This window comes from Gammaproteobacteria bacterium, from assembly GCA_016195665.1.
Classification (GTDB): domain Bacteria; phylum Pseudomonadota; class Gammaproteobacteria; order SURF-13; family SURF-13; genus JACPZD01.
Window position 1 is genome coordinate 1 of record JACPZD010000036.1, and the last position, 111,829, is coordinate 111,829.

The following is a 111,829-nucleotide window of genomic DNA, read 5'->3' on the forward strand; positions in this document are numbered from 1 at the left end:
ACGCCGTGCCGGGTGCCTCCTATTTTGTCTCCACCCGCGCTACCGCGCGGACTCCGACAAAACATCCGGCCCTACGGCTACGCGGGGGGCGTCGCACACCGCTCGTCCGCTATCGCTCCCTCGCTTCCATGTGCTCCTTCCTGGTTTTGATAAAATTGTTACTCATAATCTTGTTTATCCGCTACCTAGGGGCCTGCGTAAGCAGGCCCCCTAAACGTCAAAACATGAAATTAGCCAGCAGGTACAGTGTGTTGTTATCGGATGCGTTTCTGCCAAACCCGTCGTAATCCCTGCGTGCGCCGTTGAATTTGCCATAGGCGGTATATTGCAGGGCGAGCTTGGTGTGCATCTGCGGCAGGTAATTCAACTCCATGACTACGCCATCGCTGTCGGTGCTGCCCGTGGCGCTGCCGGTCACTTCCCCCATCGGATACAACGCAGGGTCCTCATCGCCGCGCAGCGTGAAGTAGCCCAAGGTAAAGCCGTAGCGGCGTTGGTAGAAATAACTGCCATTCACCCTGAAGATGTTCAATTTATCCGTCACGGGCATAGCGGGCTCGCCCATCATCGCCGCCGGCATATCGTATTTCTGCCTGCGATTGATGAGGGTGCCGTACAGGGTGAAGATATGTGGCTCTGTGATGTATTGATACTGCGCGTCCAACGCGACGTCGCGGTAACGCGTGGTGTCACCCATCATCATCGCCATGTCATCTTTTAAGCGCACCTTGCCACTCATCCCGTAAGTGCCCACCGAGAAACTTTTGTTGTCCCATTGCTTCTCGTAGGCCAAGCGCCAATACGGCGCGACCCCCTGAATGGGGCCCATCTCACCACCGTCACGGGAACGATAGCCGCTCAACTCCACATAAATGGAGTTATTCCAGAAGGTGTATGCACCCAATCCGACCGCCTTCATGGACAGCGCCATATCCAAGCCGAGCCCTGCAGCGGGCATCGGCGTAATCGCCACCGGCTCGTAGGGGAACATATAGGCCGGCGTGCTGTTCCAAGCATCCTGCAGGGTAGGCATGTTGTTTAAGGTAAGGCCATAAGTGAGTTGCTTATCACCGATAGTGGCCTGATTGGCGTAACGGATATCGGCCATGGTCAAGGTCGTCTGCTGCCTCTCTTTTTCATAGGCCAACTGCGCGAAGGCGCCGAGGTTTGAGAAGATTTTACCGGCGTAGTAGAGACTGGCCATCTGCGGAATGCGAAGCTTATTCGCCTCAACGTCCGCTCCGGATTTGTTGATGGAGGTGTAACTAAGCTGCACACCGGCGGAAATAGGAAGGGGCTTCTTTTCACCCTCCTCCGCATCGCTTAAGGTATAACCGCCCAGTTTGAACTGCCTGCCGAATGGCGTTAATTGCGGGAATACCGTATGGCAAGACGAACACTCGAGACCCGTCTGCCGGGCGAAGCTCGGTACGGCGTGGGCATTGCTCGACAATAGTAACAACAGGGCCCAAAGACTAATGGCCTTGGCATGGTGATGTGACATGTTTTATTCTCCTTAGCGAAATGGGTGCAGTTGGTCTTGCTGTATGCAAGAACGAAAAGAGAGCGGCGCAAGCCACCCTTACAGATCAACTAAGGAAAAGCGCGGCGGTTCGCCGGGAGGGGGTGGGGAGAGGATGTCCGCCAATAACGGCTGTGTGATGGTAATGGTTGAGTGGACAATTACTGGTGAAAATTCATAATTCATGAGAGATGCCGAGCAATGCGCACCGCACAAAGCGCACGCCAAACATGGCCCCTTATGCTGACCGCATGGCTGACCCGCCTGCTGGTGCTGCATAGGAGTGATCGCTGAATGCTCATGCTCTGTGTGATTCGCTGCATGTGCAGCGCCATCAGCATGCGCCATCGCCGGATGGCTCGGCCCGACTTGGGCAAACGCCATCTGCAGCGGGGCCACCACCAGCAGGCTTGCAAGCACCAAGTTGAGCCATTTCATACGCAACATTGATAATTAGTCTACTCCCGCCATACGGCATGTCAAGCACGCGAGCGGCGCCCATTAACGCATTAACCCTGAAATTTGACACATAGATCAAAATCATGAATAATAACGATTCGCATTTACAATCTAACGGAGAATCGTCTTGCAAAACTACCAGAACCCTCGTTGCCTGAAAAAATCTGCTCTGCCGGCTTTCCTCGGTCCCCTCGTCTTTTCCAGTACTGTCTGGGCTGGCAACGGTGCGAATTTCGTCCTGTATAACCATCACACCGAGAAGGCGGGCGCTACGGCAGTCATGCTGATGAACGACTTCGCCCGCGACGAGAACAGCCAACCGTACAGCGCGCAAATGCTTATGGTTGAACGTGGCGTTACCGACAATATGGACCAGTGAGTTCATGGTTGAAGGCCAGAAGACGCCCGGTGAACCCTATCGCGCTACTGGTTGGCGCTGGGAGAATCGGTATCGGTTCTTCGACTACGGAACATTTCTTAACCCTGTGCTGTATGTCGAATGGGAGAACCTGAAGACCACGACGAAGTACATGATGGAAGTCAGCGGCAGGACCGATTCGGAAAGCGGCAAACCTGGCGCAACTTCCGAGGGAATTCTTGAAACCCGTCTCATTCTCGGACACGACTTCAGCGACCGCTTCAACGCCGCGTTCAACTGGATCAACGAGACCAATGCCAGCACAAAGGCCACCGACTACGGGTACGCGCTTGGGTTGAACTATGGATTGCTTGGCGCGGGGCATGACACGGAGAGTCACGCCCCTCACGCTCCGGGCAGTTCGGGAAGTCTCGCGGTGCGGGAGTTGACCTTGGGCGTGGAACTGTACGGCGGGCTCGGCAACAGCAGAAAAGGCATTACGGCGAGTAGCAATGTGACGGAGCAATACTTGGGCGTCAATCTGGTATCGCATCTATCGAATGGTCTGATGTTGCAGGCTGGCCTGGCTTCCGGATTGACGTCTCCCAGTCAGCGCGGGTTGCTCCGATTCATGGTTGGGTACGACTTCTAATATAGATAAAGCGAGCAGTCGTGAGCACACCAGCCGGCATCCGAGTTAGTCGCCGTCGAGGCTGGCGTAGGACAGGCTCTCCGGATAGAGCGCTATCAACTGCGATAGTGTTTCCTGTACCTGCTCCAGTGCGGTCATCATGCCGAGCACTTGGTCTTCCAGATCGACGGCGAACTCGAATAGATCGGCGACTTGGCTGCGCGATCCTTCGTTGAACACGGCCATCGCCAGTTGATGCAACTTCAACAGATCAGTGCGTAGTTGCGGCGGCCCGCCGTCCTCGCCGTCGTTCAAATCACCGCGCAGCTCGTCAACGGCATCGACCGCGCGCAGCAAAGCGGCGGTCTCAAAATTCTCGGGAACCAGTTCGTCCCATTCGTCGTCAGTGATACTGATCGCCATACCCGTCCTTTCCTCTTGTTGTCGTGAGTTCGGCCGCCTACAGGCCAAGCTCGCTGTGTGAGCCGAGACGCACGAGCTGCAACACAGCGTCATCCGTAATCGCGCCGAACGCTGCAGACATACTTTGACTGGCATGTCGCAAAACAGATGTTTTACGACTCGTTGGCAACAACCAGCAAAATCGCCGTCGCAACGCCCTCAAAAATGTGCGGAAAACATTGTCGCAATGCGCCACTATACGGAAACTCATTTTTCATGGTTATCCACTTATGTTGGTTGGCTACATGCGCGTTTCGTCGGACTCGGATCGGCAGAACACCGACTTGCAGCGCGATGCGCTGCTGGCTGTGGGCGTCGATGCCCGCCATCTGTACGAGGATCGCGCCTCCGGGGCCAAGGACGATCGCTCCGGCTTGGCTCGGGCGCTCGAATTCGTGCGCCCCGGCGACGTGTTGGTCGTCTGGAAGCTGGATCGGCTCGGCGGCTCGCTATCGCACCTGCTTTCCATCGTGAACACGCTCAAGGATAAGCAGGTGGCGTTTCGCTCGCTGACTGAGGGCATGGACACCACCACGGCATCGGGCGAGCTGCTGTTCCATGTATTCGGTGCGCTTGCACAGTACGAGCGGGCCTTGATCCAGGAGCGCGTCGTCGCCGGACTGGCCGCCGCCAAGCGGCGCGGTCGAATCGGCGGCAGGCCGCCCGCCATCGTCGGTGAGAAGCTAGACACCATCATCGCCGCGCTGAACGGCGGCATGTCCAAGGCGGCCGTGTGTCGCAACTTTGGCGTGAAGCGTACCACCTTGATCGAAACTCTCGCGCGGGTGGGCTGGCCCGCCTCGACGCGCACAGAAAGGTAACGGCATGGCAGACAGTGGCAGCACGGAAGATCAATGGGCATTGGCACCAGTCGAGCGCGAGCTGGTGATGACGAAAAGCCGTGCCAACCGCCTGGGCTTCGCTATTCTGCTGACGTTCTTTCGTGAGAGCGGTCGGTTTCCGCGTGACGAGGCCGAAGTCGAAACGCCAGGCATCGCCGCGCTGAGCAAGCAACTCGATGTGCCCACGCCGATAGACGGAGAAGCCTTTCTCTCCGGGCGCACGGCGGAACGCTTGCGCGCTGAAATTCGCGTTCGTTTCGGCTTCCGCGAGGCCACGGTCGCCGATGCCGACATGCTGACTACCTGGCTGCGCGATCACGTTGCCGGGGAGGCTGGCGGCGAAATCGAGCCCATGATCGAACGGCTGGAAGCGCGCTGCTGCGAATTGGCGATTGAACCGCCAAGCCCTGACCGGGTAGAGCGCATTGTTCGCACCGCGCTGCGCGCCCATGAAGACCGTTTCCACGCCGATGTTTATGAGCGGCTGTCGCCGGCCACGCGCGACCGGCTGGATGCCTTGCTGCGCCCGGAAAAAGCAGGCAGCGACGACGCCACCCAGGACGATGCGGCAGGCAGTGCACCTGCGGTATTGCTGACGTTACGCGGCAGTCCAGGTCGCCCCAGCCTCGCCAGCATGCAAGATGAGTTGGCCAAACTGAACCTCATCAGGGGGATTGACCTTCCCGGCAACTTGTTTGACCGCGTTTCGCCGCGCGACCTGGAACGCTGTCGGCGGCGGGTGTCGGTCGAAGCGCCGCATGAGCTGCGTCGGCATCCCGATGCCGCGCGTATGACCTGGCTGGCCGCCTTCATCTATTTGCGCGCCCGCACCCTGACCGACGACCTGGTAGACCTGCTGATCGAAACCATCCACCAGATTGGCGCGCGTGCCGAGCGCAAGGTCGAACGGGAATTGCTGGATGACCTCAAGCGCGTCACTGGCAAGCAGAACCTGTTATTCGAGCTGGCCGACGCCACGCTGGCGAAACCTGACGGCGTGGTGCGCGAGGTGGTGTTTCCGGTGGTGGGCGAACAGACGTTGCACGATCTGGTCAAGGAGTGGAAGGCCACTGGCCCGACCTACCGCGTCACGCTGCGCACCGTCATCCGCAATTCGTACCAGGGTCATTACCGCCGCATGGTGCCCACGCTGCTGGCCGCGCTGGAGTTCCGCTCCAACAACGACCGCCGCCGCCCCGTAATGCAAGCGCTCGACCTAGTGAAGCGCTTTGCCGACACCAAGGTGCATACCTTTCCTCCAGACGAAGACGTGCCGCTCGATGGCGTGGTACGCGGACTGTGGCGCGATGCGGTGATGGAGAAGGATGCTGCTGGCCGGGATCGGGTCAACCGCGTGACCTACGAAATCGCGGCGTGGAGGCGCTGCGCGAGCGGCTGCGCTGCAAGGAAATCTGGGTGGTCGGCGCGAACCGCTATCGCAAGCCCGACGATGACCTGCCTGCCGACTTTGACGAGAACCGCGACGACTACTACCAGGCGCTGAATCTCCCGCTTGACGCGGATCGCTTTATCGCCGACTTGCAGGCCGAGATGCGCGAAGCGCTGAGCACCTTCGCCGGGCTGAAAAAGAACCCGTATGTTCGTATCGGTCCCAAGGGCGGCGGCTGGATCACGTTGACGCCACTCGATGCGCAGCCCGCGCCGCCCAACCTGACCGCGCTCAAAGCCGAACTCAATGCCATTTGGCCGATGACCAGCCTGCTCGATATGGTCAAGGAAGCCGACCTGCGGTTGAACTTCACTGACGCCTTGAAGAGTCCGACTGCGTATGAAGCCTTGGGGCGCGACGTGTTGCAGCCGCGCTTGCTGTTGTGCCTGCATGGCCTGGGCACCAATGCCGGGTTGCAGCGCATGGCGGGCTTGGAGTCCGGCACAACAGCCAAGGATTTGGCCTACGTGCGTCGGCGTTACATCAGTGTGGATGCGATGCGCCGGGCGATTGCCATGTTGCCGATGGCACACTGCATGCCCGTAACCCGGCCATTTGGGGCAGCGGCACGACCGCCTGCGCTTCCGACTCGAAACACTTCGGTGCATGGGATCAGAACCTCACCACGCAATGGCATGTCCGCTATGGAGGGCGCGGCGTCATGATCTATTGGCACGTCGAGCGTAGCTCGCTGTGCATCCACTCCCAACTCAAATCGCCGTCATCGTCCGAAGTAGCGTCGATGGTCGAGGGCGTGATCCATCACTGTACCGAGATGGAGGTGGATCGCCAGTACGTGGATTCGCACGGGCAGAGCACGCCTGCAACAGATTCTGACCAAGCCCATCGACTGGGAGTCGGTGCGGCAGCAGTACGACCAGATGGTTAAGTACACGACCGCATTGCGCCTGGGTACGGCGGAAACCGAAGCCATCTTGCGGCGTTTCACCAAGAAAAACGTGCAGCACCCGACCTACAAGGCGTTCGCCGAGCTGGGCAAGGCGATCAAGACCATCTTCCTGTGCCGCTACTTGCACGAGGAATCGCTGCGCCGCGAGATCAGCGAAGGGCTGAATGTGGTCGAGCAGTGGAACGGGGCGACCGACTTTGTGTTCTTCGCACGTCGCGGCGAGATGGCAAGTAACCGGCGTGAGGATCACGAAGTCAGCATGCTCGCGCTGCACCTGATCCAGAACTGCATGGTCTACGTTAACACGCTGATGATCCAGAAGGTGCTGGCGCAACCGAACTGGCAAGGGAAGCTGACGCCGCGCGATTACGCTGCCTTGACGCCGCTAATTTGGGAACACGTCAACCCGTATGGCCGGTTTGACCTCGACATGAACTCCCGACTGGCGTTGCTGTAATTGAAATGGCGGCTGGTGACACGACTGTTGGGTCTTTCCCCAACCAGATGGACGGGACAACCGCCGGTCCGAATACCGATATTCCCGACAGCTTCGATCCAACGTCCCGCTACAAGATGAGCCGCGTCGAATCGGTGTCGTGGGAAAACATCTACCAGGTCTCCAACCCGCTCGTGGATCCGATCGGCTTGGCGCTCTACGTCGAGCCTGTCTTGGGACCGCGTAATAAGGAGCTGGAGTTCAAACTCATCCTGCAAAAGAACTTTTTGGATGACCGGCTGATCTGGGCCACGAACTTCATCACGGCGCTTGAGAACAATAAGCGTGGCAGTTCGGTCGAGAAAGCCACTGAGGTGGACGTTCTGACGGGGTTCTCCTATCGTTTCATGAATAATTGGTCAGCCGGGCTGGAGACCCGCAACCACCATGAATTCACCGGCTATGGCTACGGCGTAGCGAATCACTCCGCATGGTTCCTCGGGCCGAACATCCATTACGCAACCAAGAGCTGGTGGCTGACTGCCGCGTGGCGCACCCAGATGCCTTGGGCCAGCGGATTCCAAGATGACCAAAAAGAGGTTATCAGCGACGGGCGTATTTATGGCGATGAGCACGTACGCGATCAGTTCATGCTCAAAGTCGGGGTACCGTTCTGATGCGATGGGAACCGTTCATTGCGGCCCCCCTGGTCGTCATCTCAACGGCCAGTTGGGGCGATGTCTACTTTTCGACCGAGCAGGCGCAGCAGGCCATGTTCCCAGGCGGCAAGTTCACCCAGGTTGCGCTGAGCTTGACGCAGGAGCAGCGCGATGCGCTACGCGCCCGCTCTGGGGTGTATGAGCCATTTCAAGAGAATCGTGTGTGGTCGGTGGAGGGCCAAGGCTTCTTCGTCATCGACCAGGTGGTGGGCAGGCACGAGTTGATCACGTACGCCGTCGGGCTTAATCCCGATGGCAGCGTCAAGCAGATCGAAATTCTGGAATACCGCGAGACCTACGGCTCCGAGGTGCGCGGGGCATGGCGACAGCAGTTCGTCGGCAAGACGGCCTCGTCGCCGGTCAAGCTGAACCAGGACATCACTAACATCACTGGCGCCACGCTGTCGTCCAAGCACATCACTGATGGGGTGCGGCGGGTGCTGGCTGTTTATGATTTGGCGCTGAAGGGGCTGCCAGGTGCCAAGCGTTGAGCGCATGCGCCCTTTGCTGGGGACATTCGTGACGATTCGCGCCCAAGGCGCTGTCGATGCCTCGGAGGCCGCCGTAGCAGCAGCCGTCGAGTCGGCGTTTGTCGCCATCTCGCGGGTGGATCGGCTGATGAGTTTTCATCGGCGCGGCAGCGACATTGGTCGCTTGAATCGGGCGCGGCCAGGGACTCGCTTGCGTGTACATCGTTGGACCTACCAAGTCCTCCGCGAGGCACAGCGCTTGCGGTTGGAGAGCGGTGGTGCATTCAACTGCAATGTTGGTACGCCTCTCATGCGCGCAGGTCTTCTACCCAAGCTGGTTCGCGGTCAGCCCGTCCGTCGACGCCACGCTCTGCCTGACATTCATCTGGATCAGTACAGATGGATTCGACTGTCGGCAAGGGTGGTGTTCGATCTTGGCGGCATTGCCAAAGGCTTCGCGGTGGACAAAGCCGTAGAGACGTTGCAGCGGGGTGGTATTGCAAGTGGCTTGGTGAATGCGGGTGGGGACATGCGGGTCTTTGGCGTCGAGCCGCAGCCGGTTTGGGCGCGTTGCCCCAGCGATCCGGCGAACGTACGGATGATCGGCATGCTGACCAATGGGGCTATTGCCACGTCTGCGGCCTACTTCGTTGATCGCAACCCGTCAGGTGGCGCGGCGGCAAGCGCTATTGTTAAAGCGACAACCGGGCGCAGGGTGAGGATGGCCAGTAGCGTTTCGGTCGTTGCCCGCAGCGGCATGCTGGCCGATGCATTGACCAAAGTGGCCGTCATCAAGCAGCGGCTTCCCAGTCGCCTTGCCAGATATGCGCGAGCCAGGATGGTAACGATATGACTACCCATCACATGTTCAGCATCCGGCTGCCGAAAGCGCAACGCTGGATGACCTACTTGGCGTTGGTCGCGGTGGCCATCAGCGGCATCGTTTGGTGGTTGTTGCACGACGTACTGCAATGGGGATGGATGCTCGCCGAGCGTCGCTTGCTGATTTCGCACGGGATCGCCGCTGCCGCCACGCTCGTCATCGTCGGTGGACTGTTGCCGCTGCACATCCGCTTGGCCTGGCGCATTCGACGCAATCTGTCTTCAGGGGTTGCCGCACTGGTAGTTATGACGCTGCTGGCTGCGACCGGATTGCTGCTGTATTACGGCGGTGAGGATTGGCGCGACTGGGTACGATGGGCGCACATCGGTGCAGATCTCATCGCCGCACTTGCCATCCCGGTTCATGTCTGGTTGGGACGCAGGAAGCTCTCTCGCTCGGCTGCTCCCGTCGCGTCGGCAACGCGCAGCCAACGCTCCGAACGTGCGACATCATGAGGTTGAAGCCTCATGCCCCGCCGTTCGATCCTGTCCGCCGCCGAGCGAGCAAGCCTGCTGGCGTTACCCGATACCGAAGACGAACTCATCCGGCACTACACTTTCAGCGAGCCTGACCTATCTGTACTCAACCCCGAAAATTATGCTCTAATTCGTCCAACACTTTCAAATGCACCCAGCGGCGCCTTTGGCGTTATCGGCATTAGTGAGCGCAAACTTGAGGCTCGCCTTCCATATGGTCAGAATGCGCATCCTCACCGTGCTGATGACCCGACTCCGCCTGCTCCACTTTGGGCAAGGATTTCACACCGATACCATAAGCGGTACACCACCTCGGCCCAACCCGCCACCGCGAGCGTGGCCCAGGCCAGCAGCAACAGCGTCAGAAATGCACGACGCGGCGCCGTGTCTGTCGTCGAGCGTTCCCGCCAAAACGACCAGGCCGCCAGCGGCAAAGGTCTCAAAGTCAAGGGTCTTGCATTGCAATATCAAAGATGATGGTGGCGTTGATGTAGTCGCGTAGCAGGAATTTGCCCGCTTCGACATCGCCGCTCAGCAATTCGTTGATCGCTTCGGTCAGCATGGCTTGGCGGAAGCGGCGGTCGCGTTCGGCGCGCGCCACTACGGTTTCGCGAAATGCTCGTGTCAGTGCCATCTGCTTATCCTCTCTTCGATGCTATATCGTAACTGCGGATGCGTCGGAAAGACAGGGCTGTAAAAGACGCCATCATCCGAGTCGCCCTGCTCAAAATGTTTCTCGATAGCGCGGACTTGGATGACAAGCCCAGCTCCCCGCAGGTACAATTGGACGATTCTCGCTTTCAATTTGAATCCTTAGGGAGTTCCGGCATGTCCAAGAAGCACCCCGTGATTGCGGTGACGGGTTCGTCCGGGGCCGGCACCACGACCGTCAAGCGCGCGTTTGAGCACATCTTCCTGCGCGAAAAGATCAACGCCGCCGTGGTCGAAGGCGACAGCTTTCACAGCCTGTCACGCGTCGACTTCAAGGAAGCCGTCAAAAAGGCCGAGGCCGAAGGCAATCGTCACTTCAGCCATTTCGGCCCGCAAGCCAACCATTTCGACAAGCTGGCCGAACTGTTCAAGACCTATGGCGAAACCGGTAGCGGCAAGAAGCGCTATTACATCCACAGCGATGAAGAGGCGGCACAACACAACAAGCGCCTCAACACCCGCCTGAATGTGGGCGAATTCACCCCGTGGGAAGACGTGCCGGCGGGTTCCGACGTGCTGTTCTACGAAGGCCTGCACGGCCTGGTCAAGACCGGCGATGTCGATGTCTCGGAGCATGTCGACCTGGGCATAGGCGTGGTGCCCATTGTCAACCTGGAATGGATCCAGAAAATCCATCGCGACGGCGCCGAGCGCGGATATTCCGCCGACGTGATCGTGGACACCATCCTGCGCCGCATGCCGGATTACGTGAACTACATCACACCGCAGTTCTCGCGCACCGACATCAACTTCCAGCGCGTGTCCACGGTGGACACCTCCAACCCCTTTATCTCGCGCGACATCCCGACGCCGGATGAAAGCTTCATCGTGATCCGCTTCCGCGACCCCAAGGGCGTGGATTTCCCCTACCTGCTGAACATGATCTGCAATTCCTTCATGTCGCGCCGCAACACCATCGTCGTCCCCGGCGGCAAGATGGGATTTGCCATGGAACTGATTCTGGCGCCCATCATTCATGACATGATCGCAGGCAAGAACAAGTAACCTGCTAAGGAAACTCTGAATAATCTAACCCTGGCGTCCGCGACCCAGACGGTGGAGCCAGCGATCCACTTTTCCCCACAGGTGTTCGCGCAGGCGCAGATGCAGCGGGCGGCGCTGCCAGTCGTGATAGCGGTGTTCGATGCTTGCGTTGAAGTCGTCTTCGAACAACGCCTGCAAGGCGCGCGCAAAAGCCGCGTCCTTCACTTCCTGATTGGCCTCGAGGTTCCAGCGCAGGTTCCAGCGATCGAGATTGCTTGATCCGATCGACGCCCAGTCGTCGCACAGATTGAGCTTGGTGTGCAGCACGCGCGGCTGGTATTCGAAAATGCGCACGCCGCTGCGCAGCAGGCCCGCATAAAAGCGGCGGCCGGCGAGACGCACCGCCGGGTGGTCGGTGTGCGGCCCGGGCAGCAGCAGGCGCACGTCGACGCCACGGCGCGCGGCCAGGCGCAGGGTCCGGCGCACGCGGCGTACCGGAATGAAATAGGCGGTGGCGATCCAGACCCGCTCGCGCGCCGTGCGCACCTGCCTGATGAGCGAGCGCTGGATCTCCTGCCTGGCGGGGCCCTGACCGATGGTGACGCGGCCGGCCATGGCCTGTGTGCCGGCGGCCGGTATAACCGATGCGGCAACCGCCGGCGGCAGATCGAGTGGTTGTGCTGCATGCCGGTTCCAGACATCGCCGAACAGCGCCTCCCAGTCGGCAAGGACAGGTCCCTCGATGCGGATCATGGTTTCGCGCCAGCCCGGCGTGCCCGCATGCGGCGGATCGAATTCATCGGTGATGCCCGCGCCGCCGACAAACGCCACCGCCCCGTCCACTTGCAGAAGCTTGCGGTGATCGCGCGCGAAATTGCGGAACCACTTGCCGGGATGAAGCGGGTTGTAGAACATGGGCGCTACGCCGCCTGCCGTAAGGCGCGCACGATCGTGCCGGCTGAGGCCGAGCGCGCCAAAGTCATCCACCAGCAGTTTGACTGCCACGCCGCGCGCGGCGGCCGCAGTCAGTGCCGCAATAAAGCGATCGGCGACCATGCCGGACTCGAACAGATAAATTTCCAGCAGGATGTAACGGCGGGCGCCGGCAATGGCGGCGATCATCTGCGGATAGAACCGGCCGCCATCAACCAGCAACTCGAAGCGGTTGCCCGCACGCCAGGGGAAGCGGTAAGCGGGTAAGAGATGCTTGTTCATGCCAGGCACACCGACGGGTGGCGGGGAGGCGCAGCCGGCGCGCGCGGATATACGGGATCAGGAAGATCGGGCATAACTCCCGACCAATTCGGCCTCGGCGAGGATATGGCCGCGCATGGCCTTTTCGAGCTTGGCCTTGGCGGGCACGCCCAGATCGGGAAGTATGATATCTAAAGCGTAGAGTTTATGAACATAACGGTGTTCTCCGGAAGGCGGACAGGGGCCGCCATAACCGGTGCTGCGAAAATCGTTCAACCCTTCCTTGGTTCCAGAGGGCAGTTGCTGCGCCCTCACGCCCTCCGGCAAACCTTTACTCTCCGGCGGCAGATTGTAAAGAACCCAGTGCACCCAGGTGCGTCCCGGGGCGTCGGGATCATCCACGATCAAGGCCAGACCTTTTGCCTCCTTCGGCACACCGGACCACACGAGGGGCGGAGAGATATTTTTGCCGTCACAGGTGTAGATCGAGGGAATCCCCTCATTGTGGCTGAAGGCGGGTGAAGTCAATGTCAGCGTCATGCGTCAGCCCTCCTGAATCCTTGGCAACTGTCCAATTTCATTCTACGGACCGGCGCTTCCACAGTAAATATAACACCGGGATCAGAAACAGCGAAACCAGCGGCGCGGTAATCATGCCGCCAACCATGGGGGCGGCGATGCGTTTCATGACTTCGGAGCCGGTGCCGCTGCCGATCATGATGGGTAACAGTCCGGCGATGATGACGGCGGCGGTCATGGCGAGCGGGCGCACGCGCAGCGCGGCGCCTTCGATGACGGCGGCTTGCAGTTCGGCGAGTGTCTTGGGCTGATGCCGCGCGTAGGCCTGGTTGAGATACACCAGCATCACCACGCCGAATTCGGCGGCCACACCGGCCAGCGCAATAAAGCCTACACCCACCGCGACGGAAAAGTTATAACCCAGCAGATACAACAGCCAGAAGCCGCCCACCAGCGCCAGGGGCACGGCGCCCATCACCATCAGCGACTGCGTGAGGTTGCGAAAGCTGAGATAAAGCAGCAACAGGATAATCGCCAGCGTGAACGGGATGACGTATTGCAGCCGTTGCCTGGCGCGCTCCAAATATTCGTATTGGCCGGACCAGGCGAGCGTGTAGCCGGCGGGCAGTTTGACTTGATCCGCAACACGCTGTTTTGCCTCGCTCACATAGGAGCCCAGGTCACGCCCTTCGATTTGCACATAAATCCAGCCGCTGAGCCGGGCATTTTCGCTTTTGAGCATGTCGGGGCCGTCGGCGATTTCAATCTTTGCTACGTCGCTTAACGCGATCTGTGCGCCGCCGGCGGCCACCACGGGCAGCAGGCGCAGTTGTTCCAGCGAGTCGCGCACTTCCTGCGGGTAGCGGATGTTGATCGGATAGCGCTCACGCCCCTCGACGGTCTCCGCGATGTTCATGCCGCCCACGGCGGCGCTGATGACCTCCTGGATGTCGGCGATGTTCAGCCCATACCGCGCGGCGGCGCGGCGGTCTATATCAATCATGATATAACGCCCGCCGGTGACACGCTCCGCATACGCCGACGTGGTGCCGGGGATGTCGCGCAAGGCGTTCTCGACCTGTTTGCTGAGTGTGTCTATCACCTGTAGATCAGGCCCGGCGATCTTCACGCCCACCGGGCTTTTGATGCCGGTGGCCAGCATGTCTATGCGCGTCTTGATGGGCATGACCCAGACGTTCGCCACACCGGGGAACTGCACGATGCGATCCAGTTCCTGTTTCAGTTTTTCCAGCGTCATGCCGGGACGCCACTCGCTTTTGGGCTTGAATTGAATCAGTGTCTCCAGCATGCTGAGCGGCGCGGGATCCGTAGCCGTGTCGGCGCGTCCGGCCTTGCCGAACACGCTGCGCACTTCGGGAACGGTCTTGATGAGTTTGTCGGACTGCTGTAGAAATTCCTGCGCCTTGCCGATGGACACACCCGGCAACAGCGTGGGCATGTACATGAGGTCGCCCTCGTCCATGTCGGGCATAAACTCACTGCCCAAGCGGCTCAAGGGATACATCATGCTCACCACCAGCAAGACGGAAACCAGCACCGTCAACTTAGGGATGCGCAACACGTTTTGCAGCAGCGGCTTGTACAGGGCGATGAGTACGCGGTTGATGGGATTTTTATGCTCCGCAATGACCCGGCCGCGAATCAAATACCCCATCAGCACCGGCACCAGCGTGATGGAAAGCCCCGCCGCGGCCGCCATCGCGTAGGTCTTGGTGTAGGCAAGCGGCGCGAACAGGCGTCCCTCCTGGCCTTCCAGGGTAAACACCGGAAGAAAACTCACGGTGATGATGAGCAGCGCAAAAAATAAAGGCGGGCCGACCTCAGAGGCTGCCTTGTACATCAACTCCCAGCGGTCATGCCCACCATGGCGCTCCAAATGTTTGTGCGCGTTTTCGATCATCACGATGGCGGCGTCCACCATCGCGCCCACGGCGATGGCAATGCCGCCCAGCGACATGATGTTGGCGTTGATGCCCTGGTAATACATCACCAGGAACGCGGCGAGTATGCCCAGCGGCAGGCTGACCACCGCCACCAGGGCCGAGCGCAGATGCAGTAAAAACGCCGCGCAGACCAGCGCCACGACGATGAATTCTTCAATCAATTTTTCCTTGAGATTATCCACCGCGCGCCGGATGAGGCTGGAGCGGTCATAGGTCTCGACGATTTCCACGCCTTGCGGAAGCTGTTTCTTGATTTCGGCCAGCTTGGCCTTGACCGCAGAGAGGGTGTCCAGCGCGTTGTAGCCGCTGCGCATCACGATGATGCCGCCCACCACTTCACCCTCGCCGTTCAGTTCCGCAATGCCTTGACGCAGTTGCGGGCCCAGGCGGATCTCGGCCACGTCTTCGAGCAACAGCGGCGTGCCGTTCTTGCTGACGCCCAAGGGTATGGCGCGCAAATCTTCGATCCCCGTGAGATAACCCTTGGCGCGCACCACGTATTCCGCCTCGGCCATTTCAATTACCGATCCGCCGACTTCCTGGCTGGCCTGCTCGACGGCGGCGCGCAACGTCGCCAGGGTGAGGTTGTAAGCACGCAGGCGCGCAGGGTTCACCACGATTTGGTATTGCTTCACCATGCCGCCCAACGTGGCCGCCTCGGCCACGCCCGGCACGGCGCGCAGTTGAAACTTGAGCACCCAATCCTGCAAGCTGCGCAACTGCGCTATATCGTGCTTGCCGCTGCGATCGATGAGCGCGTATTCGTAAATCCAGCCCACGCCGGTGGCATCGGGTCCCAGCGCGGTACGCGCGCCCTTCGGCAGACGGTCGGTCACCTGGCTCAAATACTCCAGCACGCGCGAGCGCGCCCAATAAAGGTCGGTGCCGTCGGCGAATAATACATAGATATACGAATCGCCGAAGAACGAGTAACCGCGCACCGTGGTGGCGCCCGGCACCGACAGCATGGTCGTGGCGAGGGGATAGGTGATTTGATCCTCTACCACCTGCGGCGCCTGGCCCGGGTAACTGGTCTTGATGATGACTTGCACGTCGGACAGATCGGGAATGGCGTCGAGCGGCATACGCATCACGGCGTATACGCCAAAGCCGCTGAGCAACAGCGCCAGCAGCAGCACCAATGCGCGGTTTGTGAGCGACCAGCGTATGACGGATGCGATCATGGTGCACCTCCCGCGCGCCGGCCTTTGGTCACCACATTTTTCTCGGCATCCGGCGCACTCAGGCGTTGCAATCCCGCCTTGAGATTGCTTTCGGAATCGAGCAGAAATTGCCCTGACGTAACGACCTGCGTCCCTTCTTCCAGACCTGAAATAATTTCGGTGCGCTCACCGTATTCGGCGCCCGCCTCGACCGTGCGCGCCGCGAATCTGCCTTCACCCAAGGCCACAATCACCCGGCTCTCCGTGCCGGTGCGTATCAGCGCCTCGCGCGGGATACTGAGCGCCACACGCTCATCGCCTGCGTGGAGGTACGCCTCGGCAAACATATTGGGCTTCAACAACAGATCGGGATTATCGAACCGCAAGCGCATCTTGATTGTGCGCGTCACGGGGTCCGCACTGGGGTATACGTACTCCAGTTTGCCGCGCCACACCTTGCCGGGCAGTGCGGGGACACGCAGCTCTGCGTCCGTACCGGCGGCCAAACCGGCGGCCTGTTGCGGGAACACATCCATCACCACCCATACGCTAGCCGGATCAACCAGACTCGCCACCACCGTGGAGGATTCCACAAACATGCCCTGACGCACGCCCAGCGATTCCACCACGCCGTCGGCGGGCGCGTAGACCTTGATCAGCGTTTCGGCCTTGCGGGTTTTATCCAGGACGGCAATCTGCTCTTCCGCCAGGCCCAGGGAGCGTAAACGCACGCGCGCCGCACTCCGCACAAAATTATTGCCCGACGCGACGGCCTGCAAGTACTCCTCTTGGGCGCTCGCGAGTTTGGGTGAAAACACCTCGAAGAGCAGATCGCCTTTGTGCACTTCTTCACCCACAAACGTGACATGCTGGCGTTCGATCCAGCCTTCATAGCGCAGATGAATATGCCGGATACGGTCCTCATCCCAGCTCACGTAACCCACGGCGGCGATGCGCCGCTTTAACACACTGCGCTCCGCAGGCTCGGTGCGTACGCCCATATTGTTGACCATCGCAGGTGAAATGGTGACGACGGCCGCGCCTCCGGTCGCTCCCGGCATCCTGCCTCCCGCAACATTAGCAGAACCCTTCGCTATCGCTCTTCCCTGTACGTTAGATGCATCATCGTAGATCGGGATGTAATCCATACCCATTTCGTCCTTGAGGGGCTTGTCGGCGGTGATCGCCGGGTTCATGGGATGCCGGTAGAATTTTGGCTTCTTTCCCTGGACGTCAGCGGAAGTCGCCGGCGCCCTATCCATCTTTCCCCCGTTCAGCCCGTAACGTTGCACGGCCATACCCGCCAGCACGCTCAATACGACGAGCACTGCCACCCAGATCCGCGGCTTCATGATGATTCTCCTTGCAGATACAACAATCGGGCCTGGGCCTTGGCGCGATCCACCCGCAGACGCAGGCCTTGCAGCCTGGCTTCCAGCTCGGTATTGCGTGCGCGGATAATTTCGGAAAAGGCGCCAAAGTTGCTCTGATACGCCTTGATCGCGGCCTCGGTATTTTGCCGGGCCTGGGGAAGAATTTCGTTCTGATACGCCGTGTCGCGCTCCCCGAGCAGTCGCCAGGCGACGTAATCCGTCGCGAGGGCGTGCAGCAGGTCGCGCTTGCGGTCGTCGCGCGCATAACGCGCGGCATGCACCTGTTGCTGGCTCGCGGCGAGCCGCCTGTCCTGACGTTTGTCGGGGAACAGAGGCAACTCCACCGTGACCATCGCCGATACATAATCCGTGCGCCCTCCGCCGCGCAGGCCGTAATTCACCCCCACCCCCCAGCCCGGCTGGTACTGGGCGCGTGCGATCTCGACGTCACTCTGCCCGGCGTTCACCAGAGCATCCTCCACACGCATGAGCGGATGCGCATCCAGACGCGCCTCGATCTCCTCACGACGCGCCGGCTCGGCGAGCACGGGAAAATCTTGAGCGAGCGGCCGCTCCGGTTGATGCGAACCCAGCCATTTAGCGAGTTCGGCCTGGGCCACCGCGCGCTCGGTCTCGATGCCCGCCAGCCGTTCCTTCACCATCCGCTGCTCCAGTTCCACGCTCAATAGATCCTGCGGCGTGGCAAGACCCGCGCCATATTGCGACTGCGCCACTTCGGTCAATTGCTTGAGCAGCTGCTGCGACTGTTGCACCACGCTGAGGGCTTGCGTCTGGTAGTACACCTCCAGCCAACCGGCGCGCACGGCGTTGAGCACGTTGCGCCGCTGCTGCTCCGCACGCGCCCGTTCGGCGTCCGACATCGCCTCCGCCCGGCGCTGCTTGAAGTGCAGACTGTTTCCCGGCGGGAAGGCTTGCTGCGCGCCCAACGTGAGCATGGTGAAGTCATCGCCGGTGACACTAAGATTACGGGTGGGAACGTCTTGCAGGCCGAGGCTTAGCGTAGGATCGGGCAACTGGCCGTCCGCCACCGCTTGCTCCTGCTCGGCCGCGGCGAGTGCGCCGTAGCGCGGCAACAGCGGATCGGCGGCGAGCGCCAACTGTTCCGCCTCGCTCAAGGTCAGCGGGATTGTCGCTCCCGGCATCCTGCCTCCCGCGACATTACTACGTCCCTGTACGTCATCGGGATGATCGGCCGCGTTGACCGGCGCCACGGTCAGCACCAGCAGTGCGGCAATACAAAAAACCAGATAATTCTGGAAACAGTGAGACATGACGGCTCTCCTTAAAGAAAACTAAACGGACGTTTAGAAACTCAAGGACGAATCATCAGACTTGCAGGATGCAGAACCTCGTTAAGATAGGAGGATTGGCGTGCTCGGGGAGAGCCGCCGGGGTAAGAGACGCAGTTTCTAAAACAGGGCTGATGCCGATACGCGCCGAAGGCGCGGGCGGCAGAAACAGAGGCTCCGCGAAACCGGCTTGATCGGAATCCTGAACATGCCGCGAGACCGCGCAGCTCACGCCGGGCTGGCAATCGGTGTGACCGGCATCGGCCTTCTGCTGCACGCACTCCGGGCACATACCCGGCTCGACGGCCGCAGCCCCGGCCGCCATTACGCACGGCTGCAACGCCACGGATAGCCACACCATGGCGAGCAAGGCCAGCACGCTGCGGGCTAGTGTGTGGCGGCGTTGACGCAAATAATGGAGCATGGGTAACTCTCTGTCGGATCCGCTACGCTTGATCCGATCCACATAGCTTTTCCATTCTACTGCTTAAGTTACGGCCTCGCAAGAGGTGACACTCACCGGATGGGCAGACACTGGCCGATGGAGCCGGGGCCGCACAGTGTTTGATCTATCCAGATGGCGTTTTCCAGATTCGCGCCGCTGAGGTCGGCGCCGTCCGGATTCGCGCCGGTGAGGTCGGCGTAGGACAGATCCGCGCCGCTGAGATGAGTATTAGTGAGATTGGCGTTACGCAGGTTCACGCCCTTCATCTTCGCCCGGCTCAACTCGGCATCGCTGAGATCGCTGGAGTTGAGATTGCTGTAAGAGAGGTCATTGCCCGGCATTTGGGTCTGGCGCAGATCCGCGCCGCTGAGATTGGCATTTCGCAGTATGGCGCCGCGCAGATCCTGCCCGCTGAGCGCAGCCCCTTCCAGCGCACAGTTACTCCAGTTCACGCCGGGGCGCGGCGGGGCCTGGCACTCCGACGTGGGATTGATAGTGGGGTTCGGATAATAATAGGCCAGCAGGCCCACCCCTCCCAGCAGAACCAGTGCGAGGAATAGTTGCGGCAGATAACGTTCCCGCCGCGGAGCTGCAACACTGCGCAGATGAGCCTTGGTCAAGCGATGCTGGATAAGCTCGACGGGTTCGGGTTGACGGCGGTCGCTGAACCGGCGCCGCTGCCGGGCAAATTCCCCTGCGCCTTCCGCACGATCGCGCCGGTCCATACCGCTGCGCTCGTCCTCCCAGCGCCGCGCATCCTTGAGCCGCTGCAGTTGCTCGTCTTCATCGGCCTGGTCGCCCGGCCCGCGGAGGATGGACGGGTGCAATTGGGGAAATGCCGACAATGGCTGCCATTCCTCCATGTCTACACTCAACTCATCGCCTTCGTGAACCCGGCCAAGCAGGATATAACGGCTCACCAGACCCGTTGGAAAGGGGCCCCGCACCTGCCCGCCACGGCGGGTATACCATAATTGTTTTGCCTGCATCGTTGCCTACATCATTACCGGTCAAGCTGGATTAGACAACTCATGTATATTGCAAAATCAATGCCAAAAATTTGGCTCTACCCTCTCAAGAGCCGCGCTGTGCGGCCGATATTCTATTGTCAGGGGGTATAAAATGGCTTCCTTTATATAGTGAACAACTCCCAAGCGCCACAGATCACCGGCAGCGCAGCACCCTTCACCTCCAAGTTAACCCCGGGGGACACCCCTGCTATTCTGCGCTCCTGGCAGATAGGGCAAACCTTAACCGCGGAAGTGCTCGCTCCTGCGCAGGACGGCGTCACCTTGCTGCGGATCAACGGCGCGCTGATGAGCACTCAGACCACCCTGCCGCTCACCCCCGGACAAACCTTACAGGTAAAGGTCATCGCCACCGGTGCACCACCGGTGCTGCAGATCATGACGCCGGAGACAACGCTAGCCCCAACGACGACCGATACACTCAACCAGTCGCTGCGCGCCGCCCTGCCGAGGCAGGCTCCCCTGTCCCCCTTATTGGCGAATCTCGTCTGGCTGGCGCAGACGAAAAACGGCAGCGTGTCCGGCTTGCCGCCTGCCGTGGTGGAGACTGCCCGGCAAGTATTCAGCACCTTGTCCACGCCCCAGGATCTCTCGACAGGCGCCGGCCTGTCGGCTTCATTGCAGCGCTCCGGCCTGTTTCTGGAAGCTCGTCTGAGCCAGGCGGATACCACTGCACTGGAAACCGATTTCAAGGCCGGATTATTACGCCTGCGCGAGGTCCTGCTCACCACAGAGGCAACGGCATCCGCGCCGGGCAAACTGTCGCAGACGAACCCTGCTTCACCGTCCTCACCGGCACCGGCCCAAATGCCCTCTCAGACCGGAACCGCCGTTGAAACACGCGTTCATGCTCAAGCAAACATAGCACCGCTTTCAGACTCAGCAACGTCCGCCCCACCCCCCCTGCGCGGCGCGCCGGTGCATGCGCAGCCGGTAACCGGCCCAACACTCGCCGAGGCCGGGTTGCGGGCCGAAACCACTGCTGAGCTGTTAAATCAGGTCCAGGGAGGCCTTGCCCGCGTGCAACTCAGCCAATTGGCCAGCCTTCCAAACAGCGATTCCAGTCCGCCTGCGTGGGTCCTCGAATTACCCGTGCGGCACGCGGGCGAGTCTCACGTCATTCAAGTGCGCATCGAGGCCGACGACCCATCGTCTCACCCGGAGCAGGCCGGGCAGGAACGGAAGGATTGGTTGGTCACGCTGGCGTTGGATCTTAAAGGGCTGGGACCGCTACATATAAAGGTAAGTCTACGCGAAGAAAAGGTATCGGCCTCGTTCTGGGCCGACCAGGGGGAGACCGTCGAACTCCTGACCCGGCATCTCGACCAGTTACGCAATCAAATGAACAAAGCCGGTCTGAATGTTGCATCCATCAGTTGTGCCACAGGGTGCAGGCCACCGCCACGAAACAACCACGGGTCTCCTCCCCTGCTGGACATCAAGATATGAGTACCGTGTCTGACCGCCCGCCGGACAAGGTCGTGGCGCTGCGCTATGAGGGCGTGGGTGCGCCGCGGGTCACCGCCAAGGGAGAAGGCCTGGTCGCGGAAAAGATTTTGGAGCTTGCCAAGGAGCACCATATTCCACTCCACGAGAACCCGGCTCTGGTCGCCGTGCTGGCGAAACTGGAGCTAGGGGATGAAATCCCCGTGGCTTTGTACAAGGCCGTGGCGGAGGTCATCGCCTTTGCCTACATGGTGAGCGGTAAGGTACCCATTCGCGCTTCAGAAGCGTAACGTGGCATGCGTAACTCAAGAAGTGGTAAGTCCGGCCGCTAATATGTTAAGGAAGCTCTGATTTATGCATGTTGAACCGCCAAGACGCCAAGAACGCCAAGACTTTTATTTACAAATTCAAGCCTTTTTTCTTGGTGACCTTGGCGCCTTGGCGGTTGGCGATATATTTTTCAGAGTTTCCTTAAGAAATAGTTAAGATCTGTTTGCCTCTTAGAGGTCTTGAGTTGTATAAATCAGCATATTCCCCTAGTATGTCGGCATTTTGACATAGGGGTCAGAAAGGTGGGACGACATGGCTATCCAATATTCAACAACGAGATTTAACGGAGGGCCGTGTGTTGGCTAGCGAGAAGGGCCAAAAGCGTCTTACGGACGTGCTGCAGCGGCGCATTCTAATTATAGATCATGAGCCCGAGCACCGTGCGCACCTGACCCGCATGCTTGAAGACGGGGGCTTTCAAAATATTCTCACGGCTCCCAGCGGACATCAGGCGCTGTCCGTGCTGCAACTCAGCCTGCAAGAGGGACAGAGCGATATCCAAGCCATACTCTTGCACACCCGGTTGCCGGACATGGACGCCTACAGCCTAGGGCGTCGCCTGCACGAACACGTGGACTTGGGTACGATTCCTATCCTTCTGCTGAGCCCGCCGGCCGCCGATCAGGCCGAAATTATACGTTCCGGCTATACCGTCGGCGCCACCGACATCCTGTTTGACCCCATCCCGCCGACCGAACTGTTGCCGCGCCTCACCACCTCACTGTTCCTCAAGATAGAGCGCGATCTGCGCAAACACCGGGAAAGGGAACTGCAAACCGAGCTGGTCAATTACAAGGCCACCGAAGCGCGCCTGGAATATCTGGTCGCCCATGATGACCTTACCGGCCTCTACAACCGCAGACGCCTGGAACAGCTGCTGGAGCTTTCCGTCATCTCCGCGCACCACCACCAGCGCACCGGCGCCCTGTGTTATCTGGATCTCGATCAGTTCAAGGTCATCAACGACAGCGAAGGCCATAATGCCGGCGACAACCTGCTGGTGCACGTGGCGGCGATCCTAAGGGACCTGTTGGGGAATCACGCCACCATCGCACACATCAGCTCCGATGAGTTTGCCGTGCTGATAGATAACACCACCGAGCACGTCGCCATGGAAACCGCCGAGGCGATACGCCAGGCCCTGGATGAATTCAAATATCAAGCCGGCAAAAAGACTTACTACATCGGCGTCAGTATCGGCGTGGCGATGATCTACCCGCGCGACAAGGTCACCGCCAGCGAGATCCTGGCCCAGGCCGACCAAGCCTGCTACATGGCCAAGGTGAAGGGCCGCAACCGCGTGCACAAATACAACTCCGGCGACAGTGTGATGCACGCGCTGCAAAGCGATGTCTACTGGGGCCCGCAGATTCGTCACGCCCTGACCCATGACCGCTTCCGTTTAGTCTTTCAGCCCGTGTTGCAGCTCTCGGATGACAAGATCACTCACTACGAGGTGTTGATCCGCATGCTGGGCGACGAGGATCAGCTGATCGAGCCCGCCAATTTCATTCCGATCGCCGAGCGGATGGGATTGATTCAGGAAGTTGATTTCTGGGTCATCGGCGCCGCGCTGGACTGGCTGCACAACCTGCCCGCGCACCTCTCGCATCTCGCCGTCAACATCAATCTCTCCACCCAGGGCCTGGCCGACCCGGCCCTGCTCCCGCTGCTGCGCGACAAGCTGCGCGTCACCGGGGTGGACGCGCGGCGCATCACCTTTGAGATCACCGAGACCGCGGCGATCGCCAACATCGGCCAGACCCGCAAGGTGGTGGAGCAGATCCGCGCGCTGGGCTGCCAGTTCGCCCTGGATGACTTCGGCGCCGGGTTTAACTCCTACAATTACCTCAAGCACTTCCCCGTGGACTACCTCAAAATTGACGGCATCTTCATCGTCAATCTCGTGAACGACCCGGTGGATCAGGCACTGGTGAAATCCATGATCGAGATCGCCCACACCCTGGGCAAGAAGACCGTCGCAGAATTCGTAGAAACGGCCGAGGCGCTGAAGTTGCTGAAGGAATACGGCGTGGATTACGCCCAAGGACATTATCTCGGCAAACCGCAGGCGGCGTTGGTGCGGTATTAAATCGGGCTCGAATTTGTGATGTGCGACAACCTGCTGCCTTGTAGATCTACCCCTGAGTCTTGTAATAGTTAATCAAGCCATTGGTGGACGAGTCGTGTGACGTGACCTGCGCGGCATCTTTCAACTCGGGTAGAATCTTTTGCGCAAGTTGTTTGCCCAGTTCCACGCCCCATTGGTCGAAGGAGTTTATATTCCAGATCACGCCCTGCACAAAGATCTTATGCTCGTAAAGGGCGATCAGCGCGCCCAGACTCTTCGGCGTTATCTTTTTGAGCATAATAGAGTTGCTGGGCTTGTTGCCTGCGAAGACTTTATGCGGCAGCAGTTTTTCCAACGCCGCGCCGCTAACGAAGGCCTCTACCAACTCCGCGCGCGCTTCGTGTTCCGTCTTGCCTTTCATGAGCGCCTCGGGCTGAGCGAAAAAGTTTGATAGCAGGATTCTGTGATGATCGCCGATGGGATTATGTGTTTCTATCGGCGCGATAAAGTCGGCGGGGACAAGCGGAGTGCCCTGGTGCAATAATTGATAAAAGGCATGTTGCCCGTTGGCGCCCGGCTCGCCCCAGATCACCGGCCCTGTTGAATAGTCCACACATTCGCCGTCGCGTGTGACGCTCTTGCCGTTGCTCTCCATATCGCCTTGCTGAAAATAGGCGGGGAAGCGGTGCAGATACTGGTCGTAAGGCAAGATGGCGTGCGTCTGCGCGCCGAAAAAGTTGTTATACCAAATACCCAGCAGCGCCAGAACGACCGGCATATTTTTTTCAAAGGGAGCGCTGCGAAAGTGTTCATCCATGTCATGCGCGCCGGCGAGTAATTCTTCAAAATTGTCCATGCCGATAGAGAGCACGATGGGCAGCCCGATGGCCGACCATAGCGAATAACGCCCGCCCACCCAATCCCAGAACTCAAACATGTTGCGTGTATCGATGCCAAACTTTGCGACTTCTTTTGCATTCGTGGAAACCGCGACAAAATGTTTGGCCACCGTTGTTTCGTCCCGGGCAGCTTTTAAAAACCATGCGCGCGCAGTGTGGGCGTTAGTCAGCGTCTCCTGGGTGGTGAAGGTCTTGGAGGCGATGATAAATAGGGTTGTTTCAGGATTGAGCCGTTTGAGCGTCTCGGCGATATGCGTGCCGTCCACGTTGGATACGAAATGTGCTTGCAGTCCCGGTTTTGCATAAGGTCTGAGCGCCTCACAAACCATCACCGGACCGAGATCGGAGCCGCCGATGCCGATGTTGACGATGTCGGTAATGGTCTTGCCTGTATAACCCTTCCAGGCGCCGCTACGCACCGACTCCGTGAATATCTTCATCTGCGCCAGCACCCGATTAACTTCAGGCATCACGTCTACGCCGTCAACCACAATAGACCGGTTGGAGCGATTGCGCAGGGCGACGTGCAGTACGGCGCGCTGCTCGGTGACGTTAATCTTTTCACCGGAAAACATGCTCTCTATCCAGGTCTTGAGATCGGCCTGTCTCGCCAGCGCGAACAGCAGAGACAAGGTCTCTTCTGTGATGCGGTTTTTTGAGTAATCGAGCAGGATGTCCTTAAATGCGAGGAAATATTTTGTAAAGCGCTGCGGATCGGCTGCGAACAATTCGCGCATGTGCAGCGGCGCGATCTTTTTATGGTGCGCCTGTAAGGCCAGCCAGGCCTTGGATTGGGTCAACGAACTCACGTTATCGTTCTGCTAATAAACACAGACATCACCGCTGACATCACCTCCCAGACTTATCTCATTGCGCCAGCATTGATATTCACGCTCGAACAGCCGGTTGGCCTCGGCGGGGCCCCATGCGCCGGCCGGATAGCTGTGAATGAAATCACGTTCCATGGACCACGTCTTCAAAATCGGGTCCACTACCTTCCAGGCCCAGCGCACCTCGTCATAGCGCAGGAACAGCGAGTGATCACCTTCAATCACATCCAGCAATAAGGCTTCATAGGCGTCGAGTTGGGCCTCGAATTCTTCACGATAACTGGCATCGAGACTCACGGTGCGGGTATGCATCTTGAGCCCCGGCAGTTTGGTTTGAATCTCGACGCGCAGACATTCCTCGGGTTGTATGCCGAGCAAGATCCAGTTGGGACGCAACTGCTCCGTCACGGCCTCGCGGAATAACTGCTGCGGCGCATGTTTGAAGCGGATGGCGATATAGGAGGTCGGCTTGGCCATGCGCTTGCCGGTGCGCACATAAAACGGCACGTTGCGCCAACGCCAGTTGTCAATGTAGAACTTGATCGCCGCATAACTCTCCGTGGTGCTGTTGGGTGCGACGCCCTGCTCATCGAGGTAACCGGCGACCTTTTGGCCGTCCACGGCGCCGCGCCCGTATTGGGCGCGAAAGGCGTGCGCGTGCACCGCGCTCTGCGGGATGGGCCGGATGGATTTCAATACCTTCACCTTTTCATCGCGCAGCGACTCGGCGTCCATGTTGGCCGGCGGCTCCATAGCGACTAAGGTCAACATCTGCAGCAGGTGGCTTTGCAACATATCGCGCAGCGCGCCTGCGCCGTCGTAATAATCCGCGCGCCCGGCGATACCTTGGGTTTCGGAATGGGTGATCTGCACGTGGTCAATGTAATTGCGGTTCCATAACGGCTCCAGCATGATATTGGCAAAGCGGAACACCAACACGTTCTGCACCGTGCCCTTGCCTAGGTAGTGGTCAATGCGAAAGATCTGTTGCTCTGAAAAATGCCGGTGCAGTCGCTCCTCAAGGGTCTGGGCGCTTTCCACGTCATAGCCAAAAGGTTTTTCGATGACCAGCCGCCGCCAGCCGCCATCCTCTTGAGGCAGGCCGGCGTCGGCCAGATGCTGACTCACCGTCGAAAATTCGGCCGGACGGATGGCCATGTAAAACACCACATTGCCCGGGAAATGATTAGCGGTTGTGAGTGTGTCTTTCAGGCGATGATAGGACTCGACATCCTCGAGATCGCCGTGAAAATAATGCAACCGTGTACAGAAATGGGCAAACACCTGCTCATCCAGCCCTTTCCGGACGCGGGTCTTTAACAGGGCGGCCACTTCGTCGCGCCATTGCTCGGTGGTCCACTCGCGCCGCCCGAAGCCCATGATCACCATGCCTTCAGGCAGACGTGCAGCCTGTTCGAGGTGGTACAAGGCCGGCAATAATTTATTCTGGGAAAGGTTGCCGGTCGCGCCGAAGATGACAAAGGTGCAAGGTTCAATCATATCGAATCCTTTCCTGCTCCCGCAGGGAGCAGGAAACAAGAACGCCCTCTCCCCTCGGGAGAGGGCGGGGTGAGGGAGACGGAGAGTTGCACAGGTTTCATTTTTTATCCTTCGTGTGTGAGGCATGGCCGCCAAAGGCGTTACGCATCAGCGACAGCAGGCGATAACCATAACCGCTGTCGCGGCTTGCAAAGCGCATTTGCAGAGCGAGCGTCATGACCGGGGTGGCGATGCCTTGATCCACGCCCTCGATGGCGGTCCAGCGCCCTTCGCCGGAGTCGTCCACCTTGGCTGAAAATTGCTCCAGGAATTGATCGGTGCTCTGCGTACCTTTGCTGTTCAAGGCCTCGGCCGTGAGATCGAGCAGCCAACTGCGCACAACGGAACTGTGGCGCCACAACTCGGTGATCTGCGCAAGATCGAGATTGAATTCCTGCTTGCCGTGCAGCAGGGACAACCCCTCCCCAAAGGCCTGCATCATCCCATATTCGACGCCGTTGTGTATCATCTTGGTGAAGTGCCCGGCGCCGACAGGACCGACATGAGCCCAGCCCCGATCAGGCGCGGGGGCGAGCACTTTCAACACCGGCGCCAGCACGGCGGCGGTCTCTTTGCTGCCGCCCACCATCAGGCAGTAGCCGTTTTGCAATCCCCAGACGCCGCCCGAGGTACCGGCGTCCATGAATCCGATGCCGTGCCCGGCTAGCAGTGCGCCGCGCCGTTCGCTGTCGTGGTAATTCGAATTGCCGCCGTCCACGATAATGTCGCCCCGCGTCAATTGCGGAATCAATTCCTCTATCATCTGTTCGGTCGGTGCGCCGCTCGGCAGCATCAGCCATAGGACACGCGGGGTTTTGAGTTGGGCAATCGCCTCCGCGACGGATAACGCCGCGATCAAACCCTCCTCGCGCGCGAGTTGTTGGGTGATCTCCGCCGAGCGGTTGAAACCGGCGACCTCGATGCCGCCCCGGCACAAGCGTCGCGCCATGTTGGCGCCCATCTTGCCCAGACCAATCAGTGCTATTCTCATGACCGCTTCCTCGTTTTTCATTATAGTTGTGTTAGCAGGCTGTTGAGAAACAGCCTGCGTGCAGCCCACGGATGGGCTGCCATTTTTCAAACACGCTGTATGTGTTTGAAAAATGAAACAAAGCAAAAACCGCACTTTTTGCTTTGTGTGTTGGAAAAGCCCATGGAAGGGCTTTTTCAACATCCTGTTGGCAAACCAATAATAAGGCGATAATCATGCCAACCTCCTACAGAATAGCTTTATACAGAGACACTTTCGCAGCAAAATAGGCCATGCACAAGATTTTCTTCGCAGCCAGCGAGGCGCACCCGCTCATCAAGACCGGCGGCCTGGGCGACGTCGCCGGCAGTCTTCCCATCGCGCTGAGCCAACTCGGGCAGGATGTCCGGCTGGTGCTGCCCGCCTACCGTGAGGCGCTGGCGCAGATCGAGGGGTTTCAGGTCATTGCCGCCTTACAATGCGCCGACACGGCGGTGCGCATATTAGAAAGTCAACTTCCCGGCAGTCCGGTCCCGGTCTGGCTGGTGGATGCACCTCACTACTTTGATCGGCCGGGCGGGCCCTATGCAGACCCCGATGGCCGCGACTGGCCGGACAACGCTGCGCGCTTTGCCTTGTTCGCGCGCGCCGTGACCGCCCTCGCGCTCGGCCGGGCGGGCCTCAATTGGCAGCCCGATCTGGTGCACTGTAACGACTGGCAGACCGGCCTCATCCCCGCCCTGCTGGCCCGTGAAACCAGCCGCCCCGCGACCGTTTTCACTCTGCATAACCTCGCCTACCAGGGTCTGTTCGCGCGGGAGATTTTTGAATTACTCGATCTGCCCAGTGTGCTATGGAGCCCCGAGGCCATGGAGTTTCATGGGCAGTTTTCCTTCATCAAGGGCGGGCTGGTGTACGCCGACCGTCTTACCACGGTGAGCCCCACCTATGCCGAGGAGATACGCACCCCGGCGCTGGGTTATGGTTTTGAAGGGCTGCTCAATCACCGCGGCCATGACCTTACCGGCATCCTCAACGGCGCCGACTACGCCGTGTGGGAGCCTTCCCGCGACTCTTTTATCGTAAAAAATTATGACTCCAGGACCATACATCTCAAGGCGCTCAACAAGGCCGATCTGCAACGGCGCTTCGAGTTACCGGTGCTGAAAGACGTGCCGCTGATCGGCATGATCGGGCGGCTGGTGGAGCAAAAAGGTGTGGATCTGCTGTTGGCCGTTCTCCCGCAACTGCTCCGTCATCCCGTGCAACTGGTTCTACTCGGCAGCGGCGAAGACACCCTCGAACAGGCCTTGCAAGACTGGGCCAAGGCCCATCCGGAACGCATCGCTGTACATCTGGGTTATAGCGAGGACCTGGCGCATCGCATCGAGGCGGGGGCTGACATGTTCCTCATGCCTTCGCGCTTCGAGCCGTGCGGACTGAATCAGATCTACAGTCTACGCTATGGGACCGTGCCGATCGTGCGCCGCACCGGCGGCCTCGCCGACACAGTGGTGGACGCCAGCGCAGAGACATTAGCTGCAGAAACCGCCACTGGCTTCGTATTCAACACCCCCGCGCCACAAGCGCTGCTGGCCACTCTGTTACGCGCTCTCAGCCTGTTCACTCAAACCCAGCGTTGGCAGCGCCTGGTCAAGACGGGCATGGCGCAGGATTTCAGTTGGAAAAAAAGTGCGCAACAGTATCTCGCTGTCTATCAACAGGCATTGGACGATCATCGATCGGCTTAGGCGGCGATTATCAATCCTGTTTTACTTATCCCCACTCCGTCTCTCCCGCTAGTATAGGGGAAGGGAAACGTATAGGAGAGTGCTGTCTAATGAACTTCATTAGTATTTTACAAGGAGATTAACCATGTCAGAGAATGGCTTTCATGTACACGGCGCGCATGAGCATGAAGTCGAGCACCAGGCGCAGAGCGGTTCCGGCCTGGCGCAATACGTCGCAATCTTCACCGCCTTGCTTGCCACGTTCGGCGCCATCGTCAGTTATCAGGGCGGCAACACGCAAAACGAGGCGATGTTGTCCAAAAACGAGGCCGTGCTGAAAAAGACCGAGGCCTCTGACCAGTGGAACTTCTATCAGGCCAAGAGCAACAAAGGTCACCTTATGGAGCTTGCGGCGGACATCGCGCCTGCCGATAAGCAGGAGTATTACAAAAAGCAGATTGAAAAATATGAGACGGAAAAAGCCGAGATCAAATTGAAGGCGGAGGCTTTGGAAATGGCATCAAAACAGGCGGATGCACAAAGCGAACAGTTCATGCGTCCGCATCACAAATTGGCCGAGGCGATGACCTTCATTCAGATCGCCATCTCGCTCGCCTCCATCACCGTACTCACCCGCAGAACCTGGCTGTTCGCCGCCGCGGGCGTTGCCGCCGCGGGTGGGATTGCGTTGTGGGTCATCGCCTGGTTGATGTAGCGCCCCATGAAGGAGATTCTCTACGATTGGGGCGGTGCTAACGTCAGAGTATTTCACTGGATTAACGACCTCCGCGGTGAAGTGATAGACCGCATCATGCTGTTAGGCACGCAGCTCGGCAGCCATACGAATTTTGAGATTTATTTGGCGCTATTGGCCGTAGTTGCCGTACTTTCAGTTTCCAGAAATCCTGCGCAAAACCGTTCGGGCGAGCGAGCCCTGGCTTGGTTAATGGTAATCAGCGTATTGAGCATAGCCTATCTACTCGATGAAGCCCTGCTGAGCTGGCTTAAACCCGCGCTCGATTTTTCCCGTCCTCCGCTCGCCTTGTCGCAGGGCACTGTGCACATCGTGGGGAGACCCGAGTACCATTATAGTCTCCCGAGCGGACACGCCTCCTTCGCCATGCTGATGGCGGCAAGCCTGTGGCCGGTACTGAATGGTTACTCGCGGATCGCCGGCATCATCCTGGTATTGTGGGTGGGGTTATCACGCGTCAGTTTGGGAGCACACTTTCCCGCCGATGTGCTCGCCGGTTATCTATCCAGTTTAATGGTGGTCTTGCTGGTGCGCGGCGCGTTACACAGTCTGCTTCGCTACCGTGCCAAACCGGGGACGCTCTGACACATCAGAGATTCTTTATCAGCCTCTCAACAAACCCAGCTACTGATTAATGCGACTTGTCCCGCTCTTCGCTGGTACACACCCAATAACCGCTGTGTGTCTGCTTGGCCTTATACATCGAACGGTCCGCACAACGCATCAGGCTGCCGATATCCGCGCCGTGTTCAGGCCAGAGAGCAATCCCGATACTAATGCTGGTCTTGAGAATCAAACCTGTAATGACAAACTTCACTTCCAATGCCTTGAGAATCTTCTCGGCACAACGAATGACCCCTTCCAAGTCTATGCCCGGCAATAAGGCCACAAATTCATCTCCGCCCAAACGGGCCACAGTGTCGCTCTCGCGCAGCGCCTTCACCAGCCGCTCGGCCACCTGCTCCAATAAGAGATCCCCTATCTGATGCCCGTGCAGGTCATTAATCTCCTTAAAGGAGTCGAGGTCCATGAGCAACAACCCGACGATATCATGCTTGCGCTGACCCGCCTGCATGAGCTGCCCGGCCTGCGTGTATAAAAAGACGCGGTTGGGCAGCTTGGTGAGCGGATCATGGGTTGCCTGATATTCAAGGCTGGCGGACTCTCTCCGCGCCTCACGAAGCTTGTTGACCATTGCACGGGTATTTTCCACCGCTCGCTGCAAGCTCACGGCAAGGCTGCCCAACTCGTCTTGGCTGGTCGCGGCGATCTCGACATCGAGATCGCCCGCCGCCATCCGCCGCGCCGCCCCATCGAGCGCCTTGAGCCGGCGGCTGATATAGCCGGAAATAACGACTGCCAGCGCCAACCCCAATACCAGCGAAACCACCAAGGCGGCGACAATCAAGACTCGCGCCGATTCATAAAGACGATCGCCACGACGGCTCGCCTCCACCCCGCCCTTTATATTAAGAGCAGCCAGCTTATCCAAATGCTGCGTCATCTCATTAAAGCGCTGTTGAGATTCTCCACGCAGCAAGGCCCACGCCTCCTCATCTTTGTTGACCAGGGAGAACACAATAATCTGCGCGTGAACTTTAAGATAGGCATCCCAGGCCTGTACGAAATTTTGGTAGAGCTTTTCCTCCTCCTGTATGGAAATCAGGCGTTGGTAATCGTGCTGCGCGGTGGTAATTTTATTTAATTGCTTGTCTAATTCCTGCTCGTAGGAACGCCTATCCTCTTCGGAAGTAGAAAGGACATGCTGCACCTCGGCGATGCGGAATTGGTCAATATGATTATTGATATTCGCGCTCGCCACTATGCTCGGCAGCCAGTCCAGCTCTATCTCGGTCGAGACGTACTTGACCTTACCCAAGTGCTCAAGGGCGTAGACCCCAATAAACCCGGACAAGCCGAGCAGGAACAGAAACGCCAAGATGAGCTTGGTCAGGATTTTGAGGTTATAGAACCATTGCACCCCCCAACGGTATCCCAGCGATCTTGACCGTGCAATAGCATCCAGGCGCCCGGATGAAGATCGGCGCAGAATCTGGGTATAATAGAGAGTTCACAAAACCTTGAGCCTTCAATTCCATAAGGGCGCCTCTAAAAATGATGGATTTTGCTTCAAGACAAGGCGCAGCGCCGTCGAGCAGGGCAGCATACACGCCAGTATGTGAGCAGAGCAGACAAGCTGCAACGCAGTATTGAAGCAAAAGACGCATTTTTAGAGATGCCCTTAAGACTGGTCTACCCTGCCCAACGACACCCAAAACACTACGACCTAATCCATGGCCAGTAAATTAAGCGACAAGGAACTGCGCAGCCGCGTCAAGCTGTTAGGCAGCCTGCTGGGGAATGTGCTCCACACACAGGCCGGCGGCCGTGTGCTTAAAGCGGTCGAGATGCTGCGCAAGGGCTACATCGGCTTGCGCAAACAACCTAATCCGCGCAAGCGGCGCCGCCTCACACAGCTTATCAATACCCTGGATACCGAGACACTCAGTCACGTGATCCGCGCCTTCAGCACCTATTTCAGCCTGGTCAATATCGCGGAGGAAGACTATCAGCACCGGCAACGCCGCCTGCAGGTGCGCGCCGGCGGGCCGCTGTGGGTAGGCTCCTTCGATCACACCCTGCGTCAGCTCCACTCGCAGGGCATCAAACCCGAGCAGTTGCAAAGCCTGCTCGATCGTCTTGCCTATATTCCGGTGATTACCGCACACCCCACCGAGTCCAAGCGGCAGACCATCATGGAGGCGCTGCGGCGGATCTTCGTCACCAGCTCACGCCTCAATGACTCGCGGCTCGGCAAGCGCGAGCGCGAGGAGGTCATCGAAAAGCTGGAAAGTCAGATTCAGATCCTGTGGAAGACCGACGAGATGCGCGTCCAGCGCCCGCAAGTGCGCGACGAAATCAAAAACGGCCTGCTGTATTTCCACGAATGTCTGTTCCAGGCAATACCGACCACCTACCGTTACATGGAACAGGCCATTGAACGCACCTATGGGAAAGACGCCTCCCTGCGGGTGCCGAGTTTCATGCGCTTCGGCTCCTGGATAGGGGGTGATCGTGACGGCAACCCCAACGTCAAACCCGAAACCACGGCGCTGGCCCTGCGCCTGCAGGCCCGTGCGGTATTGCTGGAGTATCTCAACCGCGTCACCGCGCTGAGCCGGATACTGACCTATTCCAGCCAATTGTGCACCCCTACCCCGGCCTTGCTGGAAAGTCTCAAGCTCAGCGAACAATTCTGCGGCAAAACCTTCGGCGAAAATCGGGATCGCTTCAGTAACGAACCGTATCGCCGCAAGCTTTACATCATCCGCCACCGGCTGGATTGCAATCTGCGCACCATCCGCAAGCGCCTGCAGGGCGAGGACCTGCCGCTGCAGGAAGGCGCCTACGCCACTGAACAGGAATTATTGAACGACCTGTATCTGATCTATGACTCGCTCTGCTCGCACGGCGACCGCAACATCGCCGACGCCGAACTCAAGGACCTGATCCGGCTGGTGGAGACCTTCGGTTTTTTCCTGTTGCGTCTGGATGTGCGTCAGGAATCATCCCGCCACACCGGGGCCGTCGCGGAGTTGTTCGCAGCGCAACCTGACAAGATTGATTATCCGGGCCTGAACGAAGCGGAGCGTATCGAAGCGTTGACCACGGCCATCGCCCGCCGCGAGCCCTTGCTGACCGATCCGGCGGTACTGAGCCCCGAGACCCAGGAATCGCTGGAGGTCTTGAGGGTCATGGCCCGAATGCGCGCGGAGGTGAGCCCGCAGGCCTTCGGCAGCTATGTCATCTCCATGACGCATCAGGCGAGCCACGTCCTCGAGGTGATGCTGCTGGCGCGTCTCGCAGGTCTCGCGGGACGCAACGACCACGGCTGGTTTTGCACCCTCCACGTCACGCCCTTATTCGAGACCATCGAAGACCTGACCCGCATCGAACCCCTGCTCACCGCCTTGCTGGACAACCCCACTTACCTCTCGCTGCTCAAGGCTTGCGGCAATCTGCAAGAGGTGATGCTGGGGTATTCCGATTCGTGCAAGGACGGCGGCATCCTTGCCTCGGCCTGGAATCTCTACGAGGCCCAGAAAAAGATCACCGCCCTCACCGCCGCGCGAGGCATCGAATGCCGGCTGTTCCACGGGCGCGGCGGCACCATCGGGCGCGGCGGCGGCCCCACCCATGAGTCCATCCTGGCGCAGCCGCAGGGCACCGTGCGCGGCCAGATCAAATTCACCGAGCAAGGTGAAATGGTCTCGTACAAGTACAGCAATATTGAAACCGCCGTGTACGAACTTTCGGTCGGCGTCACTGGGCTTATCAAGGCCAGCCGCAGCCTGATCCAGCCTCCCGGCCAGGACAATCCCGACTACCTCGGCATCATGAACGAACTTGCGCAGAGCGGCGAGACCACCTACCGTGATCTCACTGACCGCACTCCCGGCCTGCTCGATTATTTTTACCAGGCGACACCCATCAACGAAATCGGACAACTCAACATCGGCTCGCGCCCTTCCCACCGCAACAAGGCCGATCGTTCCAAGAATTCCATCCGCGCCATCGCCTGGGTGTTCGGCTGGGCGCAGTCGCGCCACACCCTGCCGGCCTGGTACGGCATCGGCGCAGCGCTGCAACGCTGGCAGGGCGAAGACCCGCGGCGTCTCGCCCAACTGCAAGCCATGTACCGCGACTGGCCGTTCTTCCGGGCGCTGCTCAGCAACACCCAGATGGCCCTGTTCAAGGCCGATATGGATATCGCCAGGGATTATGCCGGGCTGTGCGAAGACATCACGCTCGCCGAACGCATCTACCCCGTCATCCAGACCGAATACGAGCGCACCGTGAAGGAAATCCTGAAGGTCGCCAAGTCCGTCACACTGCTCGATGAGAACCCGCCACTGGCGCTGTCACTCAGCCGCCGTAATCCCTATCTCGATCCGCTCAACGCGATCCAGCTCACCCTGCTCAGGCGTTACCGTGATCCTAATCTATCGGAGACGACCAAGGACGTCTGGCTCATGCCGCTGCTGCGCAGCATCAACGCCATCGCGGCGGGGATGCGGAATACGGGTTAAGCACCAGCCGGTCAAGAGTCTCTAATTGACTTAACTCAGCCCGTTACCGATACTTGTCCCTCTCAGAATCGGAACAACCGACCATGCAGCAACCGCCCCTCGTCCAAATCCGCAATCTGCGTTTCGCGCGCGGCGAGCGCGTGATCTTCGACGGCGTGGATCTCGACATACGGCGCGGCAACGTGACCGCCATCATGGGGCCGAGCGGCACCGGCAAAACCACCTTGCTGCGCCTGATCGGCGGGCAATTGCGCCCCGCGAGCGGCAGCGTGATGGTGGACGGGCTGGATATTGCCAAGCTCTCGCGCGGCGAACTCTACGAACTGCGCAAGCGCATGGGTATGCTGTTTCAGAGCGGCGCGCTGCTTACCGATCTCAACGTCTACGACAACATCGCCTTTCCGCTGCGCGAGCACACCAAGCTCCCCGAGCCCTTGATCCGCGATCTGGTGCTGATGAAGCTCCAGGCGGTGGGCCTGCGCGGCGCCCGCGACCTGATGCCTAGCGAACTGTCGGGCGGCATGGCGCGGCGCGTGGCGCTGGCGCGCGCCATCGCCCTCGATCCCATGATGGTTATGTACGACGAACCATTTGCCGGTCAGGACCCGATTTCGCTCGGCGCCATCGTGCAGCTCATCCGCACCCTCAACGACGCCTTGAGCCTCACCAGCGTTGTGGTCTCCCACGACGTGACGGAGACGGCCAGCATCGCCGATTACATCTACGTGCTGTCGGAGGGCAAGGTCATCGGCCACGGGGCGCCTGACGAGCTGGCCAAATCGCCGTCGGCCCAGGTGCAGCAATTCCTGCAAGGGCTCGCCGACGGGCCGGTGCCCTTCCACTACCCGGCCCCCGACTACAGCGCAGATCTGCTGGACAGCGGCTGATGACAGACTGGTTACAAAGCCTAGGCCAATGGGGGCTCGGGGTGTTCGAGCGCGTGGGGCGCGGGACACTGTTTCTGCTGCAAACCCTGCGCGGCCTCACTGCCTTGGCGAGGCGCCCCCTGTTGGTGATTCAGCAGGTCCACTCGATAGGGGTATTATCGCTGCTCATCATCGTCGTCTCGGGCCTGTTTGTAGGCATGGTGTTAGGCCTGCAGGGTTATAATACTTTGGTGGACTTCGGGGCCGAGCAGTCGCTCGGCGTGGTGGTGGCCTTATCGCTGGTGCGTGAACTGGGGCCGGTGGTCTCGGCGCTGTTATTCGCCGGACGCGCCGGCTCCGCACTGACGGCCGAGATCGGACTGATGAAATCCACCGAACAGCTCTCCGCGATGGAGATGATGGCGGTAGACCCGATCACCCGCGTCATCGCGCCGCGCCTGTTGGCGGGCTTCATCGCGATGCCACTGCTCGCCGCGATCTTCAGCGCCGTGGGAATATATGGGGGCTATTTTGTCGGCGTGGGGCTGCTCGGCGTGGACGAAGGTACGTTCTGATCGCAGATACAGGACCATGTAGGCTTTCGCGAAGACATCCTGAACGGCGTCGTCAAGAGCCTGGTGTTCGGCTTTGTGGTGACCTGGATCGCCGTGTTCGAGGGTTACGACACCCTGCCCACCTCCGAGGGCGTAAGCCGCGCCACCACCCGCACCGTGGTGCACGGCTCGCTCGCCGTACTGGCGTTGAATTTCGTATTGACCGCGCTGATGTTTGGAGAAACTTAAATGCTACAAACCAGGACCATCGAAGTTTCCGTCGGGATCTTCATCGCGCTGGGTTTCGCCGCCCTGCTCGTGTTGGCCATCAAGGTCAGCAACTTTAACGTGTTCGGCGACCTGAATGCCGATAACAGTTATCAGATCACGGCCAAGTTCGCCAACGTCGGCAGCCTGAAGAGCGGCGCACCGGTCACTATCGCGGGCGTGCGGGTGGGGAGAGTCACCGCCATCGGCATAGACAAGACCACCCATGAGGCTCGGGTAACGCTGAACATCGAGAACAGATACCGCGACATCCCCGCCGACACCTCGGCCAGCATACTCACCGCCGGGCTGCTGGGCGAACAATATGTGGGCCTGGAGCCGGGCGGCGATGAAACCTTACTCAAGAACGGCGATCAAATTACATTGACCCAGTCGGCGCTGGTGCTGGAAAAGATCATCGGCGAATTCCTTTTCAGCAAGGCGGCGGAAGGCAAGGACAAGAAGTGACCGCGCCGCTATTCAGACCGCGCATTTTCTATTCCATTGGCTTATAATAATCGTTTGTTATAACTGGCAAAAATCATCCCTATGAAACTCATTACCAAGACCCTGCTCGCTCTAGTACTGACGCTCTTCAGCGTGCCTGGCCAAACGTGGGCGAGCATGCCTGCCGACGAACTGGTCCGCGAGACCTCGGAGCGTATGCTGACGGCGCTTAAAAACGAGCACGACGCCCTCAAGGCCAATCCCGCCAAACTCTATGCCCTGACCGAAGAGATCATCCTGCCCCATTTCGACTTCGAGCGGATCTCAAGCTGGGTGCTGGGGAAATACTGGCGCGAGGCTACGCCAGAACAAAAGAACCGTTTCACCCAGGAGTTCCGCAATCTGCTGGTGCGCACCTATGCTACGGCTATGCTGGAATACTCCGGCCAGGAGATCAAATACCTGCCCTTCAAGGCCGACGCCGGGGCCAACACGGTCACTGTGAGGACCGAGGTCGTGCAGCCTGGCGGCCCGGCTATCCCGATCAACTACAGCCTGTTTGTGAAAGAGGGTGAGTGGAAGGTCTACGACGTGGTGGTCGAAAACACCAGCCTGGTGGCCAGCTACCGCAGTTCATTCGCCAACGAAATCAGACAGAGCGGTCTCGATGCCTTGATCGAAAAGCTCGCCAGCCGCAGCAATCAGCAAAGTGGAAAATCCGCTGTTGCAGAGTGAGCTGCGGCTGCACATCAATGGCGATGGCCGCTATCGCCTGCCAGAGGCACTGACCTTCGCCACGACGCCACAGCTTTATCTGCAAACGGCTGAGATGTTCAACACCCCGCTACCACGCCTGACCTTCGACCTTGCAGGCGTGCAGCGTGTAGACAGCGCGGGTCTCGCCCTGCTGCTGGAGTGGCTGCGGGAGGCGCGGCGGCGTGGCAAGGAGATCCGCTTTCAAAACATCCCCGGGCAATTGGCCGCCATCGCCAAGGTCAGCGGCCTCAACGATATACTGCCGTTGGCCTAGATTGGCGTGTGTCATGTAGCTGCGCAACGTGACCGCTACTATTGAATGATAAAAAACTCACCGCAGAGGACACAGAGATTTTGGGGTATCCTGAAATAATGCATTTCCTCTGCGACCTCTGCGGTTATATTTCGCAGTCACGTAGCTGCATATCGTGACCTTGCGCTTAGCCGAATAATTCGGCCCCACATTCCCATGACCTTCGCCGTCGAGATCAACAAGCTGCACAAGCATTACGGGAACATCCACGCCTTGCAAGGCATGGACTTCAGTATTGAGCCCGGCGAGTTCTTCGGATTGCTCGGCCCCAATGGGGCGGGCAAGTCCACCCTCATCAACATTATGGCGGGGCTGGCGCGCGCCGGTAGTGGCGCGGTACGCATCTTCGGTCACGATGTAGTGAGCGACTACCGTGCGGCGCGCACGGCGCTCGGCGTAGTCCCCCAGGAGTTGGTGTACGACGCCTTCTTTACAGTGCGCGAGGTGCTGCGGCTGCAGTCCGGTTACTTCGGGCGCGGCCGCGCCAATGAGGCCTGGATTGACGAATTGCTCGAGATTCTGAGTCTCACCGACAAGGCCGACGCCAACATGCAGGCCCTCTCCGGCGGCATGAAGCGGCGGGTGTTAATCGCCCAGGCCCTGATACACAAACCCGAGGTGCTGGTGCTGGACGAACCCACCGCCGGGGTGGACACCGAACTGCGCCAGGCCTTGTGGGAATTCACGCGGCGCCTGCACCGCGAAGGCTGCACCATCATGCTTACCACCCATTACCTCGAAGAAGCTGAATCGCTCTGCGACCGCATCGCCATTCTCGATCACGGCAAGCTCGCAGCCCTGGACAGTAAACAAAAACTGCTCAGCCGCCACCCTTACCGGCTGTTGTCGCTCACGCTCGCCGACCCGGCCAAGGCGTTGCCGGAAGCGCTGCTGCCGCTGGTCAAATCGCGCGACGGCGCGCAACTCACTTTGCGCCTGCACCGGCTGGAGGATCAGATCGGCGGGATTCTCGATGCGTTGCGCGGCGCGGGTCACGAGATCATAGACTTGTCCACCCAGGACGCGGGGCTTGAAGAAGTGTTTATGGAGATCACCTCCAAGGGGTGAGGGGTGAGGCACGCAGCTTCGCAGCGTGACGCTTTTTTTACGCCTCACGCCTAACTCCTCACGCCTCACTTGTAGTTTTAAGGAGTTAAGAGTGAGGAGTAAGAAGCAGTGGCGAGAATGAACACACTCAGCCGCGCCAATTGGCGCGGCCTCTACACCTTGTTCGGTAAGGAGGTGCGGCGCTTCATGAAGGTGCCGGTGCAGACGGTGCTCACGCCGGTGGTCACCTCGCTGCTGTTTTTGCTGGTATTCGGACACGCTCTCAAAGAGCATGTGCAGGTGTTCGCCGGGGTGTCGTACGTCGCTTTCCTGATCCCTGGGCTGATGATGATGGCGATCATTCAAAATGCCTTCGCCAACAGCTCGTCCAGCCTGATTCAGTCCAAGGTCAACGGCAGCCTGACCTTTGTGCTAGTCGCTCCGCTCTCCAGCCTGGAGATGTTCCTCGCCTACGTGGGCGCGGCCGTGGTGCGCGGCACACTGGTCGGGCTGGGGCTGTATCTTGCCGTGCTCGGCGTCGTGCAGCTCCCCGTGTTCAACCTCGCCGCCATTGTCGCGTTCACCCTGTTGGCGAGCGCGACGCTCGGCGCGATGGGGCTGATCGCCGCGGTCTGGGCGATGCACTTCGAGCAACTCTCGGCGTTTCAAAATTTTATTGTCATACCGCTCTCCTTCCTGAGCGGGGTGTTTTACTCCATCCACACCCTGCCGCCTTTTTGGCACGAAGTTTCGCGTTGGAACCCGTTTTTCTATATGATTGACGGATTTCGTTATGGCTTTTTTGGCCAGTCCGATGTGCCGCCCAGCCTCAGTCTGGCGGTCTGTGCGGTTTTTTTTGCAGCGGTCTCGGCATTGAGCATCGCCTTGCTGCGCTCCGGATATAAAATTCGTCATTAAGAACACACAAACAATGGAATCCGACACAATTAAACAGATGATAGAGGCCGGCCTGCCGGGCAGTGAGGCGCGGGTGAGCGGCGACGGCACCCACTTCGAGGCCGTGATTATCAGCGACGCCTTTGATGGAAAGCCCATGCTGGCCCGTCACCGCATGGTCTATGGCGCCTTGGGAGACGCCATGCAGTCGGCTATCCATGCCTTGTCCATGCGCACGTATACGAAGGCGGAGTGGTTGACGGCGCAACAATCTTAATAATTCTTAATAATGGAGAAAGATACAAGATACAAGAGAAAGTTAAAAACACGCCCGACGCTTTGATGTATTTACTTGTATCTTTTCTCTTGTATCTTGTATCTGTATTTGAATGGATAAACTCATCATCACCGGCGGTGTGCCCCTGAACGGGGAGATCCGCATCTCTGGGGCGAAGAACGCAGCCCTGCCGATTCTGGCCGCGACCCTGTTGGCCGATGAGCCGGTGACGGTGCGCAATATCCCGCACCTGCACGACATCACCACCACCATGGGATTGCTGGGCCGCATGGGCGTGACGTTGACGGTGGATGAGCGCCTCACCATCGAGGCGGACAGCCGCACCATCCACACCTTTCATGCGCCCTACGAGATGGTCAAGACCATGCGCGCCTCCATCCTGGTGCTGGGTCCGTTGCTGGCGCGTTACGGCAAAGCGGACGTTTCGCTGCCCGGCGGTTGCGCCATCGGTTCGCGCCCGGTGAATCTGCACATCGCCGGACTCGCGGCGATGGGGGCGGACATCAAGGTCGAGAACGGCTATATCCGCGCCACCGCCAAGCGTCTCAAGGGCGCGCATCTGTTCATGGACATGGTGACCGTGACCGGCACCGAGAACCTGATGATGGCCGCGACGCTTGCCGAAGGCGTCACGGTGATTGAAAATGCCGCACGTGAGCCCGAGGTGGTGGATCTGGCCAACTGTCTCATCAGCATGGGCGCCAAGATCAGCGGGGCAGGCACCGACACGCTCACGATAGAAGGCGTGGGGCGGCTCCATGGAACCAGCTACACAGTGCTGCCCGACCGCATCGAGACCGGCACCTATCTGGTCGCAGCGGCGATCACCGGCGGGCGCGTCAAGCTCAAGGATACACAGCCGCACCTGCTCGAGGCCGTGCTGGTCAAACTACGCGAGGCCGGGGCCGCCATCGAGACGGGCGAAGACTGGATCATGCTGGATATGAAAGGAAAACGGCCCACCGCAGTGGATGTACACACTGCACCGTACCCGGCCTTCCCGACCGATATGCAGGCACAGTTCACCAGCCTCAACATCGTCGCCGACGGCGTGGGGACGATTACCGAGACGGTGTTTGAAAACCGCTTTATGCACGTCCAGGAACTCAGACGCATGGGCGCCGACATCACCTTGCAGGGCAACACCGCCATCTGCAAGGGCGTGGAGCGCCTGACCGGCGCGCCGGTGATGGCGACCGATCTGCGCGCCTCGGCGAGCCTCGTGATCGCCGGTCTCGTCGCGGAGGGCGCGACGACAGTAGAGCGCATTTACCATATTGACCGCGGCTACGAGTGCATTGAAGAAAAGCTAACGCAACTGGGCGCGCGGATTCAGAGGGTGCCTGGTTAAAGACAGAGAAAAGATACAAGATACAAGGGAAAAGATTCAAGTAAAATATCTGCGCTCCGAGAGCGCTTTTAACTTTTCTCTTATTGATTAATTAGCAGACATGACAAACAGTACCCTTACCATCGCGTTATCAAAAGGCCGCATCTTGAACGAGACGCTGCCGCTGCTGGCGTATGCGGGCATCGTCCCGAGCGATGACCCCGCCACCAGCCGCAAGTTGATTCTCGACACCAACCATGCCGACATCAAACTGGTGGTGATACGCGCCGCCGATGTGCCGACCTATGTAGAGTATGGCGCCGCGGATCTCGGCGTCGCCGGCAAGGACGTGCTCATGGAATACCAGGGCGACGGCCTGTATGAACCGCTGGATCTCGGCATCGCCCGCTGCCGGTTGATGGTGGCGGGACCGGTGCAACGTGCCGCGGAAACCCCCGCGCGGCTGCGTGTCGCCACCAAATATCCCGGCATCACCCGTCGCTATTTCGCCGAGCAAGGGGCACAGGTGGAAGTCATCAAGCTGTATGGCTCGATGGAACTCGCTCCGCTGGTAGGCCTTGCGGACCGCATCGTGGACCTGGTGGATACCGGCCGCACACTCAAGGCCAACGGGCTGGAAGCCATCGAGCACATCGCCGATATCAGCGCACGGCTGATCGTGAACAAGGCCTCCATGAAGATCAAGCATGCGCGGATCAAGAACCTGATTTCTCGCCTGGCTGAAGCAGTACAAAAACGGCAACCGGCATGAAGCGTCTCACCAGCAGTGCTGCGGATTTCTGGCCCGAATTGGAGCGGCTGCTCGCCTGGGAAGAACAGTCGGACGAAACTGTTGCCGCCACCGTGCGCGACATCCTGTGCGATGTGAAGGCGCACGGCGACAACGCCCTGCTCGACTACACACTGCGCTTCGATCGTCTGCATGCGAAATCCGTCACGGAGTTGGAAATTCCGGCATCGCGTCTTCAGAAAGCGTTACACAACCTGCCCGCCACGCAGCGTATAGCCCTGGAAACCGCCGCGGCGCGCATCCGCGTCTATCACACCCATCAGAAATCCGAGTCGTGGTCTTATACGGAGAGCGACGGCGCCAAGCTCGGTCAACAAATTACCGCGCTCGACCGGGTGGGCCTGTACGTCCCCGGAGGCAAGGCGGCCTACCCGTCATCGGTGTTGATGAACGCCATTCCCGCCAAGGTCGCGGGCGTCGCGGAGCTTATCATGACGGTGCCCGCACCGGATGGCGCAGTAAACGAAATGGTGCTCGCCGCCGCCGCGATTGCGGGTGTGGATCGCGTATTCACGCTCGGCGGCGCACAGGCCGTCGCGGCGCTCGCCTACGGCACGGAGACCGTCCCGCGCGTGGACAAGATCGTCGGTCCGGGCAACATCTATGTCGCCACCGCCAAGCGTATGGTATTCGGCACGGTGGGCATAGACATGATCGCCGGCCCGTCGGAAATTCTGGTGGTGTGCGATGGTCAAACCGATCCTGACTGGATTGCGATGGACCTGTTCTCCCAGGCCGAACATGATGAAGACGCGCAGGCGATACTGGTCAGCCCCGACAGTAAATTTTTGGATCGGGTGCAAGCCGGTATCGAACGCCTGTTACCCGGTATGGAGCGCGCCGAGGTGATTCGCGCCTCGCTCGCACGGCGTGGCGCGCTGATCGCCGTGCGCGATCTCGATGAAGCCATTGAAGTAGTCAACTTTATCGCGCCCGAACATCTGGAACTGTCGGTAGCAGAGCCGGAGCCGCTCGCGGCGCGCATCAAACACGCCGGGGCGATTTTCCTCGGCCGCTACACCTCCGAAGCCATCGGCGATTACTGCGCCGGCCCCAACCACGTGCTGCCCACCTCCCGCACCGCGCGTTTCAGCTCGCCGCTCGGCGTCTACGATTTCCAAAAACGCTCCAGCATCATTTACTGCTCGCCGCAATCGGCCTCCGAGCTGGGCAAGGTCGCTATGACCCTGGCGCAAGGTGAGGGCCTGACCGCGCACGCGCGTTCGGCGGAATATAGAATAAAAAATGTGTAGGTGCGAATTCATTCGCACGCTGGCCGAATCAATTCGGCCCTACAGGTTATGAAAGAAACCTTCACTGAAATTGTAGCGCGTCTTGTACGACCCGAGATACAGGCGCTCGCGCCCTATCATGTCCCCGATGCGACGGGCATGGTCAAGCTCGATGCGATGGAGAATCCTTATCGCTGGCCGCCGGAGATTATTTCTGCATGGCTGGAACAGTTACGCTCCGCACCGCTCAACCGTTATCCCGACCCCGAGGCGCGCACGCTGCGCGCACGGCTCAGGGAAAGCATGGCGGTGCCCGCCCAGTGCGGGATGGTACTGGGTAACGGCTCCGACGAATTGATACAGATGATTGCGCTTGCGGTGGCGATGCCGGACCGGACGATACTCGCGCCCGAGCCGAGTTTTGTCATGTACCCCATGATTGCGGCCTTCACCGGCATGCACTATGTGGGCGTGCCCTTACAAAAGGACTTTTCCCTCGATCTCGACGCCATGCGCGCAGCGATTGTCAAACATCAACCCGCAGCGGTATTCCTCGCTTATCCTAATAATCCGACGGGCAATCTGTATGACGGGCAGGCCATGTGCACGATCATCGAGGAGTGCCCGGGTCTCGTGATAGTGGATGAGGCCTATCACGCGTTCGCCGGCAAGAGCTTCATGGATGCGCTGCAACGCTACCCCAATCTCTTGGTGATGCGTACCCTCTCCAAGATGGGACTGGCCGGGCTGCGTCTCGGTGCGTTGATCGGCGCTCCGGCCTGGCTCACGGAGATCAATAAAATCCGGCTGCCTTACAACATCAACGTGCTGACCCAAATCAGCGCGGAGTTCGCCCTCACGCATCATGACATACTGACGGCGCAGGCCGAACAGATCATCGCCGAGCGCGAGCGGCTCTCCGTGGAACTGAGAAAACTACCCGGCCTCACGGTCTATCCGAGCAGCGCCAATTTCATTTTATTCCGCACTCCCGCCGGCCGTGCGACGGAAATCTTCGACGGCCTCAAGCATCATTTGGTGTTGATTAAAAATCTGGATCACACCGGTGGCGTACTCAAGGACTGCCTGCGGGTTACGGTGGGTACGGCCGAGGAAAACAGGCTATTATTGATTGCGCTGAAGGCCGTGTTATGATGGCTAGGCGCTTGAACAGAGTTATCCTATAATATCCACGATGCCCATCATGAGCCCGCGCAAGAGCAGCGTCACGCGCAACACCCTGGAGACCCGTATCGAGGTCGCCGTCAACCTGGACGGCGCCGGGCTTGCCAATTTAAAGAGCGGCCTGCCCTTCCTCGATCACATGCTGGACCAGATCGCGCGCCACGGCATGCTGGATCTCGACATCCGAGCCGACGGCGATCTACACATTGACGCCCACCACACCGTCGAGGATATCGGCATCACCTTCGGCCAGGCGGTCTTGAAGGCGCTGGGTGACAAGGTGGGCATCCGCCGCTACGGTCATGCCTATGTGCCGCTCGACGAGGCCTTGTCACGAGTGGTGATAGACTTTTCCGGACGCCCCGGCCTGGACTACCACATTGACTTCCCGCGCGCGCGCGTCGGCGATTTCGACATTGATCTGGTGCATGAATTCTTCCAGGGCTTTGTCAATCATGCCATGGTGACGCTGCACATAGACAGCCTGCGCGGCAAAAACGCCCACCACATCGCCGAGACCGTATTCAAGGCGTTCGGGCGCGCGCTGCGCATGGCCGTCGAGCCGGACCCGCGCATGCAGGGGCAGCTTCCCTCCACCAAAGGCAGCCTATAGGGTACCTCTAAAAATAGTGGATTTTGTCTTTAGGCAAGGCGAAATTCTGCGAGGAAGCGGAGTGTACACGGTAGTACATGAGCATTCCGAGTAGAATTTCAACGCCGCATAAAGACAAAAGACGCATTTTTAGAGGTGCCCTGTGGAGGTATTGTCAGCGCCCACTCCTCTCCGTATGTTTTCCAATAATCCGCTATGAACAGTGTCGCCGTGATTGACTACGGCATGGGCAATCTACGCTCGGTCGCCAAGGCCATAGAGAAGGTCGGGCCCGGCGTGACGGTCAACGTCACCAGCGACCCGGCGCAGATCCGCGCCGCCGAACGTGTGGTGTTCCCTGGGCAAGGCGCCATGCGCGATTGCATGGCCGAACTGCAAAACCGCGGGCTGGATCAGGTGGTGCGCGACTGCATCGCAAACAAGCCCTTCCTGGGTATCTGCATGGGCCTGCAAGTGTTGCTCGACTTCAGCGAAGAAAATAACGGACGAGAGGGGCTCGGCATCGTACACGGCCGGGTCCAACGCTTTGCCGATCATCTTGCCGATCCTAAAACCGGAGAACGCCTCAAGATTCCCCACATGGGCTGGAATCAGGTGCATCAGACCCACGCCCACCCCCTATGGGCCGGCATCCCGCAGGACAGCCGATTTTATTTTGTGCACAGTTACTACGTCGTCCCCGAGGATACCCGGCTCATTACCGGCTCCACAGCCTACCCTGATGACTTCGCCTCCGCCCTCGCATGGAACAACGTGTTTGCCGTGCAATTTCACCCGGAGAAAAGCCAGCGCGCCGGACTCAATCTGCTGGCGAATTTTCTGCAATGGAGTGGTCATGCCTAATATGACGACAACACATCAATGCTGTTGATACCCGCCATAGATCTCAAGGACGGCAAATGCGTTCGCCTGCGCCAGGGGCGTATGGACGACGATACGGTATTTTCCGACGATCCGCTCGCCATGGCCGATCGCTGGGTCAAGGCCGGCGCGCGCCGTTTGCACATCGTTGACCTCAACGGCGCCACCGCGGGCCGTCCGGTGAACGCCGAGGTTATACACCGCATTGCGAAGGCGCACCCCGAGCTGCCCATCCAGGTGGGTGGCGGAATCCGCGATGAAGACACTATCCAATCCTATCTCGACGCCGGCGTGCAGTATGCGATCATCGGCACCAAGGCGGTCAACGCCCCGCACTTTGTGGCCGACGTGTGCATGGAGTTTCCCGGCCACATCATGGTGGGTCTCGACGCCAAGGACGGCAAGGTCGCCATAGAGGGCTGGTCCAAACTCTCCAACCACGACGTCATTGATCTCGCGCAGCGCTTTGAAAAAGACGGCGTGGAGGCCATTATCTACACCGACATCAGCCGCGACGGCATGATGGGCGGCGTGAACATAGAGGCCACCGTGGCGCTGGCCCGCGCCATTACCATCCCGGTAATCGCATCGGGCGGCGTCACCAATCTCGATGACATCCGCGCCTTGTGCAAGGTGGCCCATGAAGGCATCATGGGCGCCATCGTCGGCCGCGCCATTTACGAGGGGACTCTGGACTTTAAGGAAGGCCAAAAGCTGGCGGATAAATTGAGCAAAAAACGAAACTGATGCCCGCCCTTTTCTCTTGTATCTTGTATCTTGTATCTGCCTCTAAATGGGCCTAGCCAAACGCATCATCCCCTGCCTGGACGTGGACGCCGGTCGAGTCGTCAAGGGCGTAAAATTCGTCTCACTCCGTGATGCGGGTGACCCGGTGGAGATCGCCCGCCGCTATGACGAGGAAGGCGCCGATGAAATCACCTTCCTCGACATCACCGCCAGCGCCGACGAACGCGCCACGCTGGTACATGTGGTGGAGCAGGTCGCAAGTCAGGTGTTTATCCCGCTGACGGTAGGAGGCGGAATCCGCAGCGTGGCGGACATCCGGCGCATGCTCAACGCCGGCGCCGATAAGGTCGCCATCAACACCGCCGCCGTCGCCAACCCGGAATTTGTCAGGGAGGCGGCCGAGCGCTTCGGCTCACAGTGCATCGTGGTGGCGGTGGACGCCAAGCACGTGAGAGGTGAGGAGTTAGGCGTGAAACATGTGAGGAGTGAAAAGACGGTGAGGGGTGAGGAGTTAGGAGTGAGGAGTGAGAATCCATCTCCTCACGCCTCACGCCTCACCCCTCACTGGGAGGTCTATACCCATGGCGGGCGCAGGGCGACTGGCATTGACGTGATCGCCTGGTGTAAAAAGATGAGCGACTACGGGGCCGGCGAGATCCTGCTCACCAGCATGGACCGCGACGGCACCCGCAACGGCTTCGACCTCCCCCTCACCCGTGCGGTCAGCGAGGCCGTGCCGGTGCCGGTGATCGCCTCCGGCGGGGTTGGCAACCTCGAGCACCTGGTCGAGGGTATACTGCAAGGCAAGGCCGACGCGGTGCTCGCCGCCAGCATCTTCCACTTTGGCGAATACACCCTGCAAGAGGCCAAGCGCTACATGGTGGAACGTGGCATTGAAATGAGGCTATCATGACTACCACAGACTGGCTCGATCACATCCACTGGGACGACCAAGGCCTGGCGCCGGTCATCACCCAGGACGCGGCCGGCGGCAAGGTGCTGATGTTCGCCTGGATGAACCGGGAGGCGCTGGCGCAGACCGCCGCGACGGGCCAGGCGGTCTACTGGTCCCGCTCGCGCAACAGGCTCTGGCGCAAGGGCGAGGAGTCCGGCCATACCCAGCTCGTCAAGGACATCCGCCTCGACTGTGACGCCGACGCTATACTGCTGCGGGTCGAGCAAATCGGCGGCATTGCCTGCCATACCGGGCGGGAACGCTGCTTTTTTCAACAACTGCAGGACGGCCGCTGGCAGGTCGTGGAGCCGGTATTAAAGGACCCCAAGCTGATATATAATAAACAGTTCGAGTTTCGGCAGCCCGGGCATCTTCCATGAGTGACGTGTTGAGCAATCTGGCGCAGATCCTGGAAGAACGGAAGTCGGCCGCCCCCGGTAGCTCTTACGTGGCCGGGCTTTACGACAAGGGCCTGGACGCTATCCTCAAAAAGGTCGGGGAGGAGGCCGCCGAACTGCTGATCGCCGCGAAGAACCCGGACGATGCGCAACTCGTGCACGAAACCGCCGACCTCTGGTTTCATACCCTGGTGTTACTGGCTTCCAGGGGTTTAGGACCCAAGCAGGTTTTGGCCGAACTGGAGCGCCGCTTCGGCCAATCCGGCCTCGACGAAAAGCGTAGCAGGTCGGATCAAGCGTAGCGGATCCGGCAACTTTCGCCATGACCGATTGTCTATTTTGCAACATCATCGAGGGCAAGATACCCTCGCAGACGGTCTATGCGGATGACCAGGTGGTGGTATTCAAGGACATCCACCCCAAGGCGCGTGTGCATATCCTGGTGGTGCCCAGGCTGCATGTGGCGAGCCTCGATGAAATGGAGACCGCGCCGGACGGCCTGCTGGTCCACATGATGCGGCTGCTGCCGGAACTCGCGCGCGCCCAAGGGCTGCGCAACGGCTTTCGCACCATCATCAACACCGGCCCGGGCGGGGGACAGGAAGTTCCCCACCTGCACATTCACTTACTGGGCGGCGGGCCGCTGCCCGGCTTTTAATCAGGAGTCACCCAGTGAGACAACAACGCTTATGAGGTAACTCCTGATTAAATACCTGTTTTACCTACCCCCACCCTGTCCCCCCCCCTACGCAGGGGGTGGGGACGCGATGGGAAGTGTAGTCTTACTTACTGATCTATCAGAATCAACTGGAGAGCAATCATGATAAGTGTACCGCAATTGTTAATCATTCTGGCCATCATACTGGTGCTGTTCGGCGCCAAAAAACTGCGCAACCTCGGCGGCGATCTCGGCGGCGCAATCAAAAACTTCCGTCAGTCGGTGAAGGATGGCGAAGCCGGCGAAGAGACCAAAACCGAAACCACCGCCCATGCGGATCAAAACAGCGGCGGCCGCATCATCGAAGCCGAGACGGTAGTCAAGGACAAGGAAAAAGTCTGACGCCGTAGCAAAGACCTGGTATGTTCGATATCGGCTTTAGTGAGATTGTCCTGGTCGGCATTGTGGCGCTGTTGGTGGTAGGCCCGAAAAGATTGCCGGAAATCGCGCGCACGGCGGGAAAATGGATAGGCAAGACCCGGCGCATGATCGAAAGCGTCAAGGCGGATATAGACCGCGAGTTCAAGACCGATGAGCTGAGAAAATTGTTGACAGAACAGCAGGCCGAGGTTGAGCAACTGCGCCAAATCGTGGAGGACAGCCGTACCGCCATTGAGAAGGACATAGAGCGCGCCACAGCGGACCCCGAAGCCGCCAAGCAAGCCGCCCTGCCAACCGGCTCCACCCCCCTTTCTGGCTCTCAACCACCAGCCGCTCAAATAGCGGGCGCCGAGACCTCTGAACCCACCCATGGCAGCCCAAGATAAACTTCCCCCTCCTGATGCTTCCCCCCCTCAACAAGGAGATCAGGAACAGCCGCTAATCGCTCACCTCCTGGAGTTGCGCGACCGCCTGCTCAAGGTTGTGGTTTCGGTATTGATCGTGTTTCTCGCGCTGTTCTTCTACGCCAACGATCTTTACACCCTGCTCGCCGAGCCCCTGCTGCGCTATCTCCCCAAGGGTAGCACCATGATCGCCATCGAAGTGGCCTCGCCTTTTTTAACACCGGTCAAGCTCACGCTATGGGTGTCTATTTTCATAGCCGTCCCCATTATCCTTTATCACCTGTGGGCCTTCGTCGCCCCCGGTTTGTATAAACACGAGCGCAAGATGGTCTACCCCTTGCTGGTGTCCAGCACGCTGTTGTTCTATGGCGGCGCCGCCTTTGCCTATTTTGTGGTGTTCCCGCTGGTGTTCAAGTTCCTGACCGGGATCGCGCCGCAGGGCGTGGCGGTAATGACCGACATCAGCAAGTACCTGGACTTCGTGCTCGGAATGTTCTTCGCCTTCGGAGCCGCCTTCGAAGTTCCCATCGCAGTGATTCTGCTGGTGTGGATGGGCGTGGTCACCCCCGAGGCCCTGACGGCTCAGCGCCGTTATGTTATCGTCGGCGCCTTCGTGATCGGCATGCTGCTCACCCCGCCGGATATCCTCTCCCAGACCCTGCTGGCCATCCCACTATGGCTACTGTTCGAAGTCGGCGTACTGGTCTCCCGCCTCTACGTCCGTAAAAACGAAGAGGTCGAGGACATCGAAACCGATGGCTCTCCCGCCGCACGCAGCTTTAACCCGCCCGCCGGCACCCAGCCCGTCGCACCCAGCATCTACCCGCCGCCGCTCAACAGCGGCTCCGGGGAAAAGAAAGACCTTTGACTATCGTACCTCTAGTTGGGCAGCCTGATAGGGCGGCACGTTTCCGGCGCACGCGGATTCAAAACAACGCGAGCATACTAAGAGCATATCCATAAATAGTTCCCCTGCGTCCCTTGCGGTGAAAAAGCTTCACCGCGGAGGACGCGGAGGAGAAACAAATCCTTCTTGATTCCTCTGCGCCCTCTGCGGTAAATTATTTATGGATAAGTTCTAAGTCCCTATCTGCCCTCCACCCAGCTTCATGTTATGCGTTATCATAGTTAGCCATGGGTCCTACCGTTTTTAGAGAAAAAGGCTATCGGTTTTTCTTTTTCTCGCGGGAGGAGTCGCGGATGCACGTTCACGTCTATTGCGGAGACGGCGAGGCGAAGTTTTGGTTAGAGCCGTACATCGAGTTGGCATATAATTTTCGTTTGTCGCGGGGCCAGCTCAAAGAGGTCGAGAATATTATCGAGGGACACTACGATGAGCTTAAGCGCGCTTGGCAAAAACACTTCCCGGGTTGAAATTACCCACATCTCAAATCACGGTGTGTGGCTATTAGCTCGTGGCCACGAGCTATTCATGTCCTATGAAGATTTTCCGTGGTTTAAGAATGTGTCTGTAGGGAAAATCCTAAATGTTGAAGAACTGACACCGGGGCACTATTACTGGCCGGATTTAGATATTGATTTGACCGAAGAAATCATCACTCATCCTGAGCGGTTTCCACTTAAAGCGCGGTAACGCATAACCACTTAGAGTGGCTCTGACCCTGGGGTTGATAGCTGTGAACAAGCAAAAACAAGATAGCAGCACCCCGGCGGGCACTGCCAGGCTCGACGCCCTGGTGGCCAAGGCGCGTAAAGAACAAGATGAGCGCAATAAGGGTTACCGTGAACTGTCCTTAAAGATGCATCCTTGGGTGTGTGGCAAGTGCGGGCGTGAGTTCACGCGCGAAAACCTGCACCTGCTTACCGTGCACCACAAAGACCATAACCACGACAACAACCCACTAGACGGCAGCAATTGGGAAAACCTGTGCATTTATTGCCACGATAACGAGCATTCGCGTTATGGCGACTACATTGCCGGGGCAACCGATGTCAGGCCGACAGAGGGCTCGGCGACTTACAGTCCCTTTGGGAATCTCAAGGACCTGCTGAAAACTAAATAGCCTCTAACAAATAATTTGCCTCTTTGGAACGAATAACAGGGTCATACTCGATTTATTAGCGGTTGGCAAACGATTAATCGAGTCTGACTCTGAGGTCTAAGGATAGATCATTGTGATTCATGCAATACGGGAGACTTGACCCTGATTTCGACCCTCGCCATGCATGCACCGTTTTATCTGCACGTTAACCAATAACTCGTTGGTTTACAATACCTTTTTGCGGTGAAAGCTCAGGGTCAGACTCTGAGGTCTCCCCTCACTCTGCCATATCCTGGCAAACCCCAACATTGCAGTCAGGCTGACGGTTGGATCATACTGATTGCCGGTCTTCCCCCACCTAAATAGTCGATGTTGGCGCTTGATTAGCCAAACGGGGTCAACGCTCTTTAGAGAGGAGATTTCAATATGCGTACTCATCGCGTTCTGTTGACAAGTGTTTACATAACGACAGTCTTGGCAGCGGGCTGTGCGTCGCCAATCCACATCCTCACTCCCGGCATTGGCACGAATGTAGAGCCCGTCCCACAGGTAGTGGCCAACTTCACCACCAATTTCAACCCTGCGGAAGCTTGGGGAATCTATCTGGATGGCAATGTGATCACCGGATTTTCTCCGCCCCCCGCGCCGGGCGTGACCAGCACTGCCCCGATTGTCTTCGGATTCGGGACGACTGGGCCCGGAGCTTACGTGGGCCAGCATAAGATTGAAACCAACGCGACATGCGGAATGTTCTGTGTTTACAACAGCGAGACGGTGAACTTCGCGCCGCCGCAGTTATTATACAACGGCACGTTGATGCCAAGCCTGGGAAACGTGAAGCAGTTTGTGCCGACTCCTGTATTTGTCGCCGTGCAGTTCGACCGCTCTGTCCCCATCACCGTCACGATCACAGAAACGAGTCCCTCGTTGAAGATCATGAAGTTGGGAACTTCCGCTAGTACGCTTCGACCCGTTGGCACGCCGCTCACCGTTACCATTCCTCCGACGAGCACCAAAGCAGACTTCTTCATTGAGGGCGACAGCATCGGATCGTACACACTTAACTTTTCGGGGGCCGGCGTAACGCCCGGATTCGGGGCTGGAAAGGTCTCGCCCTGAGGTTGGGTAGGTCCTCTGAAAATTGGTGCCCGCAGGCGATCGCCTGCGGGCTTTCGCATTTCCTTACGCTCCTGCAACTTCACCCGCCCAAAATCAATAGAGTCAGACTCGATTGATTTTTTTCTTCCACCGTCTCGATGCTGCGGTTACGGTCTATAGTCCACTAACCATAATAGTAAAGCATAGAATGTGGCAGCTTTGCTTTTTACTATGCGAGCTACGGGCTGCGCGTCGGGCGCTCGGCCACCTTGGCTTGGAGATCAAAGGCGCTGCCGTTACGCAGGCCGGCGATCTTGATGTTCTCGCCCGGAACGGCCTGTGCGACGGTATTTAGAAGTTCCGCGGGTTCGGTGATGGGTTTGTCGTTGATCCGGGTGACGATATCGCCGGGTTTGATACCTGCCTGTTCGGCTGGACTACTCGATAGCACGCCTGCGATGATGACGCCCTTGGCGTCGGCGCCGAGGCCGAAGGATTCCGCGAGTTGTGGCGTGATGCCCTGCACCTCTACGCCCAGCCAGCCGCGGATGGCGCGGCCGTGTTCGATGATCTGTTCCATCACGCCGCGGGCGAGGCTCAGGGGGATGGCGAAGCCTATCCCTTGCGAGCCGCCGCTGCGCGAGAAGATCGCGGTGTTGATGCCGATCAACTCACCTTCGGTGTTGATGAGCGCGCCGCCCGAGTTGCCCGGATTGATCGCGGCGTCGGTCTGGATGAAATTTTCAAAGGTGTTGATACCGAGATGGTTACGCCCCGTGGCGCTGACGATGCCGTGGGTGACGGTCTGTCCCACGCCGAAGGGATTGCCGATGGCGAGTACCACGTCGCCTACTTGCAGGACATCCGACTGGCCGATCACAATGCTGGGCAGTTTGGCCATTTCTATCTTTAATACCGCCACATCGGTCTCGAGATCGGTACCCACTACCTGCGCTTGGGCGCTGCGTCCGTCGCTGAGGGCGATCTGGATTTCGTCGGCGCCGTCAATCACATGATTATTGGTGAGGATGTAGCCTTTGTTACTGATGATGACTCCCGATCCGAGGCTGCTTTCGAGCCGTTGCCGCGGGGCGAACTGGGGGTTGTCGCCGAAAAAGCGCTGCATGAAGGGGTCGTCCAGAAACGGGTGCGGGCGCTGGGTGATGACCTTGGTCGTAAAGATATTGACTACCGAGGGCGCGGCCTGACCCACTCCCCTTGCGTAGGAACTGGGCGCGAATCCGGATAGGCCCGAAGTCGAGGTTGCAGCCGCCGGGCGGGTATTTTCCTTAACCTCCACGACCGTGTCGCCCTTCTTGAGCAGACCGGGGTATAAGGCCACGATGATGAACGCGGCGGCGAGTCCGGTGATGACGGACTTGATCAGAAACGACAGAAGATTACGGATGCTCATGAGTGCCCTCACTGCCTGCTAGTCGGCAGTGAGGATGGTAGCACGCCGGGGGAAAACGGGATACAGGAGCGGTTACGGCCTCACCAGTCCGGCGCGGTTCAGCGACCAGCGTATCGCAAAAAAGACCACAACTGCTAATACCACCGTCACCACGATGTCAAAAATCGAGGTCATGGGGAAGTGATAGAGCTTCGGGTCCACGGAACCGGATATCCAGGTATAGCGCTCGATCCAGGTACCGACCAGGATGCCTGACGCGACGGTGATGATGACCACCGGGTTATGCCGGTTGGCGGTGAACAGGAAGGTCGTGAACGGCACGATGAACTTGAGCGTAAAGAACGTCCACCACAGCGGCGAGTAGCCGCCGATCTCCATGTTGGGCTGCATCGGACCGCCGTACATCATGTTGAAGAAACGGATGGTCTCTTCGGGGAAACGTCCGTACCACATGATGAGGAATTGCGTAAAGAACAGATAGGTCCACAAAATGGTGAAGGCAAACATGAACTGCGCGAGATAATTGAACACGAACTCGGGCAGAGGCTTGACGAGTTTCCCGGAGCGGCTCAGCACAAACAGCAATACCGCCAGGAACCCCAGCGAGGCGTGGAAATTGCTGACGAAATGGTAGGCGCCGTAACTCGCGCTGTGCCAGCCGGGCATCATGGTCATTTCGAAATCCCAGGCCACCATGGTCGCGTAAGGGACATAGGCGAAGGGGATCAACAGGGTAATATTGCGGAAGGTGCGCGCGATCGCGGGCGAAGGATTGGTCTCGCTTAGTTTCTGGTATCTAAGAAACAGACTGTACAACCCAACGACTACGATGAATCCGATGATCTCCCGCGCCACCAGGAAGGTGTAGTTGTGCCAACCCGGCAGGTGGCCCTCTTTGGCATGGGCCAGCCACTGGAAGGTATGCTCGCCGTTAAACAGAAGAATGAGCAGCAGCACGAAGGCCACCGGGAACAATACCGCGAGGCTGGCCACCAGACTACGTATCTGAAAACGCCACTTGGCGTTGGCCATGTGCAGCAGCGCCGACAGGGTGATCGTCCCCAGCGCCATGTAGAGGATGATTAAAAAATTCGTGGTCAGTACCGACCAACTGCCGAAGTTTTCCATTAAATCATTACTCCTCTAAGAAATTCTGAAAAATTCGTCCCTGAATTTTTCAGAGACGAAAAGCAAAAAATGCGATTTTTTTCTTTTCTCCATTTTTCAAACACATGAGTGTTTGAAAAATGGCGGCACACATGTGCCGCAGGAATCTCTGAACAAATCAGAGATTCCCTAACCTGTTATTGAGTCGCTGCCTGTGGGGCGGCGGCGGTCGCCTCTTTGGTCAAGGCGTGACGCACGTAGTTGACGACATGCCAGCGCTCTTCCGGTGACAGATCATTGGAACCGACGCCCCCCGCCGGGACGCCATAAGGGGGCATCACAGCGCCGCCGTGACTGATGGTGCCGTAGATCCAGCCTTCGGTGAGATCCTTCTGTGCATAATCCGAGGTGAGGTCAATCGCACCGATCTTGTCCGTCACGGGGGAATCGGCCTTGCCGGTCAGCCCGTGACAGGCGGCGCAGATGATGCGAAACAGCACCCGGCCCTTTTTGATCGAGGCTTCGTCCGGGGGGAACGGATTGGTTAGATCCTTGGCCTCTTCACGGCTGGCCGTCTGGGTCGGGATGCCTTGCACGGGAACCGAGCGATGCGGAAAGGGCGACAACTGCCCGTTACGTTCAGGTTCCTGAGGTTTGATGCTGGGTTGATTCATCATGTCCTGCGACCACGGCCAGGCATAGACAAGCACCGGGGCGAGCAACGGCACGACAAGGAATAGGCGCAGGGTTTTCATCGAATGATCTCTTCGCGTATTTCGACTACATTGTGTAGGTGGAACAGCGACTTCAGCGGCGCCAGGTTGGGTTCATTAACCTCCAGCAGGATGCCGATCTGGTCCAGACTGATTTTTTCACTGTAAAGCGTACCGGGGCGCGAGGGCAAACGCGCGCCGACCAGAAGACCTATCAGGGTGAACAGCACGCCGCCCAGGATCATCATCTCGTAATTCAATACGAAGTTGGTGACCAGGGTCACCACCGGCTTGCCGCCCTGCGGCTGAACCAGGAAGGTGGCCTGCGCCGCGGAGATCCACAGCCAACTGCCGATCAGGCCGAACAGTCCTCCGAACAGCGTGAAGAACTGCACGTGCACGCCGCGGTCGCCGAGCGCCTCTTCGACCTCCGGGTGCTCGATAGGCGAGATCAGGGTCACGTCATTAACGGAAACGCCGCTCACCTTGTCGGCGCGAATGTCATAAATGGCCTTGGTGGCCTCGTCAAAATTGCTGAACAGGCCGAGTAGGCGGTGGCTCTTTTTCATACCGCGTCCTCCTTTTTCATGTGTGCCCCGTAGGCGGGTGCGGCGCCGCCGACGCGCGCTGCCGCCTTTTCAGTGGCGAGCTTGCGGTGGTAAACCATTTCCTTGACCTCGTACATGGAGACCGACGGGAAGATCTTCACGAACACCAGGAACAGCAGGCCGAACCAGCCGAAGCTGCCCAGCACGATGGCCCAGGAGGTGAGGGTCGGCCACATCACGTCCCACGACCAGGGATAGAACGACTGGGACAACGTGGGCGAGACGATCATCCAGCGTTCCAGCCACATGCCGACGTTAAGCAGGATGGACACCGCCATCATGGTGGGGATGTGGCGGCGCAGCGAGCGGAAGGCGAGCGTGAACGGCAACACCGAGCCGAAGAACATCATGCTCCAGAAGGCCGGCGCATAAGCCCCCGTCATCTTGCCCCACAACACCTCCTTTCCATACACGTCATGGCCGTACCACACCGAGGCGAACTCGACCAGATTTAAATACGTCCACATCATGGCGATGGCAAAAGTGAGCTTGCAGATCTTCTCCAGGATAGGCAGCGTCATGTACTCTTCCCAGCGGAAGTAATAGCGCAGCAGGATGAACAGCGTGATGATCGCCGCGCAGCCGGAGTACAGCGCGCCGGCCACGAAATAAGGCGGGAAGGTGGTCACGTGCCAGCCGGGATTGATGGACATGGCGAAGTCGGACGACACGATGGAGTGCACCGAGACGGCCAGCGGAATCAAAAAGATCGCCATCAGCATGTAGGCCTTGCGGAACACGCGCCACTGCCGGTCGTTGCCGCACCAGCCTAGCGACAGCGTGCTGTAAAGCCGTTTACGCCAGCCGGTGGTGTTGTCGCGCGCGATTGCCAAATCCGGCAACATGCCGATGTACAAAAACAGCGCCGAAGAGGTGAGATAGGTCATGATCGCAAAGCCATCCCACGACAGCGGGGAACGGAAATTCGGCCAGGTGCCGCGCGATGGAATATAAGGGACAACCCAGTAGAAATTCCACAGCCTTCCCAAGTGAATCACCGGAAACAGCAAGGCCGTCATCAGCGAGAAGGTGGTCATGGCCTCGGCGAAACGATAGATCGGTTTGCGCCAGTCGGCGTGTACGATGTGGAGAATCGCCGAGAGCAGCGTGCCGGAGTGGCTCATGCCGATCCAGAAGATGAAAGTGGCGATGTACAGATTCCACATGTGCGGGTGGTTCTTGGACATGCCCATGCCATGTTGGTATTGAATCACCTCGGCGGTGAAGCCGATGGCGAGCAGCACCAGGCAGACGATGATGGAATACCAATAACCCCGGCGCGGGTTGTCCAGGGAGCGCAGGATATCAGTATTGATCTGTTTCCACGGCAGATCTTCGCGGATATCTTTTTCTTGGGAGTGTATCGCTATATCTTTCATACCGGCCTCTACCTTCACGATGGCGTTACGCTAAGGTCTCGCGTACCCGTTCGAGATACATCACCGACGGGTCCGTGTTGAGTTCTTCCAGCACGCGGTAACCGCGCAGTTCTGGATTCTGTTTGTCCTGCTCGTGGCGCGGACGCCCCTGCTCGTCCACCCGCGAGACCTGATGCGTGGCCCACAGCTTCGTCACCTGACTCTCCGGGTCCATCAGATCGCCGAAGTGGATGGCATTGGTGGGGCAGGCCTGCGCGCAGGCGGTGGTGAACTCGCCGTCCTTGACCTTGCGGTTCTCCATCTTGGCCTTGTCCTTGGCGGTGCGGATGCGCTGCACGCAGAAGGTGCACTTTTCCATCACGCCCTTGTCGCGCACCGTGAGGTCGGGGTTGAGTTGCATGTTGAGCGGCTCCGGCCAGGAGCTTTCGTAATACGACCAGAAATTGAAATAGCGCACCCGATACGGGCAGTTGTTGTTGCAGTAACGCGAACCGATACAGCGGTTGTAGACCTGCGCGTTCAGCCCATCCGGCGTGTGATAGGTGGCCACCACGGGACATACCGGCTCGCACGGCGCGGCGCCGCACTGCTGACACATCATCGGCAGGAAGCTCGCGCCCTGTTCCGGGAACTCCTTTTCGGGCTGATCCCAGTAACGCTCGACGCGCATCCAGTGCATGAAGTGGCCCTTCGCGAAACGCTCCGGCCCGACCACGGCCAGGTTGTTTTCCGCATAGCAGGCGGTCGAGCAGGCATTGCAGCCGATGCAGGCGTTAAGGTCTATCGCCATGCCCCAGCGATGTTCATAATGGTGGAAGCCGCCCTCCTCGATGCCCTTGCGGTATTGCGACCAGTTGTTTATCAGATTCTGTAGCGACGACATGGTTTAAGCTCCCTCCGTCTTGCGGAACTGATCTGCGGAAATGGTCGCCACCAGCTTGCGGCCGCGTTGACTGTTGTTGCCGCGCCCCTCGATGACCAGAGGTTCATTTTTGCCCGTGTTGGCCAGCTTGACGCGCGTGCCGTACAGCGCAAGCTCGCCGGTCTTGGCGTCGGTGACCGGATTGAGGATTTTCAATACATTCGCGCCCCGGTTCTTGGCGTAGCGGCCGTAGGCCTCGTGGCCCTGGCCCATCGGCACAGCGACCACGTCCGGGTGCACGCCCTTGCACAGATAGGCCTTGACCTTGATCGAACCCTGCTCCGAGGCGATCTCTATGACGTCGTCTTCCTTGACGCCGAGCTTCGCCGCCGTGGCGGGATGAATCTCCGCCCAGGAATCCCACACCACCTTGCTGATCTGATCGGGCGCCTCTTGCAGCCAGGGCAGGTTGGCATGCCGGCCGTCCCACAGTCCCAATTGGGCGGAGGGCGCCAGGTAGAGCGGATAGCCTTCATTGGGCTGCGCGTCGGGCAGTCTGATCTCGGTTACCTGCGGCTTCAGCTCTTGCGCGGCGGCGGCCACCTTCAGCACGCCCTTTTGCAGGGTCTGATTCCAGAATACGTTGTCGCTCGCGGCGTCGCCCTTGTATTCGGCAGGCAGGCTTGCCACGGCGTTGCGCAGGTACGCGTAGTAGTCTTCCCAGGCGGCATACTGTTCGGACTTGCCCAGCTTCAGGAGTTTGAGCAGCGCATCGCCAAAGCCGATGGTGTCTTTGTACATGCGCTCCATCAGCGGTTGCTGCACCGTGATGCCAGCCTCTTCCGGCTGGTAGGCCGCTACGTGCGTGCCCCAATCTTCCAGATACGACGCCAGCGGGATGACCAGATCGGCCGCCTCGGCGGTTTCGTCGGGGAACTGGGCGAAGGCGACCTTGAACGGAATCTTTTGCAGGACCTCGGGGAGCGCCAGGAAGTGCGGGGCGCTGTAAACGGGATTGGCGCCGTAGAAAAACGCAACGTCCAGCTTTTGATTCTTGGCGGCGTCGGCAAAAGCGATGAGATCGCGCGTGCCGCCGCTCTTCGCCGCCAGTTGCGGGAAGGGGAAACCGCCCGCCGAAACGATGGTTTGGCCGACATTGCCCAGCATGATATTCAACAACTGCACGGCGGCGGCGGCCTGATAGCCGTGGGCATGGCCCTCCACCGGCGCGCCGGCCAGCACCAGGCTTGGGCTGTGCTCTTTGAGCAGCGCGGCGATTTTTTCGATGCGCTCGGCGGAGACGCCGGTGACGTCGGCCGCCTTGGCGGGTTCATAGGCCGATACCGCGGCCATAGCGGCCTCGGGGACCTTGGCGCCGCCCTTCATCAATACGTTGGCGATGGCCAGCGCCAGCACGCCTTCGGTACCCGGACGGATGGGCACCCACAGATCGGCGTTTCCGCCGGTCAGGGTCATCTTCGGTTCGACCTGGACGAGCATGCCGCGCGAGCCGGAACGAAACTTGGCGTACTCGGTAGCGAAATGAGTAGGCGACACCCAGGTGCCCAGGAAATCGGCGCCCAACGAGAGGATAAGCTTGGCCTTGTCGAGAACCAGGCGCGGCATCGCCTCGCCCAGCATGTCCTGATTCACGGCGCGGCCCACGTGCGGGCCGATCACCTCGACTGCAAAATGATTTTTAGAGCCCATGGCCTCGATATGGGCGGCAAGCAACACCGCCTGGTGGCCACTGACCGTGCCGGTGACCCAAGCGAAGCGTTCGCCGGGCGCATTGGAGATTTTCTGACCGATCAGGTTCCAGGCTTCATCCCAGCCTATCGGAGTGAGCTTGCCGTCCTTGCGCAGCAGCGGCTGAGTAATGCGGTCCGGGTTGTAGTGACCCTGTATACCGGCCTGGCCCATTTGACACAGCTTGCCGCGGTTCAACGGCGAATCGGGGTTGCCTTCCAGCTTCAAGGCGTGTCCTTCACGCACCCGGCCGTGGATGCCGCAGAAGGCCGCGCATTGCATGCAGGTGGAGGCATACCATACGCCGATGCCCGGTATGACGTACTCTTCGGGGGAAAGGTAGGACATCACCGTTTCCTTACCCTGCTCCAGCGTCACCGTGGAGGGGAGGTCGCAACCGGCAAGCCCCGCACCCGCTGCGCTCCAGCCCATTAATTTGAGAAAGCCCCTGCGGTTTATTTCGCTACCACTCATAGCTGTTCATCCGTTCGTGTTTTCAAATTAAGGCTGATTATTTATGACACTTCCAACAGTCGCCGGGTCCGCCGTTGGCTTCATGGCACGCGACACACCAGCCCATGGTCATCGGCTTTACCTTTCGCGCCACCGTCATCTCCCTGAGATCGCCATGACAAGCGGCACACACCGGCGCCACGGTGTCCACGGAAAGCTCCTGTACCAGCTCCTCGTTATCGAAGATGAATTTCTTGAGGTGCTTTTCGTGGGTGAAATGAACGAAATCGGGCACGTCGTGCACCTTCTTCCAGGGGATGGATTGGCGCTTTTCCCAATACTCGGTGAGCTTCTGGATGCGCGGCTTGTCGGTGGCGATGACGCGATGACAGCCCATGCACTTACTGGTGGGTGGGATGCCGGCCACCTTGCTGCGGCGGCCGTAGCTGTGGCAGTAGAGGCAGTTGATCTTGTTTACCTTGGTATGGATGTCGTGCGGGAACTCGATGGGCTGTTCGACCACGTCACCGTTGTAGTCGCCCGGCGGAGGGACAGGATATTTAATATTGGGGGCTTCCGACGCGGCAGCGCTCGTCCCAATCAGGAAGCCGCCGACACACAGGAAGGTCAATAACCAACGCCGAAGTAAGTCATTCATCTTGTTAGTTCCGCTGTCTGGAAAACACGCACATTTCAAAACGCCCGCTGACCCTCTCATACCCTCTTAGGGACCAAGCGAACACACGGGAAACAGGCCGACGATGCCTTGGTAACTCGTAAAACCCGAGGCGCGCGGCAACAGCACGCCCTAACCTTTAGCGATTATGTCGGCCTAAGTGACTCACCCGGGGAATTGTTTGCAGAATATGCCTCGACGACCACGGCTACCGCGTCGGCATTTGCAAAAAACGCATCCTTAAAACACTCATCACAACAGGGAGCGACAGGGTGGGCGCCCAACTCAGCCTACACAATACTCAAAAGCAAAGCTCCCCTAAACGAGTAGATCATTGTCGAACTTCAAATCGTAAATCAACGCAAAGAGTGATGTCAATACTATTACAAGCCACATCAAAAATATGGCTCTCACTACATTGACACCGTGTCATCTAAGGTATACTCGCGGCAGGGTGGCCATAACTACTCATCAGTTATCCCAAAAGAGTCAATGACTTAAGCCCGTAAAACAGTTATCTCACAAAACATATCAGGGAGATCTTATGTCGTTAATTATCAATAGAAGATCGGTCATGACTCTCTACTCCGGCCCGGTTTGTCCCTTCAGCCACCGCACCCGCTTTGCGCTCGCCGAAAAGAATATCGCGGTGGATATTATCCACGTAGATCCCGAACACCTGCCTGAAGACGTGATAGACCTAAACCCCTACCATACCTTGCCTACCCTCGTAGACCGCGATCTGGTGCTTTATAACTCGCTCATTATCATGGAATATCTGGATGAGCGCTTTCCGCATCCGCCGCTGATGCCGGTGGACCCGGTGTCGAGGGCGCGGGCGCGGCTCATGATGTACCGTATCGAACAGGATTGGTACAGCGCCGTCGAAGAACTGGAAAATCCGGACAATCACCGCCTCAGCAAGGCCCGCAAGGCCCTTCGGGACAGCCTGACCGCCAGCGATCCGCTGTTCGGGCAAAAGACCTTCTTCATGAACGATGAGTTGTCGCTGGTGGACTGCGTTATAGGGCCGATTCTGTGGCGCTTACCGCATCTGGGGGTCGAATTGCCGCCCCAGGCGAAGCACATCGCCAAATATTCGGCGCGGCTGTTCGCCCGCGCGGGCTTCCTGGCCAGCCTCACGGAGGCCGAGCGGGAAATGCGAGTCTAACAGCCCGCTGAAAAACGTCATGGATGACTTTTCCAGAGTTTCCTAAAGTCGTGTAAAATAGCACCCCAGTGTCAGCTATTGGGAAAGACAATGAACAGCCCTCCTATCAATATGGAGATGACCTCCAGCCGCCCCTACCTGATCCGCGCGATCCACACCTGGATCGTGGACAACGGACTTGCCCCTCACCTGCTCGTCAACGTGACCGGGCCGGAGGTGAATGTACCTGTCAAGTACGTGCAGAACGGCAAGATCATCCTCAACACCAGCCTCTCCGCCGCTCATAATCTGGAAATCGGCAATGAGCTGATCGAGTTCAACGCCCGCTTCGGTGGAACAGCCACCCACGTCAGCATACCGATCTCCGCCGTGCTGGCGATCTACGCCCGCGAGAATGGTCAGGGCATGGTCTTTAATGAACTGGAGGGCGGCACACCCCCCAAACCCAACGCCGTCAAGCCCGGAAAACCCAAGCTTACACTGGTCAAATAACGCGCTACTTCCAGGGAAGCTCTGAGTTATTCAGAGGTTCCTTTATTTTTGCATCTTGTATCTTTCTCTCTTGCATCTGTCTTTAATCCAGACATTCAAACAGCTTGACGACGCACCGTACACCCGGAAATATTTCCCATTCGGCAGGTAATGGCGTATCATCAAATCTTACCTAATCTTACCTTTTAGAGACCACATGGAAAACACTAAACTATCCAGCAAAGGGCAGGTCATTATACCCAAGCCCGTGAGAGACGCGCATAAATGGGATGCCGGCACCGAGTTTGTCATCCAGGAGAAGGGTAATGGAATTCTATTGAAACCTATAACCCCCTTCAAGCCGGCCCGGCTTGAAGACGTATTCGGATGTCTCCACCACAAAGGCAAGCCTCTATCTCTCGAAGAGATGGATGAAGCCATTGCACTAGGCGCGCGAAAACGCTAATGCTGGCCGTTGATACCAATATTATCGTAAGACTCGCCGTCACCGATGACCCCGAACAAACCGGGATCGTTCGACACCTATTTGCCCATAGCGAGATTTGGATATCGAAAACCGTACTACTCGAAACTGAATGGGTATTACGCTACAAATATGCCAACACGGCGAGAGAAATTCACGGTTTTTTCATAAAACTGCTTGGCCTGCCCAATGTCGCTTGCGAAAGCAATGAGCAAATTGCCAAGGCGCTTGCCTGGTATAAAGCGGGCATGGATTTAGCCGATGCACTGCACCTCGCATCAAGCAGCCTCGCCGCCCGGTTTGTTACCTTTGACAAAGACTGCGGCAAAAAGGCAGCCAGACTAAAAACCAAACCGCGCGTAAGGATAGCGGTGGCGGATTGAGGATGTGCTTTACTTAACTTGTTGGACTTCCCCTTAAACTACATGACCCCTCTCAGCTCTCCTCAACTACGACCCCTCTCAGCTATTGTGCAGAGTCCACTATTTCACTGTGTCCTGGTACTCGAACAATTTTACTACTTTCTGCACGCCCTCGGTCTGGCGTGCAATCTCACCCGCCAATTTACCTTCAGCTTGGGTCACCAGGCCCAGCAGATAAACAGTTCCGCGCTCCGACACGACCTTCACCAGCGTGGAATCAAAGCCCTTGGTGGCGATCATGCGCGCCTTGACCTTGCTGGTCAGCAGGGCGTCATTGCTGCGCGAACCGAACGAACTGGGCGCCGCGACGACGGTCTCGTTATGCACCTTTTTGACCTTGTCGAGCCCGCTCACGATTTTGTAGGCGCGCTGACCCAGTTGCTGTGTCGGCGTCTCGCCGGTCATCAGTACGACATTGTTGTAGCTGGTGACATTGAGATGGGTCTGGTCGCGAATCTCTTTGTCCGCATTGAGCGCGCCCATAGCTTTAACTTCGATGGTTTCGTCATCCACGATGGTGTCCGCTGTACGTCGGTCGTGCGCGACCGCTATGCCGGTGGCGGCGCCGCCGACCACTACCGCCGCGCAACCCTGCAATAAGGCCGCTGACAACGCTACTGCTGCTAGTAAAGAAAATGTAGAGTTCATGGGTTCAGGTCTCCTTTCCAATCAACTGATAATCAATAAGGTCGCATAGGCAATGGATGATGAGCAAGTGGACTTCCTGGATACGTGCGGTCGAGAAGGCCGGGACGCGGATCTCGATATCCTGCCCGGATAGCATGGGCGCCGCCTCGCCGCCTTCGCGTCCGGTAAGGGCGATGACCGGCATGCCGCGCTGGTGGGCAGCGTCTATGGCATTCAGAATATTGGCCGAGTTGCCGCTGGTGCTGATGGCGAGCAGTATATCACCCGGCTGGCCCAGCGCGCGGATCTGCTTGGAAAACACCTCGGCATAGTGGTAATCGTTGGCGATGGAGGTGAGCGTCGAGGTGTCGGTGGTGAGCGCGACGGCGGGGAGGCCGGGCCGCTCGAGCTCGAAGCGATTCAACATCTCGGAGGAAAAATGCTGAGCGTCGCCCGCCGATCCTCCGTTACCGCAGCTCAGCACTTTGTGTTCGTTGAGAAAACATTCGATGAGGCGCCCGGCCGCCCTGGCGATCACGGGGGCGAGCGTGTCCGCGGCCTGTTGCTTGACCTGGATGCTCTCGTTAAAAATGTGCGTAATGCGTTTTTCTAAATCCATCAGTGCCTCTGTCTTACCCTAATCCCTAAAGGCCCAAAATCATTCCGCCATCCCTGGCGAGACTTCAGTGCATCACCTGGGCCCCAGCCAGTACGTCCTCGTACTGGCGTTCGCGGCACCTAACCCGCCGCTCACCCCTGTTTTCACACCTGGAAGGCGTCTTTTACCCATTCCGCTTTATCCTCACCCGCAGCGGTTAGCACGGCGACTACATCAAAGCGGCAGGGGATGGTTGCGCCCAGCTTACGGTATTGCAGATAGTGTTGCGCGCAGGCGATCAGTCTGGACTGCTTGTGCCTGTCCACGCTCTCAATGCCTCCTCCGAAGCGAAGGGTGTTGCGGTAACGCACCTCGACAAACACGATGCTGCCCTTGTGTTTCATGATGAGGTCCAGCTCGCCGCGCTTGCAGCGGTAATTGCGTTCCAGCAATTGCAGGCCTTGCGCCTGAAGATAGCGGCAGGCGAGGTCTTCGGCCTGTTGTCCGCGCAATTGTTTGGCGGTGGTCTCGCTCAACGCGCACCCTCGAGCAACTGCGGCGCGCCGTTGACAAAACGCGCCCATACCAGATGCCGGTGTATGCGGTTGGCGGCGTCCAGCGTCAGGCTGCCGGTTTCGCCTTCAAAGCGCTCCTCGGGTGCGCCGCGCAGACGGTCGATCTGCGCCAAAAGATGATACGCATCCACGCCCAGCGCATAGAGCCGTTTGTATTGTGCGAAGGCGGCGGGCGACTGGCTGGCCAGCGCGTCACGCAAGACCTGCTGAGGGGTATTATCCATCAGCACCCAGGGTATGTCCGCAAACATAAGACCTTCGAGATCCTGGTCGGCGACCGGCGACGGGTTGGCGCTGTAGACATGTGAGGTCGCGTACACCGGCAATTCGGAGGCGTAAAAAAATTGTAACAAGGGGCGGATCGTACGCGCCTGCCTCGGCTGCGCCGCGAGGAAGATGAAGTCGGCGTCCTGACGACGCTGTGGTCGAATTTTTTTATTGCGCTTTTCGCCCGCGTCGGAGTATTTGAGCAGCCTGCGCACCGTGGCGGAAAAATCCACAGCGTCCGGCGGATAACTCTCCTGATCCACGACGATGCCGCCGCGCTGCTCAAGCCGGTTCTTGAAGGCATTATAAATCCTGTCGCCCCAGTCGCCGCTGGGCGTGAGCACCAGGGCCTGGCTGTGGCCCTCCAGCCAGGCTCGCTCGGCCGCCTGGCGGGCCTCGTCTTCGGGCGCGAGGCCGAATTGATAGAGATTGATCGGCGCGGCGTCGCTCTCATCGCCGTAGTTCAAGGTGAGGGTGGGCACGGGCAGCGCACCGAGACTGTACAGACTCTTGACGCCCTCCTTGTCGAGCGGGCCGAGCACCGCGCCGGCGCCCTCCTGCAACGCCTGTTGATACATCTCCAACACCTTTGTGGCGCCTTCCTGGGCATTGGCCGCGCCGACATCGTAGACCGTGACGGGGAGATTCCCGCCCGCCTGCGCGCGCGCAGCGGCGAGCACGCCCTCGCGCACGGCACTCCCCGCCCCGGCGAGGGGGCCGCTGAGGGGTAATAACAGAGCGATCCGGGCTGGGCTCCCTATTGTAGTCGTGAGCGGAACCGTTGGCGTTACTCCCGGAGCAGGCTCAACGGGGGTTAGACTGGGTGCAGGCGCCGCCGTGATGGTGGCAAGATAGTGCAGCGTCTCTTCCGACGCGGGATGCTGGCGATAACGATGCCGCCAATCCGCGACCTGGGTCTTATACCGAACCGGGTCTTTGCCTGTGGCGCGGGCGATGGTCACGAGTTCCATCCAGCCGCTCAACACCTCCGGCGGCCCGGCTGCCAGTTGGCGCAAGGCGTCATCGGACATCATCGCCAGGGCCTGCACGATGCCGCGCTGATTGTCCTGGATGGCGATAGGGTCGGTGAGCAGCGGCTCCAGGGTTATCCGTGCCCGCGCGGTTTCAATGTGGTTGCCGAGCAGAGAATAGCTCTCCGCGCGCAGCAGGTGAGCCTCGGCCTGCAAGGAAGGAGCACCGGCTTGGGGCTCTTTGTCGAGCGCCTTCAGGGCATGCTGCGGATCGCCTTCGGACAACGCCACCTGCGCATCAAGTACCTGCCTGCGGGTGAGCCGCTCGGCCGGCAAACTTTCCACAGCGACGCTGTCCACCAGCAGACGCGCCTGCTTGATGTCGCCGGCCTGCACATAAGCGCTGGCGGCGTGTAAGATGTAGTCTTGAAGCTGCGGTTCTGCGGCCTGTTCGGCCAGCGCCTGATAGGCACGCGCCGCACCCAGAAAATCGCCCTGATTTTCGAGTTCTTGCGCCTGTTGCCCCGTATTTTCGCTACGCACCGGGGCCGGTTGCGCCGGCTTTGTTGTGCTAAACGAAGGTATGCTCAGCGTGCCGCAGGCGCTCAAGGTCAACGCAAGCAGCACGAGTAATGCTAAGGGGGATACAGCGTGCGGGCGGTTCATAGTGTGTGAGCTATTACTCTTTAATAGTGGAAGTATCATGGTTGGGAGGGTTAAGTGTCAATTGATCGCGGAGTGCTTTACATCGTTGCCACGCCGCTCGGCAACCTCGGCGACATGAGCCCGCGCGCGGTGGAGGTGCTGTCAGGCGTGACGCTGATCGCCACCGAAGACACCCGCCATAGCGCCCCCTTGCTGCGCCACTTCGGTGTCAGAACACCCTGTATCGCCCTGCATGAACACAACGAGCGCGAGGTCAGTCCGGCCATACTGGGACGGCTTGCCAAAGGCGACTCCGTGGCGCTCATCTCCGATGCCGGCACGCCGTTGATCAGTGATCCCGGCTATCATCTCGTGCACACGGCGCGCGCAAAGGGCATACGGGTGGCGCCTATCCCCGGCCCGTGCGCCCTGATCGCCGCCCTCTCTGCCTCGGGCCTGCCCTCCGACCGCTTTGTGTTCGAGGGTTTTCTGCCTACCCGCACTGGCCCGCGCCGGACGCGCCTGTCGGAATTGCGCGACGAACCGCGCACGCTGATCCTTTACGAATCGCCGCACCGGATTCTCGATTGCATTGACGACATGGCGCAGGTATTCGGAGCCGAACGCCGCGCGGTCATCGCGCGCGAACTCACCAAGCTCTTCGAGACCCTCCATGAGGATACCTTGCCGAGACTGGCGGATTGGCTGCGCGCCGATGAAAATCAGCAGAGAGGCGAGTTTGTGATTCTCGTTCGCGGGAGTACACTAGAGGCACGGGGCGAGGCCGAAGCACAGCGAGTGGTACAGATTCTCATGACGGAACTGCCCGTCAAACAAGCTGCGGCGCTGGCCGCGCAAATTACCGGATTGAAAAAGAATGCCCTGTATGACTACGCCCTACGTCTAAAAGATTCTCAATCTGATTAAACAACCAGCCTGGAATGATGTCGGACTTACATATGAAACAGCAACTCATAGATCCCTTTGGCCGCAAGATCGAATACGTCCGCCTGTCGGTCACCGACAAATGCGACCTGCGCTGTTTTTATTGCCTGCCCAAAGGTTTTAAGGGCTTCGAAGAACCGGACAACTGGCTTAGTTTCGATGAGATCGAGCGTGTCATTGGGGCGTTCGGCGCCTTGGGTGTGAGCCGCGTGCGCATCACCGGCGGTGAACCGCTGGTGCGAAAGAATCTGCCGCAACTCGCCGCGCGCTTGTCTGTGCTGCCCGGCATCGAGGATTTATCGCTCAGCACCAATGCCACACCATTGCAGAAACAGGCGATGGCGCTGCACCAGGCGGGAGTGACACGCATCAATGTCAGCCTGGACAGCCTAAACAGTCAGCGTTTCCAGGAGATTACCGGCGGCGGCAAACTGGAGCAGGTACTGGACGGCCTGATGGCCGCCAAAGCGGCGGGCCTGCACCCCGTAAAGATCAATATGGTAGCGATGAAGGGCATCAATGACGACGAGATCGAGGACATGGTCGAGTTCTGCATCGTGCATGATTTCACGCTGCGCCTGATCGAGACCATGCCGATGGGCAGCACCGGTCGCGCGGCGACGGATCATTATCTTGACCTGCAAGAAGTTAAAAAACGGCTGGCCGAAAAATATGAACTCATCCCCAGCGTCATGCCCGGCGGCGGCCCGGCGCGCTACGTGCAAGTCGCCGGAACAAATTTGCGGATCGGCTTCATCACGCCTATCTCGCAGCACTTTTGCGAAACCTGCAACCGCGTGCGCCTGGGCGTGGATGGCACGCTGTATATGTGCCTAGGGCAAGACCACAAATTTGAACTGCGCCCGCTGCTGCGCGTCGGCATCAGCGACAACGATCTAAAAGAAGCGCTGTATCAAGCCATCTCGCTCAAACCCGAACGCCACGAATTCCGTGAAAAACCCGCGCAGGTAATCCGCTTTATGTCCATGACCGGGGGCTAGTTCGTCTACCCCGCTCAAACCGGGTTAAACGACGAGTAATCATGAAACGTCCAGCTTAGCGGGATCGCGTTTTGCGTCTCGATAACTTCCTTGCACCGAAACTCAACCAAGCGCTGCGCGCCGGGAAACTCCACGGCATGACTCATGTCCCAAATTACCTTGGCTGTACCTGTAAGCTGTAGCGTTGCACCCTTGTCAAAATCCACAAACAACAGACCTGCCTGGGGATAGGCCGTAATGTTGCCCAACGTGTTGAACATGTTATTGCCGATATAGTCCGGCCAGAGCAGGGTCTTCTCATCAAGCACTGTTACAAAACCCGGATTGCCGCCACGGTGGGAAACATCCGCTCCGCCCTGGGGATGGAAACTGCCGATGAAAAATGTGTCGGCCTGCTTGACCCAGGCTTGCTGCGGCATGGTGAGCGCACTGCTCCGCGAGGCACTACTCGCGTGTGGAGTGATGTCCGGCAACTCCCACTCGCGCGCCTGGATATATTTCGGACAATTGGAATACACCTGCTCGGCATAAACAACGACATTATTATCACGCAGCTCGCCCTTGCCGTTCACACGCATCCGCTTGCGTGTGGCGAACTCCATCACCAACATACCCACGCCCGGATTAGCTTGCAGATTCTCGCGCAGGGGATCGTGGCTGAGTGGCGTGCCGTCTATCGCCACGGTTTGCTCATCTGTAGCGCGCATAAAACCCGGCTTGCCGGTTAGCACAGACACCCACACCTGGCCAGCTTTATCCACGCTGCTGAACACCACAAAAGGCTGGCGGCGCAGAAATTCCTGCGCCGCCAGCGGCATTGCCGCGCTTATAATTTTTCCGACGCGGCCGGCTTCATGTTGCACACCCGCGCGGGCCTGTACCTCCAGTTCGCCTGGGTGGTACATTGGAGCTTTAGAAAAAACCGCAAGACGGAGCGCCCGGCGTCGGCGCCTGGCAGCCGCCTGCACCGCTAGTCGCATAAATCTCCAGGCGAATACCGTCGGGGTCTTCAAAAAATATACCACCTGATTGCGCACCCTCGCTGTGCGGCACCACGCCGTCGTAGTGGAACGGCACCTTGAGCGCCTTCAGCTTCTTTTCAAATGCCTTCACCGTATCCATGTCCGGCACTTGAAATGACAAGTGATGTAGGCCCGGCTGCTGTTTTTCAAAGCGGCCTTTGCTTTGCTGCCAGAGTGTGATGGGCAATTTGTCGCCGTTGCTTAGAAACACCCATTCGCGCCCGGCTTGCAGTGATTCCTTCAGGAGTTGAAAGCCGAAAACCTCCTGATAAAATTTCTTGGAGCGCTGAATGTCGCTGACGTTGAGACCTACATGGCCGGTTTCTAAGGTATGATGAGCGTGCATAATGGTTCTCCTCTTGAATTTAATAGGCCAAGGATCAATATAACTACCTAATCTAGGTTTAGATAGTTGAGCATAACCTATATAACCTGTCAATAAATATTTTGATAGTTAGTACTATGCAGACCAAGACACCTGAATTGTGGCACCATGACGCCTAAACAAGACTTTCTTTTTATTGGAGAAAATCTGGCGCTGGACTTCATCAACACGCAGCGCATGCGCGATGGTCAAATCGTGGATGAACTCGAAGACTATGCCGGGCTAGTGGGCTGGTTTGTACAGGCGCGTGTACTGGACGCCGCACAGGCCAAAGCGGCGTTAAAGAAATGGGGGGGCAACGCTGAAGGCAAGCGCGTCTATGAGCAGGCGCACGCGCTGCGTGGCGCCCTGCGCTCGATGGCGGAACACCTCGCGCAGGGAAAATCCGTTCCTCAACACAGCCTTGATGCCATCAACGAGGTACTGCGTCACGGTATTATTTACCATCAAGTGTCGCGCGCACGCGGTAAATTTGAAAAGCACCCGCACGCCACCCGAGAAGAGGCCATGCGGCTAATCGTGCCCATAGCCGAGGCAGCGGCTGATTTACTGTGCCACGGTGATTTGACTCTGGTTAAAAAATGCAACAACCCGCGCTGTATACTCTACTTCTACGACACCACCAAAAACCACGCACGACGCTGGTGCAGCATGGCAGGCTGCGGCAACCGCATGAAGGCGGCGGCGCATTACCGGCGCCTTCACTCGGCATAACCCTAAACTAGGCGTTCACCGCCTGTGGCTGGCTCAGTAGCCTCAGTAGGCAAGCCCGCCTCAACCCAATCCTGCTTCCCCTCCACATATTCCCGCACGTGGGAGTAGCCCAGCGCGGCAAGTCTGTGTGCGGCAATAGCAGAATTCTGACACGGCGTGTTGGCGCAATAGACGATAATTTCCTGGAGCTTGTCCGGAAATAAACGCGGCGCGAGTTGATCTACCTGGTCGTGCGGTAGGTTAACCGCCCCGGGTAAGTGAGCCTGGTCGTAGTACTTTTGCGGCAAGGCCTCGGCAATCGCAACTTTTTCTTTGCCTTGAAGCTTGGCCTGTATCTCTTGACGGCTGATCTTGGTGACGGGGGCGCTCATATCTATTCTCCTTGCTAAAGTGAGTTATCGAATCAGGGGGTTAGTGCTACACATGGTAACTTATAGTAACTAGTTGCTATTGTAAAGTAGGTACTATATAGTTACTACATTACTTACTAGAGAGCGCCATGACCCTACCTGAAAGCCCAATCGGCTGTCCGATGGATGCCCTGTTACGTCTCTTGATGGGGCCTTGGACTTCCTACATTCTCTATATGTTGCGCAATAATGGCCCGACGCGGTTTGGTGAGTTGAAACGCCAGGTGGGCGGCATATCGGCCAAGGTGTTGACCGAGAGACTGCGCACCCTGGAAGAAGCGGGGGTCATCTACCGGCACTACGAAGCGACTATCCCGCCACAAGTGACCTATGGTCTCAACCAGCGCGGGAAGGAATTGGAAGGGATTATAGATACGCTCGACGAAATCGCCCGGCGCTGGAATACTGAAGATGGGAAGGTCACGCCGAGCTGTGCGCCGGCAAATCAAATGCGGACAACTACCGGAAACAAAGCCAAAAAGTCTGCATAGTAGCCTTGCCCCCTATTTAGGGTGCTCGAATCTGATTGCTGAGGACATTCTCTTTATTCCTGCGATTGAGCACCACCGGCAGCAAGACAAGAGCAGCGCCTGCAATGCTCAAGCCCATGAGTCCAATAGTGTTGGCCGCCACACCAGCAAGCAAGGTAATCGCTGCTCCGCTCGCGCCCGCCAGCAGATCGCTGAACCCGATGACGCTGCCGCGTTCTGTTGCGCTGGTGAGTGCGGTAAGTTCAGCCGTGGCGGCAACGAAGGCGATGTTCCAGCCGAGGCCGATGCCGAATAGCGCTAGCGCGTTGAGCGCGACGCTATGTACAGCCATCAGCGCCAGCACCGAGACGGCGAGCACCCCCAGGCCCATCTGCATCGCACGCGGACGCCCGATGCGTCCGATGAGTTTTCCCACCAGCAGCACCAGCGCGAACATACCCATGAAGTGGGCGCTCAGCACCGGAAAGACGGACTGTTGCGTGTGCCCATGACCCGTCATCAGATAACCGATCATCGCCATCATGCCGACCATCACCGCGTAACTCGTGACGGCGACGATGATCGCCGTCGGCACGCCGGGGCGGCGCAGAATTTCTTTCAACGGGGCGGCGGGAGCGGGTGTGCCGGAAGCAGTCTGCGCCGCCATCATCTCAGCGATACGGCGCGGATCGGGGCGCACGCACAACACCAACAGCAGCCCCGCCAGCATGAAATCCGCCGCTCCATACCACGGGGCAGCGGGCAACTGCGTTGCACTTCCCTGCAACATGGGCATGAACACCAAAGGCCCCAGCAGCGCGCCGAAGACGGCGCCAAACAGCACCAGCGCAATGCCCCAGGCGCGGCGTTCCGGCGTATACATATCCGCCGCCGCGACACGCGACAGTAAACCTATACCAAATCCAATGCCGAGCAAAATAAATCCCGTTACAACCAGCGACAGCGCGAGTTGACGTATGCCGAGAGCGGTGATGAGCGCGCCGCATACGCCGATGCCGAAGCCCGCTGCCAACACCGGCACCCGCCCAAAGCGATCCATAGCGCGCCCGCCCAGCAGCGCGGCGATGGAGCCGGACAGCATGAACAGCGCGGGGCCCATACCGGCGAGTAACGGCGCGCCGGTGAGTGTGGCGAAGGTCGCCGCCGCGATCGCCAGCACCAGTTGACCCATGGCGTATAACGCGGCCATGGAGGCCGCCAGCAACAGGGTGTTGCGCGCGATCACTTTAGCGAGGGGTGTGGCAAGGGCAGGCGTGGTGTCGTGTTGATTGTGCATGTTTTCTTATTTACCGTGCTAGGAACTTTCCTACTACACAGGCTATAACCCCCCCAACATAACCTGTCAAATTATTTTTTGATGATTATAGAAGGGGGGCTTTACGCTTGACTTCGATACTGCTCATACTGCTCCTTGACTTCAGTCTCCGCCTTGGCAGCGGCGAGCCATTCCTGCATCGCAGGAAGGCCTTGAAGGGTAGTTACATACGCCTGCGCTATGGGGGACAACGGCACGGCATAGGTAACGAAGCGAAAGGTAACCGGCGCGTACATGGCGTCGGCAATGCTGAATTTGCCAAATAGAAATTCACCGCCTTTCCCGAATCGGGTGCGGCAATCCTGCCAAATCTGCTGAATGCGCCGGATGTCCTTTTCCACTTCGGGCGTCATGCCTTTGCCGGGGAAATGGCCGCGGCAGTTCATGTTCATGTGCGTGCGCATATTGGTAAATCCGGAGTGCATTTCCGCGCTTACCGAACGCGCTATCGCACGCGCCTCAACATCGCGCGGCCATAATTCTTTTTCGGGGAACTGTTCGGCGAGATGCTCCGCAATAGCGAGCGAGTCCCATATCGTCAACGGGCCGTGTTTTAAGGCGGGCACCAGGCCGGATGGCGAATATTTCGATAGGTCATCACTGCCAATGGCCAAACGATTTTCTTTGAAGGGAATGGTGGCTTGCTTGAATAACAGCCAAGGCCGTAGTGACCAGGAAGAATAGTTTTTGTTTCCGATGATTAACGTAAAGTCACTCATGCTTTTCCTCGTTTCTGTTTTAAGCGTACTCCCCTACCTGTGCGCACCATTTGATAAAGTTAGTTATTATCAATCGCTGATAAGCCGTCAATGCTCCTTGCATTTTTTTCTTGGCGATACTCTTTTAACTTGGCATCACCCTTGGCCTCAGTCCATTTGTCAAGAAGGTCGCGCTGCCCTTGATAATCGAAAATCGGCACCGCAAATCCGCATGAATCGGAAATACGGGCGACCTTCGTTCGTATGATCGCCCGCATACCAAGGTTTTCCGGAAAGAAAGCAGACAAGGGTTCAAAATCAGGGTGAGCAGGGATTATGACTTCTCCCCTGCCGTGTAACCGGACAATTTTCGGCGCGCCTTCAAACGCGCAGAACATAATGACGATGCGGCCGTTTTCACGCAGGTGGGCGATTGTTTCGGCGCCGCTTCCCGTGAGGTCCTGGTAGGCAACGGTATGTGAGTCAATAACCCGAAATGAATCCCCGCCTTTTGGAGAACAATTGACATGCCCATCCGGCGCCAAAGGGGCGGTGGCCACGAAAAAAACGTGCTGCCGCTGTATCCAGTCCGTTAACTCATCACTAATTTGTTCGTGAATTTTTCCCATACGATTACACAGAAGATATCAACGATCAAGCTCAGCCGCATCTGCTGGAATAAGCGAAAACCGCGGCGTCATGGGATTTACCCCATCCGACCAGACGGTTACGAGCGATGCACTCAAATTTAGCCCCCACCTTTTGACAAGTTGCGAGCCAGGCCTTTGCTTCGTCCATTGAATAGTCGGCATGACACCACGGCATCCAACGCCCGAGAACCTCGGCCGATGCTCGGACAACGGCAAAGAAGCTCGACACATCATCGGGGCCAAAGGGGCGGATTGTGATAACGCCATCGCTAAATGAAGTACGCATGCTGGGTCTTGCAGGCTACAGCCCAGAGCCGACTGGCGCGTCCGCTCCAGCGATTTGCTGGACCTTATAGGGCCCGACATCAAGTTCCCAGAAACCCGACGCCGACTTCTTCCCAGTCCGATCATGAACCGTCGCTTCGATTTGGTACTGCCCTGCCGGATCAGTTGGCTCGATCGTCAGGTCGAGTACTGGATCAGCAAGAATAAAGCTGCGCGCGCTTGGCACCTTCCCGCTATGCCGTGCCCAGTTGTTTTCTTTAAAAATGACTTTGCCTTTCGGGTCGGTAACTTTCACATCGATTGCAAAGTCCACCCGGAGATCTTCCTGGCGCGTGTACCCGGTAACGATGAACCCCGCATGCACCTGTTGATTAAAGCGTGCCTTGCGGATTCGGCGGATAGTTGGACCATGAGACGACGGGGTGGTCACCCACTCACGTATGAAGTCGGGAGATTCCGCTACAAATACACTGACAGCCAGGTCACCGGGAGTATTGGGGTCGATCGCCTTCGCAAGCTCCGGCATCGCGACCACAAAACCGATCAGGATTAAGACTAATCTAAAGCCCGCAGTTCGTCCCATTGCCAGTCCCCGATGCACACCTTGAAATAGACACCCTAAATGATGTCATTTATACGTCAACCTGACACCCAAAGTCACGACTGGGTGTTGCAGGTCTGATTGTAACCTCGTTGCACCTAGCCCAGTAACAACATGCGCAAGCCCAGCTCAGTCGTGAACAACGCGAAGAAGCGTTCTACGAAACGGCTACCGGCTGAAGCGCAAATACGCGCGCAAGCTTTGCAGCGGCGGCAATATCACCGCGCCTTAGTGCATCGTGCACATCGTCAAGCTTGTACGCGTCTGTTACCGACAAATACGGTGACCATTCTGTCTCGTCTTCGAGAAGTTCAACATCGACCTCCGCAACATATTTGCCTTCGTGCACATATTTGACGATATGACGTTTGATCATATTTGGCCTCCTCTCTTGGTAAAGGTGCTGTCCCATCGGTCGGGATCAGGACGATAAGCGGTCACAACCACAGCCGGGGAAGTAAATCCCTTCGGAATTCCCCATACAACATGAATGGGCTTGGCATCTTTATCCCATTGTAGCACCAGCACGGCTGGGCCCTTGGAGAAGGCCGGATAATCTTCGACAATAGTAGCTTTGTCCACACTCGCCAGTATGTCCCGAACGTATATTCCATCTGCCGCAATCTCTTCGTAACCATGCTCGGATATCCGCACTTGCTTTGCAGCAACGAGCTTCTGTACAGCCTCAAGGGTTTCGCTCAATTCACCGGGCCTCACGGACTGTGCATCATTGACGCATAACGGGACGCGAATTGAGGCGCACCCCGAATGATTAAAGATAGGCTAAGAACTTATCCATAAATAATTTACCGCAGAGGGCGCAGAGGAATCAAGAAGGATCTGTTTCTCCTCCGCGTCCTCCGCGGTGAAGCTTTTTCACCGCAAGGGACGCAGGGGAACTATTTATGGATATGCTCTAATCCTATCTTTAATCACGAGCGGGCGGTAGCCAACCTGACACGCAAAATCATGATGCGCAATATTTAACCCAGTAACAACATTCGCAAACCCAGCGCGGCCAGGAATAGGGCAAAAAAACGCTTTAATTTGTCGGCGGGTAAGGTGTGTGCGAGTTTGGCGCCGAGGGGGGCGAATAGGACGCTGGCGAATGCGATGCCGGCGAAGGCGGGCCAGTAGATGTAGCCCGTGCTCCATGCGGGGAGGTGCGCCGCGTTCCAGCCGGTGATGATGAATCCTATGGTGCCGGCCACTGCTATGGGCAGGCCGCAGGCGGCGGAGGTGGCGACGGCTTGGCGGATGCCGATATTACACCACACCAGAAACGGTACGGTGAGGGTGCCGCCGCCGATGCCGACGATGGCGGATACCGCGCCGATCACGCCGCCTGTCGCACTCATGCCTACCCTGCCAGGCAGTTGACGATGTGGGGCGGTCTTGATGCCGAAGCCGATCTGCGCGGCGACCAGGAGTTCGAATACGCCGAAGATGATGCGCAGGGTATTGTTGGGGAGTTGGTCCACGATGGCGGCGCCGAGCAGGGTTCCGGCGATGATGCCTGGCGTCAGTTTACGGAACACGGGCCATAACACTGCGCCATGTTGATGATGGGCGCGCACCGATGAGAGTGAGGTGACCATGATGGTGGCGAGCGAGGTGCCTATGGCGAGGTGCATGATTATTTCCGGCGGCATGCCCTGACCGCGAAAGATGAATACCAGGAAGGGGACTACGATCAGCCCGCCGCCCACTCCGAACAGACCCGCGATGACGCCGACGAATGCGCCGACCAGGGGATAGAGCAGGAAAGGTTCCAAGCTAGGGCGCCTGTTATTTGATCCACACGGTTTTGATGTTCACAAATTCGCGTACTCCAAAATGTGACAGCTCGCGCCCGTAGCCGGAATCCTTGACGCCGCCGAACGGCAAACGTGGATCGCTTTTCACAACCCCATTCACAAACGCAAGCCCGCATTGCAATCTGCGCGCTAAACGTTCTCCACGCGCGGCGTCGCGGGTCCACACGCTTCCTCCCAACCCAAACCGTGTGTCATTGGCGATGCGCACGGCGTCTTCTTCATCGCCGGCGCGAATGACGCACGCTACCGGGCCGAACAGTTCTTCATGATAGGCGCGCGTTTGATGGCCCACATGATCGAGTATGGAGGGCGCATAATAGGCGCCCGGGCCCGGCAAGGGTGCACAACCGGTCACCGGAGCTGCGCCGTAAGCAATGCTGTCGGTGACTTGCTGGTGCAGCGCATCGCGTTGACTGATGCGGGCGAGCGGGGCCAGCGATGTGCTTTCCAGCATGGGGTCGCCGGGCGTGAGTTTTTCGACGGCGTGCCGGAAGCGTTCGATGAACGACTCGGCGATAGCGGGTGTAACGATGAAGCGCTTGGCGGCGATGCAGCTTTGTCCGGCGTTTTGGAAACGCGCGGTGACTGCTTGCTGGACGGTGAATTCGAGATCGGCGTCGTCCAGCACGATGAAGGGATCGGAGCCGCCCAATTCCAGAACGAGTTTTTTGAGGTGTATTCCCGCCAGACCGGCGACCTGACGGCCGGCGGCGACGCTGCCGGTAAGGCTCACCGCGTGCACCCGGGGATCGGCGATGACCTTTTCCACTTCGTCGCTGGTAATCATCAGTCTCTGAAACACTCCTTCCGGAAGTCCGGCCTTGATAAACAAGGCTTCAATCGCCAGCGCACAGTGTGGAACCGTGGAGGCATGTTTGAGGAGCACCGTATTACCCGCCAGCAAGGCGGGCAGCGCGCAGCGAAATACCTGCCAAAAAGGGAAATTCCACGGCATGATCGCCAACACCGTGCCCAGGGGTTGAAAAGTCACGTAACTTTGGGAGGCGTCGGTCTTTATCTGCTCATCGGCCAGGGACGCCACGCCATGTTCGGCATAGTGCTCACAGCCCCAGACGCACTTCTCTATCTCGGCGCGTGACTCACGCAGCAGTTTTCCCATCTCCTGGGTAATAAGCCGGGCGAGAAGGTCTTGTTCAGCACGCAGCAGGGGCGCCAATCTGCCTAGCAGGCCGGCACGCTCCGCCGGACTATGTCCAGCCCACAGCGTAGCGGTCAGCGCCGCCTTGGCCAGCGCTTGCTCCAGCCGCGCCTCGTCCCATGGCTCGACCGATGGCAAGGTCTCGCCGGTGGCGGGATTGATGCTCATGAATGTCATATAATGACCCTTATTGAGCTACTCTTGAATAAGCGTACCGTCGGCGGGTAAAGACAGGGTTATTATACGGTGATGAAGCTTTTTGGTTATAGTTGTTTAATCGTCATATTGAGCCTCTTCTCGCCACTCGCAAGCACTGCTGAGCCGCGCGACCCAGATGCGATAAACTATGACGCCGAACGGCTGGCATTTTGGGAGGCCAAGCAGGCGCTGGAGGAAGGCAAACTGTTTGTTTTCCAGCAACTGCTCGAACAATTGCAGGACTACCCGCTGCTCGGTTACTTGCGCTACGACTATCTGCGCACCCGTCTCGACAAAACCCCTGACAACGAGATTCAGGATTTCCTTGCGCGCTATGGTGACTCACCTATCGGCCTCCGGCTGCGTGAGGCCTGGCTCAATGTGCTGGCCGGTGAAGGCCGCTGGGATGCCTACCTGCTGGAATATCCGAAGCACCCGCCGGGAAATACGGTGTTGCAGTGCTATGCCCTGGAGGCACGGCTGCGCACCTCGGGCTCGGATACTCCGGCCAATGAGTGGCTGGATGAAGTACAGGCGCTGTGGTTGGTGGGTAAATCCCTGCCCACCCAGTGTGACCCGCTGTTCAAGATTCTGCGGCGCAACGGGCGTTTGACTTCCGAGGTGGTCTGGGAACGGATCCGTCTGGCGATGGACAACCGCCAGCTCAGTCTCGCGCAAAGCCTGGCGAAGGATCTCGATAAACAGGATCGCGCCTGGGTGGCACGCTGGCAGCAAATGCACAAGGACCCGGAGCAGATGCTGGAGCACCCTGATTTGGGCGGCGATGATCCCAAGGCACGGGAGATCGTTCTATACGGGATGAAGCGACTGGCACGCGATGATGCGGAAGCCGCCGCCGGCCGGTGGGAACGGCTCAAGGATGCTTACCCATTCAGTGAAGCTGAACGTGCTGTGACACAACGCGAAATCGCACTCAGGGCCGCCTTGCAACGTCAGCCCGAGGCCCTGGAATGGCTCGCGGCGCTACAACCGGCGCAGCTCGATGACACTGTACGGCAATGGCGAATCAAGGCGGCTCTCGCCAGACAAGACTGGAACGCGGCATTGAATTGGATTGACGCTCTGCCCGCCGAGGAGCGTGACAAAGAGCAGTGGCGCTACTGGCGCGCGCGCGCGCTGGAACAGGGTGCGGAGATAAAGACGCCGAAGATAGCCGCTCAAACCGCGGACGAATCGAAAATCACCGCGGAGCAAATCTATTCCGAGCTTGCTTCACAGCGCAGCTACTACGGTTTTCTGGCCGCCGACCGCCTGAACCGCTCTTATGAAATTACTCACAAGCCAACACCCATGACCGAAACCGAATTGCGCGATTTTATGTCGCGGCCCGGTATGGTGCGCGCCCGCGAGCTATATGAGCTTGGCATGATTACCGAATCGCGCCGTGAGTGGGATTACTTTGTCGCGGCGGCTGATTCGCGTCAACGACAACTGGCGGCGGTTGTCGCGCATCGCTGGGGCTGGCATGACCGCGCCATCATCGCGAGCGCCAAGGCGAATTACTTCGATGATCTGGAAGTACGCTTTCCGGTCCTGTTCCGCAACCAGGTGTTGGCGAACGCCGAAACGCAGGATCTCGACCCCGCCTGGATCTACGGCGTGATGCGTCAGGAAAGCGCGTTCACAGTGGATGCCCGCTCCAGCGCCGGGGCGCTGGGGCTGATGCAACTCATGCCACAGACCGGGAAACAAACCGCGCAATTATTAAACACACCGTTGCGCGCCGCCAGCGAACTGCTTGATGCGGATAAAAATATCCAGCTGGGGAGCGCCTATCTGCGTCGAGTGCTGGACAGTAATAACGGCGACATGGTGCGCGCCACCGCGTCCTACAACGCCGGTCCGCATCGTGTCAAACAGTGGCTGCCGGACAGCAGCATGCCCGCCGATATATGGGTGGAGAATGTGCCATTCACGGAGACGCGTAATTACATCCAGCAGGTCATGGCCTACGCCACAATTTTTTATCAGCGCCTCGGCCGTGAGATCATTCCATTGAAAAAGCGGATGCAGGACATCGGTCCAGAATAACCTATTAGTCAGAGACTCCGTCATGCGGCTGCGCAAAATTTGTATCCTGGGGGGTAGCGGATTTGTCGGGCGACACATCGCTCATACCCTGCTCGAGCAGGATTACGAGATACGCGTGCCTACTCGCCACCGCGAACGGCACAGAGATTTGCTGGTGCTACCCACCCTAGAATTGATCGAGGCCGATATCCACGATCCACAGACATTGACCGAACTATTCAAAGGTTGCGATGCCGTCATCAACCTGGTCGGCATTCTTAATGAGAAGGGTCATGACGGCAGCGGTTTTCACTACGCCCATGTAGAATTCCCCCGCAAGGTGGTCGAAGCTTGTTCTGCCGCCGGTATCAAGCGGCTGCTGCACATGAGCGCGCTCAACGCCGATGCGCTGCACGGGCCCAGCCATTATCTGCGCAGCAAGGGCCAGGGCGAAGATTTGGCGCACAATGCACAAGGCATCCACGTCACCAGCTTCCGCCCCTCGGTCATCTTCGGCCCCGAGGACAGCTTTTTCAATCGCTTCGCAAAATTGTTAAAGATGATGCCGGTGTTTTTTCCGCTTGCCTGTCCCAACTCGCGCTTTGCACCGGTCTATGTGGAAGACGTTGCACAGGTGTTTTGCCGTTCACTGACGGAATCCGCCAGTTACGGCCGGCGCTACGAACTGTGCGGCCCGCGCATTTATACACTCCGGAAATTGGTCGGGTACACCGCCCATATCATCGGCGTGAAACGGCGCATCGTCGAACTAAGCGATACGCTTGCGCGCCTCCAGGCGCGCCTCTTCGAGTATCTGCCCGGCAAACCCTTTTCCATGGACAACTATCATTCTCTGCAAAAGGACAGCGTCTGTCGCGGAGCCGTGCCGTTGCCGTTTGATCTCACCCCGACGCCGCTGGAAGCGGTAGCGCCTACCTATCTTGCGCAACAGCGAAGCAAGGCGCGCTACTCCGACTACCGGCGCAGCGCGGGCCACCGGTGATGAAACACTGATGGAGATCTACCAAGTCGGCGGCGCCGTGCGCGACAAGCTCCTCGGCCTACCGGTTACGGATCATGACTGGGTAGTGGTCGGCGCCACTCCGGCGGAGATGGAGGCGCGCGGTTTCAAACTGGTCGGCGCGGACTTCCCAGTGTTTCTGCATCCCGACACCCACGAGGAATATGCGCTCGCGCGCACCGAGCGCAAGACTGCGCCCGGCTACAAAGGCTTCGCCGTCCATGCCGCGCCCGATGTCACCCTGGAAGAAGATCTCAAGCGCCGCGATCTTACTATCAACGCCATGGCGATGCGTGAAGACGGCAGCCTTATTGATCCCTTCAATGGCGCGCAAGATCTGAAAAATAAACTCCTGCGCCACGTCTCGCCCGCCTTTGCCGAAGATCCGGTGCGCATCTTGAGAGTGGCGCGCTTCGCAGCGCGCTTTGTAGAGTTTCACATCGCCGATGAAACCAACGCCCTCACGCGGCAGATGGTGAAGAACGGCGAGGTGGACGCGCTCGTGCCGGAACGCGTGTGGGCGGAGTTGGAACGCGCTCTGGGAGAAATCCGACCCTCGCGTTTTTTTGAAGTGCTGCGTGACTGTGGCGCACTGGAAAAATTGTTCCCCGAACTCGAATGCCTCTACGGCGTGCCTCAGCCCGCACAATACCACCCGGAGATAGACACCGGCGTACACGTGATGATGGTGCTCGATCAGGCGACCCGCCTATCCAGCGATGCACGGGTGCGCTTCGCCGCACTGTTGCATGATCTGGGCAAGGGTACGACGCCGCCCGCGGAGTGGCCGCGCCACATCGGCCATGAAGAACGCAGCGTGGACCTGGTAAAGACGATTTGCACGCGCTTTCGCGTGCCCAGCGATTACCGCGACCTCGCCGTGCTCGTCGCCCGATATCACGGCGACTGTCACCGTGCCGATGAACTACGCGCCGCTACGCTGCTGGAAAAATTGGAAGCGCTCGACGGCGCGCGCCGCCCGGAACGCTTTGAGCAATTTTTACTCGCCTGTCAGGCCGACATCCGCGGGCGCCCCGGCTTTGAAGACGACCCTTACCCGCAAGCCGAAATCTTTCGCGCCGCCTTGCGTGCCTACAACAGCGTGAGCGCGCAACCCTTGGTCGCGTCAGGTCTTAAGGGCGAGGCTATTGCGCAAGAATTGCATAGGCTACGCATCCAGGTTATTTCTCAAAAAACGAAATGAAAAAATAGCATTTTTTCTCCTTTCTCGGTTTCTCATTAAGGCGCGGACAGCACCTCGGACTTTTGCGCTGAGGATGACCGTCCAAGAATATAGGCGATTATCAAACCTTCCACTGTTGAGCCTATCAGCAGAATAGCCAACTCCAAAAAATTCAACAGCCAAGGCTCGCCCAACAGCGTGTGATAGATAAACCACTCCTGAAACAGCCAATACATGACCCAAATGACCCCGCCCCAAAACATACCTTTCCCCACCCAGTTCTTACCGGGTATCGAGGGCTGAAGTATCTGAAACAGCCAAGCGTGGACAATGCTCAACACCACCAGACCAGCCACGGATAGCGGGATATTGCGTTGCGGCGTCAGTTCTATAAATAGCGCGCTTTGCAGCGCGGGATCATACAGCAGGGCATGAACAGGAGGACTGGTGAATATCACGCCCAGTACGCCGTTTCCGACCAAGCCACCCGCCAACCCCGCAATCACTATCCGCGTGCCCGTATTCATTTATCCGGCCGCGGACAAGCTACTTCTTTTGTGGCTTAGGCTGCCATAGGCCCAGCGCTGCGCCAGTCGGGTCCGCAATCACACTCAACCAACCGTAATCGGCCACTTCCATGACATCCTTGTGGATAGTCGCACCCAATGCCTTCGCTTTTTTTGTCGCGGCATTGATGTCATCCACGAGGACATACGCCATCCAATGCGAGGGCAAATTGGGCACGGGATTTTTCATCATGCCGCCGCCGGTGCCTTCGCCTACGCTAATCATGGTGTAGTCCATTCCCGGTATTTCTTCCAGTTTCCATTCAAATAAACGCTGATAAAATTTTTTCGCCTTGGCTTCATCGTTAGTTAACAGTTCGACGTGTACAAATGGGTTTGCCATAGCATCCTCCTTTGGATTTGCAGGTTGGATCAAGAGCGAAGCATGCATCCAACAAAGCTGTGATGTCGGGTCCGCTGCGCTTGACCCGATCCACGAAGCTAAGTCGCACTCTTTGCAGGAGCCAACCGATCAAGCGTCGCGTTCCAGCCCCAATCGTGTTCGTCGTACGCTTTTTGATTGGGGAAGTGTTCGTGAGTCAAGATGATTTCGGCGCCTTGCTGCAAATTGCGAAACTCGACAGTGACCAGCGTCTCGCCGATATCGTCCATGTGCGTACCACGCCAGTTCCAGGTATACACCAGCTTGCGCGGCGGTTCCACGACTCGATAAACGCCGTACAGGTCATACACTACACCCTCCGGCGAACGCATGGCAATACGGTACGGACCGCCCACGCGCAGATCAATTTCCGCGCTCGGTGTGGTGTAACCCGCCGGGCCCCACCACTTTTTCAGCTCTTGCGGGTCGGTCCACGCTTGGAAGACCTGTTCGCGCGGGGCCGGGAAGGTGCGCTGGATGCGGAGCGTGATCGCTTGTTGTGATTTTTGGTCGGCCATATTTTCTCCTCACACGGGGCATTCAAATAAGCTGCCAGTGCGTCAAACTGATGCTCCCAAAAGCGCCGGTAGCCGGCAATCCATTCGGCGGCGTCCTTAAGCGGCTCGGCAACAAGTTGGCATCGACGCACGCGGCCGTCTTTTTCCTGGACCAGCAGTCCCGCCCTCTCCAGCACGCGCAAGAGCCTCGAGATCGCTGGCAGCGAGGCATCAAACGGTTCGGCCAATTTCATCACCGACGCCTCACCGCGGATCAATTGCGCGAGTATGCCGCGCCGTATCGGGTCGGCCAAGGCTGAAAAGGTGTTATCTAATACAGCTTCATTATGTTTAACCATAGTGTTAAATATAATGCAGAAAAACACCTCGTGTCAAGCAGATAGGTAGGATGGGCACGTCTTATGTGCCCACCAGCAGGGTGGCGAATATGAGGTAGGCTGCCCCTACCCTGACTCGGCGGCCAGGCGTTATAGCCTATAACACCGTGGGTCTATCCGGTAATTCATTGATGTCGCCGCTGCGTTTCGGATAATGCTTATCCAGATGCGCACCGACGGCTTTAATGCCACGAATCACCCCTTGCTCGAACAAGCGGGAGGTCGCTCCCGGCGTCCTGCCTCCCGCGACATTAGTACTTCCGTGTACGTCAGTCGCTCCCGGCGTCCTGCCTCCCGCGACACTGGGCCTTCCCCGGCCGGCGCGGAATGCAGCTTCCATATCGCGGCAAATTTTTTCCCAACCTTCTGCGCCGACATGGGTATGGATGCCACGATCAGCGACAATCTCGACATCGCGGTCAGCGAGCAGCAGATAAATCAAGACGCCGTTGTTGTGCTCGGTGTCCCACACTCGCAAATCAGAAAAAATCTCCAAGGCACGCTCACGCGCGCTCTGATTTCTGAATAACGGGCCGATGTCCAAACCCGCTTCTACTGCGAAGCGAATCTCGCCCTGATGGGTGCGCTCAGCCTCACGAATCGCAGCCTCAATCGCGTGCATGGCTGAAGGCGGAAAGGCGCGCCGCACCTGCCAGTGTCCGGAGCAAAGATGTTTAATCAAGCGGGAGAGCGACATTGCTTACCATCTCCCCGATGCACCGCCGCCGCCAAAACCACCGCCGCCGCCTCTGAAGCCTCCGCCGCCAAAACCGCCGCTCCGGCCAAGGCCGCCACCCCATCCACCGCGCCCGGTGTTGATGCCCGCGAACAACGCGAGAAAGGCCATTAGAATCGCCAGCAGAACGGCTGTCAGCAAGGAGCCGATGACAAACCAGACTATCACTCCGGCAATCGCACCCGCGGTCAGTGCCGCGGGCAGACGGCCTATCATAGCGCGCAACGCGGGCGCGACAAAAAAGGCCAGCAGAAAGGCCAAGGGGAATAATTGTTCGATGGAGCTGGCTGTAGTTTCAGTGGTTACCGAAGGGGTCGGCAAAGGTTCGCCTTCGATGACCTTAATCATGGCTGCTACGCCGGCCTGTATCCCGCCATAAAAGTCACCGCTCTTGAAATAGGGCGTGATCGTTTCGGCGATGATGCGTTTGGCGATTGCATCGGGCAGTGCACCCTCCAAACCATAACCCACTTCGATGCGCATGGCGCGGTCATTTTTGGCGACCAGCAACAATGCGCCGTCGTCTACACCTTTACGACCCAGCTTCCATTGCTCCGCCACACGTAGGGAATACTGTTCGACGGCCTCGGGTGCGGTGGTCGGCACGATGAGCACCGCAATCTGGCTGCCTTTTTTAGCCTCAAAGGCTTGCAGAGTCTGTTCGATATTGGATTTCTGCTCGGCCGTGAGCGTGCCGGTCAAGTCTGTCACCCGCGCGGTGAGGGGCGGCACAGCCACTTCGGCAACCGCTGCTGTGGCAACCAGCCACAGCAGCAGTGCTGGCCAGAGTTTTGGCATTACTGGACTGGCTTCCCGGGAAGCGGTCCGAAGTCCACTACGGGCGGTTTGGAAATGATCTCTGCGTCCTTCACCTCAAAGCTGGGCTTGGTTTTGTAGCCAAACACTTTCGCGGTGAGATTACTCGGGAAGCTGCGCACCGTGACGTTATAGTCCTGCACCGCCTTGATATAACGGTTGCGCGCCACCGCGATGCGGTTTTCGGTGCCTTCGAGTTGCGCCTGCAAATCGCGGAACGAGGCATCGGATTTCAGTTGCGGATAATTCTCGGCAACCACCAACAGGCGTTGCAATGCACTGGTCATTTCGCCCTGCGCGGCGAGAAATTTCTGGAAGGCCTGTTCGTCGTTGATGAGTTCGGGCGTCGCCTGTATCGCCCCCACCTTGGCGCGCGCCTCGGTCACGCCGAGCAGTACGGCTTTTTCCTGCGCGGCAAAACCCTGCACCGTCTTAACCAGATTGGGCACCAGGTCGGCGCGGCGTTGATATTGGTTCAACACCTCCGCCCAGCTCGCCTTGATCTGTTCGTCGGTGGACTGGAGGGTGTTGTAACCGCAGCCGCCAAGTAAGGTGGCCAGTAACAGGACGAAACTTGACAGTAAACCTTTGCGCATGACGATCTCCTTGACTCAAGGGGGTAATTTAACGGCGTAAAGATGGGGCCGACCGGCCAAAAATACAATACCTTATTCTGTCACAACCGGCTGCGAAAATCTCGCAAACTGAATCCCAGCACGGGGCCGTTAAAATCGCGTGTCAGTGCTAGAACCTTGAAGACCTCGCCCATTTCGCCCGGCAGCGTAAGCCTTTTGATCTCATCGGCAAGCTGTATACGCGGCCTCGCCTCAGCGGAGTGAGTTTGCGACGCAAGCTCGGTCAACCCGCAAGCGATCAGAAAGTTGGCTTGGGTAGTATAACCGGCGACATCGAGTCCCGCCTCATGGCCTGCCTCGGCGAGCGCGGTGAAATCCACATGCGCGGCGATGTCCTGCAATCCCGGATACAAAAAGGGGTCGTCATGGGCATGGTGGCGATAATGACAGAGCAAGGCGCCACAATCGCGTTCCGGATGATAAAGCTCATGACGCGGATAGCCGTAATCAATCAATAATAACATACCGCTCTCGATTGCAGCGGCAACCGTCCGCACCCAGGCGGGCGCGGCCAGATTGATTTCAGAAATATATCCCGGCTTGAGATCGGGCGATGCCACGCAAATTTCCGCAATGCGTTCAGCCAAGGCCGGATCGCTTACCGGCCCTGCCCGCCATGCAAACTTATCGTCCTTGCAAGCAACATAAAGCTCCGATATCCCTTCGGCATCAAGCTGAAACCGGTGCACCGGCATCGCATCCAGGACTTCATTGGCGAATACAAAACCGCGCAGTTTTTGTTTGGGAAATTCATCGAGCCAAATGACACGCCCTGACAAATGCGGTATACGCTGTATTAACGTCGCCCGTTGCCGCTCTCGCAGTTCGGCGCTGATTTCCAGAATAAAATACTGCTGGGGCAGACTGTTCAATACCTCTAATTCAGCCAACAAATCCGCAGCCATGGCGCCCGAGCCCGCGCCGAATTCCAGGATATCGCCGCCGCCCAAGGCTTGCAGAACTTGCCGGCACTGCCGCGCCACACACCGTGCAAACAGCGGCGAAATCTCCGGCGCGGTGACAAAATCTCCGGCGGCGCCGAATTTGTTAAGCCCCGCGCTGTAATAACCCAGTCCGGGCGCATACAGCGCCAACTCCATATAACGGGCAAAGGTGATTCGACCGCCTTGCCGTTCGATCCCATCCCGAATCAACTCCGCTAGCCGCTGACTATGGCGCAGCGAGTCCTCGTCCGGGACAGGTAATTCGGAAACAGGGGTAGTGAATTTCATTGTGGAGGGTTTCGACGCCGCGGATTTTGAGTTAGGCTTGAAACATTAAGGCACGCATACTGACATGCAGAATAATACAGATAATCCAAAAGTGGTATTGATTACCGGCGCCGCGCATCGCGTGGGCGCGGCGGTGGCCGAGGCGCTGCACGCCGAGGGGTTTAATCTGGTCTTGCATTACCGGCTATCCAAGGATGCCGCGCAGACCTTGCAGGCCAAGCTTAACACGGTGCGTGAAAATTCGGTGACCCTGATAGCGGGAGACTTGCTCGATACCGCCAAGCTACCAAGACTGGTGCAACAGGCCATTGATGTTTGGGGGCGGCTCGATGTGCTGATTAACAACGCCTCGAGTTTTTATCCCACGCCTGTTGGCGAGGTCACAGAGGCGCAATGGGACGATCTCATGGGCAGTAATCTCAAAGCCCCGTTTTTTCTCGCGCAGGCCGCCGCCCCCACCCTCGCCGCGCACCACGGCTGCATCGTCAACATGGCGGACATCCACGCCGAGCGGCCGCTTAAAGCTTATCCCGTCTACAGCGCCGCCAAGGCCGGACTGGTGATGCTCACCAAGGCCCTGGCCCGCGAATTAGGCCCCTCGGTACGCGTGAACGCCGTCGCCCCCGGCCCGGTGTTCTGGCCCGACAACATGGACGAAGAGACCAAACAACACATCAAATCACGCACCGCGCTGAAACGCGCCGGGCATCCCAGCGACGTGGCGCGTACTATACTGTTTCTGATCCGCGACGCGGGTTACATTACCGGGCAGGTGATCGCCGTGGATGGCGGGCGGTCTATTTATAGTTAGGGGCTTCATATGGCGCGGTTCTGGTTAATCCTCAGTCTTGTTGCCTCGCTGGCTGTACCGACAATTTCTTTTTCTGCGGGGCTCGCGCCCTGGGAGCTTGGAATGTCAAAGGCGGAGGTAGGTAGCCTTAGCGAGTTCGGGCCATACCGTACCTTCTCCAACGGGGACTTAGAAACATTCAACGGTATCTACGACGGAAAGAAAGAGAACGTTCAGTTCTTTTTCGATGCCAATGGACTGCGTCGTATCGGCGTGTATCTATATGAAGGGCACGACTTAAATGTGGCAAGGGGTGTGTGGAGAAAGGCTTATGACTCACTCGCAAAGAAATTTGGGAAAGCTGAGACTCCGGACATAAAGGTTGCATCTAACAATGAGCCGGCCAACTCCGAGAGTTTATCCATCGCTGCGTCGGTCAACGTTGACATCGCGGGAAAAACTCAGATGGCACCTGTTGGTCAACCCAAAGACATGTTCGTCTTCTCGAGCTTCTGGCGCCGAGGCGGCGCAGCGCCACTTATCTCCGCGTTAAGCCCGATGGTTTCTCCCATCCCCTGTCTCTGCTAAACTGCTGAGCATGAAGTATACCCAGTACTTCCGGGCCATGCGGCAACGGTCCGACCGGGCCGGTATTGATCTGGCCTGGATAGAGCGGGCGGTGCAATATCCCATTAGAGAGACGCTCCAGCAAGATGGTCGTATCCGCCGCTGGGCTTCGATCCAGGAAGCCGGCGGCAAATATTTGCGGGTCGTTTTGTTGCCGGATGGCGAGACGATTCACAACGCCTTTTTCGATAGAGGGTTTACACCATGAAGATACAGTACTTCCAAGATACGGACACTTTATACATTGAGCTTCGGCCCGCTGATGTGGCCGAAACGAAAGATTTGGACGAAAACACGCTGCTGGATCTCGATAGCATGGGCCAGGTTTGCGGCATCACCATTGAGCACGCCAGCGAGCGGGCTGATATTCCCCATTTCTCTTTTGAACAAATTGCAGCCTAACTTTGATTTCGTGATCACAAGGTGAAGCATCGTAGTTGTAGGGTGGGCAAACTGTTTTTGTTTGCCCACGCGATTCAATCCCAAATTTGAAACTTGTGGGCAACAAGTTGCCCACCCTACTCGCCTTCCATTACGACTCGCCAGATGCCGTGCCGAGACTTGCCAAAAGCATCCCACAATTCCGCATAGGTTTTCCCCGCGATGGGATGCTTTAATTCACCGGCGATTTCAGCCAACGGACCCAGCACGAAGGCGCGCTTGAGTATATCGGGGCGCGGCAGGACCAGCCCTGATTCGTGGAGTCGCAGGTCGCCGTAGACCAGTAAATCGAGGTCGAGGGTGCGAGAGGAATAGCGCGGGCCGCTGCGCACCCGGCCGTGCCGGTCTTCGATATCCTGCAAGGCGCGAACCACGCTATGCACGTCTTGGTCGCTATCGAAACCCACCACCAGATTATAAAAATTATCGCCTTCGAAGCCGTAGGAATTGCTTTCGTAGATGGACGACACCGTCAAGCCGCCAAAGCGTTTGCGGAGGGCGGCCAAGCCGGAACGGATGTTATGTTCGCGCTCGATGTTGCTGCCGACGCTGACATAGACGCGGGTCACGATGGATTCCGGCCGCGTTCGATGATGACGCCTACGTCCACTGCGCCGCGTACCGCGCCTTTTTTGTTGACGCGCAGGCGCAGCCAACTGATGCCAAATTCATTCAGCACAATCTCCGCGACACGCTCGGCCAGCGTCTCCACCAGTTGAAATTGATTGGCGCCTACATACTCTATCAGGCGCTTGGCCACGGCCTTGTAATCCAGGGTGTCTGCAATCTTGTCGCTCGCCGCCGCCTTGCGGATGTCGGCGGCCATGTCGAGATCGAGAATGACGGCCTGCTTGACGCGCCGCTCCCACTCGAAGATACCGATGACCGTGTCAATTTTAAGATCGTGGAGGTAGATAATGTCCATAAAGACTTAAGGGCGCCTCTAAAAATTCGATCAAGCCGATGACGGCAAGGCGAAAACGGGCGAAAAAGCGCAGTTGACACGCAGTCAATGAGCATTTTGAGCCTGTTTTCAACGCCGCCAGCGCGGCTTTAGCGAATTTTTAGAGGCGCCCTTGACCGCGAGCCGCCTAACGGTTCCAATAGGGCCTATGATTGTACCTGCACTCACCTTGGTCTTGTTAATTTTTGGTTACCTGCTCGGCTCGCTGTCGAGCGCCATCATCGTGAGCCGCGTCATGGGCCTTCCCGACCCGCGTAAACAAGGTTCCGGCAATCCCGGCGCGACCAACATCTTGCGGCTGGCCGGCAAAGGCCCGGCGGCGATAGTCTTGTTGGGCGACATGATGAAGGGTTTAGTCCCGCTGCTCGTAGCCGGTTACTTTGAGTTGCCGCCTATGGCGCTGGCCGGTATTGCGCTGGCGCCCTTTTTAGGCCATCTCTATCCGGCCTTTTTTGATTTCCAGGGCGGCAAAGGCGTGGCGACCTTTCTCGGCGTGCTACTCGGTCTGTCGTGGATGGTAGGGACTTTGACGTTGCTCACATGGCTGGCCGTGGCGTTACTGTTTCGTCTCTCTTCGCTCGCCGCGCTCAGTGCAGCCTTGATGGCGCCGCTTTATCTGCACTGGTTTCATGCGCCTTTACCCTTACTGGTGGTCAGTATCATTATGAGCACGCTGCTGGTGCTGCGCCATCAAATCAATATTCAAAATCTGCTCAAAGGCGCTGAACCGAAGATCAATTTCCTGCGCAAAACTGAACCGGAGACAAAGCAATGAAAATTCAGCTCCTGCCGCTCTTTGAGAGGCTGATCGGCGCTGTAATCTCTGTGCTGCTGGTCTTCATCACCCTGGGGATTATCATCGGCGTCGCGCAGTTATTCCTGACACTGGGCGATCTGTTGGCCACCAAAGGGCTGGCTAGACAGTATCAACAGATTATTTCCGATGTGCTGACGCTGTTTATCCTGATCGAACTGTCTCGCACGCTGGTGGATTATTTTACCACCAATCGGCTGCGCATGACCTTTATCGTGGATGCGGTGATCGTATTTGTGCTGCGCGAGATCATGATCAAGCTCTTCGAGCACAAGATTACTCCTGAGGAGATCTATGCCTTGAGTGTCTTATTGCTCGTGCTGAGCATATTGCGCATCGGCTCGGTGGTGGTCTTTCAGCGCGAGAAAAAGATGATGGAAACCGGCCTCAGAAACCAAGGCTGACGAACGGCGCCGGCCGAATGAATTCGGCCCTACCTGCGCACCTTCAGAATGACCCCGCCCGGCTGCAGAGAGAGGGTCTCCAGCGTGCCGCCCAATTCGGCGATGTTGAGTCCGAGCTTGCGGTTCTCCGGGGCGCTGGGATCAAACACGATATGAGTAATGCCCTTGAGATAGATCAGCAGGGTCTCGCCGTCCTTGGCCGCCGGCGGTAGAGGCAAAACCTCGCACTTGCAGGCGATCATGGTGCGCGCCGGCCATTGACTTGCTACACGGAGGGATTTCTTATCGGCCTCTTCCATGATTAGCGTGTGGATGAGTTGATCGTGGGGCGATAGCAATCCCCGTTTTACTGCTTCGTAGTAATTTCTGTCTATCGTCATGAACCACGTGGCGACAATTACCAGCAGCGCGAACACACCGCCGCGCTTTCCTGCGTACCCCGGAGGCCCCAGGGACTCGTTGAGGGCGATCAGCTGCGGCAAGCCGTAATAGAGAATAACAACCAGCGTCAGCATCGCCCAGGCGTCATCGGCGGCAACGGCGCCGAACAGCAATGCCAGCACCAGCATGGCGCCCATAAAATCATCCATCAGTTTTCGGGCATTGAGGGCGATAACGAGAAGTGTCAGGCCGGCAACCAGTAACCCCGTAACCGTAACAGCGGCGCCCCCTTCTTGTCCGCCGCCCAACATCACGGCGGCCAGCGGCTCCAGCGGATTGCGCCACCACGACAGCCCGTGCCAGCCCGCCTGCAACAAAAGTGCAAACAACACGGCCAGTATCACCCCAATATACATGTGCCGCTGTTGACGTGTGTCCAGCGGATTTTTGTACCAATGCCCCAGCAATGCCGCGGGGTAGGCAAGCCCCGCAGGATGCAGGGTCACGGTAGTCGCGACCAGCAGCATCTGGGTAAAATAATTACCGCCGAGCGGGCGTGACGCTGCACGATAGCTGCGATCCAGCCACGCGCCCAGCCCGAACATCAAGAGCAGATACGGCCCGGCCGCCAGCGCATCGGCCTGAGCGAGCGTCAGCGGCGCGATCAGCAACAGGCCGGTGGCGACCAGCGCGGTCTCCTGGCTCAGGCTCCGCCTGCTCCACCGGTAGAGCAGCGCAGCGGCGGCGAACGTGGCGAGCAGGGTAAAGACCTTGGCCGCGATCAGACTGCCGGGCCAGTAGACGCCCAGCGGGATAAAGATCAGGGCGCGGAAATCCGGGACGCCGAAGATGACGATCGGATTGACAACATCCCCCGCGACAGACCAATTGAGCAACAAGGCGCGCGCCGCCCCTTCGTCGAGGCCGTACGGCGTGCTCCGCCCCAGCCACAGGGCGAGGGCGCCCCACAGCAAGAATACGGCCAGGCCCCAGTAGCGGGCAATGAAGCGTGATAAGGTATCCAAGGGCATTTAGGGGCTAGGGGCTAAAAAGTGAGGCGTAAGGGGTGAGGGGTGAGGCGTAAAGCAGCTTTCACCTCACTCCTCACGCCTAACTCCTCACAGTATTTAAGTATAGAGTAAACGAAGGTCTATGGCCATTTCCTTGCGGCCGGCCGGTGCCTGTGGCGAAACCAACCGCTATGCTGATGGTCACAGTAGCAGAGGCAACTATTTAAGGTGCTTGATTGAAACATATTTTATTGGTACTGACTATTGCGTGTTTCATATCCGTGGCGACCGCCCGCGAAGCGGGAACGCTGGATTTGCATCTCCCCGAGATCGGCAATAGCGCGGGGTCGGTGATTTCTCCCTTGCAGGAGAAGCGTCTCGGCGAGGCCTTTATGCGCGAGGTGCGCCAAACACTGACCATCAATGACGACCCGGAGATCGCTGACTATGTCCGCACCCTGGGCGAACGGCTGACCTCGAACAGCGACACCCAGGGGCGTGATTTCAGCTTCTTCGTCGTAGAGAGCCCTGAGATCAACGCCTTTGCCGGGCCGGGCGGCTATCTCGGCATCAACAGCGGGCTGATACTCAGTACCGAATCCGAAAGCGAGCTCGCCTCGGTGGTCGCGCATGAAATTGCGCACGTGACCCAACAGCATCTGGCGCGCAGTTTTGAAAAGGCCGACAGGCTGAGTATACCCGCAATGGCAGCCTTAGCGGCGGCGTTGATTATCGGCAGCCGCAGCGGCGAGGCCGGTCAGGCGGCGGTCGCGGCGGTGCAGGCGGGAGCGGCGCAGGCCCAGATCAATTTTACTCGCGGCAACGAAGAAGAGGCCGACCGGGTGGGTCTCCAGAGCCTGGCGCGCGCCGGTTACGATCCGCGCAGCATGCCGGTGTTTTTTGAGCGTCTGCAGCAAGCCATTCGCTTTGAAGGAAATCAGGCGCCGGAATTTCTGAGGACTCACCCGGTGACGACCTCGCGCATCGCCGACACCCGTAACCGCGCGGAGCAATATCCGTATCGCCAGATTCAGGATAGCCTGGAGTACCACCTCACTCGCGCCAAGCTGCGGGTGTTGAGCGAGGCCAATCCCAGGATTAGCGTCAAACGCTTTGCGGAGGCGCTCAAGCAGGGTCAGTACCGCAACGAGCAGGCCGAGCACTACGGTTATGCGCTGGCGCTGTTAAAGAGCGGAGAGACGACGGCGGCCCGCACCGAGGCGCAGCAGCTTATCTCCCGCGACAAGGAGAATTTCCACTACCTGGCCCTGCTGGCGCAGATCGAAATGGCGGACGGACAATCCGCAAAGGCCCTGGATCTCTATGGCCGGTCGCTGGAACTTTATCCCGGCAATCGGCCGCTTACCCTGTTGTATAGCCAGGCCTTGTTACAGGCGGGGCAGCCCGAGAAGGCGCGGCGACTACTGCAAGACCACCTGCGGCACCGTTCCGCGGAGCCGGCCGTTTACCAACTTCTGGCCCAGGCGGCCGGTCAGACAGGCCGGCAGGCCGAGGCCCATCAGGCCCAGGCGGAGTATTATTATTTGAACGGTCAAACCGACGCCGCCATTCAACAGCTTACCCGGGCCCTCGGCCTCAAGGACACGGACTTTTATCTCGCCTCGCAGATCGAGGCACGTCTCAAGGAACTCAAAGACGAGGCGGCGCTGGCAAGCAAAGAATAGTATAATGACAAATCTTTCCAGTTATTCAACGACCTGATTTCGGAGTATGCTTAGATGGACAAGCAACGCAGACGCTTTCTGAAAAGCAGTCTGGTCACCAGCCTGTTGGGCCTGGCCGCCGGTGCAGGGCTGTTCATCCCGCGCTGGGTGTGGGCCGCGTGGCCGAGCACAGCCTTCCAATCCAAGACCCTGTTCGGCGCCCTGGAGCCGCTGTTCGGCAGCGGCAGTGTCAACCTGACCCCTGCCGATGAGGACATCACCCTCACCGTCACCGATCTCGCCGAGAATGGCGCCGTGGTGCCGGTGACGGTATCGAGCCGCCTGCCCGACGTGGAATCCATTACCTTGCTGGTAGATAAAAATCCCAATAGCCTGGTGGCCCAGTTCAAGCTGGCGAAAAACACCCAGGCCTATATCAAGACCAATATCAAAATGGCCGAGACCTCCAAGGTCTACGCCGTGGTCAAATCAGGGGACAAACTTTACAGCACCAATAAAAAGGTCAAGGTCACCCTGGGCGGTTGCGGGAATTGAAGCCTGACAGCAAACCCCGGTTGAGAGAAAATTATGCCAGATAATAAGATTAAGATCCGCGCCACCCTCGAAGGGGAGGTTACCACGGTCAAGACCCAGATTATTCATCCTATGGATACGGGCCTGTTCAAAGATTCCAAGGGCGTGCCGATCCCGGCCTGGTTCATCCAGGAGGTCAAGGTGGAGCACAATGGTAACCCCATACTTGAAGCCGCGTGGGGCATCGCCATCTCCAAAAACCCTTATATGGCCTTCAACTTCACGGGCGGCAAGAAGGGCGATGCCCTCAAGTTGAGCTGGGTGGATAACAGGGGCGGCTCGGATTCAATTGAAACGACGATAACGTGAGGGGTGAGGAGTGAGGGGTGAGGAGAAATCTACTTTACGCTTTACTCCTTACTCCTCACACCTCACCCATAGCGCCTAACCCCTGCCGTACTATGCAAATCGGACCTTACAAACTTAATAACAATCTCGTGCTGGCGCCGATGGCGGGAGTCACCGACCGGCCGTTCCGCCAGCTTTGCAAGAATCTGGGCGCCGGGCTCGCGGTCTCCGAGATGGTGTCCTCGAATTCACTGCTGTGGGGCAGCGAGAAGACCCGGCGCCGCGCCAATCACGAGGGCGAAACCGAACCGCGCACGGTGCAGATCGCCGGCGCCGATCCCAAGCTCATGGCGCAAGCCGCGCAATACAACGTGGACAAGGGAGCGCAGATCATAGACATCAACATGGGCTGCCCCGCCAAAAAGGTGTGCAACGTCATGGCGGGCTCCGCCCTGCTGCAGGACGAACCTCTGGTCGGCCGCATCCTCGACGCCGTGGTCGCAGCCGTGCGGGCGCCCGTCACACTCAAGATCCGCACCGGCTGGGATAAAAATCATCGCAACGGTATCCTCATAGCGCGGATCGCCGAGCAGGCGGGCATTAAATCGCTGGCCGTGCACGGCCGCACTCGCGCCTGCGCCTATACCGGCGAAGCCGAATACGACACCATCGCCGCCATCAAGGCGGCGGTCAATCTCCCGGTCATCGCCAACGGCGACATCCGCACCCCGCAACAGGCGAAATACGTACTCGAGCACACCGGCGCCGACGGCGTTATGATAGGACGCGCCGCGCAGGGCAAGCCGTGGATCTTCCGCACCATCGGCCATTATCTTGCCACCGGAGAACTGTTACCCGAACCGGGTATCGAGGAGATCCGTGAGATCATGCTCGGCCACATCGCCAACCTCTACCAGTTTTACGGCGAACACACCGGCGTATTAATGGCGCGCAAGCATCTCTCCTGGTACAGCAAGGGTCAGATCGGCGGGGGCGCCTTCCGCCAGACTATCAATGCGGCGCAGACCGTAAACGACCAGTGGACGCTGACGCGGGACTTCTTCGACTCCCTGGCGGCGCGCGGTGAAGCCGAGCTGCCTGAGGAACTGGCGGCATGAGCAAACCGAAATCGCAAAACAAACCGCTGCGCGAATGCATCAAGGAAGCGCTTGAGCTGTACTTCGAGGACCTGGACGGACATAAACCCGACGATCTCTACCAGATGGTGTTGAGTGAAGTCGAACAGCCGCTGCTGGAAATACTGCTGCGCTATACGCGCGGCAACCAAAGCAAGGCGGCGGAGATCCTCGGCCTCAATCGCAGCACGCTGCGAAAAAAGCTGAGTCAATACGGATTGGACAAGTAAATAAGTGAGGCGTGAGGAGTGAGGAGAAAACTGCTTTACCTCTCACTCCTAACGCCTCACGCCTCACAGTCTTTTTCGCCTCACGCCTCACTCACATATGACCACCGCCCTCATCAGCGTCTCCGACAAAACCGGCATCGTCCCGTTCGCACAACGTCTGCAAGCGTTAGGTGTGCGTATTCTGTCCACCGGCGGCACCGCGAAGCTGCTTTCGGCCAACGGCGTCAAGGCGACCGAGGTCTCGGAGTACACCGGCTTTCCTGAGCTTATGGACGGCCGCCTCAAGACCCTGCACCCCAGGATCCATGGCGGGCTGCTGGGGAGGCGCGGCTTGGACGACGCTGCGATGGCCGAGTACGGTATCCCTGCCATAGACATTTTGGTGGTCAACCTGTATCCCTTCGAGCAGGTCACTGCGGCGGCGGACTGCGAACTCGGCAAGGCCATTGAGAACATTGATATCGGCGGCCCCGCCATGCTGCGCGGGGCCGCAAAAAATTATTCCGCGGTCACCGTGGTGGTTGACAGCGGCGATTACGATACCGTGCTCGCCGAGATGGAAAATCACGGCGGCGCGGTGAGCGGCGCGCTGCGCTACTCGCTCGCGGTCAAGGCCTTCGAACACTGCGCGCGTTACGACGGTGCGATTGCAAATTACCTGGGTACAATAAAGGAAAGCGCCGCAGCCGGGCGCGAGCCCTTCCCGCGCACCTACACCATGCAGTGGATGAAGTCGCAAACCCTGCGTTACGGTGAAAATCCGCATCAACGCGCCGCCTTTTACATCGAGCCCAATCCGCCCAGCGGCTGCATCGCCAGCGCCGATCAGATCCAGGGCAAGGAGCTGTCGTTTAACAACATCGCCGACGCCGACACCGCGCTGGAATGCGTCAAATCCTTTAACGAAGTCCCCGCCTGCGTGATCGTCAAGCACGCCAATCCCTGCGGCGTCGCGCTCGGCAAGACATTGCTGGAGGCCTATGAACGCGCCTACGCAACCGATCCCACGTCGGCCTTCGGCAGCATCATTGCCTTCAATCAGCCGCTGGACGCCGCCACCGCCCGCAGTATCATCGAGCGGCACTTTGTCGAAGTGCTAGTCGCCCCGAGCATCGAAGATGAGGCCCTACCGATACTCGCCGGCAAGAGTAACGTGCGCGTCTTGAGTTGCGGCCCCTGGGCCGCGGAGCCACGCGCGCAACTGGACTATAAACGCATCACCGGCGGATTGCTGATTCAGGAAAGCGACCTCGCCATGATTACCGCCAAGGATTTCAAGATCGTTACACGGCGTGCCCCGACGCCCGTCGAGATACAAGACATGCTGTTCGCCTGGAAGGTCGCCAAGTTCGTCAAATCCAACGCCATCGTGTACTGCAAAGACGCCATGACCATCGGCATCGGCGCAGGACAAATGAGCCGTGTCTACAGCGCCCGCATCGCCGCCATAAAGGCCGCCGACGCGGGCCTGGCGGTGGCGGGTTCCGTAGTCGCAAGCGACGCCTTCTTCCCGTTCCGCGATGGTGTGGACGCCGCCGCAGAGGCCGGCGTCACCGCCCTAATCCAGCCCGGCGGCTCGCTGCGCGACCCGGAAGTCATCGCCGCCGCCGACGAACACGGCATGGCGATGGTGTTTACGGGGATCAGGCATTTTAGGCATTAACTACTTCACGCAAAGGCGTAAAAATGTTTATAGAACTACATTCACCGCAGAGGATACAGAGGACGCATATTAAAACGATTTGATTCTCCTCCGCGTCCTCCGTGGTAAATCGTTCTTTTTATATTGATTTGCGACTTTGCGCCTTGGCGTGAGATTGATTATATGAAAATTCTCATCATCGGCTCCGGCGGCCGCGAACATGCGCTGGTCTGGAAGGCGGCGCAATCGCCAAATGTCACCAAGATCTTTGTCGCGCCCGGCAATGCGGGCACGGCGCGTGAACCGAAGACAGAGAACGTCGCCATCAAGGCTGAAGATATCGCGTCGCTGGTGGATTTTGCGCGGAAAAATCACATCATTCTCACTATCGTTGGGCCGGAGACGCCGCTGGCGCTGGGCGTGGCGGACGCCTTCAACGCCGCGGGGCTGCGCTGCTTCGGACCGACCCGTGCCGCTGCTCAACTCGAATCGTCCAAGGCCTTCTCCAAGGATTTTCTGGCGCGCCACCACATCCCCACTGCGGGCTATAGCGTGTTCACGGATGTCGAACCGGCCTTGGCTTACATTCGTAAACTGGGCGCGCCTCTGGTGATCAAGGCGGATGGTCTCGCCGCGGGCAAGGGCGTGGTGATTGCGGCTACCTTGGCCGAGGCCGATGCGGCGGTCACCGACATGCTGAGCGGCAACGTATTCGGCGCGGCAGGCAGGCGCGTGGTGATCGAGGAATTTCTGCAAGGCGAGGAGGCGAGTTTTATCGTCCTGGTGGACGGCGAACATATTCTGCCGCTCGCCACCACGCAGGATCATAAGGCGCGCGACGACGGCGACCGCGGCCCCAACACCGGCGGCATGGGGGCGTATTCGCCTGCGCCCGTCGTGACGTCCGCCGTGCATGCGCGCATTATGCGCGAGATCATCGTGCCTACGGTGTGCGGCATGGCCGCCGAAGGCAACCCCTATACCGGCTTTCTCTACGCGGGGGTGATGATCAGCCCGGAAGGGGCGCCGCGCGTGTTGGAGTTCAATTGCCGGTTGGGCGACCCGGAAACGCAGCCCATCATGATGCGTCTGCGCTCGGATTTGATCGAGTTATGTGAAGCCGCTTTGGACAAGCGCCTCGATAGGGTGCAAGCGGAGTGGGATACGCGCGCGGCGCTCGGCGTGGTGCTTGCCGCCGGTGGTTATCCGGGCCCGTATCGCACCGGTGATGTCATCCACGGCATGATTCAAACAGGAGATAGCGACCGGAAGATTTTTCATGCCGGCACCGCGCTGCGGGGCGACGATATTGTTACAGCGGGCGGCCGTGTCGCCTGTGTCTGCGCCTTGGGAGCCGACGTGAAAGAAGCGCAGCAGCGCGCCTATGAACGAGTTCGGAGTGTCGGCTGGGAGGGAATGTATTACCGCACCGACATCGGTTACCGTGCGGTGGCTAGGGAGGGTAAGGGGTGAGGGGATTGTCAGGCAGCTTCGCAGCCTGACCTACGCCTTTTTTACTACATTCACCGCAGAGGACGCAGAGGACGCATATTACTCATAAGTCAGTAATTAAGACTACACTTCATGCTACGTCTCCGCCCCCTATTGAGGGGGCGGGACAGGGTGGGGGTAGAGTAAACAGGGTTTTTACTCAGGAGTCACATTATAACGTTGTAGCCTTATTTTCTGACTCCGTTCAGGTATTTGCAGCGGCGTTGTTGGCGCTGCGGCGTTTGCGCGGGGCCTTGAACCACTTCTTTTTACAATCCAGCAGGCGTTGTTCGATGCCGTCGAGATCGGGAATGACTGCGGTTTCGCCATCCACCACCACGCGGCTCAATATCACCGAATCGGCCTCGGGTGTGTAGTCCATCGCCGCAATCCTGCTTTCATCAATGTTTGCGAGCTGCGGTATGCCCTGTACCAGCACGGCGAAAAAGTTGATATCGGGATTCCCCCCTAACGCATTGAGCACCACGATCTTGGCGCGCACTGGAACAGACGGTTTTGATTGCCCGCACATGACCTCAAACGAAAGCAGCGGAACATCTCTCTCACGCCAGCTCAATAGGCCGAGCAACCACTCCGGCCCCTCGGCGACGGGCGCCGGCTCGGAATAGTTGATCACCTCGGCGACGGCCGTGTTCGGCAGCACCAGGTGCCCGCCGCCGATCGGGATGATCTGACTGCGTATCGAGAGATGTGTATCAGCCATGGCGCGGCGCTTCAATAAAATCAGTTTTTCTTTTCAGTGGGTAGTTCATGCTTTTTCACTAGTTGTGCAAAATTTTTTATCGTATCCTCTGCGATGCAGTTTTCAAAGTTCTCTCGCCCTGGGCAGATAGACTACATCGGGCTGATCTACATGACTCAGTTGCTCAACCAATCTCTTCGCAAGCACCTCGGGCGTTCCGTTAAAGCTCACCAAGCCGGCTTTGCGCGCATGATCGGGCATACTGGAGATAAGACAGCTCTCCGCATCCTGCGCCCATACTACTCCGCCGTGTTCGACAATACTCTGCGCCCCCCTCAATCCGTCGTTGCCCATGCCGCTGAAGATGACGGCCCCGGCGTGACGGCCGAAGCGTTGTGCGACGTTGGTCATGATGGCGTCAATGGAAGGCCGGTAGAGCCGGTCGTCCTGGGTAAAGGGTTTGAGTTCAAGTTGCCCCTCGGCATTGATGACCAGATCCTCTTCGACCGGCGCCAGCACCACTTGATGATGACGCAGGCTGTGACCCGACTGAGCGGGTATCACTTGGAATGCGGCAGTGGAATCGAGTTGCTGCGCCAACAGCGTGGCAAAACCCGTCCCGATATGTTGCGCCAGCACAAATGCGATCGGCAGTTCAACGGGGATGGCGTTCAAAAAACTTTTCACCGCCTGCGGACCGCCGATCGAGGCGCCCAGCACCCATACCCGCAGAACCCCGGCATTCGATACCGGCATCTTCGGCGCAGCCGGTTTACCGATTGGACGTAGCGGTTCCGGCGCGGGCGTGAACTGCACCGGTTCCGGCACGGACGCCGGTTGTTCTGCGGGTGCTGTTGCGGCAGCCTCGTCTTTAATGGCCTTGGCTTGCCGATGATGCACAACTAAAGCCACCAGCTTCTGGGCGAGCCTGCGGCCCCAATCGCCGTGATGGGCGGCGGCGATGATATGGGTGGAGGCGCTGTCGTTAAACAGGACCGGCAGATCGAATCGCTCCAGCAACTGGTCGAGAAAATCCTGCTCCGACATACAGGGATGTATTAGTGTCGTGGGAGGCAGGACGCCGGGAGCGACCGCCTCGGTCTCGTCATCCAGGTCCAGCAGCAACACGTCCGCGCCCGTCCGGCTGAGCTTGCTCAGAAATTCTTCGCACGGTGGTTCGTTAATCACCACCTCAAGCCCGCCCTTTTCCACCAGGGATTGCAGGTTGGTGCGCTGGCGTTCCTGGGCGGAGGCGATGGCGACGCGCAGTTTTTTTCCAGAGGCGCCGCTCATGGCTAATGGAGTGTGGCGATCCGGCCGCCGACCAGGCTGTCAATGTTCTTCAACAACTCGCTTTCCTGGTAAGGCTTACCCATGTAGCTGTTCACGCCGATCTGCATGGCGCGCTCACGGTGCTTTTCACCGGTGCGGGAGGTAATCATGATGATGGGGATGTGCTTGAGCCGCGGTTCATTGCGGATCAGGGTGGCGAGTTCATAGCCGTCCATGCGCGGCATTTCGATGTCCAGCAACATGACGTCGGGGATGTGCTCTTGCAGCAAGGCTACCGCATCCACGCCGTCTTTGGCCGCCAGCACCTGGATATTATGGCGCTCCAGCAGCCGGGTGGTGACCTTGCGCACGGTGATGGAGTCATCCACCACCATCACCGTCATTATGCCCGTGGATGCGGGCGCCGCCGGCTCCGCGACGGCCTGCTCCGTGGTGCGCATCATGCCGAGGCGCACCAGGGCGGGAATATCCAGAATCAACACCACGCGGCCGTCGCCAAGTATGGTGGCGCCGGTGATGCCGCGCACCGTACTGATCTGCGGGCCGACCGACTTCACTACGATCTCGCGGCTGCCCATGATGGCCTCGACTTGCAACGTCACATAGTGATCGCCCGCGCGCATCATCAACATGGGTAATTTTCTGCGCGGGCCTGGCAGATAGGGGTGGGCGGTGCCCAGCAGCGTGCCCAGATGCATGAAGGTGTAACCCCGCCCGTCCATCCTGTAGGTCGCACCCGGCTGGGCGTGAAACTCTTCCAACTCTTCATGCGTGACGCGCGTAATGCGTTCGATGCTGGTGAGCGGAATAGCGAATACGTCCTCGCCGACATGCACCAGCAGCGCCTGGTTCACCGAAAGCGAGAGCGGCAAGCGCAGCGTGAAGGTGGCGCCCTGGCCCGGCTTGAAGCCGATATCGAGCGTCCCGCCCAGTTGCTTCACTTCGCTGTTCACCACATCCATGCCCACGCCGCGGCCGGAAATCTGGGTGATCTCCGAGACGGTGCTGAAGCCCGGCTCCAGGATAAACTGGATCACCTCGTTATCCGTCATATCGGCGCTCTTGCTCAGCAGGCTGCGTTCGTGCGCCTTCTTGCGGATGGCGGCGACGTTGAGGCCGGCGCCGTCGTCGCTGATTCGTATCGCTATATCCGTGCCTTGCCGCTCCACGCGCAAGGTGATCGTACCGGTTTCAGGCTTGCCGGCGGCGCGGCGCGCCTTGGCCGGCTCAACGCCGTGGTCAACCGCATTACGCAGCAGATGTTCCAGACTGGGCACAATCCTGTCCAGCACCGTTCTGTCCGTCTCGACCTCGGCGCCGAACACGCGCAACTCCACCAGTTTTCCCAAGTCGTGCGCGACCTGCCGGACGATGCGCCGCATGCGCGGCATGACCACGGCGAATTGCACCATGCGGGTGCTCATCAAACCCTGTTGCAGATCTGTATTGATGCGGGATTGCTGCAACAGCAGGGTCTCCGACTCGCGCGTCAGATTCTGGAGCTGACCTTCCACATTTTCTAGGTCGTTGACACCCTCGATCAAGCTGCGTGACAGTTGTTGTATGGAGGAAAAGCGATCGAACTCGAGCGGGTCGAACTCTTCGTCCTGGCGTCCTGTCTCGGCGTAGCGGAACAGGATTTGCGCCTCGGTTTCGATCTCGAGCTTGCGGAGTTGCGCGCGCAATCGCGCCACGACCTGATCCATTTCCGACAGGTTGTACTTGAATGAGCCGATCTGTTGTTCCAGACGCGAGCGCGAGATACTGATCTCGCCCGCGAAATTCACCATGTTGTCGAGCAGATCGGCGCGCACCCTGATCTGCTCATGCTGGATGCGCGACAGATGGCGATGCTCTTCCTCGGCAGGTTCGAACTCCTCCTGCTCTCCGACCGCTTCGGCCGGCGCTGCCCCCGGCGTCCTGCCTCCCGCGACATCAGTACGTCCCTGTACGTCATCGGGCTGCTCCGCCACAGGTTCGAGTTCGGCCGTCTTAACCGGCGCGGGGGCGGTCTCCGGCTGCTCGGGGAGCTGCCCTGGGGGATGGCCGTCAATCAGGCCCTGGATGTGGGCGATCAACTCGGGCGCCGGCGGGATCGGCAGGTTGGCGGCGGCGAGATCGAGCATCTGCAACAGCCTATCCTGGGTCTGCTGCATAAGCACCGGGAGTTGCGGCGAGACGGGCAGGTGGCCGTCCACGATCGCCGTGATGAGGGATTCCAGGCTATGACTGAGATCTCCCATCGCGGTGATAGCCGCCATGCGTGCGCCGCCCTTCAGGGTGTGTAATTGCCGTCGCAACTCCTCCATCAAATCCTCGTTGGACGGATCGGCGCTCCATTGTTGCAGAGTGATCTCGCAGGCCTCCAGTATCTCTTTGCCTTCTTCGAGAAATACCTCGACGACTTCACTGTCCTTTTCAGCCGCGGCGGACTCACTGAACCGGTTCATCACCGCCGGAGCAGGTCTCTCCTGCGACGTATAGGGAAGAGCGACAGCGAAGGGTTCTATTAGTGTCGCAGGAGGCAGGATGCCGGGAGCGCCTTCGATGGCGTTCAACTGATGCGCCAGCTCAACCTCATACAAGGCCGATATGTCGGCCATCAACGCCGTGTTGTTCGGCCAGGAAAACTTGGGATCCTTGAGCGCCGCGATGGTTTCTTTAGTGAAGGCAATGGTGCGGCGGAACAGGTCAATGATTTGCGGCGTGATGACGGTTTGGTTGGCGCTCAACGATTTGACATATTTTTCCAGCAGACCCGCAGGCGCGGCGATGTCTGGCACGCCCGCCATGCTGGCGCTGCCGTGCAGCGTATGCAGGGTGCGGCTCAATGCATCGGTGACGCGGCACTCGGTCGCTCCCGGCGTCCTGCCTCCCGCGACACTAGTAGTACCCTTCGCTGTCGCTCTTCCCTGTACGTCGGCATCCTGGGCGATGCACTGGTCAATGAATGTCTGAATCTTGTCGAGATGCCCGGCCGCCTCTTTACCGAAGATTTCAAGCAGCAATGTATCCATCTGCGGCTCTACTTCGCGCGCCGGTCTGACAATAACCTCCGGCGCGACCACCCCCTGGCTCAAGGTCACGCTGTCGCTGGGAAGCTGCACTATCGGCGACGGAGCGGCAGGCGCCTCTACAGGCTGCGGAGCAGGTCGCTCCCGGCTTCCTGCCTCCCGCGACATTAGTACGTCCGTGTACGTCACGAGACCGCCGGGCTGGCTCATCGCCCTGGCCTGATCCATCATGGCCTGGATGTCCAGGGCGGGCGGGGCGCCTCCCTTGAAATGCTCGACGAGCTGCGGCAATGCCGCCTGCGCCCGCTCGATCAGATCAATGACGGCCTGATGAGCCGGCACGGTATTGTCTATCACCCGGTTGAGCATGTTCTCGAAGGCCCACGCGAATTCACCGATGGCGGTGGCGCCTACCATACGCCCGCTGCCCTTCAAGGTGTGGAACGAACGCCGGATGACGGTCAAGGCCTCGTGATCCTCGGGATTCTTCTGCCAGACGGGGAAATGCGCGGCGATGGTGTCCATCTCCTCTCCCGCCTCCTCAAGAAAGATCTCGATGATCTCGTCGTCTATATCCGCGGGACGGGCGGCGGGTGTGGTGAGCGCTGACGGCGGGGCCGCCTCGGCCTGTTCCGAGGTATAGGGAAGAGCGGCAGCGAAGGGTTCTACTAGTGTCGCGGGAGGCAGGACGCCGGGAGCGACCGCAGGCGGCTCGGGTCCGGCGCCGGCCTCGGCCTGGATCCCGGCCGCCGGGGCCAATTCAATAGATTCCGGCGCAGGCGCGGAGACTTCATCCGCGACCAAGGCGTGCGTCTCTCCAAACAGGTCACTGGGCGCCAACGCCTCTGCTGCTGCGGGGGGCTGTTCGCCGGCATCGGTGAAGCTGAGCTGGCGCACGCTCTGCTGGGCCATATTAAGAATGGCCTCGCGATCGCTCCGCCCTTCGTCCAGCGCCTCCAGATAGTATTCGACACTGCTGATCACATCGGCCAGGTTATCCAACTGGTGCTGGCTGGGGATGATCTTGCGCTCGATCAGATCCTCGGTGATACGTTCCTTACAATCGGACAGGATCTCGGCGGAACGGGTCTCGGACACTACCTGCAAGGCGCCGATGATCTGGTTGAGCAGGGCCGGTACATGCACCAGCAGGTGATGCTGCATGGGCGTCACGATAAACGCCGTGATGGATTCCTTCACCCGCGAGAGATCGGCCTTGATCTCCTTGACGACCGTCGAGAAGAGCTGCCGGTATTCCGCGCTGCTGAGCAAATTTTCACTGTCGGCCGGCGCCGGACTTGCGCCGCTTTGCACGGCGAAGCGATCCTCCGCCGCGCGCGGTTCCTCTTTACCCAGGGCATCGAGAGAAGACTCTACATACAGCAAGGCGCCGGCCATCTCCATCAGCGCCGCCTCATCAACCGGTGCATCGCCTTGCACCATCTCCTTGAGTAGGTTGACCTGATTGAGAATCCGTTTGCGGGCGAGCCCCAGGCCCAGCATGCCGACGGTGTCGGCGATTTGCCGCAGCGGCTCTTCCAGCGACTGCAACTCACTGTTGACCGGCAACTCGCTGCGTACAAAGATATCCAGGGTATCCTTGACGCGGGACAGATCCTCGCGGATCACCGCCGAGACGGTGCGCAACAGTTCGAGATTGGGACCGGCCAGACTGGTGCGGGCCTGCTCGATCTCGTCTTCCCTGGGCAGCAGGGCGTCGAGATCGAAGGCGTATTTCAAGCCGAGCACCCGCGCGCCGGCCGAGGTGGCTTGGGCCACGTAATAGAGCATGTTCTTCAACAACTCGCGCGGCGGATGGGCGATCAGTTCCTCTTCGCCGCCGTCAATCAGACGCTTGACCTGACGATCCACCTGTCCCAGCAAGAGCTTCACGGAGACGCTCGGCTCCAGGCCGTTTTCCAGCAGAGCCTCGATCAGGCCGTGGGTCACCCACCATAGTTGCACCACCGCGCCCTGGCTGGACGCCTCATCCAGACGCTGGATGACCTTGTTCAATTCCTTGAGATGCTGCATGGCGGCCGGCGTGCGGTACCAGTGGACCAGACTGCGTTGATAGGCGCTGCGCTGCCGCCGCGCCACCGCGCGGATATCCGGCTGGCCCTGAACGACCAGCTCCAAGGCCGGGCGCGCTGGCGGCGCGATGCTGAGGTCGGGGGCGAACAGCGCGCCCTGCGAGAGCAGGTTCTGACCGCGCGCCGCGCGCAGGTCATTCAACAACGGCAGCAGCACCAGGGGCGTATCCTGCTGATGGCCGCTCTGCAGGCGCTCCAGGTAATTGGGCAGTTGCAGGATGGCGCGCATCAGGACTTCATAGGCGTCGTCGCGCTGCTGAATTTCTTCCCTGGCCAGGGCCTCCGCGAGGTGTTCCATCTCTTCGGCGAGCATGGCCGCGCCATACAGCTCGATCATCTGCAGGGTGCCGTGCACCTGGTGCAGATGGGTCACGCAAAAACGCATCTGCGCGCTGTCGTGTGGATTGAGCACAAAGGCCTCTAGGGCGTGCCGCGCCTCGGCGAGGCTCTGATCAATCTCGCCCTTGACCCATTTCAGGGTGCCGTAATCAATGAGCGCGGCGGGATTCATCAGACACACTCCTTGGAGAGCCCGTCGGCGGCCGTGCTGGAGACATGGCCATTCAGCGCCGGGAGACGCCGGTAGGCAAGGGTGTTTTCAGACGTGAGCCGCTCCATGCGCGGACTGGACCAATCCGTGACCTCGCCGGGACCGAGCACCAGCACCCCTCCCGGCCGCAGATACTTCATCAGAATATTAAGAATATCCAGCCGGCGGGAACGATTAAAATAGATCAGCACATTCTGGCAATAGATAATATCCATCTCGCCGAGGGCCGCATGCCGGTCTTCCACAATGTTCATCTGACTAAAGCAGACCCGTTTGCGCAGAGCCTCGCTCACCTGATATTGCTCCGGTTCTATGGGAATGAAGTAGCGCTGCACAATGGTGGGGTCCATGCCGATGAACTTGCGGCGGTTATAGACGCCGTGGCGAGCGGTGGTCAGGGCCGAACGGCTGATGTCGGTAGCGGTGACGCTGAGATAATACTGGACACCCAGCGAGGCGAGATGCTGATCTATGACGATGGCGAGCGAATAGGCCTCCTCGCCGGTGGCGCAGCCCATGCTCCAGGCGTTCACGGACAGCCTGTCCGCACCCTCCGCCGAGCGCGGCAGACAACGCTCCCGGATCAGGCGCAACGATTCGGGATGCCGGAAAAAGCGTGTCTCGTGGACGGTGAGCCTGTCCACCAGGGTCGCCCACTCGACCACCCGGCCCGGCGCCGACACGATCAGATCATAGTAACTCTGATAATCCGGGCAGCCGATTTCACGCATGCGCAGCCCGATGCTGGTAACGAGAAACGACTTACGCTCTACGGGTAAACTGGTTCCCGTGCGTTGCTCCAGCAGTTCCGCCCATTGGTAAAACTGCTTGTCGTCCATCTTCGGCAGGGTCATGGCTGGCCACAATCATTAGATACATTTTCCACCGATAGCACTCGCTCACTGGCAACGCTGGCCTAACTTGGCAATTTGAAACCCGCGACCGACTTGCGCAGATCGTTGGCGAGATCGGCCAGATTGCCGATGGATGCCGCCGTCTCGTTGGAACCGACCGAGGTCTGCGTCGTGACCTCCCGGATCTCGTTCATCGTGTTCGAAATGGAGGTCGCCCCGAAGGCCTGCTGGCGCGCGGTGTGCGAGATGCTTTGAATCAGTCCGGCGAGCTTGCTGGAGACGCTTTCAATCTCTTTCAGCGCCGCACCCGCATCCTG

At 58.7% G+C, this 111,829-nt stretch carries 120 protein-coding genes and 3 pseudogenes (1 of these 123 cut by a window edge); 66 read left to right on the forward strand and 57 right to left on the reverse strand.

The features are described from left to right. Positions 1-217 precede the first annotated feature (217 nt). Together HY028_09665 and HY028_09670 are read right to left on the reverse strand one after the other, a co-directional pair. Positions 218-1,504 (reverse strand): cytochrome C, encoded by a 1,287-nt coding sequence (locus HY028_09665; GenBank protein MBI3345101.1) that lies wholly within the window; start codon positions 1,502-1,504, stop codon positions 218-220. Positions 1,505-1,582: 78 nt separating this feature from the next. After that, positions 1,583-1,960: a hypothetical protein gene (locus tag HY028_09670; protein ID MBI3345102.1), complete on the reverse strand. Its 378-nt coding sequence runs from the start codon at positions 1,958-1,960 to the stop codon at positions 1,583-1,585. Positions 1,961-2,108: 148 nt separating this feature from the next. Between HY028_09670 and HY028_09675 the strand changes: the two genes are divergently transcribed. Both HY028_09675 and HY028_09680 read left to right on the forward strand, forming a co-directional pair. Next, positions 2,109-2,360: a hypothetical protein gene (locus HY028_09675; GenBank protein ID MBI3345103.1), complete on the forward strand. Its 252-nt coding sequence runs from the start codon at positions 2,109-2,111 to the stop codon at positions 2,358-2,360. Positions 2,361-2,364: 4 nt separating this feature from the next. Next, positions 2,365-2,991: a hypothetical protein gene (locus HY028_09680; GenBank protein MBI3345104.1), complete on the forward strand. Its 627-nt coding sequence runs from the start codon at positions 2,365-2,367 to the stop codon at positions 2,989-2,991. Positions 2,992-3,036: 45 nt separating this feature from the next. Here HY028_09680 and HY028_09685 read toward each other — a convergent pair whose 3' ends face one another. Further along, positions 3,037-3,393 (reverse strand): transposase, encoded by a 357-nt coding sequence (locus HY028_09685; protein ID MBI3345105.1) that lies wholly within the window; start codon positions 3,391-3,393, stop codon positions 3,037-3,039. Positions 3,394-3,545: 152 nt separating this feature from the next. Next, positions 3,546-3,761, reverse strand: coding sequence for a hypothetical protein (locus tag HY028_09690; GenBank protein ID MBI3345106.1), 216 nt, complete (start codon positions 3,759-3,761; stop codon positions 3,546-3,548). Here HY028_09690 and HY028_09695 point away from each other — a divergent pair. The 6 genes and pseudogenes from HY028_09695 to HY028_09720 all read left to right on the forward strand — a co-directional run bounded on the left by HY028_09695 (position 3,663) and on the right by HY028_09720 (position 9,597). After that, on the forward strand, positions 3,663-4,253 hold the full coding sequence (locus tag HY028_09695) for a recombinase family protein (protein MBI3345107.1): 591 nt from the start codon (positions 3,663-3,665) through the stop codon (positions 4,251-4,253). The two genes, HY028_09690 and HY028_09695, sit on opposite strands and share 99 nt — an antisense overlap. Before the next feature lie 4 nt (positions 4,254-4,257). Further along, positions 4,258-7,091: pseudogene (locus HY028_09700) on the forward strand (Tn3 family transposase). A gap of 5 nt (positions 7,092-7,096) precedes the next feature. Beyond that, complete coding sequence (locus HY028_09705) at positions 7,097-7,747, forward strand: hypothetical protein (protein MBI3345108.1); 651 nt, start codon at positions 7,097-7,099, stop codon at positions 7,745-7,747. Continuing rightward, positions 7,747-8,280 (forward strand): FMN-binding protein, encoded by a 534-nt coding sequence (locus HY028_09710; GenBank protein ID MBI3345109.1) that lies wholly within the window; start codon positions 7,747-7,749, stop codon positions 8,278-8,280. The genes HY028_09705 and HY028_09710 overlap by 1 nt, the downstream gene beginning before the upstream one ends. After that, complete coding sequence (locus HY028_09715) at positions 8,267-9,112, forward strand: FAD:protein FMN transferase (GenBank protein ID MBI3345110.1); 846 nt, start codon at positions 8,267-8,269, stop codon at positions 9,110-9,112. The genes HY028_09710 and HY028_09715 overlap by 14 nt, the downstream gene beginning before the upstream one ends. Then, positions 9,109-9,597: a hypothetical protein gene (locus HY028_09720; GenBank protein ID MBI3345111.1), complete on the forward strand. Its 489-nt coding sequence runs from the start codon at positions 9,109-9,111 to the stop codon at positions 9,595-9,597. Before HY028_09715 ends, HY028_09720 begins: the two co-directional genes overlap by 4 nt. Positions 9,598-9,851: 254 nt before the next feature. Here the strand turns inward: HY028_09720 and HY028_09725 are convergent, their stop codons facing one another. Both HY028_09725 and HY028_09730 read right to left on the reverse strand, forming a co-directional pair. Next, positions 9,852-10,067, reverse strand: coding sequence for a hypothetical protein (locus tag HY028_09725; protein ID MBI3345112.1), 216 nt, complete (start codon positions 10,065-10,067; stop codon positions 9,852-9,854). Further along, the gene (locus HY028_09730) at positions 10,064-10,252 is read right to left on the reverse strand and encodes a hypothetical protein (GenBank protein MBI3345113.1); all 189 of its coding nucleotides are present in this window, start codon (positions 10,250-10,252) and stop codon (positions 10,064-10,066) included. Before HY028_09730 ends, HY028_09725 begins: the two co-directional genes overlap by 4 nt. 194 nt (positions 10,253-10,446) lie before the next feature. On the opposite strand from HY028_09730, the gene HY028_09735 reads away from it, so the two are divergent. Then, a complete protein-coding gene (locus HY028_09735) occupies positions 10,447-11,334 on the forward strand; it encodes a phosphoribulokinase (protein MBI3345114.1) in 888 nt (295 codons plus the stop codon). Positions 11,335-11,358: 24 nt separating this feature from the next. Here the strand turns inward: HY028_09735 and HY028_09740 are convergent, their stop codons facing one another. The 7 genes from HY028_09740 to HY028_09770 all read right to left on the reverse strand — a co-directional run bounded on the left by HY028_09740 (position 11,359) and on the right by HY028_09770 (position 20,270). Further along, positions 11,359-12,528 carry a phosphatidylserine/phosphatidylglycerophosphate/cardiolipin synthase family protein gene (locus HY028_09740; GenBank protein MBI3345115.1) on the reverse strand — a complete coding sequence of 390 codons (1,170 nt, stop codon included), beginning with the start codon at positions 12,526-12,528 and terminating at the stop codon, positions 11,359-11,361. Positions 12,529-12,585: 57 nt separating this feature from the next. Further along, positions 12,586-13,047, reverse strand: a complete 462-nt coding sequence (locus HY028_09745) for a YbhB/YbcL family Raf kinase inhibitor-like protein (protein MBI3345116.1) — start codon at positions 13,045-13,047, stop codon at positions 12,586-12,588. A gap of 37 nt (positions 13,048-13,084) precedes the next feature. Further along, positions 13,085-16,174, reverse strand: a complete 3,090-nt coding sequence (locus HY028_09750) for an efflux RND transporter permease subunit (GenBank protein ID MBI3345117.1) — start codon at positions 16,172-16,174, stop codon at positions 13,085-13,087. Next, positions 16,171-17,505: an efflux RND transporter periplasmic adaptor subunit gene (locus tag HY028_09755; protein MBI3345118.1), complete on the reverse strand. Its 1,335-nt coding sequence runs from the start codon at positions 17,503-17,505 to the stop codon at positions 16,171-16,173. Before HY028_09755 ends, HY028_09750 begins: the two co-directional genes overlap by 4 nt. Continuing rightward, a complete protein-coding gene (locus tag HY028_09760; protein ID MBI3345119.1) occupies positions 17,502-18,818 on the reverse strand; it encodes a TolC family protein in 1,317 nt (438 codons plus the stop codon). The genes HY028_09755 and HY028_09760 overlap by 4 nt, the downstream gene beginning before the upstream one ends. A gap of 55 nt (positions 18,819-18,873) precedes the next feature. Then, complete coding sequence (locus tag HY028_09765) at positions 18,874-19,260, reverse strand: hypothetical protein (protein MBI3345120.1); 387 nt, start codon at positions 19,258-19,260, stop codon at positions 18,874-18,876. Between the two features lie 92 nt (positions 19,261-19,352). Next, positions 19,353-20,270: a pentapeptide repeat-containing protein gene (locus HY028_09770; GenBank protein MBI3345121.1), complete on the reverse strand. Its 918-nt coding sequence runs from the start codon at positions 20,268-20,270 to the stop codon at positions 19,353-19,355. A gap of 150 nt (positions 20,271-20,420) precedes the next feature. Here HY028_09770 and HY028_09775 point away from each other — a divergent pair, with 150 nt between their 5' ends. The 3 genes from HY028_09775 to HY028_09785 all read left to right on the forward strand — a co-directional run bounded on the left by HY028_09775 (position 20,421) and on the right by HY028_09785 (position 24,177). Beyond that, positions 20,421-21,758 carry a flagellar hook-length control protein FliK gene (locus tag HY028_09775; protein MBI3345122.1) on the forward strand — a complete coding sequence of 446 codons (1,338 nt, stop codon included), beginning with the start codon at positions 20,421-20,423 and terminating at the stop codon, positions 21,756-21,758. Next, positions 21,755-22,045: an EscU/YscU/HrcU family type III secretion system export apparatus switch protein gene (locus tag HY028_09780; GenBank protein MBI3345123.1), complete on the forward strand. Its 291-nt coding sequence runs from the start codon at positions 21,755-21,757 to the stop codon at positions 22,043-22,045. The genes HY028_09775 and HY028_09780 overlap by 4 nt, the downstream gene beginning before the upstream one ends. Before the next feature lie 335 nt (positions 22,046-22,380). Continuing rightward, on the forward strand, positions 22,381-24,177 hold the full coding sequence (locus tag HY028_09785) for an EAL domain-containing protein (GenBank protein MBI3345124.1): 1,797 nt from the start codon (positions 22,381-22,383) through the stop codon (positions 24,175-24,177). Between the two features lie 46 nt (positions 24,178-24,223). Here the strand turns inward: HY028_09785 and pgi are convergent, their stop codons facing one another. The 4 genes from pgi to HY028_09805 all read right to left on the reverse strand — a co-directional run bounded on the left by pgi (position 24,224) and on the right by HY028_09805 (position 28,632). Continuing rightward, a complete protein-coding gene (pgi, locus tag HY028_09790; GenBank protein MBI3345125.1) occupies positions 24,224-25,864 on the reverse strand; it encodes a glucose-6-phosphate isomerase in 1,641 nt (546 codons plus the stop codon). 12 nt (positions 25,865-25,876) lie between these two features. Further along, positions 25,877-27,385 carry a glucose-6-phosphate dehydrogenase gene (locus tag HY028_09795; protein MBI3345126.1) on the reverse strand — a complete coding sequence of 503 codons (1,509 nt, stop codon included), beginning with the start codon at positions 27,383-27,385 and terminating at the stop codon, positions 25,877-25,879. A gap of 97 nt (positions 27,386-27,482) precedes the next feature. Next, positions 27,483-28,415, reverse strand: coding sequence for a decarboxylating 6-phosphogluconate dehydrogenase (gene gnd / locus HY028_09800; protein MBI3345127.1), 933 nt, complete (start codon positions 28,413-28,415; stop codon positions 27,483-27,485). A 31-nt stretch (positions 28,416-28,446) separates the two neighbouring features. Next, positions 28,447-28,632 (reverse strand): hypothetical protein, encoded by a 186-nt coding sequence (locus HY028_09805; protein ID MBI3345128.1) that lies wholly within the window; start codon positions 28,630-28,632, stop codon positions 28,447-28,449. A gap of 55 nt (positions 28,633-28,687) precedes the next feature. Between HY028_09805 and glgA the strand changes: the two genes are divergently transcribed. The 3 genes from glgA (at position 28,688) to HY028_09820 (ending at position 31,463) form a co-directional block, all read left to right on the forward strand. Beyond that, a complete protein-coding gene (gene glgA, locus HY028_09810; protein ID MBI3345129.1) occupies positions 28,688-30,145 on the forward strand; it encodes a glycogen synthase GlgA in 1,458 nt (485 codons plus the stop codon). A gap of 124 nt (positions 30,146-30,269) precedes the next feature. Beyond that, the gene (locus tag HY028_09815) at positions 30,270-30,839 is read left to right on the forward strand and encodes a DUF4337 domain-containing protein (GenBank protein MBI3345130.1); all 570 of its coding nucleotides are present in this window, start codon (positions 30,270-30,272) and stop codon (positions 30,837-30,839) included. Positions 30,840-30,845: 6 nt separating this feature from the next. Further along, entirely contained in the window at positions 30,846-31,463 is a 618-nt protein-coding gene (locus HY028_09820; protein ID MBI3345131.1) for a phosphatase PAP2 family protein, read from the forward strand. Between the two features lie 46 nt (positions 31,464-31,509). On the opposite strand, the gene HY028_09825 is transcribed toward HY028_09820, so the two are convergent. Then, on the reverse strand, positions 31,510-32,859 hold the full coding sequence (locus HY028_09825) for a diguanylate cyclase (GenBank protein MBI3345132.1): 1,350 nt from the start codon (positions 32,857-32,859) through the stop codon (positions 31,510-31,512). A 313-nt stretch (positions 32,860-33,172) separates the two neighbouring features. Between HY028_09825 and ppc the strand changes: the two genes are divergently transcribed. From ppc to HY028_09960, 27 genes and pseudogenes are all read left to right on the forward strand, one after another. Further along, on the forward strand, positions 33,173-35,968 hold the full coding sequence (ppc, locus tag HY028_09830; GenBank protein ID MBI3345133.1) for a phosphoenolpyruvate carboxylase: 2,796 nt from the start codon (positions 33,173-33,175) through the stop codon (positions 35,966-35,968). An 83-nt stretch (positions 35,969-36,051) separates the two neighbouring features. After that, a complete protein-coding gene (locus HY028_09835) occupies positions 36,052-36,855 on the forward strand; it encodes an ATP-binding cassette domain-containing protein (protein ID MBI3345134.1) in 804 nt (267 codons plus the stop codon). After that, positions 36,855-37,637: pseudogene (mlaE, locus tag HY028_09840) on the forward strand (lipid asymmetry maintenance ABC transporter permease subunit MlaE). The gene HY028_09835 and the pseudogene mlaE overlap by 1 nt, the downstream one beginning before the upstream one ends. Continuing rightward, positions 37,638-38,123, forward strand: coding sequence for an outer membrane lipid asymmetry maintenance protein MlaD (gene mlaD / locus HY028_09845; GenBank protein ID MBI3345135.1), 486 nt, complete (start codon positions 37,638-37,640; stop codon positions 38,121-38,123). A gap of 81 nt (positions 38,124-38,204) precedes the next feature. After that, the gene (locus HY028_09850) at positions 38,205-38,837 is read left to right on the forward strand and encodes an ABC transporter substrate-binding protein (protein MBI3345136.1); all 633 of its coding nucleotides are present in this window, start codon (positions 38,205-38,207) and stop codon (positions 38,835-38,837) included. Beyond that, the gene (locus HY028_09855; protein ID MBI3345137.1) at positions 38,812-39,132 is read left to right on the forward strand and encodes an STAS domain-containing protein; all 321 of its coding nucleotides are present in this window, start codon (positions 38,812-38,814) and stop codon (positions 39,130-39,132) included. The genes HY028_09850 and HY028_09855 overlap by 26 nt, the downstream gene beginning before the upstream one ends. Before the next feature lie 195 nt (positions 39,133-39,327). After that, positions 39,328-40,239, forward strand: a complete 912-nt coding sequence (locus HY028_09860; GenBank protein ID MBI3345138.1) for an ABC transporter ATP-binding protein — start codon at positions 39,328-39,330, stop codon at positions 40,237-40,239. Positions 40,240-40,356: 117 nt separating this feature from the next. After that, the gene (locus HY028_09865) at positions 40,357-41,136 is read left to right on the forward strand and encodes an ABC transporter permease (GenBank protein MBI3345139.1); all 780 of its coding nucleotides are present in this window, start codon (positions 40,357-40,359) and stop codon (positions 41,134-41,136) included. A gap of 13 nt (positions 41,137-41,149) precedes the next feature. Continuing rightward, positions 41,150-41,392: a BolA/IbaG family iron-sulfur metabolism protein gene (locus HY028_09870; protein MBI3345140.1), complete on the forward strand. Its 243-nt coding sequence runs from the start codon at positions 41,150-41,152 to the stop codon at positions 41,390-41,392. A 112-nt stretch (positions 41,393-41,504) separates the two neighbouring features. After that, the gene (gene murA / locus HY028_09875) at positions 41,505-42,764 is read left to right on the forward strand and encodes a UDP-N-acetylglucosamine 1-carboxyvinyltransferase (GenBank protein MBI3345141.1); all 1,260 of its coding nucleotides are present in this window, start codon (positions 41,505-41,507) and stop codon (positions 42,762-42,764) included. Between the two features lie 100 nt (positions 42,765-42,864). Continuing rightward, entirely contained in the window at positions 42,865-43,515 is a 651-nt protein-coding gene (locus HY028_09880; GenBank protein MBI3345142.1) for an ATP phosphoribosyltransferase, read from the forward strand. Continuing rightward, positions 43,512-44,807 (forward strand): histidinol dehydrogenase, encoded by a 1,296-nt coding sequence (hisD, locus tag HY028_09885; GenBank protein ID MBI3345143.1) that lies wholly within the window; start codon positions 43,512-43,514, stop codon positions 44,805-44,807. The genes HY028_09880 and hisD overlap by 4 nt, the downstream gene beginning before the upstream one ends. Positions 44,808-44,855: 48 nt before the next feature. After that, a complete protein-coding gene (locus HY028_09890; protein MBI3345144.1) occupies positions 44,856-45,941 on the forward strand; it encodes a histidinol-phosphate transaminase in 1,086 nt (361 codons plus the stop codon). Positions 45,942-45,990: 49 nt separating this feature from the next. After that, positions 45,991-46,584 (forward strand): imidazoleglycerol-phosphate dehydratase HisB, encoded by a 594-nt coding sequence (gene hisB, locus HY028_09895; protein ID MBI3345145.1) that lies wholly within the window; start codon positions 45,991-45,993, stop codon positions 46,582-46,584. Between the two features lie 195 nt (positions 46,585-46,779). Further along, the gene (gene hisH / locus HY028_09900) at positions 46,780-47,427 is read left to right on the forward strand and encodes an imidazole glycerol phosphate synthase subunit HisH (protein MBI3345146.1); all 648 of its coding nucleotides are present in this window, start codon (positions 46,780-46,782) and stop codon (positions 47,425-47,427) included. 18 nt (positions 47,428-47,445) lie between these two features. Beyond that, a complete protein-coding gene (gene hisA, locus HY028_09905) occupies positions 47,446-48,192 on the forward strand; it encodes a 1-(5-phosphoribosyl)-5-[(5-phosphoribosylamino)methylideneamino]imidazole-4-carboxamide isomerase (protein MBI3345147.1) in 747 nt (248 codons plus the stop codon). Positions 48,193-48,238: 46 nt separating this feature from the next. Next, positions 48,239-49,105 carry an imidazole glycerol phosphate synthase subunit HisF gene (hisF, locus tag HY028_09910; protein ID MBI3345148.1) on the forward strand — a complete coding sequence of 289 codons (867 nt, stop codon included), beginning with the start codon at positions 48,239-48,241 and terminating at the stop codon, positions 49,103-49,105. Next, positions 49,102-49,527: a phosphoribosyl-AMP cyclohydrolase gene (gene hisI, locus HY028_09915; protein ID MBI3345149.1), complete on the forward strand. Its 426-nt coding sequence runs from the start codon at positions 49,102-49,104 to the stop codon at positions 49,525-49,527. The genes hisF and hisI overlap by 4 nt, the downstream gene beginning before the upstream one ends. Next, positions 49,524-49,847: a phosphoribosyl-ATP diphosphatase gene (locus tag HY028_09920; GenBank protein ID MBI3345150.1), complete on the forward strand. Its 324-nt coding sequence runs from the start codon at positions 49,524-49,526 to the stop codon at positions 49,845-49,847. The genes hisI and HY028_09920 overlap by 4 nt, the downstream gene beginning before the upstream one ends. A gap of 20 nt (positions 49,848-49,867) precedes the next feature. Then, the gene (locus HY028_09925) at positions 49,868-50,203 is read left to right on the forward strand and encodes a histidine triad nucleotide-binding protein (protein ID MBI3345151.1); all 336 of its coding nucleotides are present in this window, start codon (positions 49,868-49,870) and stop codon (positions 50,201-50,203) included. A 162-nt stretch (positions 50,204-50,365) separates the two neighbouring features. Beyond that, positions 50,366-50,605 carry a twin-arginine translocase TatA/TatE family subunit gene (gene tatA / locus HY028_09930; protein ID MBI3345152.1) on the forward strand — a complete coding sequence of 80 codons (240 nt, stop codon included), beginning with the start codon at positions 50,366-50,368 and terminating at the stop codon, positions 50,603-50,605. Between the two features lie 20 nt (positions 50,606-50,625). Further along, entirely contained in the window at positions 50,626-51,030 is a 405-nt protein-coding gene (gene tatB, locus HY028_09935; protein MBI3345153.1) for a twin-arginine translocase subunit TatB, read from the forward strand. After that, complete coding sequence (gene tatC, locus HY028_09940; GenBank protein MBI3345154.1) at positions 51,014-51,916, forward strand: twin-arginine translocase subunit TatC; 903 nt, start codon at positions 51,014-51,016, stop codon at positions 51,914-51,916. Before tatB ends, tatC begins: the two co-directional genes overlap by 17 nt. Before the next feature lie 266 nt (positions 51,917-52,182). Next, positions 52,183-52,422 carry a DUF4160 domain-containing protein gene (locus tag HY028_09945; protein ID MBI3345155.1) on the forward strand — a complete coding sequence of 80 codons (240 nt, stop codon included), beginning with the start codon at positions 52,183-52,185 and terminating at the stop codon, positions 52,420-52,422. Further along, entirely contained in the window at positions 52,382-52,642 is a 261-nt protein-coding gene (locus HY028_09950; GenBank protein ID MBI3345156.1) for a DUF2442 domain-containing protein, read from the forward strand. The genes HY028_09945 and HY028_09950 overlap by 41 nt, the downstream gene beginning before the upstream one ends. Positions 52,643-52,685: 43 nt before the next feature. Continuing rightward, complete coding sequence (locus tag HY028_09955; protein MBI3345157.1) at positions 52,686-53,072, forward strand: HNH nuclease family protein; 387 nt, start codon at positions 52,686-52,688, stop codon at positions 53,070-53,072. Between the two features lie 405 nt (positions 53,073-53,477). Further along, positions 53,478-54,170, forward strand: coding sequence for a hypothetical protein (locus tag HY028_09960; GenBank protein MBI3345158.1), 693 nt, complete (start codon positions 53,478-53,480; stop codon positions 54,168-54,170). 217 nt (positions 54,171-54,387) lie between these two features. Here the strand turns inward: HY028_09960 and HY028_09965 are convergent, their stop codons facing one another. The 8 genes from HY028_09965 to HY028_10000 form a co-directional block, all read right to left on the reverse strand. Then, positions 54,388-55,563 (reverse strand): Do family serine endopeptidase, encoded by a 1,176-nt coding sequence (locus tag HY028_09965; protein MBI3345159.1) that lies wholly within the window; start codon positions 55,561-55,563, stop codon positions 54,388-54,390. A 72-nt stretch (positions 55,564-55,635) separates the two neighbouring features. After that, complete coding sequence (locus HY028_09970; protein ID MBI3345160.1) at positions 55,636-56,691, reverse strand: hypothetical protein; 1,056 nt, start codon at positions 56,689-56,691, stop codon at positions 55,636-55,638. Positions 56,692-56,867: 176 nt separating this feature from the next. Continuing rightward, the gene (locus HY028_09975; GenBank protein ID MBI3345161.1) at positions 56,868-57,425 is read right to left on the reverse strand and encodes a cytochrome c; all 558 of its coding nucleotides are present in this window, start codon (positions 57,423-57,425) and stop codon (positions 56,868-56,870) included. After that, on the reverse strand, positions 57,422-57,952 hold the full coding sequence (locus tag HY028_09980; GenBank protein MBI3345162.1) for a DUF3341 domain-containing protein: 531 nt from the start codon (positions 57,950-57,952) through the stop codon (positions 57,422-57,424). Before HY028_09980 ends, HY028_09975 begins: the two co-directional genes overlap by 4 nt. After that, on the reverse strand, positions 57,949-59,370 hold the full coding sequence (nrfD, locus tag HY028_09985) for a polysulfide reductase NrfD (protein MBI3345163.1): 1,422 nt from the start codon (positions 59,368-59,370) through the stop codon (positions 57,949-57,951). Before nrfD ends, HY028_09980 begins: the two co-directional genes overlap by 4 nt. 25 nt (positions 59,371-59,395) lie before the next feature. After that, positions 59,396-60,253, reverse strand: a complete 858-nt coding sequence (locus tag HY028_09990; protein ID MBI3345164.1) for a 4Fe-4S dicluster domain-containing protein — start codon at positions 60,251-60,253, stop codon at positions 59,396-59,398. A gap of 3 nt (positions 60,254-60,256) precedes the next feature. Further along, positions 60,257-62,455, reverse strand: a complete 2,199-nt coding sequence (locus tag HY028_09995; protein ID MBI3345165.1) for a molybdopterin-dependent oxidoreductase — start codon at positions 62,453-62,455, stop codon at positions 60,257-60,259. A gap of 37 nt (positions 62,456-62,492) precedes the next feature. Beyond that, complete coding sequence (locus HY028_10000; protein ID MBI3345166.1) at positions 62,493-63,092, reverse strand: cytochrome c3 family protein; 600 nt, start codon at positions 63,090-63,092, stop codon at positions 62,493-62,495. A gap of 562 nt (positions 63,093-63,654) precedes the next feature. Here HY028_10000 and HY028_10005 point away from each other — a divergent pair. The 4 genes from HY028_10005 to HY028_10020 all read left to right on the forward strand — a co-directional run bounded on the left by HY028_10005 (position 63,655) and on the right by HY028_10020 (position 65,619). Beyond that, positions 63,655-64,281: a glutathione S-transferase N-terminal domain-containing protein gene (locus HY028_10005; GenBank protein MBI3345167.1), complete on the forward strand. Its 627-nt coding sequence runs from the start codon at positions 63,655-63,657 to the stop codon at positions 64,279-64,281. Between the two features lie 117 nt (positions 64,282-64,398). Then, a complete protein-coding gene (locus tag HY028_10010) occupies positions 64,399-64,773 on the forward strand; it encodes a ClpXP protease specificity-enhancing factor (GenBank protein ID MBI3345168.1) in 375 nt (124 codons plus the stop codon). 196 nt (positions 64,774-64,969) lie between these two features. After that, complete coding sequence (locus HY028_10015; protein ID MBI3345169.1) at positions 64,970-65,218, forward strand: AbrB/MazE/SpoVT family DNA-binding domain-containing protein; 249 nt, start codon at positions 64,970-64,972, stop codon at positions 65,216-65,218. Then, complete coding sequence (locus HY028_10020; protein ID MBI3345170.1) at positions 65,218-65,619, forward strand: type II toxin-antitoxin system VapC family toxin; 402 nt, start codon at positions 65,218-65,220, stop codon at positions 65,617-65,619. The genes HY028_10015 and HY028_10020 overlap by 1 nt, the downstream gene beginning before the upstream one ends. 99 nt (positions 65,620-65,718) lie before the next feature. Here the strand turns inward: HY028_10020 and HY028_10025 are convergent, their stop codons facing one another. The 4 genes from HY028_10025 to HY028_10040 form a co-directional block, all read right to left on the reverse strand. After that, positions 65,719-66,306, reverse strand: a complete 588-nt coding sequence (locus HY028_10025; GenBank protein MBI3345171.1) for a BON domain-containing protein — start codon at positions 66,304-66,306, stop codon at positions 65,719-65,721. Between the two features lie 4 nt (positions 66,307-66,310). After that, positions 66,311-66,904, reverse strand: coding sequence for a phosphoheptose isomerase (locus HY028_10030; protein MBI3345172.1), 594 nt, complete (start codon positions 66,902-66,904; stop codon positions 66,311-66,313). A 143-nt stretch (positions 66,905-67,047) separates the two neighbouring features. After that, positions 67,048-67,467, reverse strand: coding sequence for a YraN family protein (locus tag HY028_10035; protein MBI3345173.1), 420 nt, complete (start codon positions 67,465-67,467; stop codon positions 67,048-67,050). Continuing rightward, the gene (locus tag HY028_10040; protein ID MBI3345174.1) at positions 67,416-69,362 is read right to left on the reverse strand and encodes a penicillin-binding protein activator; all 1,947 of its coding nucleotides are present in this window, start codon (positions 69,360-69,362) and stop codon (positions 67,416-67,418) included. The genes HY028_10035 and HY028_10040 overlap by 52 nt, the downstream gene beginning before the upstream one ends. 114 nt (positions 69,363-69,476) lie before the next feature. Here HY028_10040 and rsmI point away from each other — a divergent pair, with 114 nt between their 5' ends. Together rsmI and moaA are read left to right on the forward strand one after the other, a co-directional pair. Beyond that, the gene (gene rsmI, locus HY028_10045) at positions 69,477-70,268 is read left to right on the forward strand and encodes a 16S rRNA (cytidine(1402)-2'-O)-methyltransferase (protein ID MBI3345175.1); all 792 of its coding nucleotides are present in this window, start codon (positions 69,477-69,479) and stop codon (positions 70,266-70,268) included. 14 nt (positions 70,269-70,282) lie between these two features. Then, positions 70,283-71,287 (forward strand): GTP 3',8-cyclase MoaA, encoded by a 1,005-nt coding sequence (moaA, locus tag HY028_10050; protein MBI3345176.1) that lies wholly within the window; start codon positions 70,283-70,285, stop codon positions 71,285-71,287. Between the two features lie 14 nt (positions 71,288-71,301). Here moaA and HY028_10055 read toward each other — a convergent pair whose 3' ends face one another. After that, complete coding sequence (locus HY028_10055) at positions 71,302-72,192, reverse strand: pyridoxamine 5'-phosphate oxidase family protein (GenBank protein MBI3345177.1); 891 nt, start codon at positions 72,190-72,192, stop codon at positions 71,302-71,304. Positions 72,193-72,199: 7 nt separating this feature from the next. Next, positions 72,200-72,655, reverse strand: a complete 456-nt coding sequence (locus HY028_10060; protein MBI3345178.1) for a VOC family protein — start codon at positions 72,653-72,655, stop codon at positions 72,200-72,202. Between the two features lie 147 nt (positions 72,656-72,802). Between HY028_10060 and HY028_10065 the strand changes: the two genes are divergently transcribed. After that, the gene (locus HY028_10065) at positions 72,803-73,408 is read left to right on the forward strand and encodes an ABATE domain-containing protein (protein MBI3345179.1); all 606 of its coding nucleotides are present in this window, start codon (positions 72,803-72,805) and stop codon (positions 73,406-73,408) included. Positions 73,409-73,410: 2 nt separating this feature from the next. Here HY028_10065 and HY028_10070 read toward each other — a convergent pair whose 3' ends face one another. After that, complete coding sequence (locus HY028_10070) at positions 73,411-73,779, reverse strand: rhodanese-like domain-containing protein (protein ID MBI3345180.1); 369 nt, start codon at positions 73,777-73,779, stop codon at positions 73,411-73,413. Between the two features lie 161 nt (positions 73,780-73,940). Here HY028_10070 and HY028_10075 point away from each other — a divergent pair, with 161 nt between their 5' ends. Next, the gene (locus HY028_10075) at positions 73,941-74,309 is read left to right on the forward strand and encodes a helix-turn-helix transcriptional regulator (protein ID MBI3345181.1); all 369 of its coding nucleotides are present in this window, start codon (positions 73,941-73,943) and stop codon (positions 74,307-74,309) included. A 16-nt stretch (positions 74,310-74,325) separates the two neighbouring features. Here HY028_10075 and HY028_10080 read toward each other — a convergent pair whose 3' ends face one another. The 8 genes from HY028_10080 to HY028_10115 form a co-directional block, all read right to left on the reverse strand. Then, entirely contained in the window at positions 74,326-75,585 is a 1,260-nt protein-coding gene (locus tag HY028_10080) for an MFS transporter (GenBank protein MBI3345182.1), read from the reverse strand. A gap of 101 nt (positions 75,586-75,686) precedes the next feature. After that, positions 75,687-76,343, reverse strand: coding sequence for a glutathione S-transferase family protein (locus HY028_10085; protein MBI3345183.1), 657 nt, complete (start codon positions 76,341-76,343; stop codon positions 75,687-75,689). 59 nt (positions 76,344-76,402) lie between these two features. Then, on the reverse strand, positions 76,403-76,951 hold the full coding sequence (locus HY028_10090) for a pyridoxamine 5'-phosphate oxidase family protein (protein MBI3345184.1): 549 nt from the start codon (positions 76,949-76,951) through the stop codon (positions 76,403-76,405). Positions 76,952-77,273: 322 nt separating this feature from the next. Then, entirely contained in the window at positions 77,274-77,840 is a 567-nt protein-coding gene (locus HY028_10095) for a hypothetical protein (GenBank protein ID MBI3345185.1), read from the reverse strand. A 175-nt stretch (positions 77,841-78,015) separates the two neighbouring features. Further along, positions 78,016-78,234 carry a hypothetical protein gene (locus HY028_10100; protein ID MBI3345186.1) on the reverse strand — a complete coding sequence of 73 codons (219 nt, stop codon included), beginning with the start codon at positions 78,232-78,234 and terminating at the stop codon, positions 78,016-78,018. Next, complete coding sequence (locus HY028_10105) at positions 78,231-78,560, reverse strand: DUF4258 domain-containing protein (GenBank protein MBI3345187.1); 330 nt, start codon at positions 78,558-78,560, stop codon at positions 78,231-78,233. The genes HY028_10100 and HY028_10105 overlap by 4 nt, the downstream gene beginning before the upstream one ends. Before the next feature lie 281 nt (positions 78,561-78,841). Next, the gene (locus HY028_10110) at positions 78,842-79,633 is read right to left on the reverse strand and encodes a sulfite exporter TauE/SafE family protein (protein ID MBI3345188.1); all 792 of its coding nucleotides are present in this window, start codon (positions 79,631-79,633) and stop codon (positions 78,842-78,844) included. A 13-nt stretch (positions 79,634-79,646) separates the two neighbouring features. Next, entirely contained in the window at positions 79,647-81,011 is a 1,365-nt protein-coding gene (locus HY028_10115) for an NAD-dependent succinate-semialdehyde dehydrogenase (GenBank protein MBI3345189.1), read from the reverse strand. A gap of 72 nt (positions 81,012-81,083) precedes the next feature. Between HY028_10115 and HY028_10120 the strand changes: the two genes are divergently transcribed. Genes HY028_10120 through HY028_10130 form a run of 3 tightly spaced genes read left to right on the forward strand, consistent with a single transcriptional unit; the run spans position 81,084 to position 85,288 of the window. Continuing rightward, positions 81,084-83,084 (forward strand): transglycosylase SLT domain-containing protein, encoded by a 2,001-nt coding sequence (locus HY028_10120; protein ID MBI3345190.1) that lies wholly within the window; start codon positions 81,084-81,086, stop codon positions 83,082-83,084. Positions 83,085-83,106: 22 nt separating this feature from the next. Continuing rightward, positions 83,107-84,066, forward strand: coding sequence for a complex I NDUFA9 subunit family protein (locus tag HY028_10125; protein MBI3345191.1), 960 nt, complete (start codon positions 83,107-83,109; stop codon positions 84,064-84,066). A gap of 10 nt (positions 84,067-84,076) precedes the next feature. After that, positions 84,077-85,288: a multifunctional CCA addition/repair protein gene (locus HY028_10130; protein ID MBI3345192.1), complete on the forward strand. Its 1,212-nt coding sequence runs from the start codon at positions 84,077-84,079 to the stop codon at positions 85,286-85,288. Between the two features lie 35 nt (positions 85,289-85,323). Here HY028_10130 and HY028_10135 read toward each other — a convergent pair whose 3' ends face one another. The 8 genes and pseudogenes from HY028_10135 to HY028_10170 all read right to left on the reverse strand — a co-directional run bounded on the left by HY028_10135 (position 85,324) and on the right by HY028_10170 (position 90,529). Beyond that, positions 85,324-85,794 carry a hypothetical protein gene (locus tag HY028_10135; GenBank protein MBI3345193.1) on the reverse strand — a complete coding sequence of 157 codons (471 nt, stop codon included), beginning with the start codon at positions 85,792-85,794 and terminating at the stop codon, positions 85,324-85,326. A gap of 19 nt (positions 85,795-85,813) precedes the next feature. Next, on the reverse strand, positions 85,814-86,176 hold the full coding sequence (locus tag HY028_10140; protein ID MBI3345194.1) for a VOC family protein: 363 nt from the start codon (positions 86,174-86,176) through the stop codon (positions 85,814-85,816). A 98-nt stretch (positions 86,177-86,274) separates the two neighbouring features. Next, positions 86,275-86,733 (reverse strand): SRPBCC domain-containing protein, encoded by a 459-nt coding sequence (locus tag HY028_10145; GenBank protein ID MBI3345195.1) that lies wholly within the window; start codon positions 86,731-86,733, stop codon positions 86,275-86,277. Next, positions 86,628-87,071: a helix-turn-helix transcriptional regulator gene (locus HY028_10150; GenBank protein ID MBI3345196.1), complete on the reverse strand. Its 444-nt coding sequence runs from the start codon at positions 87,069-87,071 to the stop codon at positions 86,628-86,630. Before HY028_10150 ends, HY028_10145 begins: the two co-directional genes overlap by 106 nt. 352 nt (positions 87,072-87,423) lie before the next feature. Then, positions 87,424-87,807: pseudogene (locus HY028_10155) on the reverse strand (TPM domain-containing protein). Positions 87,808-87,810: 3 nt separating this feature from the next. Beyond that, positions 87,811-88,644, reverse strand: a complete 834-nt coding sequence (locus HY028_10160; protein MBI3345197.1) for a YgcG family protein — start codon at positions 88,642-88,644, stop codon at positions 87,811-87,813. Beyond that, positions 88,644-89,258 (reverse strand): LemA family protein, encoded by a 615-nt coding sequence (locus HY028_10165; protein ID MBI3345198.1) that lies wholly within the window; start codon positions 89,256-89,258, stop codon positions 88,644-88,646. Before HY028_10165 ends, HY028_10160 begins: the two co-directional genes overlap by 1 nt. Before the next feature lie 80 nt (positions 89,259-89,338). Next, positions 89,339-90,529 carry a class I SAM-dependent methyltransferase gene (locus HY028_10170; GenBank protein ID MBI3345199.1) on the reverse strand — a complete coding sequence of 397 codons (1,191 nt, stop codon included), beginning with the start codon at positions 90,527-90,529 and terminating at the stop codon, positions 89,339-89,341. 64 nt (positions 90,530-90,593) lie between these two features. On the opposite strand from HY028_10170, the gene HY028_10175 reads away from it, so the two are divergent. Genes HY028_10175 through HY028_10190 form a run of 4 tightly spaced genes read left to right on the forward strand, consistent with a single transcriptional unit; the run spans position 90,594 to position 92,348 of the window. Next, entirely contained in the window at positions 90,594-91,340 is a 747-nt protein-coding gene (locus HY028_10175; GenBank protein ID MBI3345200.1) for a pteridine reductase, read from the forward strand. Positions 91,341-91,349: 9 nt separating this feature from the next. Next, on the forward strand, positions 91,350-91,907 hold the full coding sequence (locus tag HY028_10180; GenBank protein ID MBI3345201.1) for a hypothetical protein: 558 nt from the start codon (positions 91,350-91,352) through the stop codon (positions 91,905-91,907). Positions 91,908-91,917: 10 nt separating this feature from the next. After that, positions 91,918-92,154 carry a hypothetical protein gene (locus HY028_10185; protein MBI3345202.1) on the forward strand — a complete coding sequence of 79 codons (237 nt, stop codon included), beginning with the start codon at positions 91,918-91,920 and terminating at the stop codon, positions 92,152-92,154. Then, on the forward strand, positions 92,151-92,348 hold the full coding sequence (locus HY028_10190) for a DUF2283 domain-containing protein (GenBank protein MBI3345203.1): 198 nt from the start codon (positions 92,151-92,153) through the stop codon (positions 92,346-92,348). Before HY028_10185 ends, HY028_10190 begins: the two co-directional genes overlap by 4 nt. Positions 92,349-92,464: 116 nt before the next feature. On the opposite strand, the gene folK is transcribed toward HY028_10190, so the two are convergent. Together folK and folB are read right to left on the reverse strand one after the other, a co-directional pair. Next, entirely contained in the window at positions 92,465-92,956 is a 492-nt protein-coding gene (gene folK / locus HY028_10195) for a 2-amino-4-hydroxy-6-hydroxymethyldihydropteridine diphosphokinase (protein ID MBI3345204.1), read from the reverse strand. Next, positions 92,953-93,312: a dihydroneopterin aldolase gene (gene folB / locus HY028_10200; protein MBI3345205.1), complete on the reverse strand. Its 360-nt coding sequence runs from the start codon at positions 93,310-93,312 to the stop codon at positions 92,953-92,955. The genes folK and folB overlap by 4 nt, the downstream gene beginning before the upstream one ends. Positions 93,313-93,499: 187 nt before the next feature. Between folB and plsY the strand changes: the two genes are divergently transcribed. Together plsY and HY028_10210 are read left to right on the forward strand one after the other, a co-directional pair. Next, complete coding sequence (gene plsY, locus HY028_10205; protein MBI3345206.1) at positions 93,500-94,126, forward strand: glycerol-3-phosphate 1-O-acyltransferase PlsY; 627 nt, start codon at positions 93,500-93,502, stop codon at positions 94,124-94,126. Beyond that, the gene (locus tag HY028_10210; GenBank protein MBI3345207.1) at positions 94,123-94,569 is read left to right on the forward strand and encodes a phosphate-starvation-inducible PsiE family protein; all 447 of its coding nucleotides are present in this window, start codon (positions 94,123-94,125) and stop codon (positions 94,567-94,569) included. The genes plsY and HY028_10210 overlap by 4 nt, the downstream gene beginning before the upstream one ends. A gap of 29 nt (positions 94,570-94,598) precedes the next feature. Here the strand turns inward: HY028_10210 and HY028_10215 are convergent, their stop codons facing one another. Further along, positions 94,599-95,975 (reverse strand): hypothetical protein, encoded by a 1,377-nt coding sequence (locus tag HY028_10215; protein ID MBI3345208.1) that lies wholly within the window; start codon positions 95,973-95,975, stop codon positions 94,599-94,601. Positions 95,976-96,241: 266 nt separating this feature from the next. Here HY028_10215 and HY028_10220 point away from each other — a divergent pair, with 266 nt between their 5' ends. The 7 genes from HY028_10220 to purD all read left to right on the forward strand — a co-directional run bounded on the left by HY028_10220 (position 96,242) and on the right by purD (position 102,987). Then, on the forward strand, positions 96,242-97,645 hold the full coding sequence (locus HY028_10220; protein MBI3345209.1) for a M48 family metallopeptidase: 1,404 nt from the start codon (positions 96,242-96,244) through the stop codon (positions 97,643-97,645). 54 nt (positions 97,646-97,699) lie between these two features. Continuing rightward, positions 97,700-98,179: a thiosulfate oxidation carrier protein SoxY gene (gene soxY / locus HY028_10225; GenBank protein MBI3345210.1), complete on the forward strand. Its 480-nt coding sequence runs from the start codon at positions 97,700-97,702 to the stop codon at positions 98,177-98,179. Between the two features lie 33 nt (positions 98,180-98,212). Continuing rightward, a complete protein-coding gene (soxZ, locus tag HY028_10230; protein MBI3345211.1) occupies positions 98,213-98,527 on the forward strand; it encodes a thiosulfate oxidation carrier complex protein SoxZ in 315 nt (104 codons plus the stop codon). 92 nt (positions 98,528-98,619) lie between these two features. Then, the gene (gene dusB / locus HY028_10235; protein MBI3345212.1) at positions 98,620-99,624 is read left to right on the forward strand and encodes a tRNA dihydrouridine synthase DusB; all 1,005 of its coding nucleotides are present in this window, start codon (positions 98,620-98,622) and stop codon (positions 99,622-99,624) included. Further along, the gene (gene fis, locus HY028_10240; protein ID MBI3345213.1) at positions 99,621-99,872 is read left to right on the forward strand and encodes a DNA-binding transcriptional regulator Fis; all 252 of its coding nucleotides are present in this window, start codon (positions 99,621-99,623) and stop codon (positions 99,870-99,872) included. Before dusB ends, fis begins: the two co-directional genes overlap by 4 nt. 97 nt (positions 99,873-99,969) lie before the next feature. Beyond that, on the forward strand, positions 99,970-101,535 hold the full coding sequence (gene purH, locus HY028_10245; GenBank protein MBI3345214.1) for a bifunctional phosphoribosylaminoimidazolecarboxamide formyltransferase/IMP cyclohydrolase: 1,566 nt from the start codon (positions 99,970-99,972) through the stop codon (positions 101,533-101,535). A gap of 162 nt (positions 101,536-101,697) precedes the next feature. Next, the gene (purD, locus tag HY028_10250) at positions 101,698-102,987 is read left to right on the forward strand and encodes a phosphoribosylamine--glycine ligase (GenBank protein MBI3345215.1); all 1,290 of its coding nucleotides are present in this window, start codon (positions 101,698-101,700) and stop codon (positions 102,985-102,987) included. Between the two features lie 223 nt (positions 102,988-103,210). Here the strand turns inward: purD and HY028_10255 are convergent, their stop codons facing one another. The 5 genes from HY028_10255 to HY028_10275 all read right to left on the reverse strand — a co-directional run. After that, positions 103,211-103,729, reverse strand: coding sequence for a chemotaxis protein CheW (locus tag HY028_10255; GenBank protein ID MBI3345216.1), 519 nt, complete (start codon positions 103,727-103,729; stop codon positions 103,211-103,213). Positions 103,730-103,831: 102 nt separating this feature from the next. Further along, positions 103,832-105,001, reverse strand: a complete 1,170-nt coding sequence (locus HY028_10260; protein ID MBI3345217.1) for a hypothetical protein — start codon at positions 104,999-105,001, stop codon at positions 103,832-103,834. 2 nt (positions 105,002-105,003) lie between these two features. Further along, positions 105,004-110,619, reverse strand: coding sequence for an Hpt domain-containing protein (locus HY028_10265; protein ID MBI3345218.1), 5,616 nt, complete (start codon positions 110,617-110,619; stop codon positions 105,004-105,006). Then, positions 110,619-111,512, reverse strand: a complete 894-nt coding sequence (locus tag HY028_10270; GenBank protein ID MBI3345219.1) for a protein-glutamate O-methyltransferase CheR — start codon at positions 111,510-111,512, stop codon at positions 110,619-110,621. The genes HY028_10265 and HY028_10270 overlap by 1 nt, the downstream gene beginning before the upstream one ends. A gap of 62 nt (positions 111,513-111,574) precedes the next feature. Further along, on the reverse strand, positions 111,575-111,829 hold the 3' portion of the coding sequence (locus HY028_10275) for a type IV pili methyl-accepting chemotaxis transducer N-terminal domain-containing protein (GenBank protein ID MBI3345220.1). Its footprint extends 1,830 nt past the window's final position; only the last 255 of its 2,085 coding nucleotides appear in the window; the start codon falls outside the window, past its right edge; the stop codon is at positions 111,575-111,577.

What these genes read in the sequence shown, in the direction of transcription:
- HY028_10265 (MBI3345218.1), bottom strand. Translation starts at nt 110,619, where the DNA reads ATGAATCCCGCCGCGCTCATTGATTACGGCACCCTGAAATGGGTCAAG.
- HY028_10075 (MBI3345181.1), top strand. Translation starts at nt 73,941, where the DNA reads ATGGATGCCCTGTTACGTCTCTTGATGGGGCCTTGGACTTCCTACATT.
- HY028_09665 (MBI3345101.1), bottom strand. Translation starts at nt 1,504, where the DNA reads ATGTCACATCACCATGCCAAGGCCATTAGTCTTTGGGCCCTGTTGTTA.
- HY028_09795 (MBI3345126.1), bottom strand. Translation starts at nt 27,385, where the DNA reads ATGATTGAACCTTGCACCTTTGTCATCTTCGGCGCGACCGGCAACCTT.
- HY028_10140 (MBI3345194.1), bottom strand. Translation starts at nt 86,176, where the DNA reads ATGGCAAACCCATTTGTACACGTCGAACTGTTAACTAACGATGAAGCC.
- tatA (MBI3345152.1), top strand. Translation starts at nt 50,366, where the DNA reads ATGATAAGTGTACCGCAATTGTTAATCATTCTGGCCATCATACTGGTG.
- HY028_09710 (MBI3345109.1), top strand. Translation starts at nt 7,747, where the DNA reads ATGCGATGGGAACCGTTCATTGCGGCCCCCCTGGTCGTCATCTCAACG.
- HY028_09780 (MBI3345123.1), top strand. Translation starts at nt 21,755, where the DNA reads ATGAGTACCGTGTCTGACCGCCCGCCGGACAAGGTCGTGGCGCTGCGC.
- HY028_09690 (MBI3345106.1), bottom strand. Translation starts at nt 3,761, where the DNA reads ATGGCGGGCATCGACGCCCACAGCCAGCAGCGCATCGCGCTGCAAGTC.
- HY028_10010 (MBI3345168.1), top strand. Translation starts at nt 64,399, where the DNA reads ATGACCTCCAGCCGCCCCTACCTGATCCGCGCGATCCACACCTGGATC.
- plsY (MBI3345206.1), top strand. Translation starts at nt 93,500, where the DNA reads ATGATTGTACCTGCACTCACCTTGGTCTTGTTAATTTTTGGTTACCTG.
- rsmI (MBI3345175.1), top strand. Translation starts at nt 69,477, where the DNA reads ATGAGCCCGCGCGCGGTGGAGGTGCTGTCAGGCGTGACGCTGATCGCC.
- HY028_09890 (MBI3345144.1), top strand. Translation starts at nt 44,856, where the DNA reads ATGAAAGAAACCTTCACTGAAATTGTAGCGCGTCTTGTACGACCCGAG.
- HY028_10030 (MBI3345172.1), bottom strand. Translation starts at nt 66,904, where the DNA reads ATGGATTTAGAAAAACGCATTACGCACATTTTTAACGAGAGCATCCAG.
- HY028_10135 (MBI3345193.1), bottom strand. Translation starts at nt 85,794, where the DNA reads ATGAATACGGGCACGCGGATAGTGATTGCGGGGTTGGCGGGTGGCTTG.
- HY028_09760 (MBI3345119.1), bottom strand. Translation starts at nt 18,818, where the DNA reads ATGTCTCACTGTTTCCAGAATTATCTGGTTTTTTGTATTGCCGCACTG.
- dusB (MBI3345212.1), top strand. Translation starts at nt 98,620, where the DNA reads ATGCAAATCGGACCTTACAAACTTAATAACAATCTCGTGCTGGCGCCG.
- HY028_09750 (MBI3345117.1), bottom strand. Translation starts at nt 16,174, where the DNA reads ATGATCGCATCCGTCATACGCTGGTCGCTCACAAACCGCGCATTGGTG.
- HY028_10125 (MBI3345191.1), top strand. Translation starts at nt 83,107, where the DNA reads ATGCGGCTGCGCAAAATTTGTATCCTGGGGGGTAGCGGATTTGTCGGG.
- HY028_10055 (MBI3345177.1), bottom strand. Translation starts at nt 72,192, where the DNA reads ATGTACCACCCAGGCGAACTGGAGGTACAGGCCCGCGCGGGTGTGCAA.
- HY028_09680 (MBI3345104.1), top strand. Translation starts at nt 2,365, where the DNA reads ATGGTTGAAGGCCAGAAGACGCCCGGTGAACCCTATCGCGCTACTGGT.
- HY028_09990 (MBI3345164.1), bottom strand. Translation starts at nt 60,253, where the DNA reads ATGTCGTCGCTACAGAATCTGATAAACAACTGGTCGCAATACCGCAAG.
- HY028_09865 (MBI3345139.1), top strand. Translation starts at nt 40,357, where the DNA reads ATGAACACACTCAGCCGCGCCAATTGGCGCGGCCTCTACACCTTGTTC.
- HY028_09975 (MBI3345161.1), bottom strand. Translation starts at nt 57,425, where the DNA reads ATGAAAACCCTGCGCCTATTCCTTGTCGTGCCGTTGCTCGCCCCGGTG.
- glgA (MBI3345129.1), top strand. Translation starts at nt 28,688, where the DNA reads ATGCACAAGATTTTCTTCGCAGCCAGCGAGGCGCACCCGCTCATCAAG.
- HY028_10005 (MBI3345167.1), top strand. Translation starts at nt 63,655, where the DNA reads ATGTCGTTAATTATCAATAGAAGATCGGTCATGACTCTCTACTCCGGC.
- HY028_09670 (MBI3345102.1), bottom strand. Translation starts at nt 1,960, where the DNA reads ATGAAATGGCTCAACTTGGTGCTTGCAAGCCTGCTGGTGGTGGCCCCG.
- HY028_10180 (MBI3345201.1), top strand. Translation starts at nt 91,350, where the DNA reads ATGGCGCGGTTCTGGTTAATCCTCAGTCTTGTTGCCTCGCTGGCTGTA.
- HY028_09965 (MBI3345159.1), bottom strand. Translation starts at nt 55,563, where the DNA reads ATGAGCATCCGTAATCTTCTGTCGTTTCTGATCAAGTCCGTCATCACC.
- HY028_10165 (MBI3345198.1), bottom strand. Translation starts at nt 89,258, where the DNA reads ATGCGCAAAGGTTTACTGTCAAGTTTCGTCCTGTTACTGGCCACCTTA.
- HY028_09805 (MBI3345128.1), bottom strand. Translation starts at nt 28,632, where the DNA reads ATGATTATCGCCTTATTATTGGTTTGCCAACAGGATGTTGAAAAAGCC.
- HY028_09925 (MBI3345151.1), top strand. Translation starts at nt 49,868, where the DNA reads ATGACCGATTGTCTATTTTGCAACATCATCGAGGGCAAGATACCCTCG.
- HY028_09735 (MBI3345114.1), top strand. Translation starts at nt 10,447, where the DNA reads ATGTCCAAGAAGCACCCCGTGATTGCGGTGACGGGTTCGTCCGGGGCC.
- HY028_09755 (MBI3345118.1), bottom strand. Translation starts at nt 17,505, where the DNA reads ATGAAGCCGCGGATCTGGGTGGCAGTGCTCGTCGTATTGAGCGTGCTG.
- HY028_10170 (MBI3345199.1), bottom strand. Translation starts at nt 90,529, where the DNA reads ATGAAATTCACTACCCCTGTTTCCGAATTACCTGTCCCGGACGAGGAC.
- HY028_09765 (MBI3345120.1), bottom strand. Translation starts at nt 19,260, where the DNA reads ATGCTCCATTATTTGCGTCAACGCCGCCACACACTAGCCCGCAGCGTG.
- HY028_10025 (MBI3345171.1), bottom strand. Translation starts at nt 66,306, where the DNA reads ATGAACTCTACATTTTCTTTACTAGCAGCAGTAGCGTTGTCAGCGGCC.
- HY028_09960 (MBI3345158.1), top strand. Translation starts at nt 53,478, where the DNA reads ATGCGTACTCATCGCGTTCTGTTGACAAGTGTTTACATAACGACAGTC.
- HY028_09995 (MBI3345165.1), bottom strand. Translation starts at nt 62,455, where the DNA reads ATGAGTGGTAGCGAAATAAACCGCAGGGGCTTTCTCAAATTAATGGGC.
- fis (MBI3345213.1), top strand. Translation starts at nt 99,621, where the DNA reads ATGAGCAAACCGAAATCGCAAAACAAACCGCTGCGCGAATGCATCAAG.
- murA (MBI3345141.1), top strand. Translation starts at nt 41,505, where the DNA reads ATGGATAAACTCATCATCACCGGCGGTGTGCCCCTGAACGGGGAGATC.
- HY028_10190 (MBI3345203.1), top strand. Translation starts at nt 92,151, where the DNA reads ATGAAGATACAGTACTTCCAAGATACGGACACTTTATACATTGAGCTT.
- HY028_10000 (MBI3345166.1), bottom strand. Translation starts at nt 63,092, where the DNA reads ATGAATGACTTACTTCGGCGTTGGTTATTGACCTTCCTGTGTGTCGGC.
- HY028_09770 (MBI3345121.1), bottom strand. Translation starts at nt 20,270, where the DNA reads ATGCAGGCAAAACAATTATGGTATACCCGCCGTGGCGGGCAGGTGCGG.
- HY028_10065 (MBI3345179.1), top strand. Translation starts at nt 72,803, where the DNA reads ATGACGCCTAAACAAGACTTTCTTTTTATTGGAGAAAATCTGGCGCTG.
- HY028_10090 (MBI3345184.1), bottom strand. Translation starts at nt 76,951, where the DNA reads ATGGGAAAAATTCACGAACAAATTAGTGATGAGTTAACGGACTGGATA.
- HY028_10160 (MBI3345197.1), bottom strand. Translation starts at nt 88,644, where the DNA reads ATGCCAAAACTCTGGCCAGCACTGCTGCTGTGGCTGGTTGCCACAGCA.
- HY028_09980 (MBI3345162.1), bottom strand. Translation starts at nt 57,952, where the DNA reads ATGAAAAAGAGCCACCGCCTACTCGGCCTGTTCAGCAATTTTGACGAG.
- HY028_10040 (MBI3345174.1), bottom strand. Translation starts at nt 69,362, where the DNA reads ATGAACCGCCCGCACGCTGTATCCCCCTTAGCATTACTCGTGCTGCTT.
- HY028_10020 (MBI3345170.1), top strand. Translation starts at nt 65,218, where the DNA reads ATGCTGGCCGTTGATACCAATATTATCGTAAGACTCGCCGTCACCGAT.
- HY028_10080 (MBI3345182.1), bottom strand. Translation starts at nt 75,585, where the DNA reads ATGCACAATCAACACGACACCACGCCTGCCCTTGCCACACCCCTCGCT.
- HY028_10175 (MBI3345200.1), top strand. Translation starts at nt 90,594, where the DNA reads ATGCAGAATAATACAGATAATCCAAAAGTGGTATTGATTACCGGCGCC.
- ppc (MBI3345133.1), top strand. Translation starts at nt 33,173, where the DNA reads ATGGCCAGTAAATTAAGCGACAAGGAACTGCGCAGCCGCGTCAAGCTG.
- folB (MBI3345205.1), bottom strand. Translation starts at nt 93,312, where the DNA reads ATGGACATTATCTACCTCCACGATCTTAAAATTGACACGGTCATCGGT.
- hisI (MBI3345149.1), top strand. Translation starts at nt 49,102, where the DNA reads ATGACTACCACAGACTGGCTCGATCACATCCACTGGGACGACCAAGGC.
- soxY (MBI3345210.1), top strand. Translation starts at nt 97,700, where the DNA reads ATGGACAAGCAACGCAGACGCTTTCTGAAAAGCAGTCTGGTCACCAGC.
- purD (MBI3345215.1), top strand. Translation starts at nt 101,698, where the DNA reads ATGAAAATTCTCATCATCGGCTCCGGCGGCCGCGAACATGCGCTGGTC.
- HY028_10210 (MBI3345207.1), top strand. Translation starts at nt 94,123, where the DNA reads ATGAAAATTCAGCTCCTGCCGCTCTTTGAGAGGCTGATCGGCGCTGTA.
- HY028_10145 (MBI3345195.1), bottom strand. Translation starts at nt 86,733, where the DNA reads ATGGCCGACCAAAAATCACAACAAGCGATCACGCTCCGCATCCAGCGC.
- HY028_10035 (MBI3345173.1), bottom strand. Translation starts at nt 67,467, where the DNA reads ATGGGCGCGTTTTGTCAACGGCGCGCCGCAGTTGCTCGAGGGTGCGCG.
- HY028_10270 (MBI3345219.1), bottom strand. Translation starts at nt 111,512, where the DNA reads ATGACCCTGCCGAAGATGGACGACAAGCAGTTTTACCAATGGGCGGAA.
- tatC (MBI3345154.1), top strand. Translation starts at nt 51,014, where the DNA reads ATGGCAGCCCAAGATAAACTTCCCCCTCCTGATGCTTCCCCCCCTCAA.
- HY028_10130 (MBI3345192.1), top strand. Translation starts at nt 84,077, where the DNA reads ATGGAGATCTACCAAGTCGGCGGCGCCGTGCGCGACAAGCTCCTCGGC.
- HY028_09820 (MBI3345131.1), top strand. Translation starts at nt 30,846, where the DNA reads ATGAAGGAGATTCTCTACGATTGGGGCGGTGCTAACGTCAGAGTATTT.
- HY028_09945 (MBI3345155.1), top strand. Translation starts at nt 52,183, where the DNA reads ATGGGTCCTACCGTTTTTAGAGAAAAAGGCTATCGGTTTTTCTTTTTC.
- HY028_09685 (MBI3345105.1), bottom strand. Translation starts at nt 3,393, where the DNA reads ATGGCGATCAGTATCACTGACGACGAATGGGACGAACTGGTTCCCGAG.
- hisD (MBI3345143.1), top strand. Translation starts at nt 43,512, where the DNA reads ATGAAGCGTCTCACCAGCAGTGCTGCGGATTTCTGGCCCGAATTGGAG.
- purH (MBI3345214.1), top strand. Translation starts at nt 99,970, where the DNA reads ATGACCACCGCCCTCATCAGCGTCTCCGACAAAACCGGCATCGTCCCG.
- tatB (MBI3345153.1), top strand. Translation starts at nt 50,626, where the DNA reads ATGTTCGATATCGGCTTTAGTGAGATTGTCCTGGTCGGCATTGTGGCG.
- HY028_10120 (MBI3345190.1), top strand. Translation starts at nt 81,084, where the DNA reads ATGAAGCTTTTTGGTTATAGTTGTTTAATCGTCATATTGAGCCTCTTC.
- hisH (MBI3345146.1), top strand. Translation starts at nt 46,780, where the DNA reads ATGAACAGTGTCGCCGTGATTGACTACGGCATGGGCAATCTACGCTCG.
- HY028_09860 (MBI3345138.1), top strand. Translation starts at nt 39,328, where the DNA reads ATGACCTTCGCCGTCGAGATCAACAAGCTGCACAAGCATTACGGGAAC.
- gnd (MBI3345127.1), bottom strand. Translation starts at nt 28,415, where the DNA reads ATGAGAATAGCACTGATTGGTCTGGGCAAGATGGGCGCCAACATGGCG.
- HY028_09850 (MBI3345136.1), top strand. Translation starts at nt 38,205, where the DNA reads ATGAAACTCATTACCAAGACCCTGCTCGCTCTAGTACTGACGCTCTTC.
- HY028_09920 (MBI3345150.1), top strand. Translation starts at nt 49,524, where the DNA reads ATGAGTGACGTGTTGAGCAATCTGGCGCAGATCCTGGAAGAACGGAAG.
- HY028_09705 (MBI3345108.1), top strand. Translation starts at nt 7,097, where the DNA reads ATGGCGGCTGGTGACACGACTGTTGGGTCTTTCCCCAACCAGATGGAC.
- HY028_10060 (MBI3345178.1), bottom strand. Translation starts at nt 72,655, where the DNA reads ATGCACGCTCATCATACCTTAGAAACCGGCCATGTAGGTCTCAACGTC.
- hisB (MBI3345145.1), top strand. Translation starts at nt 45,991, where the DNA reads ATGAGCCCGCGCAAGAGCAGCGTCACGCGCAACACCCTGGAGACCCGT.
- HY028_09970 (MBI3345160.1), bottom strand. Translation starts at nt 56,691, where the DNA reads ATGGAAAACTTCGGCAGTTGGTCGGTACTGACCACGAATTTTTTAATC.
- HY028_10255 (MBI3345216.1), bottom strand. Translation starts at nt 103,729, where the DNA reads ATGGCTGATACACATCTCTCGATACGCAGTCAGATCATCCCGATCGGC.
- HY028_09815 (MBI3345130.1), top strand. Translation starts at nt 30,270, where the DNA reads ATGTCAGAGAATGGCTTTCATGTACACGGCGCGCATGAGCATGAAGTC.
- HY028_10260 (MBI3345217.1), bottom strand. Translation starts at nt 105,001, where the DNA reads ATGAGCGGCGCCTCTGGAAAAAAACTGCGCGTCGCCATCGCCTCCGCC.
- hisA (MBI3345147.1), top strand. Translation starts at nt 47,446, where the DNA reads ATGCTGTTGATACCCGCCATAGATCTCAAGGACGGCAAATGCGTTCGC.
- HY028_10085 (MBI3345183.1), bottom strand. Translation starts at nt 76,343, where the DNA reads ATGAGTGACTTTACGTTAATCATCGGAAACAAAAACTATTCTTCCTGG.
- soxZ (MBI3345211.1), top strand. Translation starts at nt 98,213, where the DNA reads ATGCCAGATAATAAGATTAAGATCCGCGCCACCCTCGAAGGGGAGGTT.
- HY028_09880 (MBI3345142.1), top strand. Translation starts at nt 42,865, where the DNA reads ATGACAAACAGTACCCTTACCATCGCGTTATCAAAAGGCCGCATCTTG.
- HY028_09695 (MBI3345107.1), top strand. Translation starts at nt 3,663, where the DNA reads ATGTTGGTTGGCTACATGCGCGTTTCGTCGGACTCGGATCGGCAGAAC.
- HY028_09720 (MBI3345111.1), top strand. Translation starts at nt 9,109, where the DNA reads ATGACTACCCATCACATGTTCAGCATCCGGCTGCCGAAAGCGCAACGC.
- HY028_10070 (MBI3345180.1), bottom strand. Translation starts at nt 73,779, where the DNA reads ATGAGCGCCCCCGTCACCAAGATCAGCCGTCAAGAGATACAGGCCAAG.
- HY028_10150 (MBI3345196.1), bottom strand. Translation starts at nt 87,071, where the DNA reads ATGGTTAAACATAATGAAGCTGTATTAGATAACACCTTTTCAGCCTTG.
- HY028_09870 (MBI3345140.1), top strand. Translation starts at nt 41,150, where the DNA reads ATGGAATCCGACACAATTAAACAGATGATAGAGGCCGGCCTGCCGGGC.
- HY028_09730 (MBI3345113.1), bottom strand. Translation starts at nt 10,252, where the DNA reads ATGGCACTGACACGAGCATTTCGCGAAACCGTAGTGGCGCGCGCCGAA.
- nrfD (MBI3345163.1), bottom strand. Translation starts at nt 59,370, where the DNA reads ATGAAAGATATAGCGATACACTCCCAAGAAAAAGATATCCGCGAAGAT.
- moaA (MBI3345176.1), top strand. Translation starts at nt 70,283, where the DNA reads ATGATGTCGGACTTACATATGAAACAGCAACTCATAGATCCCTTTGGC.
- HY028_10015 (MBI3345169.1), top strand. Translation starts at nt 64,970, where the DNA reads ATGGAAAACACTAAACTATCCAGCAAAGGGCAGGTCATTATACCCAAG.
- HY028_10115 (MBI3345189.1), bottom strand. Translation starts at nt 81,011, where the DNA reads ATGACATTCATGAGCATCAATCCCGCCACCGGCGAGACCTTGCCATCG.
- HY028_09745 (MBI3345116.1), bottom strand. Translation starts at nt 13,047, where the DNA reads ATGACGCTGACATTGACTTCACCCGCCTTCAGCCACAATGAGGGGATT.
- HY028_10095 (MBI3345185.1), bottom strand. Translation starts at nt 77,840, where the DNA reads ATGGGACGAACTGCGGGCTTTAGATTAGTCTTAATCCTGATCGGTTTT.
- mlaD (MBI3345135.1), top strand. Translation starts at nt 37,638, where the DNA reads ATGCTACAAACCAGGACCATCGAAGTTTCCGTCGGGATCTTCATCGCG.
- HY028_10185 (MBI3345202.1), top strand. Translation starts at nt 91,918, where the DNA reads ATGAAGTATACCCAGTACTTCCGGGCCATGCGGCAACGGTCCGACCGG.
- HY028_09740 (MBI3345115.1), bottom strand. Translation starts at nt 12,528, where the DNA reads ATGAACAAGCATCTCTTACCCGCTTACCGCTTCCCCTGGCGTGCGGGC.
- HY028_09950 (MBI3345156.1), top strand. Translation starts at nt 52,382, where the DNA reads ATGAGCTTAAGCGCGCTTGGCAAAAACACTTCCCGGGTTGAAATTACC.
- HY028_10100 (MBI3345186.1), bottom strand. Translation starts at nt 78,234, where the DNA reads ATGATCAAACGTCATATCGTCAAATATGTGCACGAAGGCAAATATGTT.
- hisF (MBI3345148.1), top strand. Translation starts at nt 48,239, where the DNA reads ATGGGCCTAGCCAAACGCATCATCCCCTGCCTGGACGTGGACGCCGGT.
- HY028_09835 (MBI3345134.1), top strand. Translation starts at nt 36,052, where the DNA reads ATGCAGCAACCGCCCCTCGTCCAAATCCGCAATCTGCGTTTCGCGCGC.